The following is a 115,343-nucleotide window of genomic DNA, read 5'->3' on the forward strand; positions in this document are numbered from 1 at the left end:
GGGGGTGCCCCCCACGGGGGCTTGTAGGGGGGGGGTGCGGGAGGGGCCCGCCCTGCACCCGGGCAAAAACACCCCGGGGGCGGCCCCCCCCCCCCCCCCCCCGGGGGGGGGGGGCCCCCCCGGGGCCCCCCCCCCCCCGCCGGACCGTCGTCTCAGCCCTCGTCCGCGGCCAGCCGCAGGGAGATGCTGTTGATGCAGTACCGCTGGTCGGTGGGGGTCGGATACCCCTCACCCTCGAACACGTGACCGAGGTGTGAGCCGCAGCGGGCGCAGCGGACCTCCGTGCGCACCATGCCGTGCGAGGTGTCCTGGATCAGCTCGACCGCGTCGGTGTCCTTCGGGTCGTAGAAGCTCGGCCAGCCGCAGTGCGACGGGAACTTCTCGCCGGAGGTGAAGAGCTCCGCGCCGCAGGCCCGGCAGGAGTAGACGCCCTTCGTCGTGGTGTCCGTGTACTCACCCACGAAGGCCGGTTCGGTGCCGGCCCGGCGCAGGACCTGGTACTCCGCGGGGCTCAGCTCCGCGCGCCACTGCTCGTCCGGCTTCTCGACGTCGTACGACATGGGTGGGATCCCCTTACTTCGACAGGTGGGCCAGGATCTGCGGGCCGAGGTCCGTGACGTCGCCCGCTCCCATGGTGAGAACGAGATCGCCGGGCTTCGCCATTCCCGCGATCGTGCGCACGGCCTCCGCCTTGTCCTGCGCGGCCGTCACCTCGGCACCGGCCTCCCGGGCGGCGTCGACGATCACGGCGCTGGTGATGCCGGGGATCGGGTCCTCGCGGGCCGGGTAGATGTCGAGGACCACCGAGGCGTCGGCGAGGGCCAGGGCCTGGCCCATCTCGGTGCCCAGCTCCTGGGTGCGCGAGAAGAGGTGCGGCTGGAAGAGGACGAGGATGCGCGCGTCGCCCGCGGCGGAGCGCATCGCCTCCAGGTCGGCGGTCATCTCGGTGGGGTGGTGCGCGTAGGAGTCGATGACCTGCGCGCCCGCCGCCTCGCCCTTGAGCTGCAGGCGGCGCTTGACGCCCGTGTACGACTTCAGGGCGGCGGCCATGTTCCGCGAGGGGATGCCGAGGGCGACGCCCGCCGCGAGGGCCGCGACCGCGTTGGCGGCGTAGTGGCGGCCGGGCACCGAGACCGTGAAGGTGAGCAGCTTGCCGTCGAGCATGACGGTGACCTCGCTGGTCAGGCCCCGCGCGGTGATCTTGTGGATGCGCAGGTCGGCCGTCTCGGACTCGCCGTAGGTGACGACCTTCAGGCTGGAGACGTCGCGCAGGCGGCGGGTCAGCTCGACCGCGCCCGGCTGGTCCGCCGAGATCACCAGGGTGCCGCCGGGGACGATCTTGCCCGCGAAGATCTCGAAGGACTCGTAGATCTCGTCCATCGACGCGTAGTTCGCGTGGTGGTCGAGCTCCACGTTCAGGACGATGGCGACCTCGGGCACGTACGTGTGGAAGCTGCGGTCGCTCTCGTCGGCCTCGGCGACGAAGATGTCGCCCTCGCCGTGCAGCGCGTTCGTGCCGGGGGCGTCCAGGTCGCCGCCGATGGCGTACGACGGGTCGAGGCCGAGGCTGGACAGGGTGACGGCGAGCATCGACGTGGTCGTGGTCTTGCCGTGGGTGCCCGCGACGGCGATCGGGCGCAGGCCCTCCATCAGGGCGGCGAGCGCGTCCGAGCGGTGCACGACGGGGATGCCGAGCTCGGTGGCGCGGGCCAGCTCCGGGTTGTCGGCGCGGATCGCGGAGGAGACGACGACACAGGTCGCGTCGGACGCCAGGTGGGCCGCGTCGTGCCCGATGTGCACCGTCGCGCCGAGCGTGCGCAGCGCCTCCGCGGTGGCGGAGTCCCGGGCGTCGCTGCCCGCGACCTTGGCGCCGCGCTGGGCCAGGATCTTCGCGATGCCCGACATTCCGGCGCCGCCGATGCCGATGAAGTGCGGTCGGTCCATGGCGGAAGGAAGGCCGGGTGCCATGCGTGTGTCTCCCCTGGGTCTGCTGGGTCTGCGTCGGATGTGTCCGTGCGCCGCGCGCCGTCCGAGCGGTGTCGCACGGCGTCCGGGCAGGCCCCAGCCTATTGCCTCCGCGGGGCCGGGCCGCCGGGCCCGGCCCCGCGGCCCGCGACACGATCCGCCGGACCGGCCCTACGCCTCCTCGGCCGCGCTGTGCGAGAAGAGCTTGAGGACCGGCACGCCCACCTTGTGGCGGGCCCGCGAGGCCCAGTCCCGGTGGAAGAACTCCTCCACGTAGTGCGGGTCGGTCAGCACGATCACCTCGTCGGCGTCGGCCTCGTCGACCAGGGTCTTGAGGGCGTCCAGCGGATGGTCCTCGATGAGCCGCCCCTGGGCCGCGCAGCCCGCCGCGTGCAGGGCGAGCAGCGAGACCTGCAGGGCCTGCTCGGCGGGTCCGGTCGCCTCGTCCCCCTCGGGGGTCTCGCCCTCGCGCGCCGCCTCGTCCAGTTCGCCCAGGGCGACGTCGTCGATGGCACGCAGCAGCCGGTCCGCCTGGTCGCCCCTGGGCTGGAGCAGTACGTGGAAGGCGACCGGCTCGTCCCCGTGCAAGGTGGTGACGAACTCCACGTCGGCGGACGTCAGGGCCTTCTCGATCATCAATACGCTTGTGAACACGCCAGGCGCCCTTCTCATCCGTGGGCCGTGCTGAGGCCCTTGCGGAAACCATCCTGCCCCGTGGCCGCACGGGGTCAGCGAGATCTAGTGTGCCCAGCCGAAGCCAAACGGAACGGCTGATTCCGCCGATTGTCAGGTACGACGGTAACGGGTGAAGAGGAACCCGGCCTCCTCCAGTACGGATGCCAGGGCGAATCGTTCCGGCACCGCGAGCGCGGGCCCGCCGGCGATCCGCTGCGCGTCCCCGGCCGCGAGCATCGGCGCCACCGTCAGACAGAGCTCGTCCAGCGCCCCCGCGGCCACGAACTGGCCCAGCAGGCGGGGGCCGCCCTCCGTGAGCAGCCGGGTGAGGCCGCGCCCGGCCAGGGCGGGGGCCACCCGGGCGGGCTCCACGGCCGCGCCCTCCCCGGCGATCACCACGACGGCGCCCGCCTTCTCCGCCGCGTCGATCCGCTCGGCGGGCGCGGCGGCGCCGGTCACCACGAGCGTCGGCGTCACCGGCCCGGCAAAAAGCGGAAGCGAGAAGTCCAGGTCGAGGCCCGCGCTCACCACCGCGATGGCGGGCACCGGCGTCTGCCCGGCGGCGGCCCGGCGCGCCGCGAAGGCCTCCCGGTCGCGCGCCGGGCGGTAGCCCTCCTTGCGGACGGTCTCCGCGCCCACGACGACGGCGTCCGCCAGACCCCGCAGGGTGCCGAAGATCCGCATGTCGGTGGCGTCGGAGATGGGCTGGGTGCGGCCCTCGTGGTGGGCCGCGCCGTCCAGGGTGGAGACCATGTTGGCGCGCAGCCAGGTGGCCTCGTCCGGCGGGTAGGCGTAGGCGTCGGCGAGCTCGTCGAGGGTCCACTCCCGGCCGGTCCCGCCCGCCCGGTCCCGGTCGGCGGCCTCCTCCGTGCGGGGGGCCGTCCGGTCGGATGTCTGGTCGGTCACAGGGAACAGGCGTCGCATATCCGCAGTCTTGCACGCCCCTTAAGCTGGGGAACCGTGTCGTCCTCCACCGCCTCCGCCGGGCAGAGCCCCATAGCCGAACCGGCCCCGCAGTCCCTGTGCGCCCGCGAGCCCCACGTCCCCGCCGACCGTCTGGTCGCCGAGATGGTGCCGCCGCCGCGCTTCGACTCGGTCCGCTTCGACACGTACATCCCGGACCCGAACCAGCCGAGCCAGACCGAGGCCGTCCTCGTCCTCGGCGGTTTCGCGTCGGGCCTCGGCGGGGCGCACGCCTCCGGGGCCGGCAAGAAGCGGTGGTTCGGGCGGTCCAAACCGGCCGCGCCGAGCGGTCCGCGCGGCATCTACCTCGACGGCGGGTACGGCGTCGGCAAGACCCACCTGCTGGCCTCCCTGTGGCACGCGACGCCCGCCGCGCCCGAGCAGAAGGCCTTCGGCACCTTCGTCGAGCTCACCAACCTGGTCGGTGCGCTCGGCTTCCAGCAGACCGTGCGCACCCTCGGCGAGCACCGGCTGCTGTGCATCGACGAGTTCGAGCTCGACGACCCGGGCGACACCGTCCTGGTCTCCTCGCTGCTCTCCCAGCTCGTCGAGCGGGGCGTGGCGCTCGCCGCCACCTCGAACACGCTGCCGGGCAAGCTCGGCGAGGGCCGGTTCGCGGCCACCGACTTCATGCGCGAGATCCAGGGCCTGTCCGCCCACTTCAAGGCGCTGCGCATCGACGGCGAGGACTACCGCCACCGCGGCCTGCCCGAGGCCCCGGCCCCGTACACGGAGGAGCAGGTCACCAAGGCGGCGTACGCCACCGCGGGCGCCTCGCTCGACGACTTCCCGCACCTGCTCGACCACCTGGCCAGGGTCCACCCCAGCCGGTACGGCGCGCTGACCGACGAGCTCGCCGCGGTCTGCCTGACCGACGTGACGCCGGTGCCGGACCAGTCGACCGCGCTGCGCCTTGTGGTGCTCGCCGACCGGTTGTACGACCGAGAGGTACCGGTCCTCGCCTCCGGCGTGCCCTTCGACCGGCTGTTCAGCGAGGAGATGCTGAACGGCGGATACCGGAAGAAGTACTTCCGGGCCATCTCGCGGCTCACGGCGCTCGCACGGGACGCCAAGGGGCTCGTGGACGCGTAAGCGGCCGAGGGCCTGCCGCGTAAGCGGCCGAGGCCATGCGGGGCCCGGGACGGCACGCGAAACGGAAGCTACGCGCGTGGTTCCCGTGCACCTAAGCGCGTGGTACACACATCCGGTCACATTCCTGTCCGCCAACAGGAGGTTGCCCATCATGTCTGCCACTCGACGGCAGGTTCTTGCCCGTTCCGGCGCGTTCGGTGCCGGAATCGCCTTCACCGGCGCTCTGTCGGAACTCTTCGCGGGCACCGCGGCCGCACACGGGAAGGCCGGTTACGGCCCCCTCGTCCCCGATCCCAAGGGCCTGCTGGACCTGCCCAGGGGATTCCGCTACAAGGTCCTCTCGCGCGAGGGCGACGACCTGCGGTCCGGTGAGGGCAAGGTGCCCAGCAACCACGACGGCATGGCCGCCTTCCGCGGCCGGGGCGGCGGTGTCCACCTCGTGCGCAACCACGAGAACCGCGTCACGGGCCGGATCGGCGTACCGACGGTCGAGGGCCTCACGTACGACCCGGCGGGCAAGGGCGGCTGTACGGCCCTCGCGCTCGACCGGAGGAACGACGTCGTGAGCGAGCGCGTCGCGATCGCCGGGACCGCCGTCAACTGCGCGGGCGGGCCGACCCCGTGGGGCACCTGGCTCACCTGCGAGGAGACCGAGGACAAGGCCGGCACGAACGGCTACACCAAGGACCACGGCTTCATCTTCGAGGTCGACCCGGTGGACCCGCACCGCACCGGCGCGGTGCCGCTCACCGCGATGGGCCGCTTCCAGCACGAGGCGATCGCCGTGGACCCGCGGCGCGGCGTGGTCTACGAGACCGAGGACGCCTTCGAGAAGCCCTTCGGCCTCTTCTACCGCTTCCTGCCCAAGAAGCCCGAGGGCGGCCGCGGTTCGCTGCGCGCGGGCGGCCGGCTGCAGGCGATGCGCGTGCCGGGGGTGCCCGACCTGTCGTCCGTCCAGAAGACGGGCACGCGCTTCGACGGCATCGAATGGGTCGACGTACCGGACCCGCTGGCCGCGCAGACCCCCATCCGCCACCAGGACTTCGGCAAGAAGGGCATCACCCACGCCCAGAAGCTGGAGGGCTGCTACTGGGGCGGCTCGTCCGTGTACTTCGTCTCGTCCTTCGCCCACAGCGCGGAGGGCTCGGCGGCGGACCACTTCGGCCAGATCTGGCGCTACGAACCGGACCGGCGCCGCCTCACCCTCGTGATCGTGTTCGGCCCGAGCACCGACATCCAGCTGCCCGGCGAGTCCCCCGACAACATCTGCCTCGCGCCCAGCGGCGGCCTGATGGTGTGCGAGGACGGCGGCGGCGCCCAGCACGTGTACGGCCTCACCCGGGGCGGCGAGGTCTACCCGATGGCGCGCGGGCGGCAGAACATCGGCACGCCCGAGGAGCCCGAGTGGGGCGAGTTCGCGGGCGTCACCTTCTCGCCCGACCACGACACGATGTACGTGAACTGCTACACGCCCGGCACGACGTTCGCGGTGACGGGGCCCTGGCACAAGTAGCGCCCCCTCGGCCCCCGGCGCACGATCGAGGGACACGACCGGAAGGGGTGCGCGGTGGCCAAGGACGCGAAGAAGCGGCACAAGGACGCGAAGAAGCGGGACCGGCACGCCGGGGACGCCGGGAAGGCCGACGGCCCCTCCGACAAGAAGCCCGGCAAGAAGCCCGGCAAGAAGTCCGGCAAGGCCGCCGCCCCGCTGCGTGAGCTGCTGCGCGTCCCGGAGGGCGAGCGCGTCGACCTGGCCGCGTACCCGGCCGACGCGACCCCCGCGGGCCCCGCCGACAAACCGGCGGGGCTCGCGGACACCGCCCGGATGGGTGAACGCCTGGCCGACCTCCAGGAGCGGCTCTACGCGGCGAGCACGCAGGGCGACCGCCGCCGCCTCCTGCTCGTCCTCCAGGGCATGGACACCAGCGGCAAGGGCGGCACGGTCAAGCACGTGATCGGCCTGTTCAACCCGTCGGGCTGCCGCATCAAGGCCTTCAAGGCACCGACCGCCGAGGAGCAGAACCACCCCTTCCTCTGGCGCATCATGAAGGCCCTGCCGCAGGCGGGCGAGATCGGCATCTTCGACCGCTCGCACTACGAGGACGTCCTCATCGCCCGGGTGCGCGAACTGGTCCCGCGCAGCCAGCTGGGCCGCCGCTACGGCCAGATCAACCGCTTCGAGAAGTCACTGGCCGACGACGGCGTCACCGTCGTCAAGTGCTTCCTGCACATCTCCTACGACCAGCAGCGCCGCCGCCTCCTGGAGCGCCTCGACAACCCCGACAAGCACTGGAAGTTCAACCCGGGCGACATCGACGAGCGGGCGCTGTGGCCCGCCTACCAGGAGGCGTACGAGATCGCCCTGGAGCGCTGCTCGACGCAGGCGGCGCCCTGGTACGTGATCCCCGCGGACCGCAAGTGGTACCGCAACTGGGCCATCAGCAAGCTCCTCCTGGAACACCTGGAGGAGCTGGACCCGGCGTTCCCGAAGGCGGACTTCGACGTGGCGGAGAGCCGCCGCCGGCTGCTCGCCCAGGGGTGACCCGCGCGGGCGGCGGGACGCTCACGCCTCGGTGCCGCCCGCGGCCGGTGCGGCGCCCGCCGAGGGGCCGCGCAGGGAAGGCCGCTGCGGGGCGAGGAAGAAGAACAGCGTCGGCACCAGGTAGAGCACCCACACCACGGCCTGCAGGACGGTCGGGTCGGGCTGGAAGTTGAGGACGCCCTTCAGCACGGTGCCGTACCAGCTGTCCGGCGGGATCGTGGCACTGACGTCGAACGCGAGGTCGTGCAGCCCGCCCAGGAGGTCGGCCTCCTGGAGGTCGTGCACGCCGTAGGCGAGGACACCGGCGGCCACCACGACGAGCATGCCGCCGGTCCAGGTGAAGAACCTCGCCAGGTCGATCTTGAGGGCGCCGCGGTAGAAGAGGTGGCCGAGCACGATCGCCGTGGCGATGCCGAGCAGGGCGCCCGTGAGCGGGGCGGTGGTGCCCTCGCCGCCGGCCCGCACCGACGCCCAGACGAACAGCGCCGTCTCCAGGCCCTCCCGGCCGACCGCCAGCAGGGCGGTGGCGACCAGCGCCCCGGTGCCCATCCGCAGGGCCGCGTCCAGCCTGCCGTGCAGATCGCTCCTCAGGTGCCGGGCGGTGCGCCGCATCCAGAAGACCATCCACGTCACCAGGCCGACGGAGAGGATGGACAGCGAGCCGCCGAGCAGCTCCTGGGCCTCGAACGTCAGCTCCTGGGAGCCGAATTCGAGCAGCGCCCCGAAGGCCAGGGAGACCGTGCAGGCGGCCGCGATCCCCAGCCACACCGGGCGCAGCGCGGCGCGGTTGCCGGTCTTGACCAGGTAGGCGACGAGGATGCAGACGACCAGACTGGCTTCCAGGCCCTCGCGCAGGCCGATCAGGTAGTTGCCGAACATGCCGGTCCTTCCACGGTGTTCTTCACGACAGCAGCTCCCGGCCCCACCAGTCGTCCTGGTCGCGGACGCCGGGCGGGACGGCGAAGAGGGCCGAACCCACGTGCTGGATGTATTCGTTGAGCGCGTCCTGGCGCGCGAGCCGCCGCTGCACCGGGACGAACGCGTCGCGGGGGTCGCGCTGGTAGGCGAGGAAGAAGAGTCCCGCGTCCAGGCGGCCGAGGCCGTCGGTGCCGTCCGTGAAGGAGTAGCCGCGCCGCAGCATCCGCGCGCCCCCGTTGCTGTCGGGGTGGGCGAGGCGCACGTGCGCGGTGGGGAGCATCGCCTTCAGGAAGGGCGCGTCGTGCTCGTGCGCCTTGCCGACGGGTGCGCCCGCGCCCTTGTCGCGGCCGAAGATGTCCTCCTGCTCCTGCAGCGAGGTGCGGTCCCAGGTCTCGATGTGCATGCGGATCCGGCGGGCCACCAGGTACGAGCCCGCCGTCATCCAGTCCGGGCCCTCGCCCGCGGGCACCCACACGTGCCGGTCCAGGGCCGCGGTGTCCGTGCCGGAGATGTTGCGGGTGCCGTCCTTGAAGCCGAAGAGGTTGCGCGGGGTCTGCGCCTGCGGCGTCGTGGAGGAGGTCTTGCCGAAGCCGAGCTGGGACCAGCGCACGGAGACCTTCCCGAACCCGATCCGGGCCAGGTTGCGGATCGCGTGCACCGCGACCTGCGGATCGTCCGAGCAGGCCTGCACGCACAGGTCTCCCCCGCTGCGGGCCGGGTCCAGGTTGTCGCCGGGGAACTTCGGCAGGTCGGCCAGCGCGTCGGGCCTGCGCCCGTGCAGGCCGAACCGGTCCTCGGCGAACAGCCCGGGTCCCACCCCGAAGGTCAGCGTCAGCCGGGCGGGGCGGAGTCCGGACGCCTCGCCGGTGTCGTCCGGTGGCGCCTGCGGCGACGGGCCGAACGCGCCCTCGCCGACCGGGCGGCCCCGGGTCAGCAGAGCGGCGGCCGCCGTCCACTCCTTGAGGAGCGCGACCAGGGCCGCCCGGTCCTTCGTGGTCACGTCGAAGGCGGCGAAGTGCAGCCGGTCCGGCACCGCCGTGGCGATCCCGGCCTGGTGCGGCCCGTGGAACGGCACGGAACCGCCCGCCGGTTCCGCCGGCGGGGCTTGTCCCTCACCGGCGACGGCGGCGGTGACGGCGCCCGCCGCGCCCGCGCCCAGGGCGAGCCCCGCGCCGCCCCAGGCCAGCACACGGCGCCGGGACGCGACCGGCTGCCCGGCGCGCTCCGGGGGCCCGGCGCCCGCCGCCCGTGCCGCCCCGTGCTCCGTCGTCGCGGGACCGTTCTCGTCACTCCGGCCGTCGCCCGCACCGGACGGCCGCTTCGCGCGGGTCACCCGGCCACCGCGGCGGCCAGCTTGGACAGCGGCTCCGCCAGCGCGTTCACGCCGTCCTGCAGTTCCTTGCGGTCGGCCTTGCCCACCGTGTCGTAGGAGGCGTACACGTACGACGTCTTGTCCTTGCGGTAGGTGTCGAGGAGCTCGTCCAGGGCGGGGAACCGGGTGTCGAGTTCCTTGACCAGCGCGGCGTCCTTCTTGACCGCGACCGGCCTCAGCAGGTCGTACGCCTGGCGCGCGCCCTCCAGGTTGGCCTTGAAGTCGACCAGGTCGGTGTGGCTGTAGCGCTCCTCCTCGCCGGTGACCTTGCCGGTGGCGACCTCGTCGAGCAGTTCCTTGGCGCCGTTGGCCATCGAGGTCGGGGTGATCTCGGCCTGCCCGACCTTCTTCTGCCAGACCGTGAGGTCCTTGACGAGGAGTCCGGCGAGTTCCTTGTCCCGTGCCGTGATCTTCTTGTCCTGCCACAGCGACCGCTCCAGGCGGTGCCATCCCGTCCAGTCCTTCTCCGGGTCCTGGCCCTCCTCCAGACCGTCCTCGCGGACGTCGACCTTCGGGTCGATGTCGCCGAACGACTCGGCGACCGGCTCGGTGCGCTCCCAGCCGAGGCGGGAGTCGGCGTACGCCTTGCGCGCCGCGCCGAGGTCGCCCGCCTTGACCGCGTCGGCGAAGGCCTTCGCCCTTGGGAGCGTCTCGTCGGCCTGCTTCTGCGCGTAGGCGCGGTAGGCGGCCACCGCCGCGTCCAGTTCGGGGTCGCGCTTGGCGGCCTTGCCGCCGGAGACGGTGACCTTCTGGCGGATGCCGTCGCCCTTCATGCCGGGCTTGCACACGATCTCGTAGCGGCCCGGTTTGATCTCGGCGGTCAGCTTCGCCTTGGTCCCGGGGCCGATGTTCTCCCGCTCGGTGACGATGCGGTCGTCCGGGTACAGGACGTAGACCTCGGTGACCTTGGAGCCCTTGTTCTCGATGTCCAGGCGCAGGTGGCCGGCCGCCAGGTCCTTCTTCGACACGTCGCACGCCGTGTCGGAGGCCGCGACCCGCACCCCGCCGCCCCCGCCGGAGTCGGCCTTGTCGGCACACCCCGCGACGGCGGCCAGGACGACGGCCGCACAGACGCCCGACACGGCATGGAGACGGACGGAACGCATGGGGACTCCCGAGGGCAGGATCGAAGTTCAGCCAGAGTTAGGCAGGCCTAAATTAGCTGAGCCTTACCTTCATGGCGCCCTTCGTAGCGAAAACTTGCCCACAGCGTTACCCGCCCACAAGGCAGGGCGACGTCGCCGTAGGTTAGGTTAGGCATACCTAAGTTCACCGCTTGGGTCCTCTTCGACCGCCCTGGAGCACTCGGATGCGCCGACCCCACCGCACCCCCCGCACACAGCCGTCCCCCGCCGAGCGCGTGCACGCGATCCTGCACGCGGCGCAGTCGATGACCGTGATCAGCGACGGGTGCCACACGGAGGTGCACCGGCTCGACGCCGAGGGCGCCCTGGGCCACGTCCACCTGCACGCCCCCGAGGAGGGCGCCCTCCCCGCCTCGCGCGAACGCGTGCCGGTGCGCCTGGAGTTCACCGACATCGCGCCCACCGCCGTACGCGACCGGCTGCGCGCCCGGCTCACCCTCACCGGCCTGCTCGCGGCCCCCTACAGCGACGAGGCGCCGGACAGCTCGTGCATGGAGTTCGGCCAGGCGCTCCTGGAGGACGGCGGCGGGCGCCACTTCGTCACCCTCGACGAACTCTGCGCGGTCACCCCGGACCCGATGGCGGGCGACGAGGCGGACATGCTCACCCACCTCGTGGACTGCCACCCCGAGCTCGTCCCGCTCCTGGTGCGCCTGGTGCGGCCGCACCCCGCGAAGGGCATGCAGCGCGCCGTGCCGCTGGCCATGGACCGCTACGGCGTGACACTGCGCCTGGAGTACGCCACCGCGCACCACGACGTGCGGCTCCCGTTCGCCACCCCGGTCAGCGCCATCGACCAGGCCGGACCCCAGATGCACGCGCTGCTCGCCGCGGCCCGCCGCGCCTCCCACGGCAGTCGCCTCTTCGCCTGACCGCAGGTCGAACGGCCGTGCCCCCCTGTCCCCGGCCGCGTGGTTGCCACGCGTGGGCCCCGTGAGGGAAAGTTGCCCGTAGGCAACGTTTTCTCGCGAGCAGATAGAGGTGAGGGATTCGCTCGGCGAGTCCTTGAGCATGGCCCCCAACCCCGTACAGGTCCGCACCCCCACGGAGCCGGACTTTCCGTGGGGCAGTGCTCCCTATCCCGTCCTGGTCGCCGACGGCCCGGGCTTCCTCGTGGCGCGCAACGACGCCGCGGCGGCACTGCTGCCCGCGGCCCGCCCCGGCGGCCGCTTCGCGGACGTGGTCCCTGCCTGGCTGGCCCTCGCACACCACGCACTGCACCGTCCCGGCCGCCCCGCGGACCGCGCCCCGCAGGCGGCGCCCGCGGGTCCGATCGGCGAGCGCCGGTTCGAGGCCCACCCCACCGTGCACGAGGACGGCACGGTGGCGTGGTGGCTGGTCGACGACACCGATCACCAGCTGGCGCGGGAGGCACTGCGCGTCGAGCGCGAGCAGACGGCCGCGCTCTCCCGGGCGTCCAGCGCGCTGCTCTCCTCGCTGAACCTGGCGCACTGCATGGACGTCACCGCCCAGATGGCCGCCGAGAGCCTCGCGGACGCGGCGCTGGCCATAGCGCCCGCCCGGGGCCGGACCCTGCCGGTGGTGAGCTGCCTGCGCGGCGGCGCCCCCACCGCGTCCCGGCAGCCGGCCGAGCTGGACGACGTGCCGGGTCTCGACGAGGCGCTGCGCGGGTTCCCGCCGGTGCCCTCGCGCTGGATCGATCCTGCGTCGGCGCCCGCGTGGATGGTGCCCGAGGGATTCGGGCCGGTCGGCTCGATGGTGATCACGCCGCTGCCCGGGCACGGCGTCCCGGCCGGCGCGCTGGTCCTGTTGCGCAAGGCGGACACGGCCGCCTTCACCGAGGACGAAGAGGTCTTCGCGCGCCTCTTCGCCGCACGGTCGGGGGCGGCGCTGTCCGCGGCCCGGCTGTACGCGGAGCAGAGCGCGATCACCGAGGTGCTGATGCGGGAGCTGCTGCCCCCGGCGCTGCACCAGGTCTCGGGCGTGGACTTCGCGGGCGGCTACCGGCCCTCGGGCGACCACGAGCGGATCGGCGGCGACTTCTACGACGTGCACCCCGCCGCCGTCGAGGGCGAGGCGTCCCTGATCACGCTGGGCGACGTGTGCGGCAAGGGCCTGGAGGCCGCCGTCCTGACCGGCAAGATCCGCAACACCCTGCACGCGCTGCTGCCGCTGGCCGACGACCACGAGCGGATGCTCGGCCTGCTCAACACCGCGCTGCTGACCTCGCACCACACCCGCTTCGCCACCCTGGTCCTGGCCTCCGCCCAACGCCGGGGCAACGAGGTCGACCTCAGGCTCACCAGCGCGGGCCACCCCACCCCCCTGATCGTCCGGGCCGACGGCACGGTGCAGGAGGCCGACACCCGCGGCACCCTCGTCGGCGCCCTGCCCGACGTACGGGCGCGCACCACCGCGCTGACGCTGGCGCCGGGCGAGTCCTGCGTCCTGTACACCGACGGCATCACCGAGGCCCAGGGCGGCCCGATGGGCGACGCGCTGTTCGGCGCGGACCGCCTCAAGCGCGCGCTCGCCGGGTGCGCGGGCGTACCCGCGGAGGGCATCGTCGAGCACGTCCAGATGCTGGCGGCCCAGTGGCTGGGCGGGCGCCGGCACGACGACATGGCCGTCGTGGTCATCTCGGCACCGCACACCCACCATTTGAGCGCGGTGAACGGCCACACCCGGGGCAGGTTCACCGCATGAGCACCCGTACCCCGCACCTCCTCCCGCACGCCGCCGACGTCGAACGGCTCGCCGACCACCTGTGGGAGGCGGTCTCCGTGGGCGACGAGCGGACGGCCACCGCGCGGGTGCTGGACGCCCTGGACGAGGGCTTCGACGCGGAGAGCGTGCTGCTCGACGTGATCGGCGCGGTGCAGCGCAAGGTCGGCGAGGAGTGGGCCGCCAACCGCATCACCATCGCCCAGGAGCACGCGGCGACCGCCATCAACGAACGGACCGTGGCCGCCCTCACCCTGCACCCCGCGGCCCGGGTCACCCCGACCCGGGGCAGGATCACGGTGGCCTGCGTGGACGGCGAGTGGCACGCGCTGCCCGCCCGTCTGGTGGCCGAGGTGCTGAAGCTGCGCGGCTGGCAGGTCGACTACCTCGGCGCCCAGGTGCCGGCCCCGCACCTGATCTCCCACCTGCACCAGACGCGCGCGGACGCGGTCGCCCTCTCCGGCTCGATCGCGACCCGGCTGCCCACCGCGCACGCGGCGATCACCGCCTGCCAGGCCGTCGGGGTGCCCGTGCTGGCCGGGGGCGCCGCCTTCGGCCCCGACGGGCGGTACGCCGAACTGCTCGGCGCCGAGGCCTGGGCGCCCGACGCGCGCGCCGCCGCCGACCTGCTCGCCCGGGCGCCGCTGCCCCGGCCGCGGGCCGCGCACCAGCAGATCGACGACCTGCCTCACCTGGCCGACCAGGAGTACACCCTGGTCACCCGGAACAGCGCCACCCTGGTGCGGACCGTCTTCACCGGCCTGGAGGACGCCTTCCCGGCCATGCGCGACTACGGCGCGCTGCAGCGCGAGCGGACGGCCGAGGACCTCGCGCACATCGTGGAGTTCCTCGCCGTCACCCTGTACCTGGGCGACGAGGAGCTCTTCGTCCAATTCCTCACCTGGACCGCGCAGGTCCTGGTCGCCCGGGGCGTGCCCGCCCAGAGCCTGCCGCCCGCGCTGGGTCTGCTGGCCGACGAGCTCAAGGACTTCCCGCGGGCCGCCCGCGCCCTGGCCGCCGGCGCGGCGGCCCTCACCACCACTCACCACACCGCCAACGGGACCTTCGCATGACGACGCCGAACTCACACCTGTGTCTGACCACGGTCGATGCCGAGGACACCGTCCGCATAAAGATCGAGGGCGATCTCGACTACGACACCGCGGACCTGCTCCTGCAGGCGGTCACCGCGCAGCTCGCCGAGCGGCCGGAACTCGCCCACCTGCACCTGCACTTCGCCGGGCTCGGCTCGATCGACTCCATGGGTCTGTCCGTCCTGCTGATGATCGGCCGCCGCACCACCGCCGCGCACGTCCGCCTCCACCTGGACGACCGCCCGGCGAACCTGGACCGGCTCCTGGACATCACCGGAACCGGCGACTACCTCACGGGGGCGCCGGTGGTCGGGGCGGTCACGACCGAGGGCGCGGCGGCCCGTTCCACGACCCCGGACAACGGCGGCTGAACGCCGCGCGGTGCCGGTCGGCGCAGATGATTCCGGCCGGACCTGTTTCGATGGTGACTCTGCGGCAACTAGAGGGCCATGGCTGAAACCGTCAAGAAGAACGAGACATCGAAGAGCACCGCTTCCAAGGCCGCGAGCACGTCCGCCGGACGGGCCGCACGCGCCGGAACGGACAAGGCGACGTCCGCGACGGACGGTGCCAAGTCCGCCGCCACCGGTGCCAAGTCGGCCGCCGCCGGGGCCAAGTCGGCCGTCAGCGGTGCGAGCGAGAAGATGGCCGGGCACGTGGCGACGCTCGGCTCCAAGGCCAAGGCGGGCGGTGAGAAGCTGGCGGCCGTACCGGGCAAGTCGGTGCAGCTGGCCACGACCACCTGGACCCTCGTGCAGAACCGCAAGGCGATCGCGGCGGGCGTGGGCGGTGGCGCCGTCGCGGCGCTGGCCGGCGCCTTCGCGCTCGGCAGAACAGCCGCCCGCCGCGGCCAGGGCCCGATCACCCGTGCCACCGGCGGCCGATTCTGAACGGGTTGTCGCGCACCTGTGCCCACTTGGGGGGCCGGACTCACGTCCGGCCCCCCAAGTGCTGTCCGCACGCGCGCCGTTGTCAGCGCGCGACCACCGGGTAGTGGTCCGACAGGTTCGTGTACGTGTACTTCTTGCCCCAGCTGGAGACCGTCCAGGGCGCGCTCTGCTCCTTGATCACGTCGTTGCGCCAGGTGGCCGGGCGGGCGTGACCGGTGCGGTGCAGGACGTGGTCGAGGTCCTCGCGGGGGTCGTCCGGGTAGCGCTCGGCGGCGATCGAGTTGTCCCGGGTGTCGAAGGAGTACGGGTGGCCGGTGCGGCTGTCGGCGGGGGCGAGACCGGCGTTCGCGAGCAGCGCGGGGTATTCGGAGCTGTGTGAGTCGACGTTGAAGTCGCCCGCCACGATGACCTGTTCGTCCGCCGGGATGCGCTGGGCGTCCAGGAAGGCGTCGAGCTCCTTGAACTGCGCGGCGCGGGTCGACGCGGCCTCGCCGGTGCCGCAGCCGGGGTCGGTGGACTGGGCGTGCGTGCCGACGACGTGCGTCCTGACGCCGCGCACGTCGAGGACGGCGTAGACGAAGCCCTTGTTGGAGTACGCGTCGGAGCCGCACGCCTCCTTGTAGACGTACTGCTCCTTGCGCACGATCGGCCACGCGCTCAGGACCGTGACGCCGCCGTCCTCCGGGGTGACCGAGGAGTACGCGCCGCCCGTCGCGTCCCAGCCGCTCCTGCTGCGGCCCAGCACGGGCGTCTGGTGCGGGTAGCGGCCCGCGGCGTCGGCCTTCAGCGCGTCGGACGAGGAGTTGTCGAACGCCTCCTGAAGCACCACGACGTCCTGGCCCCGGAAGAAGTCGGCGGCCGGGATGGCCCTGGCCCGGTGGTCCTGGCCCCAGTTCGGGTAGAGCGTCTTGCTGAACAGGAAGGTGTTGTACGTCAGCACCTTGAGGGAGGGCGGGGCCGCGGAGGGGTCAGCGGCGGTCGCCGACGGGGCGACCGCGGCGAGCGTGGCGGCGGCGAGCACCGAGGTGATCGCGGCCGTGTGGGTCCTGCGCAGCGCCGAGTGCGGCACGGAGACTCCTGGTGGTGGGGATGGATACCGCTGTTCCTGCGGGTGCGGAAGCGGCTCTTGTCCGAACGCTCGGACATCCAACCAGCTGCGATTACTTCTGGGGATACTTCGCGTGAACACGTGGTCGGACCCCCGCGAGAAAGGGTTCCGGGCGGGCCGCCGCGCGGGCCCCTGGCGGCCTTCCGGGGGCGCACGGGGGCCACTTGGGGCGCGGTGGGGGTGCCGGGTCCGGGGGTCGCGCACCCGGCCCGTACAAGCTCGCCGACACCCTCGGCGCGAGCCTCGCGCGACGCCTCTGACCTGGTCATTCACCCCGATGCGGGCGAGAATTGCCCCCTCGGAAAGGGGACTTGATGGACCGCAGCATCCGCACGGTGGACGACGTGATGAAGCTCTTGGACGGCCTGTTCGCGCCGGAGGCCGACCGCTGGACGACGGAGGGCGCCGCGTGGTGGGACGGCTTCTACGCGGACCGGACCAGGCCCGTGCCGTTCTTCGCCGCGAAGCCGGACGAGAACCTCGTCTCGTACGGGGAGCGCGGCCTGCTCACCCCGGGCCGCGCCCTCGACCTCGGCTGCGGTCCCGGGCGCAACGCCCTCCATCTGGCCGCCCTGGGGTACGAGGTGGACGCCGTCGACCTGTCGCCGGCCGCCCTCGACTGGGCCGCGGAGCGGGCCCGCGCGGCGGGCGCCGACATCCGCTTCCACCTCGGCGACGCCTTCACGCTCGCGCGCACCGTGCTGGCCGGGCCGTACGACCTGATCCACGACTCGGGGTGCTTCCACCATCTCCCGCCGCACCGCCGGATCAGCTATCTGGACCTGGTCGACCGCTGCCTGGCACCCGGCGGCCATCTGTCCCTCACCGCCTTCGCGGCCGGCGAGGGGGGCATGGGGTCCGAGCTGGCCGACGCGGACTTCTACCGGCAGGCGGGCCTGCACGGCGGCCTCGCCTACTCCGCCGGGTCGCTGCGCCACGTCTTCGCCGGTCTGACGGAGGTCGAGGTGCGCCGGATGCGGGACGAGCCGTCCGATGCGGACCTGTTCGGCGAGCCGTTCCTGTGGACGGCCCTGTTCCGCCGCGACGCCCCGGCCGTCGAGGCCCGTCGGGTCCGCTAGCCCGCCGGTCCCGCGCGTGCTCAGAGGTCGGCGAGCGTGCCCTCGACGGTGGCGAGCAGGACGGCGCGGTCGTCCTGCACGCTGCTGAGCACGCGCAGGCCGTAGTACGTGCTCTGCACCCGGCGGGCCACGGTCCGTGCGTCGCCCGTGGCCCGGATCTCGCCCGCGCGGCGCCCCTCCTCCACGACGGCGCACAGCTCGTCCTCGACCCGGTCGAAGCTGCGCCGCACGGCCGCCTTGACCTCCGGGTCGAGCCCGGCGGCCTCGACGGCGGCGTTGACGGCGAAGCAGCCGCGGGCGCCGGTGCCCCCGAGGTCCGCGTCGACCGCGTGGGTCATCATGGCGCGCAGCCGGTCCTTCGCGGGGCCCGGGCCCCGCAGGATCCCGACCTGCTCCGCGGTGGCGGTGTCGTGGTAGCGCCGCAGGGCACGGAGGTAGAGCTGCCGCTTGCCGCCGAAGGTGTTGTAGAGGCTGGAGGGGCCGAGCCCGGTGCTGTCGCACAGGTCGCGTGTCGAGGTGCCCTCGTACCCGTGACGCCAGAAGGTGTCCATGGCCGCGGTGACGACGCGGTCCTCGTCGAACTCTCGTGGTCTGGCCATGCGGCCAGCGTACGGGTTTTGGAATCTCTCTACAAAACGAGGCGGTCCCCGTGCACCGCCGGCTCCCGGCGCCCTGCCGGACGCCGCAGCCGGGCCGCCCACAGCACGCCCGCCGCCCCCGCCGCCGCCAGCCCGGCACCGACCCAGGCCACCGAGGCGTAGCCGTGACCGGCGTCGATGGCCAGGCCGCCGAGCAGCGGGGCGACGGTGTTGCCGACGTTGAAGGCGGCGGTGTTGACCGCGCCGACCAGCGTCGGCGCGCCCGGCGCGAGGGTGAACACCCGGGACTGCAGGGCGGGGTTGGTGACGTATCCGGCGAGGCCGAGCAGGAAGACCAGCACGACCACCGCGGCCGTCACGTGCGCCGCGAGGGCGAGCAGCGCGGAGCACAGGGCGAGGGCGCCCAGCCCCAGGCCGAGCGTGCCGAGGGGGCGGGTCTGCCCGGTGCGCCCGCCGATCGTGATGCCCACGAGACCGCCGACGCCGAACAGGGCGAGGATCGCGGGCACCCACCCCTCGGGCACTCCGCTGACGTCGGTGAGCAGCGCGGCCAGATAGCTGAAGGTGACGATGACCGCCCCGAAGGCGAAGGCGGTGACGGCGTACGAGAGCCAGAGCTGCGGCCGTGCCATGGCGCGCAGCTCGGCGCGGACGGAGGGGCGTTCGCCCGCGGCGCGGCCGCTCGGCACCACGAGCAGCGTGCACAGGAGGCTGACCGCGGTGGCCGCGGCGACCGCCCAGAACGCGGCGCGCCAGCTGGAGTGCTGGCCGAGCAGGGTGCCCGCGGGGACGCCGACGACGGTGGCGAGGGTGAGTCCGCCGGCCACCACGGCGACCGCCCGCGCCTTGGCGTCGGCGGGGACGAGCGCCACCGCGGTGGCCACGGCGACGCCCCAGTAGCCCGCGTACGCGAGGGCGCCGACCACGCGGGTGACGAACAGCAGGGCGTAGCCGGGCGCGAGGGCGCCGACGACGTGGGCCGCGACGAAGGCCGCCTGGAGCGAGACGAGCGCGGTGCGCCGCGGCCAGCTCAGGGTGGCGACGGCGAGCAGCGGCGCGCCGACGACCATGCCGATCGCGAACGCCGAGATGAGCAGGCCGGCGTCGGGGACGGACACCCCGAGGTCGTCGGCCATGCCCGGCAGCAGGCCGGACAGCATGAACTCCGATGTTCCCTGGGTGAAGATGCCGAGCCCGACTATGTACACCGCAAGCGGCATGGAAGCGGTCCTCCCCGATCGCACGCGAACGGCCTCCCCGCTTTTGGAGCGACCGCTTCAGAACTGACGAGTGGGGACGCTAACACATTGTGGAGCGCTTGCTCCAAAACGACGTCCGGGTTGGACCGCGCCGGCCATCGCGCCGCCGGGCGGGGCTCGTTGCGTACGTCACATCACCGGGGCCGCGCCCGGGGCGGGACCGGTCCGCGGAGAGGATCAGGGGGCGCCGCCCGGCCCGCGTCCCAGAAAGGCACCACCATGCAGCTGCACACCCACGAGTGGGGAACCGGCGACCGCGTCGCCCTCCTGGTCCACGGGATCATGTCGGACCACCGCACCTGGCGGCGCGTGGGGCCCGCGCTGGCCGCGCGGGGCTACCGCGTGATCGGCGTCGACCTGCGCGGACACGGCGCGAGCGGGCGCGGCACCTACGGCGCGGAGGTCTTCGCGGACGACCTCGTCGACACCCTGCCGGCCGGCGCCGAGCTGGCGCTCGGGCACTCGCTCGGCGGCCTCGCCCTCGCGCTCGCGGCCGAACGGCTGCGGCCCGCGCGGGCCGTGTACTCCGACCCGGCGTGGGTCCTCGGCACCCAGGGGTACGTCGACCCCGCCGCGTTCGTGGAGTTCCGGCGGGTGCCGCGCACGGTCATCGCGAAGTTCAACCCGCGCTGGGAGGAGGCCGACGTCGACATCGAGGTCGCCACGCTGGCCGCCTGGGACCCGGACACCGCCCTGTCGCTCTCCGACGTGGGCGACCGCACCCCGGCGGCGCCCGTGGTGCCCTCGCTCGTCCAGGTCGCGGACCCGAGCCTGGTGGTCCGCGAGCCGCTCAAGGAGGAGCTGGCCCGGCGCGGCTTCGAGGTGCGGACCGTCCGGGGCGCCGGGCACACCATCCACCGCGACGACTTCGACGCGTTCATGGCCTCGCTGGACGGGTGGCTTTAGCGGCGGCACGGGCGCCGACGCGCGGGCATTCATCCGATTTGCCGGATTGATGTATATATCGTCGCGAGGTGATCACTCTCGTACGGAGATGCGCCGCGCTCTGCGCCCTCGGCACCCTGACCGCCGTCCTCGCCGGGTGCGCCGGCGAGGCCGCCCCGCCCGGTCACCCCGACCGCCCCGCCCGTCCCCCGGCGACCACCGCCCCCTCCCCGGCCGCGCCGCCCACCCTGGCGCCGGGCCCGGCCGGGCTGACGCCCGTGTTCAGCAACGGGCCCCGCACCCGGGGCCGCACCGTCGCCCTCACCTTCGACGCCGACATGACGGCGAATCAGGGGCCGCGCGCGGCGGCCGGCGAGCGGTTCGACAACCCGGCGCTCGTCGCCACCCTGCGCCGCCTCAAGGTGCCCGCGACGTTCTTCATGACGGGACGGTGGGCCGAGCAGTACCCGGCGCAGGCCAAGGACATCGGGCGCGACCCGCTCTTCGAGGTCGCCAACCACTCGTACAGCCACCACGCCTTCACCGGCCGCTGCTACGGGCTGCCCGCCGTGCCCGCCGCCCGTATGCACGCCGACATGGAGCGCGCCTTCGCCGCGTTCCGCTCGGCGGGCGTCGAGCACACGGTGCCCTACTTCCGCTTCCCCGGCGGCTGTTACGACCAGCGGTCCCTGCGCGCGCTGGCGCCCGGCGGCGTCACCGCCGTGCAGTGGGACGTGGTCAGCGGCGACGCCTTCGCGACGGACTCCGCGGCGGTGGCCCGCCAGGTGCTCGACGGGGTGAAGCCCGGCTCGGTCGTCGTCATGCACTGCACGCGCAGCGCGGCGCCCGCCACCGAGCGCGCCCTGCGCACGATCGTCCCCGAGCTGCGCGAGCGCGGGTTCCGGTTCGTCCGCGTGTCGGAGCAGATCAGGGCGTCGGCGGCCTCCGGAGCGGCCGGAGGGCGGAGCTAGGCTGGCCGCATGGCGGACGACACCTCCTGCGAGGCGGCCGGTACGGGTTCTCCCGTACCGGCGAACGACGGCTCGGCGACGGACTCCGCACCGGACGGCGGGCCGTTCGCCGAGTGCGTGCTGTGCCGCGCCCCCACCGAGTACCCGGAGTCCCGCAGAGGGATCACGCTGTGCCCGGTGTGCGAGTGGCAGGAGGCGCAGCGCTCGGCGTGTCCGGGGTGAGCGGCGGGCTGGCAGACTGGCGGCGTGAGCAGCGACGAGACCACCACCCCCGACGTGCCGGACGCGCAGGACAGCCCGTTCCGGCAGGAGAACACCTCGCGCGACGAGGCCCCGCAGTTCGTGCTGCCGCTCGTCGCCCGGATCGAACGCGCCGCTCCCCCGGCCCGCACCGACGCCCTGGAGACCGCGGCCCGCGCCGTCCTGGTGATGCTGAGCGACGAGCGGTCGGCGGGCGACGGCGCGTGGGCGCAGGCGATGCGCGACTGGCAGGACGCCCGCATCCGCAAGGTGGTGCGCCGGGCCCGCGGCGCCGAGTGGCGCAGGGCCGAGGCGCTGCCGGGCATCACCGTCACCGGCAAGTCGGCGGAGGTCCGCGTCTTCCCGCCGGTCCCGCTGGACGGCTGGCCCAAGGACCTGGCGCGGCTGCAGGTCTCGGGCACCGACCTGGACGACCCCGAGCCCCCGGCCGGGGCCGACCCGACGCACTGCGTGCTGTGGATGAGCCCCGAGGTCGACATGTCGGCGGGCAAGGCGATGGCGCAGGCGGGCCACGGCGCCCAGCTGGCCTGGTGGGAGCTGGCGGACGAGGACCGCGCCGCCTGGCGCGACGCCGGTTTCCCGCTCTCCGTGCGCACCGCCGAGGCGTCCCGCTGGCAGGACCTGGCCGCGAGCGGCCTGCCGGTGGTCCGCGACGCGGGCTTCACCGAGATCGCCCCCGGCTCCTGCACGGTGGTCGCCGACCATCCGGCCCTGCGCCGGCACCGGCCGTGAGCGGCGGCGCCGAACGGCTGGACGGGCGGGTGCCCACCGATCCCGGACTGCGGGGCCCCGGCGCCGCGTTCGCGCCCCCGCTGCCCGCGGCGGCGGGTGCCTCGCCGCTGGACGAGACGCTGCGGCTCCCGGGGCGTGCGCCCGCGCCCGCGGCGTCCGACCTCTCGCGCGTCTGAACACCCCGCCCGTATCTTCCGTACTCCCCGGTACCACCGGCGACACGGGAGCACCACGGGAGGCACCTTGCGGCGCGTCAACGGCACGGCTCTGATCATCGCGGCACTCGTCGCCACGCTGGGGGCGATCGCGTTCCCCGTGTGGTCCTACGCCGACCGCTCCGGGACCGGGCAGGCCAATCTGGCCGCCGGTTCGGTGGCCACCCGCTGGGGGCCGCTGTCGGCGGCCGACCGCGATCTGCTGGTGAAGGTGCGGCTCGCCGGGCTGTGGGAGATACCCGCGGGGCAGCAGGCCGTCGAGCGGGCGCCCACCGAGGCGGTCAAGGAGGCCGGCGACCATCTCATCGTCGGCCACACCGACCTCGACCAGCGGGCCCGCACGGTCGCCGCGCAGCTCGGCGTGGAACTGCCCAACCAGCCCACCGCGCAGCAGCAGGGCTGGCTGAAGGAGCTGACGGAGGCGAGCGGCGAGACGTACCAGCGGAAGTTCGCGAACCTGCTGCGCGCCGCGCACGGCAAGGTCTTCGCGGTGGTCGCCCAGATCCGCGACAGCACCCGCAACTCCCTGATCCGGCAGCTCGCCACGGACGCCAACCAGACCGTCCTCGACCACATCACGATGCTGGAGGCCACCGGGCTCGTCGACTTCGACGGCATCGCGAACGGCTCCGCGTCGACCGCGACCGCCAGCCCGACCGGGCCGCCCGCGCCGTCCGGCGGCACACCCCCCGAGCCGTCGCCCGCAGGGCCCAGCGGTGAGGTGTCCACCACGTCCCGGCCCTCGCCCGCGCCGCCCGGCCGGGTCGCCACCGATCGGCCGGAACCTCAAATGTAGCTCTGAACGTCTCCACCCGAGGGTTCGCCCGCACCCGCCCCGGTGATGACCTGGGGACGGGGGCCCGGGGGGACCGGGGGCCGGGGGGACGAAGGGGGAGCGACATGCAGCGCTCGCAGGCGCGGCTGGGGACCGGCATCGGCTGGCGGCCCGAGATCGCGGAGGCCGTCGAGGCGATGTCCGGCATCGACTGGGTCGAGGCGGTCGCGGAGAACCTCTGCCCGGGTCACCTGCCCGACTCGCTGCTGCGGCTGCGCGAGCGCGGCGTCACCGTCGTGCCACACGGCGTCTCGCTCGGCCTCGGCGGCGCGGACCGCCCCGACGAGGGGCGGCTGACCGCGCTCGCCGAGCGGGCGCAGGCCCTCGGCTCGCCGCTGGTCACCGAGCACATCGCCTACGTGCGCGCGGGCGGCGCCCTCACCGCGACGCAGCCGCTGGAGGCCGGGCACCTGCTGCCGGTGCCCCGCACCCGGGACGCGCTCGACGTGCTCTGCGAGAACGTCCGCATCGCGCAGGACGCGCTGCCCGTGCCGCTCGCCGTCGAGAACATCGCGGCGCTGGTCGCCTGGCCCGGCGAGGAGATGACGGAGGGCCAGTTCCTGTACGACCTCGTCGAGCGGACCGGCGTGCGGCTGCTCATCGACGTCGCCAACCTCCACACCAACCACGTCAACCGCGGCGAGGACCCGGCCGCGGCGCTGGCCGAACTGCCGGTCGAGGCCATCGCGTACGTGCACGTGGCGGGCGGTTTCGAGCGGGACGGCGTCTGGCACGACAGCCACGCGCACCCGGTGCCCGAGCCCGTCCTCGCGATCCTCGCCGACCTCGCCTCCCGGGTGTCGCCGCCCGGCGTCCTCCTGGAGCGCGACGAGAACTTCCCCGAGCCGGCCGAGCTCGAACGGGAGCTGGACGCCATCCGGATGACGGTGAAGACGTCCGGGGAACCGGCCGGGGACACCGGGGCCGGGCGGCGCGAGGTGCCGCCCGCCTCCGCCGCCGCCCGGCAGCGCACCGCCGTCGCCCAGGCCGCCCTGCTCTCCGCGCTCGTCGCGGGCACCCCGGCGCCCGAGGGCTTCGACCACGCGCGCCTGAAGGTGCAGAGCCACGCCCTGGCCGCCAAGCGGGCCGACGTCGTCGCGAAGGTCGCGCCCGAGCTGCCGGACCTCCTCGGCGCCGGATACCGCGCCGCCTTCCTCGCGTACGCGCGGACCCGGCCCATGACCGGCGGCTACCGGCACGACGCGCTGGGCTTCGCCGAACACCTGCTGCTCGCCGGGCTGCCCGCGGACCCGGACGCCCGGCGGCGGCTGAGCGACTGGTGGCTGGAGCGCTCGGGCCCGGCACCGCTGTCGCGGCGGCCCGCCGCCCGGCTGCTGCAGGCCACCCGCCGCGTCCTGGCGAGGCGGTGACGCCGTGAACGCCGTGGGAATCGTCTACACGCTCCTCGTCTCGCTCTCCTCCGCCGAGCTGATCCGCGGGGTGACGGCGGCCCGCCGCACCCGCTCCCCGCACGCACCCCGGCAGCCCCTCGACGCCGAACACGGCGTGTACGTGCGGGGCACGCTGGAGGCCGCCTTCCTCTCCGGCGGGCCCGCCCGGACCGCCGACGCACTGATCGCGGGCCTGCACGCGGACGGCAGGCTGGTCGTCGCGGGCCCCGGCGTGGTCGGCATCCCCCGCCCCACGGCGCGGAACGCGGGCGAGCAGGCGGTCATCGACGCGCACGCCGCGGCGCCCAGCGGCGCGCTGCACCGGCTGCGGGTGGCCGTGATGCGCAGCGTGCCGGTGCAGGAGACCGGCGAGGCGCTCGCCGGGCGCGGCCTGCTGGTCCGGCCCGGACGCCAGCGCAAGTGGCGGATCTGGGCGGGGCTGCAGACCTTCCTGAGCCTCTTCGGGTTCATCGCGGCCGCGATGCTGACCGTGGCCACCCACGCCGCCGCGTTCGACGGCGGCGACGGCCTGTCCGACGACATCCTGATGCTGCTGCCCGGCGCCGCCTTCGGCCTCGTGAGCGGCCTGGTCTGCCTCGCGGTCACCGCGAAGCAGCTCACCGTCGCCGGGCGGTACGCGCTGCGCACGTACGTCTCCTCGTCGGGCCACCTCACCGGCGCGGCCCACCTGGTGGCCACCCGTGGCCTCGCGGCGGCCCACCCCGACCTGCGGTCCCAGTTGGTCGCCGCCGCCCGCGTCCACGTCCGTCCGGTGACCGTCCCGGCCGGCTCGCACCCGGTCCCGGGCCAGGATCCCGGCGTGTGGAACGGGACGGGCGGGACGAGCGTGTGGTGCGGGTCGGGCGGTGCCGGTGGGGGCGGCGGGTTCGGCTGCTCGGGCGGCGGGAGCGGCGGGTCGTCGTGCTCCGGGGGCGGCGGGTCGTCGTGCTCGGGCGGCGGGGGCGGTTCCTCCTGCGGAGGGGGCTCGTCGTGCGGGGGCGGTTCCTCCTGCGGGGGCGGCTCGTCCTGCGGTGGCGGGGGTTCCTCGTGCGGGGGCGGTGGCAGCTCCTAGTACACGGCGGCGGGGGCGGCGGGTCACTCCGGGCGGCCCGCGCTCCCCCGGCCCGCGCGCACGCCGGGACGGTCGGCCGAGGCCCCCGGTACGGCGGTTGGCGTACTCCCCGCCATAACGGGCCGCACCCCTCCCGGGGCGCACTAGCGTGCGGTGCCGCACCAGGAGGCGCCATGCGAGCACGAACCATCAACGGCACCGGCCTCATCGTCGCGGGTCTCGTCACGACCCTGGCCGCGCTGCTCTTCCCCCTGTGGTCCTACGAGGACCGCTCGGGCACCGCGCTCGACCGGCTCGACGCCGACACCGTGTCGACCGACTTCGGGCCGCTGTCCGCCCTGGACCGGGACTTCGTCACCAAGGTGCGGCTCGCGGGCCTGTGGGAGCTGCCCGCCGGGCAGCAGGCCGAGGAGCGGGGCACCACCAAGGCGGTACGGACGGCGGGCAAGCACCTCGTCGAGGGCCACACCTTCCTGGACGCGCGCGTCCGCGAGGTGGCCACCCGGCTCGGCCTCGAACTCCCGAGCCAGCCCAACCCGCAGCAGCGCGGCTGGCTCGGGGAGCTGAGCGGCGCCCGCGGGGAGGCGTACGACCAGAAGTTCGCGAACATCCTGCGCCGCGCGCACGGCAAGGTGTTCGCCGTGGTGGCCGAGGTGCGCGCGAACACCCGCAACTCGCTGGTGCGTGCCCTGGCCGACGACGCCAACACGACCGTCCTGGACCACATCACGGTCCTGGAGGACACCGGGCTCGTCGACTTCGACGGGCTCGCCCGGGACGCGGCGACGGCCGGCCCCCCGCCACCCGCCACCCGGTCGCCGGCCCCGCCGGGCCCCACGGACTCCCCCGGCTCGGCCACGCCGGTCACCCCGTCCGCCACCTTCCCGCTGCCCCCGGCGGCCTCCCGCCCGAAGCCCGGGAAGTCCAAGTGAGCCGGTGAACCGGTGACCCGGTGACCCGGTGACCAGCCGCGCCAAACGGAACGTTACCTACCCGTCACCCCGTGTCCGCATAGTGAATAAGCCATGGCGCTCCGCGGCGCGTTCGCATAGAAAACCGCCATGTTCTGGGTCCCCCTGCTCCTCCTCGCCTGGGCCGCCACCGGCCTGTCCTGCGGTCGTCTCTGCCTGGCCACGAGCCGTGCCGCCCATCAGGAGAGACCCCCGGCACCCGGGCACGAACTCACCCTGTACGAGGCGGCGTTCCTGTCCGGCGGCCCCTCCCGGGTCGCCGACGTGACGCTCGTCGCCATGGCCAGGGCCCGCCGGCTCCTGATCGCGCACACGGGCTGGGCCACCGTCGTGGACCCGGTGGGCCGCGACGACATGGAGCGCTCGGTGCTCGGCGCGATCGGCCCCGCGGGACAGTCGCGGATCGCGCCGATACGCCTGGGCGCGGCCGCCGCCGACCCGGTGCGGGCGCTCGCGGACCGGCTCGTCGCGGCCGGGCTCGCCGTGCCGGAGGGCGTGGGCTCGGGCGTCGCGGCCGCGGTGCGCCAGGTGCGGGCGGCGACCGCGGCGGTCCTCGTGCTCGGCACCGTCGCGGTCCTGATGCCCGCTCAGGAGGCGGGGGCGGCCGGGCAGGTGCCGATCGCGATCTGGTTCGCGCTGCCGCTGCTGCTGTGCGTGGGCTGCCTGCTCATCGCCCGCGTCGAGGTGCACCCGTACACGCGGTGGGCCTCCCCCGCGGGCCAGCGGCTGCTCGGCGCGCTGCCCGGACGCGGCGCGGACCTCACGGCGGTGGCCGTGCGCGGGGTGCGCGCTACGGGCGACCCCGAGCTGCGTGCGGCCTTCGCGGACCGGGCCCGCGGGGAGGGCGCGCAGCGGGACCGTTAGGCCATTGGGTCCGACACCGGCGGGCCGGTGCTTTACTTCGCCAAATACCACACGAATCATCCCTTTTGTTCGAGCATCACCCGGAACACACGGCCGAACAAACGCCGCATGGCTGACAAAAGGGGTAGACAAGCGCGATGAGAGCTGCAGCCGCCCGCTATGGAACCGCCGGATCCCTGGTCCTGACCGCCCTCGTCGCCGCCCCCGCGGGAACCGCGAGCGGCGCCCCGCCCTCCCCCGAGGCACACGGCACCGCCGTCGCCGCCCAGCGCGCGGCGACCGCCGGGATCCGCTGGGGCACCTGCCCCGAGGCCGAGGGCCTCCCGCCGTCCGTCCGGTGCGGCACGGTCGCCGTGCCGCTCGACTACGCCCACCCCGACGGCAAGCGGATCAAACTGACCGTCAGCCGCACGAAGGCCACGAAGAAGTCGGCCGACAAGGCGGTGCCGCGCCAGGGCGCGCTGGTCTTCAACCCGGGCGGCCCCGGCGCGTCCGGCACGTACTTCCCGCTGGTGGGCGTCCTGCCGGAGTGGAAGCGCATCGCCGCGGCGTACGACCTGGTCGGCTACGCGCCGCGCGGGGTCGGCCGCTCGGCGCCGCTGTCCTGCCAGGACCCGAAGAAGTTCGGCAAGGCGCCCACGCAGGCGCCGACGCATCCCGACGCCTCGTACAAGAAGGAGCGCATCGCGCAGGCGAAGTCGTACGCGCGCGGCTGCGCGGCCCGCAACCCGGGGCTGCGCCACTACACGTCGCTGAACAACGCGCGCGACCTGGAGGTGCTGCGGGCGGCGCTCGGCGAGAAGAAGCTGACGTTCATGGGCGCCTCGTACGGCACGTACTTCGGCGCCCTGTACGCGACGCTCTTCCCCTCGCACGTGCGCCGCATGGTCTTCGACTCGGCGGTCAACCCCGACCCGCGGCAGATCTGGTACGCCAACAACCTCGACCAGTCGGCCGCCTTCGAGCACCGGTGGGCGGACTTCCGCGCCTGGGTGGCCAAGCACGACAAGACGTACCACCTGGGCGGCACGCCCGACGAGGTGCTGCGCAGCTACGAGAAGGTGCGCGCCGAACTGGCGCACAAGCCCGCGGGCGGCAAGGTCGGGCCCGGCCAGCTGCAGGCCGCGTTCCTGCGGGCCGGGTACTACGACGACTACTGGCCCCGGCGCGCCTCGGCGCTGTCCGCGTATCTGAAGGGCGACCCGAAGCCGCTCGTCGAGCAGGCCGCGCCGGAGCCGCGCGCGGCGGCCGAGGAGGAGAACGGCAGCGCCGTCTACACGGCCGTCGAGTGCAACGACGCGTCCTGGCCCACCGACTTCGCCACCTGGGACCGGGACAACTCGCGCCTTGCCCGGGTCGCGCCCTTCGAGACCTGGGACAACGCCTGGATGAACCTGCCGTGCGCCTACTGGCAGGCGCCCCGGCAACAGCCGCTCGACGTGCGCACGAGCCCCGGCACGCTGCCCCCGACGCTGATCCTGGCCGCCGAGCGGGACGCGGCGACGCCCTACGAGGGCGCGCGGGAACTGCACCACAGGCTGGCGGACTCGGTCCTGGTGACCGAGGAGGGCGCGGGCACCCACGGCATCGCGGGCGGGCCCAACGCGTGCGTCAACAAGCACCTGGACGCGTACCTGCTGGACGGCAGGGTCCCCGTGCGGCGCGCGGCGTGCGCGCCGCACAAGGAGCCGAAGCCGTCGACCGGGGTGCGGGCGTCGGAGCTGCCCCGGGAGCGCTGACCGCGCCCGCCCGGCCGGCGGTGCGCCGCGGAGGGGGTTACGCCAGGCCCGCCACGAGTTCGGCCACGGACTTGCGGCGGCCGGTGTAGAAGGGCACCTCTTCGCGCACGTGCATGCGGGCCTCGGAGGCGCGCAGGTGACGCATGAGGTCGACGATGCGGTAGAGCTCGTCGGCCTCGAAGGCGAGCAGCCACTCGTAGTCGCCGAGCGAGAAGGAGGCGACGGTGTTGGCGCGCACGTCGGGGTAGCCGCGGGCCATCATGCCGTGGTCCTTGAGCATGCGGCGGCGGTCCTCGTCGGGCAGCAGGTACCAGTCGTAGGAGCGCACGAAGGGGTAGACCGAGACGTAGTCGCGCGGGGTCTCGTCGGCCAGGAAGGCCGGGATGTGCGACTTGTTGAACTCGGCGGGGCGGTGCAGCGCCATGTTCGACCAGACCGGTTCGAGGGCACGGCCGAGCTTGGTGCGGCGGAAGAGGTTGTAGGCCTCCTGCAGCTCGTCCGAGGTCTCGGCGTGCCACCAGATCATGACGTCGGCGTCGGCGCGCAGGCCCGAGACGTCGTAGGTGCCGCGGACCGTGATGTCCTTGGCGGCGAGCTGGTCGAAGAGGTCCTGGACCTCTTCGGCGTAGCCCGCGCGGTTCTCGGGCAGCACGTCACGCAGCTTGAAGACCGACCAGAGCGTGTAGCGGATGACCTCGTTCAGGTCCTTGGCCTTCTTGCCGGCGTTGGGCGTCTTGGCGGGGGCGTCGTCACTCATGGCCCTATTCTCCTCCGCCGCCGTGCAGGCTCTGCACCGGGTTGCGGGTGAGCTCCTGCACACCGGAGAGGTCGCCGGCCAGCTGGTCGACGGCGGCATCGGCGCTCGCGATGCAGGCCGGGATGCCCACCCCGTCGTAGGCCGCGCCGCACACCGCGAGCCCCGGCAGCGCGGCGACGTGGTCGCGGACGCGGGCCACGCGCGCGTGGTGGCCCACCGGGTACTGCGGCAGGCCGTCGTCCCAGCGGGTGACACGGGTGGCGACGGGGGTGGCGGTCAGGCCGGTGGCCTCGCGCAGGTCGTGCCGGGACAGCTCGACGAGTTCGGCGTCGTCCCGCTCCAGGACCGCCGTCTCGCCGTACCGCCCGACGGAGGTGCGCAGCACCAGCAGGTCGGGGTCCTGCCGGTCGATCCAGCCCCACTTGCGGCTGGCGAAGGTGGACGCCTTGATGGTGTGCCCGTCGACCGGCGGCACGAGGAAGCCGCTGCCCTCGGGGAGGTCGGCCTCGGCGCGGCGGTAGACCAGGCTGGTGAGCGCCATGGAGGCGTACTCGACGGTGCGCAGCTCGGCCGCGGCGGCGGGCGAGACGGCGTCCAGGAGCCGGGCCGCGGCGGGCGCGGGCAGCGCGAGGACGACGGCGTCGGCCGCGTGGGACCCGCCCGTGACGGCGACCTGCCAGCCGTCGGCCGTCCGGCGGAGCCCGGTGACCGGGGTGCCCGTGCGGATCTCGGCGCCCCGCGCGCGCAGCGACTCCGCGACGGCGAGGGGCAGTCGGCCGACGCCGCCGTCGATGCCCATGAAGACCGGGCCGGTCTGCCGGCTGCGTGCGGCGCGCGCCTGGATCTCGCGGACGCCCTCGGTGAGGGAGGTGTGGGTGCGGGCCGCCTCGAAGAGCTGCGGGACGGCCGAGCGCATCGAGATGCGGTACGCGTCACCGGCGTAGACCCCGCCGAGCAGCGGCTCCACGAGCCGGTCGACGACCTCGCGGCCCAGGCGCGCGGCGACGTACTCGCCGACGGCGACGTCGTCGCCGACCTCGGTGGGCGGCAGTTCGGCGTCCTGCCCGATGCGGCGCACCCCTTCGGCGGAGAGGACGCCCGCGAGGGCGTCGGCGGCGCCGGGCACGCCCATCACGTGGCCCTTGGGCATGGGGCGCAGGGCGCCGCGGGTCCACAGGGCGGCGGTCGCCGTGGCGGGCGGCTGGAGCAGGTCGGCGAGGCCGACCTCGCGGGCGAGGGCGACGGCCTCGGGGCGGCGGGCGAGCAGCGACTCGGCGCCGAGGTCGACGCGGACCCCGGCGATGTCGGCGGCGTGCAGCTTGCCGCCGAGCCGGTCGGAGGCCTCCAGGACGGTGACCCGGGTGCCGGGGTCAGTGGTGAGCAGGCGGTGCGCGGCGGCCAGTCCGGCGATCCCGCCCCCGATGACGACGGCGTGCCTGTTCCCCGTACCTGTGTCCGTTTCGCGCATGCCCCCACTCTCTCAGACCGGCGAGTCCCGACCGTGACCGCATCGGGACCGGCCGGCAACCACCGTTCCGCCCCGCTCCGCCGTCGTAGGGGCAAGGGGCGGCCGGGGAGCGGGCCGTCGAAGGAAGCAGTCACCACGACCCTCGGGGGGTACGCCGATGCGCGCGTCCAGCAGATCCACCCACCGCACCACCCGGCACGGCACGGTCCGGGCCCTCTCCGGCGTCCTGCTGGCGGTGGCGCTCGCCCTCACGGGGTGCTCCGCGGGCAACGACACGGGCGGCGACAGCGACGACGGGAAGGCGGCGGGCCTCAGCCAGGGGCGGGAGAAGGGCGCGGGCGGCGGGGCCGCGTCGACGGCGGACGACTCCGGCAAGCGCAAGCCGCCCAAGGCGGCCGCCACGCACGTCATCCGCACGGCGAAGCTCACCGTACGGGTCAAGGACGTGCCCGGGGCGCTCGACGAGGCGCGCACGGCCGCCGAGGACGCGGGCGGCATCGTGGGCGACGAGAACACCTCGCGGGACGACGAGGGGCGCGAGCGTTCCCGCATCGTCCTGCGCGTCCCGCAGGACTCGTACGCGGACGTGCTCAAGGCCCTGGAGGGCACCGGCAGACTCGTCGAGCGCGAGGCGAAGGCGCAGGACGTCACCGACCAGGTCGTCGACGTGGAGAGCCGGATCCGGTCGCAGCGGGCGAGCGTGGCGCGCGTACGGGAGCTGATGGACAAGGCGGAGAAGCTGAGCGATGTGGTCGCCCTGGAAGGGGAGTTGAGCACCCGTCAGTCCGACCTGGAGGCGCTGCTCGCCCAGCAGGCCTCGCTGAAGGACCGCACGAGCCTGGCGACGATCACCCTCTCGCTGACCGGGAGTGAGGCGCCCGCGGAGGCGAAGGACGACGACGGCCCGTCGTTCGGGGGCGCGCTCGCGGGGGGCTGGGACGCGTTCGTCGCGGCGCTGCGGTGGATCGCGATCGTGCTGGCCGCGGTGCTGCCGTTCGCGGCGGTGGCGGCGCTGCTGCTCCTGCTCTGGGTGCGGGTGGTGCGGCCGCGGGTGGCGCGCGGGCGTGCGGGGGCGGGTGCGGGTGTCGGTGCAGGGGCGGGTGTCGGTGCGGGGGCGGGTGTCGGTCCGGGTGCGGGTGTCGGTGCGGGTGCGGGTGTCGGTGCGGGTGCAGCTGCGGGTGCCGCCTCGCCGTCCGCCGTACCCCTGACTCCCCCGGCTGCTTCGGCCGGTTCGACAGGTTCAGCCGGTTCAGCCGGTCCGACTGGCTCGGCCGGTCCGAGCGGTGCGGCCGGTCCGAGCGGTGCGGCCGGTCCGAGCGGTGCGGCCGGTCCGAGCGGTGCGGCCGGTCCGGCGGGGAAGGACGGCGGCTGAGCGGACCGCGTCCCTGCGGCGCAGCGCCTAGCGTGTCCGCATGAGCAGCACACAGGAGCGACTGGTGATCATCGGGGGCGACGCGGCCGGCATGTCCGCCGCGTCGCAGGCGCGCAGGCTCAAGGGCCCGGACGAGCTGGAGATCGTCGCGTTCGAGCGCGGCCACTTCACCTCGTACTCCGCCTGCGGCATCCCCTACTGGGTGGGCGGTGACGTCGGGGAGCGGGACGAGCTGATCGCGCGCACGCCCGAGCAGCACCGGGAGCGCGCGATCGACCTGCGGATGCGCACGGAGGTGGTGCGGATCGACGTCGCGGGGCGCCGGGTCCTGGCGCGCGACCTGGCGGCGGGCGAGGAGTACTGGACCCCGTACGACAAGCTCGTCGTCGCGACCGGCGCCCGGCCGGTCCGCCCGCCGCTGCCCGGCATCGACGCCCCCGGCGTGCACGGCGTGCAGACCCTCGACGACGGCCAGGCCCTCCTCGACACCCTGGCCCGGACGCCGGGCCGGCGGGCCGTGGTGATCGGCGCGGGCTACATCGGCGTCGAGATGGCCGAGGCGCTGGTCCACCGCGGCTACGCGGTCACGGTGGTCAACCGCGGCAAGGAGCCGATGTCGACCCTCGACCCGGACATGGGGCGACTGGTGCACGACGCGATGACCGGCATGGGCATCGACATGGTGAACGACGCCGAGGTCACCAAGATCCTCACGGGCGACGACGGACGGGTCGGGGCGGTGGCCACGCAGGACGCCGAGTACCCGGCGGACGTGGTGGTGCTCGGCATCGGCGTGCGCCCCGAGACCGCGCTGGCCCGCGCGGCGGGGCTGCCGCTCGGCGCGTCCGGCGGCCTGCTCACCGACCTCGCGATGCGGGTGCGCGGCCACGCGGACGTGTGGGCGGGCGGCGACTGCGTGGAGGTCCTCGACCTGGTGTCGGGGCGCGAGCGGCACATCCCGCTCGGCACCCACGCCAACAAGCACGGGCAGGTCATCGGGTCGAACGCGGGCGGGGGTTACGCGACGTTCCCGGGCGTCGTCGGCACGGCCGTCAGCAAGGTCTGCGACCTGGAGATCGCCCGCACCGGGCTGCGCGAGAAGGACGCGCGGGCGGCCGGGCTGCGGTTCGTGACGGTGACCGTCGAGTCGACGAGCCGGGCGGGGTACTACCCGGGGGCGGCCCCGATGACGGTCAAGATGCTCGCCGAGCGGCGCACGGGCCGCCTCCTGGGCGTGCAGATCGTCGGGCGCGAGGGCGCGGGCAAGCGGGTCGACATCGCGGCGGTCGCGCTGACCGCGCGGATGACGGTGGAACAGATGACGGCGCTCGACCTGGGGTACGCGCCGCCGTTCTCACCGGTGTGGGACCCGGTCCTGGTGGCGGCGCGCAAGGCGGTCGCGGCGGTGCGGGCGGACACGGCCACCGGGTGAGGCGCGTGCGCGGGCGTACGCCTCTCTTCCGGAGACCGCGCCTTACACGTCCGACCGGATACTTGTTCGGAACGCGAAAAGCGCGTACGCCGGGCGCCGCCGCTCCTCGCCCGAGCGCCCCCCGCGCGCCCTGAACGCGCCCTGTTCCGCGCCCCCTCGATCGGCACGGAACGCGCTTTCCGTGCAGGTCAGAACGCGCTTGCTGCCGACGGGCGGAGGCGCGGCGACCGCCTCCGCTTGGCTGATTCGGATGTGGTGGACCGTGCAACATTTTCCGCGCCGCGGGAGCGCGCCCACGGCCGACACATGGAGCCGACATTCAACGGCAGGTAAAGGAGTCACGACCCCTCTGATCGGCCAGGCTCTCGCGGAGGGCCCGTTTCCGCGGGCGCGCCGCACACCCTCCCGCGCCCCGTGCGCACCCCCGAGCGCGCGGGATCTCTTTTTCGCCACCTTTCACAGAACAGGCACAGACCCCACAAGTGGACCGCACTATGTGACGCGTCAGAGCGGCACGGACACACACTGCGACGTGTGAACGGGCCGTTGGGGGGCGGGCCGTGGGGTGGGGGACACCCTTGCGCCCGACCGTGGAGGGGATCGCACACCGCATGAATCACACCGCACGAGCGACGGCTCTCGGCGCCGGCGCTCTGCTTCTCGCGCTCTCGTCGAGCCGCACGTGCTCGTGGTGACGGACGAGGGTCCCGCATCGGCCCCGGACGACTACGACCGGGCGAACGCGGAGTTCACCACGCACCGTTCGCTGCTGCTGAAGGGGGCGTGACACGACCGTGCGCATTCTCGTCCTGGGCGCCACCGGATACCTGGGCGGGCACATCACGGAGCGGCTGCGCGCCCTGCCGGGCGCGCGGCTGGTCCGCGGCGGCCGCGCCCCCGTGGACGACCTCCGCATCGATCTCGCCACCGTCACCAGGGGCGTCCTCGCCGAACAGCTGGCCCGCACGGCGCCCGACGCCGTGGTCAACTGCGCGGGCGCGGTCGGCGGCAGCAGCCTGACCCTCGCCGAGGTCAACGCCCGGGGCCCGGCGGTCCTGTGCGAGGCCATGACCGCGGCCGCGCCGACCGCGCGCCTGGTCCATCTCGGTTCGGCGGCCGAGTACGGGCCGACCGGCATGGGGGAACGGACCCTGGAGGACTCGCCCGCCCGCCCGGTCGCCCCCTACGGCGCGACGAAACTGGCGGGCACCCTCGCCGTCGTCGGCTCGGCGCTCGACGCGATCGTGCTGCGGGTGACCAACCCGGTGGGGCCGGGGGCCTCGCCCGCCGGGCTGCCCGGCCGGCTGACGGCCGAGCTGGGCCGGGCGGTGGTCCGCTCGCCGCACGGCACGGTGCGCATCGGCGACCTGTCGGCGCACCGGGACTTCGTCGACGTGCGTGATGTGGCGCAGGCCGTGGCGCAGGCGCTGACCCTGCCGGGGCAGCTGCCGCGGCTGCTCAACATCGGCAGCGGGCGGGCGGTGCCGGCCCGGGACCTGGCGCACGGCCTGGTCGGCGCCGCGGGGTTCACCGGCCGCGTCGAGGAGGCGGCCGGTGCGGCGGGCCGCTCGGCGGCGGTGCCGTGGCAGTGCGCCGACATCACCGCCGCGGAGTGGGAGCTCGGCTGGCAGCCGCGGTTCACGCTCCAGGAGTCGCTCGCCGCGCTCTGGGCGGCGGACGGCGCGCCGCGCCCGGCGCGGACCGGCGGGGAGCCGCGATGACCCTGCTGGTGCCGCTGTACGTCCACCCGGCCGTCGACCCGGCGGCCTGGCAGGAGCTCCTGGCGGCCGCGCCCCGCCTGCACGGCGTGGTCCTGAACGCCGCCGACGGCCCCGGCGCGGCCCCCGACCCGGCCTTCGCCGACGCCGCGCGGACCCTGCGCGGGGCGGGGGTGCGGGTCCTCGGGTACGTCGACACGGCGTACGGCGAGCGGTCGCCCGCCGACGTCGCCGACGACCTGCGCCGCCACCGCGACTGGTACGGCGTGGACGGCTGCTTCCTGGACCGGGTGGCGCCGGGCCGCCGCGCGCTGCGGCACTGCCGCCGCCTGGTGCGCTCGGCGCGGGGGCACGGCGCGCGGACGGTGGTGCTCAACCCGGGCGCGCACCCGGCGCCCGGGTAGGCCCCCGGTGCCGAGGACGCCTCGGACGCCGAGGACACGGCGTGAGGCACGGAAAAGGGCCTCCGCCCATGAGGCAGGGGCCCTTTTCGGACATCTTTCAGACCGACATCTGCCGGACGTGCGCCGTTCAGCCGGCCGTGCGCGTGTGCACGTAGTCCACGAGGCGGGTCAGCGCCTCGGGGTCGGTGGTCGGCAGGACGCCGTGCCCGAGGTTGAAGATGTGGCCCTCCAGGCCCTCGGCCGCGGCGAGCACCTCGTCGGTCTTCGCCTCGACGGCCTCGCGGGTGGAGAAGAGGACCGCGGGGTCGAGGTTGCCCTGCAGCGCCTTGCCGGGACCGACGCGGCGCACGGCCTCGTCCAGCGGCACCCGCCAGTCGACGCCCACGACATCGGCACCCGCCTCGCCCATCGCGCCGAGCAGCTCGCCGGTGCCCACGCCGAAGTGGATGCGCGGCACGCCGTAGGAGGCGACGGCGTCGAAGACCTTCGTGGAGGCGGGCATCACCGAGCGGCGGTAGTCGGCGGGCGACAGGGCGCCGACCCACGAGTCGAAGAGCTGCACGGCGCTGGCGCCCGCCTCGATCTGCACCTTCAGGAAGGCGGCGGTGATCTCCGAGAGCCGGTCGAGCAGGTCGGCCCAGAGCTGCGGGTCGCCGTACATGAGCGCCTTGGTGTGCTCGTGGTTGCGGCTCGGGCCGCCCTCGACGAGGTAGCTCGCGAGGGTGAACGGCGCGCCCGCGAAGCCGATGAGCGGCGTCGCGCCGAGCTCGCCGGTCAGCATCCCGATCGCCTCGGTCACGTAGCGGACGTCGTCCGGCGTGAGGTCGCGCAGCTGCGCGAGGTCGGCGCGCGAGCGGATGGGCTTCTCGACGACGGGCCCGACGCCCGGCTTGATGTCGAGGTCGATGCCGATCGCCTTGAGCGGGACGACGATGTCGCTGAAGTAGATGGCCGCGTCGACGTTGTGGCGGCGCACCGGCTGCAGCGTGATCTCGGTGACGAGGTCGGGGCGCATGCAGGACTCCAGCATGGCGGTGCCCTCACGGACCTTGCGGTACTCGGGAAGTGAGCGCCCCGCCTGCCGCATGAACCAGACCGGCGTGTGCGGCACGGCCTCGCGCCTGCACGCCTTCATGAACGGGGAGTCGTACGTCGCTGCGTTCTGCCGGCCCTCGGGGCCACGGCTGTCATTGGCACTCACGCGGAAAGTCTCGCACGGGCCGCACGGTCCCCGTCGCGGGTGTCCACCGCGAGCGCTCCCGCGCGCTCCCGGTACGACCCGAGACCCCCTCAGGGGTGTCTCTCCCTGCGCGAAGGCGCCGTTCCCCTTAACCTTCCCCGCATGGCTGCGGCTCAGGGACAACGGTCGGACGGCGCTGGCGAGATGGAGAGTTCGGAGGGGAAGGTGGCGGATTCGGCTCCGTTGCCCTTCCGCGCGGCGGTCGACGCGCTGCGGGGGGCACGGCTGCGGCCGGAGATCGAGATCGATCCGACGCGGCCGCCGCAGCGGCTCGCGCCGCACGCGTACGCGCTGGAGGCGGCGGTCGTGGAGAACGACGAGGACCTCGCGGACGGTCGGCTGGTGCTGCTGCACGACCCGTCCGGGCACGACGCCTGGAAGGGCACCTTCCGGCTCGTGACGCTCGTCCGGGCGGAGCTGGAGCCGGAGATGGCGGCGGATCCGCTGCTGCCGGAGGTGTGCTGGTCGTGGCTGACCGGGGCGCTGCACGCGCGCGGGCTCGCCGCGGGCGAGGCGAGCGGCACGGTGACGCGGGCGAGCTCGCACTACTTCGGCGGCCTTTCGGAGCGGCCCGCGGCCTCCCAGATCGAGATCCGGGCCTCCTGGACGCCCCGGGAGGACCGGGGCGGGGTGCCGGACACGGGGGCGCATCTGGCGGCGTGGTGCGATCTGCTCTGTCAGGTCGCGGGGCTGCCGCCGGCCGGGCCCGGCGACGGGTCCGTGGTGTCGCTGCCCCAGCGGCGGGGTCCGCTCTCCCCCTGATCACGCGCCGGTCCACCTGCCCCGCGGCCTCCGGGTCGCGGGGTTCGTCGTGCGGGTCGCGGGGGCGGGAGGCCGGGTCGGCCGGTTTCGTACGTTTGTCTCCGCGGGGTCACCCGGACGTGGGCGTGTTCGGTTTGATCTTCGGATGATCGAGCGCGTGTCCGAATTGCCCCAATTATTGCTCACCAAATCGTGATCATTCCCTAAAGGCGGCCGGGATTGGTGCCGAAGAGGTTTGTGACCTTGAAAGCACGGTTCGTCCCGGCTTCCCCCCCGAGCCGGTCCCGTCCCCCCACCCAGGAGGCCTGGTGTCCGTTCTCCTCGAGCAGCCCGCAAGCCTGGTCGCCTACCGCCCGAACAAGCCGACCGCCATGGTCGTCGTGGCCGACCCCCGCGTCCGTTCCACCGTCACCCGCCACCTGTGGGCGCTCGGTGTACGCGACGTCATCGAGGCCTCGTCGATCGCGGAGGCTCGTCCCCGCATCGGCAACCCCCGTGACATCTGCGTCGCAGACGTCCACCTCCCCGACGGCTCCGGCCTGACGCTCCTCTCCGAAACCCGTGCCGCGGGCTGGCCCAACGGCCTCGCCCTCTCCGCCGCCGACGACATCGGTGCCGTGCGCAACGCCCTCGCGGGCGGCGTCAAGGGCTACGTCGTCACCGGCACCCGCACGAACGTCGGACTCCCCACCCGTCCCGGCGCGGCCCCGATCGGCTCGGCCGCCGCCCGCATGCACCGTCGCCCTCCGGGCACCCCGAGCCACCCCGGCGGCTACCGTGAGCTGTCCGGCCGTGAGGTCGAGGTACTGCGTCTGGTCGCGGAGGGCCAGTCCAACAAGGCCATCGGCGTCTCGATGGGCCTGTCCGCACTGACCGTGAAGAGCCACCTCGCCCGGATCGCGCGCAAGCTCGGCACGGGTGACCGGGCCGGGATGGTCGCGGTCGCGCTGCGCACCGGAATCATCCACTGACTCATTTACACCCCTGGCGCGCCCGTCGACGGAACGTTCCGTCGACGGGCGCTGTCCATACACAGATACCCTTGACAGGTGACCGACGCCCAAGAGACCGCAGCAGACAGCTCACTGCGAACCACCGGAGGCGGCCCTCCGGACGACGACGGCCTCGCACCCGAAGGGCTGCCGATCCCCCTGCTCGAGCCGCGTGACGGCATTCCGCCGGTGATCGCGGACGAGGAGGCGCTCGCCGCGACCGTGGCCGCCTTCGCCGCGGGGACCGGACCCGTCGCCGTCGACGCCGAGCGCGCCTCCGGATACCGGTACGGCCAGCGCGCCTACCTCGTCCAGCTCCGCCGCGAGGGCGCGGGCACCGCGCTCGTCGACCCCGTCGCCTGCCCCGACCTGTCCGGCCTCGGCGAGGCCATCGGCGACACGGAATGGGTGCTGCACGCCGCCACCCAGGACCTGCCGTGCCTGCGCGAGATAGGCATGGTGCCCGCCCGCCTCTTCGACACCGAGCTCGCGGGCCGGCTCGCCGGATTCCCGCGCGTCGGCCTCGGCGCGATGGTCGAGAGCGTGCTCGGCTACGTCCTGGAGAAGGGGCACTCCGCCGTCGACTGGTCCACCCGGCCGCTCCCCGAGCCCTGGCTGCGGTACGCGGCGCTGGACGTGGAGCTCCTCGTCGACCTGCGTGACGCCCTGGAGAAGGAGCTCGACCGGCAGGGCAAGCTGGAGTGGGCCCGCGAGGAGTTCGACGCCATCGCCTCGGCCCCGCCCGCGCCGCCCCGCAAGGACCCCTGGCGCCGCACGTCCGGCATGCACAAGGTGCGGCGGCGCCGTCAGATGGCGGTCGTACGCGAGCTGTGGACCGCGCGCGACCGCATCGCGCAGCGGCGCGACGTGTCGCCGGGCAAGGTGCTCAGCGACGGCGCGATCGTCGAGGCGGCGCTCTCCCTGCCGCCCAACGTGCACGCGCTCGCCGGGCTCACGGGCTTCGGGCACCGGATGGGGCGGCGCCAGCTCGACCAGTGGCAGGCCGCGGTCGACCGCGCGAAGGCGCTGCCGGACGCGGAGCTGCCGCAGCCCGGGCAGACGGTGAGCGGGCCGCCGCCGCCCCGCTCCTGGGCCGACCGGGACCCGGCCGCCGCGGCGCGGCTCTCCGCCGCCCGGGCCGCGGTCTCGGCGCTCGCCGAGCAGCTGAACATGCCGCAGGAGAACCTGATCACTCCGGACACGGTCCGGCGGGTCTGCTGGGAGCCTCCGGCCCAGGTGGACGGGGACTCCATGGCCGCGGCGCTCGCGGGCCACGGGGCCCGGCAGTGGCAGATCACGCAGGTCACCCCGGCCCTGGTCGAAGCGCTGTCCTGACGCCGCCCCGCCACGGATGCCCCTCCCACCCACCCACCCGTTTACCCGGCACCGCCGGGTGGACGAGGGGGGTGGGTGTTTCCGCACCCGCCGCAAAGTGGCAATGAAAGCCCCTACGGAACTGGACGGCGCCGGGCAAACGGGTGGGCGGGTGGGAAAACATCCGCCGCGAAGCGGCGGCACAGGCCCCTACGGAACGGGACGGGCGCCGGGCAAACGGGCGGGCGGGGGGGGAGGGGCACCCCGCCCCGGGTGAGGGCCCCGGAACGGGGAGAGGCCCCGTACACACCGCCCACGCGCCCCGCAGGCAAGTGTGACGTTCGCCTCGCGAGGCCGGGCCTTGGCCGCATAGTTACCGGCAAGTAGGGTGGACGGAGGAAGCGCGCCGCAGGCGTGCCGCACCGCACCCTGGAGGAGAGCCATCGTGCCTCGTACCGTCAGGGACGTCGTCTTCGTGGACGGCGTCCGCACCCCGTTCGGCAAGGCGGGTCCGAAGGGCATCTACCACGAGACCCGTGCCGATGACCTCGTCGTGAAGGCCATCCGGGAGCTGCTGCGCCGCAACCCGGACCTCGACCCCGCCAAGATCGACGAGGTCGCCATCGCCGCGACCACGCAGATCGGCGACCAGGGCCTGACGATCGGCCGCACCGCCGGCATCCTCGCCGGGCTGCCGCAGTCCGTGCCCGGCTACTCCATCGACCGCATGTGCGCCGGCGCCCTGACCGCCGTGACCTCGGTCGCGGGCAGCGTCGCCTTCGGTGCGTACGACATCGCCGTGGCCGGCGGTGTCGAGCACATGGGCCGCCACCCCATGGGCGAGGGCGTCGACCCGAACCCGCGGTTCGTGAGCGAGAAGCTCGTCGACGAGTCCGCCCTGTTCATGGGCATGACCGCCGAGAACCTGCACGACCGCTACCCGAGCATCACCAAGCAGCGTGCCGACGAGTACGCCGTGCGCTCGCAGGAGAAGGCCGCCAAGGCGTACGCCGACGGCAAGATCCAGGCGGACCTGGTGCCGATCTCGGTGCGCCGCACCAACGAGGAGGCCGGTGAGACCGGCTGGGGCCTCGCCACCGCCGACGAGCCGATGCGCCCGGGCACCACCCTGGAGAACCTCGCCGGGCTCAAGACGCCCTTCCGCACGCACGGCCGCGTCACGGCCGGCAACGCCGCGGGCCTCAACGACGGCGCCACCGCCTCCCTCATCGCGTCCGAGGAGTTCGCCCGCGAGAACGGGCTGCCGGTCAAGATGCGTCTGGTCGCGTACTCCTTCGCGGGCGTCGAGCCGGAGGTCATGGGCTACGGCCCGATCCCGGCCACCGAGAAGGCCCTCGCCCAGGCGGGCCTGAGCATCTCCGACATCGGCCTCTTCGAGATCAACGAGGCCTTCGCCGTCCAGGTGCTCGCCTTCCTGGAGCACTACGGCATCGCCGACGACGACGCGCGCGTCAACCAGTACGGCGGCGCCATCGCGTTCGGCCACCCGCTCGCCTCCTCCGGCGTCCGTCTGATGACGCAGCTGGCGCGCCAGTTCGAGGAGCAGCCGGAGGTCCGCTACGGCCTCACGACCATGTGCGTCGGCTTCGGCATGGGCGCCACGGTCATCTGGGAGAACCCGAACCACAAGGACGCCGGAGGCGAGAAGTGAGCACCACGACCACCGAGCTTCTGAAGGGTGCGGCCGCGCTGTTCCCCGACGAGGTCGTCACGCAGGCGCACGTACGCCACCTCGACCTCCCCCACGGTGCCGGGCGCTTCGCGCTCATCACCCTGGACAACGGCTTCGACCACACCAAGCCGACCACCTTCGGCCCGGGCTCGCTGGCGAACCTCGACGCCGCGATCGACCAGGTCGAGAAGGAGGCGTCCGAGGGCACCGTCGTCGGCGTCGGCATCACCGGCAAGCCGTTCATCTTCGCGGTCGGCGCCGACCTCAAGGGCGTCGAGCTGCTGAAGAAGCACGACGACGCGCTGGCCATCGGCAAGGGCGGCCACGAGGTCTTCAAGCGCCTCTCGGGCCTCGCCGTGCCGACCTTCGCGTACTACAACGGCGCCGCGATGGGCGGTGGCGTCGAGGTCGGTCTGCACTGCTCCTACCGCACCGTCTCCAAGGCGCTGCCCGCCTTCTCGCTGCCCGAGGTCTTCCTCGGCCTGGTCCCGGGCTGGGGCGGCTGCGCGCTGCTCCCGAACCTGATCGGTGCCGACAAGGCCGTCTCGGTCATCATCGAGAACTCGCTCAACCAGAACCGCCAGCTCAAGGGCAAGCAGGTCTTCGAGCTCGGCATCGCCGACGCGCTCTTCGAGGGCGCCGACTTCCTGGAGCAGTCGCTGATCTGGACGGCCTCCGTCCTCAACGGCTCCACCCAGGTCGTGCGCCCCGAGATCGACCGCGGCGAGGGCTGGGACGCCGCCGTCGCGCGGGGCCGCGCCATCGCCGACTCCAAGGTGCACGGCGCCGCTCCGGCCGCCTACCGCGCCCTGGAGATCATCGAGGCCGCCAAGGACGGCGACCTGCAGCGGGGCTTCGACTCCGAGGACGCCGCGCTCGCCGACCTCATCATGGGCGGTGAACTGCGCGCGGGCATCTACTCGTTCAACCTCGTGCAGAAGCGCGCCAAGCGCCCCGCGGGCGCCCCGGACAAGAACCTGGCGCGCCCGGTCACCAAGGTCGGCGTCGTCGGTGCCGGTCTGATGGCCTCGCAGCTCGCGCTGCTCTTCCTGCGCCGCCTCGAGGTGCCGGTCGTGCTGACCGACATCGACCAGGAGCGGGTCGACAAGGGCGTCTCGTACGTCCACGGGGAGATCGACAAGCTGCTCCTCAAGGGCCGTGTCAACCAGGACAAGGCCAACCGCCTCAAGGGCCTGGTCTCCGGTGTCCTGGACAAGGCCGAGGGCTTCTCCGACGCCGACTTCATCATCGAGGCCGTCTTCGAGGAGATCGGCGTCAAGCAGCAGGTGTTCGCCGAGGTCGAGGCGGTCGCCCCGGCGCACGCGATCCTCGCCACGAACACCTCCTCGCTCTCCGTCTCGGAGATGGCGTCGAAGCTGAAGCACCCCGAGCGGGTCGTCGGCTTCCACTTCTTCAACCCGGTCGCGATCCTGCCGCTCCTGGAGATCGTGCGCGGCGAGCAGACCGACGACGCCTCGCTGGCCACGGCCTTCGGTGTCGCCAAGAAGCTGAAGAAGACCGCGGTGCTCGTGAAGGATGCCCCGGCGTTCGTCGTGAACCGCATCCTGACCCGCTTCATGGGCGAGATCCAGAACGTCATCGACGAGGGCACCCCGGTCGCGGTCGCCGAGAAGGCCGTCGAGCCGCTCGGTCTGCCGATGTCGCCGCTGGTGCTCCTGGAGCTGGTCGGCCCGGCCATCGGCCTGCACGTCTCGGAGACCCTCAACCGGTCCTTCCCGGACCGCTTCACGGTCTCGCCGAACCTCGCGGCCGTCGTCAAGGCGGGCAAGCGCGGCTTCTACGTGTACGACTCCGGCGCGCCGGAGCTCGACCCCGAGGTCGCCGCGCTCCTGAAGCAGGGCGACTCCGTCCTGACCGAGGAGCAGGTCCGCGACCGCGTGCTCGACGCGGTGGCGCAGGAGATCGGGCTCATGCTCGACGAGGGTGTCGTCGCCGAGGCGCAGGACATCGACCTCTGCCTGATCACCGGCGCGGGCTGGCCCTTCCACCTGGGCGGCATCACGCCGTACCTGGACCGTGAGGGCGTCAGCGAGCGGGTCAACGGCAAGCGGTTCCTCGCGCAGGGCGTGGCGAGCGTCCCGGCGTAACGCAGTAAGCAGTAAGCAGTAAGCAGTAACGACGGTGGGCCGTACGGGAGTTGTTCCGTACGGCCCCTCTTCGTCGCTGCGGGCCGGCTGTCGTGCCGGCGGCCCCTGGCTCAGATCCTGGTCCACGGCTCCAGGGCGAGACCCGGCTCCGCCTTCTGGCGGGCGAGCCGCAGGGTGCCGTCGAGGCCGATCGCGGCGATGACCACCCGGCCGTGGGCGTCGAGCGCCAGCGCCGGTGCGCCCAGGCACGGTTCGCCGGTCTCGGCCCACCACAGGCCCGCGCCCTCGTCCTCGGTGGGGAACGCGGCGAGCGCGGGACGACCGGCGGCCGTGCGGTGCGCGAGGACCGTGCAGTCGTGACCGTCTATCGGCGTGCGCACGGCCGCGGTGGGGCCGGGGCCGGGGGTGCCGCCGAGCGGGACCACCGCGGCGCCGTCACCGTCCGTGCGGCGGGCCAGGACGCCGTCGCCGTGGGCGTCCGCCGCGTAGTACGTGAGGCGGTCGGGGGCGGTCTCCAGGGCCGTGCCGGAGCCCGGCGCGGGGGCGAGCGGGATGTCGTCGGCGCGCAGCAGCTCGCCGCCCTGTTCCTCCTGGGCCCAGCGCAGGGTGGCCTTGCCGGCGGGGGCGAGGACCTCCAGGCGGCCGGCCGACGTGGCGAGCGCGGCGATGCCGTCCAGGGTGTCGCGGACCTTGAAGTCCTTCCACCCCTCCCACTTGCCGCCCTTGCCCTCGCGGCGCATCCGGACGCTGCCCACCGCGTCCCGCACGAAGACGTGGACGGTGCCCGCCGCGTCGACCGCGACGGCGGGCGCGCCCAGGTGCGGGGCGCGCTCGACGAGCTTGGTGTGCGGGTTGCCGAGCGAGCGCCAGTCCATCGGCGGTCTGCCCGACTGGTACTGCACGGTGTGCACGAGGTCGACGACCGCCTTGCCGTCGTCCCCGGGGCGCTCCCTGCGGCCCACGAAGTGCACGTACCCGTCGGCGCCCTGGGCGAGCGTGAGGTGGGTCAGGCCGGGTGCCTCGAAGAAGTCGGGGCCCTCCCAGTGCGGTCCGCCGGGCCGGGCCTCCGTCCAGCGCAGGAGGCCCGCGTCGGCGCGGGCGTAGGCGGTGAGGCGACCGTCGCGGCCGCGCAGCAGCCAGCGGGCGGTCTCCGGGGCACCGGTGCTGGTGGACGTCGACGGCATGCTCGGCGCCACTCCTTCCACGATCACGGACGCACAGCGCTTGGCCTCTTAGTTTACGTTTGCCGTATGAGCACTCTCGTCGTCGTCGATGCCGCGAACGTCGTCGGTTCCGTGCCCGACGGCTGGTGGCGCGACCGCCGCGGGGCCGCCGAGCGGCTGCGGGACTCCCTCGTCGGGTACGCGCAGGAGGGGCTGCCCGGCCTGCCGGGCCCGGTCGAGCTGGTCCTGGTCGTGGAGGGGGCGGCGCGCGGTGTCGCGTCCGTGCCCGGGGTGCGGGTGGAGTCCGCGCCCGGCAGCGGCGACGACCACATCGTGGAGGTGGCCGCCGGGGCCGCGGGGCGGCGCTGTCTGGTGGTCACCGCCGACCGTGAACTGCGCCGCAGGGTGGCCGAGGTGGGGGCCGAGTGCGCGGGGCCCCGTACCGTGCGCCCCTGATCGCGCCCCTGACCCGCGCCCCTCACCGTGGCCGGGGGCGCGGGTCAGGGGCGCGGGGGCGTCAGATCCGCTTCGCGCTGCGCAGCGTGGAGGCGTAGTAGCCGTTGCCGTCCAGGCGGGACGTGCCGCCCTTGTCGCCGATGGTCGGGCCGTTGACCTCTTCACGGCTGGAGATGAAGATCTTGTGGCCGTCGGCGTCGTGGCCGAGGAAGATCCCGACGTGGTCGAGGCGCTGCTTGGTGCGGGCGTCCAGCTTGAAGAAGACCAGGTCGCCGGGCTGCACCACGTCGATGGACTTGGGGCGGTCGGCGGCGCTGATGCCCTTGAGCGGGATGACGTCCGTGCCGACCTTGCCGCGTGCCATGCCGTTGGCGGTGCGCGGCAGGCCGTCCCCGGCCTGGTCGTTGGCCATCAGCGGGAAGCGGGCGCGGTAGCCGAACACCGTACGGATGAACCCGGAGCAGTCCATGGACCGGGCCCGGATCTTCTCCGGCTGGATGGTGGTGCCGTCGCGGAAGGTGTACGGGATGCCGAGGTAGTCGAAGAAGTCGGACTGCTCCAGGCGCAGGTCGTTGCCCGCGCTGCCCTCGGGGTTCAGCGGACCGAAGTTGGCGTCACCGGCGTACGCGATGCCCTCGTCGTCCTTCTTGACCGGGGCGCCCTCCACGTACTGGAAGGCCATCGCGAAGATGTCGTCCTCCTCGCTGCCGGCGAACTCCTTGTACCAGTCCTTGAACCACTTCTCCTTCTCCGCGCCCTCGCGCCAGTTCTCCGGCATCAGGCGCACCCAGTCGTTGGTGACGACCCGCGACTTGGTGTTGGCGGGCTCGGTGAAGGTGCGGCTCGGGCCGGTCAGCGTGGCGGTGCGGGCGCCGTCGGTGAAGGTGGCGAGCACCTTGCCGCCGTCGGTGCGCAGCACGGACCGGTCGGGGTTCTTCAGGCGCTCCCACTTCTGCTTGCCGTCGCTGACCTGCCCGGTGCTGTTGTGCAGGCCGGGGGTGTCGGTGACGGCCTGCACCTTGGGCGCCTTGGCGTCCTCCTCCTTGCGCAGCTCCACGGTCAGGTACGTGCTGCCGGCGAGCAGAGCGAGCACGGTCACCGCGTGCAGGGCGGGACGCTTCTTCTTGGGCGGCATGAATGACTCCTGGAATCAGGCGGATGGCATGAAGCCGAGGAGGATCCCGGCGGTGAGGACGACGTAGGCCATGAGCGTCACCGAACCCGTGGCGAGCAGGGTGGGGCCCTTGGGCTGGCGCACGAGCTGGTAGGCGATCAGGCCCGGCACGATGAAGCCGAGGGTCTGGTTGCTGTACATCAGCGGGAACTCGAGCGAGAGCACGATCATCACGGTGGCCTGGAGCACCACGCCGGTCAGCACGACGGCGGCGAACAGGCGCTTGCCGTAGAGGATCACGAAGCGCTGCATGAGGAGCGTGCAGACGTAGGTGAGGACGGTGACGCCGACGACCATCGCGGCGCGCTGCAGGTCCTCGACGAGGGTCAGCGCGAGCCAGCCCGGGGTGATCATGCCGCCGGGCGAGAGGTTGGTCGTCAGATAGCAGACCAGGGAGAAGAGCAGCCCGAGCGCGATGCCGACCGCGGCGATCTCGGGGGTGAGGACGGAGGGAATCAACGGGGCTCTCCTGGGCTGTGCCACTGCTGGTTGTCGTCTGCGGCGGGCGGTACGGGGGGCACGCGCGGCTCGAACAGGCCGCGGGGCCTCGGGGTCTGGGGAGGCTGGGCGTACGTCTCCTCGGAGCCGTGGCCCGGCGGGAGCGCCGGGAGCGCCCGGGTCTCCTGGGGGGCGTACGTCTCCTGGGGGGCGTAGGCGTCCTGGGGGGCGTAGGCGTCGTGGGGCTGCGCGTAGCTGTCCTGCGGGCGCGCGTAGGCGTCCTGGGCCGGGTGGCCGCCCTGGTGCCGGAGCGGGTGGGCGTCCTGGGGCGGGTAGGCGTCGTGCGAGCCGTAGGACTGCTGCTGGGGCGGGTAGGCGTCGTGCGAGCCGTAGGACTGTCCCGTGCCCCGCTGCGCGGGGATGTGCGACTGCTGGTGGGCGGGGAGCGGCGCGGTGTACCGCGTCTCGTACGCCTCCGGGTAGTGCTGGTAGGGGTCGATGCGGGGCACGTACAGCTGCATCGTCTCCAGCGGGTCGCCGGCGGGCGCGACGGCCTCGGCGGGCTCCTCGCTCTCGTCGGCGGGCAGTTCGGCGAGGTGTTCCAGGAGCAGCTCGCCCTGGCCGTGGATGTTGCCGATCGCCACGAGCGAGGAGTCGGTGCCGAGCTGCGCGAGCATCTGGCCCATGAACTCCTCGGGGTCGCGCCGGTCGCCGCCGAGGTCGACGGCGCGCGAGCGCCACTCGGAGGGGATCGCGTCGATGGCGGACTTGGCCGGGTGGCCGATGACGAAGACCTTCTCCGGCTGGAGGTCGGGGATGATCTCGCCCATCTGGCCGTTGCGCTCGACGCGGTCGGGACGGCAGTTGATGACCACGTTGAGCGGGCGGTGGATGGCGCCGAGGTCGAGCAGCTGGTTGATGTTCATCAGCGTCGACTCGGGGTCGTTGGCCGCGAAGACGTTGGCGAAGCGGAGCTTCTTGCCGTCCTCGGTGGCGTAGCGCTCCACGGAGAGGACACCGGGGTCCGGCGGCGCGTCGTACATGCCCTGGAGGGCGACCTCGCGGCCGACGCCGACGAGTTCGGCGACCTTGAGCGCGATCGACACGTTCTCCTTGAAGGTGAACCAGCTGAAGCCGCGCAGCTCCTCGTCGGTCACCGTCTCGGGGTCGGCGTAGATCAGCTCGCAGTTCCGCGCGTCGGCCTCCTCCTGGAGGATGTCGAAGCGGTCCTTCTCCGCGGTGACGCAGATGCCGCCCTCCGGCATGGAGCGGGAGAGCGAGCGCGCCACGTCGTCCAGGGTGGGGCCCATCTCGGCGAGGTGGTCCTCGCGGACGTTGCAGAGCACGCCGATCGTGGAGCGGATCAGCTTGGACTGGTTGATCTCCTGGAGTGCCGGCATGACCGCCATGCACTCGATGACCAGGGCGTCCGGGTCGTAGGTGGCGGCCCGCCGCACGATGCCGATCTGCTCGACGACGTTGGCGATGCCGAACTTGCGGTAGACCGGCTCCTCGGTGGCGTCCGGGTGGATGAACCGGGCCGCGGTGCCGGTGGTCTTGGCGACCGTGGTGAGTCCGCCGCCGCGCAGCGCGCCCGCGCACAGCCGGGTGATGGAGGACTTGCCGCGGATGCCGTTGACCAGGACCCGGGTGGGGATGTGTTCGAGGCTGGCGAAGTGCCGCCGCTGTTCGACGACACCGGCGGCCAGCAGGACGGCGCAGCACACCACGAGGACCGTGTAGAGGAAGAGCACGGTGGGTTCAGTTCCTTCCGGCGAGGCCGGCCGTGACGCCGTCCCGCTTGCGCTGTGTGCCCGTCGGCAGCTGCTGCCTGATGAGTTCGAGGCTGCGGGTGACGGCGCCGACCTCGTCGTGGTGGCGCGGGTACAGGACGGTGCGGCGGTCGCCGTCGGCGAGCGCCTCCGCCTGGTCCGCGAGGTGCCGCAGCGGTCGTACGACGACGATGTGCAGCCAGCCGAGGCAGGCCGCGGCGGCGGTGATGCCGAGCATGCCCGCGAGGACCGTGCGGTTCTGGTAGCTGTACTCGGGGATGGCGAGGCCGGAGGCGGGCTGCCAGCTGACGACGGTCCAGCCCAGCGTGCCGGCCGCGCCGCCGCCGACGAACGGGGCCGCGGCCGCGATCTGGATGTCGTCGCCGTCGCGGTAGAGGACACCGCTGGGGCGCGGGCTGAGCCCGACCTTCTGGCCGGTGCCCTGGGCGAGGGCGTTGAGCCGGCCGCCCGGCAGGTCCTGGAACTCGCGGTAGCCGGTGTTGGCGCCGATGATCTTCCGGTCGGCGTCGACGACGCGGACCTCGCCGAGGCCGGGGCGCTTGAGCAGCGAGTTGAGGAAGTCGATGCGGAACTCGCCGACCACGGCGGCCCGCTCGCGGCCCGGCACCTCGGCGGTGCCGATGATCACCGGCTCCTTGCCGCCCTCGTCGATGACCCGGATGGGCTTGTTCGAGGGGCCCTTGCCCGCGGGGCTGCGGGGGTCGTGGCCCGCCCTGGCGAGGACCTTGCCCCCGGCGTCCAGGACGTACAGGGACGCGTAGCGGGTGTGCTGGTTCAGGGTGCTCTCGAGGACCTTGGTCATGTCCGAGGGCTCGGTGCGGTCGCCCATGAGGGAGGCCACCGAGGTGAGGTCGGCCTGGCCCTCGTTGAGGGCGCGGCGGACCCGGTCGGTGAGGGTGTCGGTGCGCTCGCGCTGGTCGTTGACCATCTGCTGCGGGACGACGACGGTGTCGCCGGCGCGGTTGAGCAGCAGCAGGAGCGGCGCGGACCAGGCCAGCAGGATGACTCCGCAGACCGCGATGAGGGTCCGGGTGCCGAACCTGCGGCGGCGGGCGGGCTTGTCCTGCCGGGTGGCGGGCTCGCCGGTGAGCTGGCGGCGCAGGCGTTCCAGGGCGCTGCCGATGCGGGCGGCCTCGCCGTGCCGGGGCACGGAGACCGGCCGGTCCAGGTCGCCGCGGGTGAGGCGGCGGCCCTCCAGGAAGAGCCGGATCAGCGGCCGCTGCACGGTGCGCACGAGCAGGAGGACGGTGAGCCCGCCGATCAGCAGCAGGGCGCCCGCGGCGATGAGGCCGAAGGCCGAGTCGCTCTTGGCCGTCGGGTCCTCGGCGACCGGGACCATCGCGACGACGGTGAGGCCGAGCCGGGTGGCGACGGTGGACTCGCCCGCCTCGGGCGCCGCGAGGTTCGCGTAGCCGGCGACGGCCCGCTCGCCGAGGTAGCGCTCGCCGGTGAGGTGGCCGCTGACGCCGGCGAAGCCGCCGGAGCCGGGCTCCTTGGACATCAGCGGGTGCTTGCGTGCCTTCTTGGCGGCGCTCTCGGCGAAGGACTTGAGCTGCTTCTTGGACTGGGCGACCTCGTCCCGCTGGAGGTCGGTGAGGACCTGCTCGGGCTCGGGGATGCCGTCGGTGCTCAGGACTCGGGCGTCCTGGTCGACGACGGCGATGGAGCGGAACTTGCCGAGGCTGATGCCGGGGAAGCGCAGGCTGCTGGAGGCAACGAGGAGCTGCTGCGGCTGTCCCTTCCAGGTGAGCAGGGCGAAGGAGAGCAGGCGGGTCTCGCCGTTCTCCAGGCGCACCATGCGCGGGGCGAGGCCGTCCTTGGCGGCGAGGCCGCCGCGGTCGATGGCGGTGAGCGGCAGGTTCTCGCCACGGGCGGCGAGGAGCTTGCCGGAGGCGATCTCGACGATCGCCGTGCCCATCCACTTCTGGTAGACGCTGCCGGTCTTGTCCAGGACGGCGTCGGCGGGCACCGGGTCGCCCGCGCTGAACAGCTCGGCGGTACGGGTCAGGTCGGTCACGGACTCGTCGATGGAGGCGCGCAGCGCGATGGCGCCGTCCTCGGCGAAGTGCTGCTGGGACAGCTTGACCGCCTTGGGGACGGCTTCCTGTCCCGCCCTTCCGAGTGTGAGAGCGGTGATGCCCGCGAGGGCGAGGAGCAGGACCGAGAGCACGGCGATGGGGGGACGTATGCCGCCCAGCAGTGACATGTCGGTCCTTCGGCGGACCTTGTGCCGCCGCTTCGAACGCGAAGCGGCCAAGGGGGGCTCCTCTCCTGGAGTGACGCGGGTACGGATGCGCACAGTGATGCGCTCCGGAAAGGTGTGACACATCAACCCGGGAGAGGGATGCACGAAGTAAGGAAAATGTGAGCTACATCGCGTCGAACGTGCGTTTAGGCCCTAACCGGAACGAGCATTCCGGACCGTCCCAAAGCGCCGGACGCCCCGGGCCGCCCGGCCATCGGCCCCGGCGGCCCCGCCGTTCGGCCCGGACGTCCGTCCCGTGGGGACGGGCCGGACGGACGGGCCGTCGGGCCCGCCGCTCCTCCGTCCCCGCCCGGCCTCAGTCGGCGGGCAGATCCTCCAGCGGTTCCAGCCCGTCCTTGCTGGCACCCCGGTTCAGGAGCGTGCCCTGGGTGCGCTCGAAGGCGAGGCGGTAGCGGGCGCGCTGCTGCTCACTGAGGTCCTTGCCGTCCCGCAGCGTGGCCGCGACGTCGAGCAGCCGGTGGTCCTTGACCGCGTCCTTGGGCAGCGCGCCGGTCTCGTCGGGGTCCGGCGGGATCTCGGTGAAGGTGGGCACGTACTTGGCGTCGACGTCCCACGCACCGCCGCGCTTGACGAACTCGAACCAGCCGACGACGCCCTCCTCGGTCAGTCCGCTGGGCACGTCGTGCCGGGCGATCTGGTTGCCGAGCCCGTACGCGATCCAGGTGCCGTCGACCTTCTCCATCGGCTGGACGACATGCGCGTGGTGGCCGATGACCAGGTTGATCCCGGTCTCCTCGGCGATCTTGCGGGCGAGCCTGATCTGCGGGCCGCTGGCGTTGGGCTGGTTCTCGCGGCCCCAGTGGATGCTGAGGATCACGACGTCGGCACCCGCGCCGCGGGCCTTCTTCTCGGCGGCGGCGATCGCGTCGAAGTCGTTCTGGTTGACGATCCAGGGCTTGTTCTTCGGGACCTCACGGCCGTTGAACCCGAAGGCGAAGGCTATCTGCGCCACCTTGACGCCCTTCACCTCCGTGATCAGCGGCTTGGCGGCCTCCGCGGCGCTGCGCGCCGAACCGGTGTGCCGCAGGCCCGCCTTGTCGAGCGTGTTCAGGGTGCGGGTGACGCCGGCGGGGCCGTGGTCGAGCGTGTGGTTGGACGCGGTCGAGCACTGGTCGTAGCCGACGTCCTTGACCGCCGTGGCGATCTGCGGCGGCACGAGGAAGTCCGGGTAGCTCTGGAAGGGGCCGCCGGGCTTGCCCACCACCGGCTCGAAGTGGCAGATGCCGAGGTCGGCCTTGCTGATCACCGGCTTGATGCCCGCCATCATCGGGCGGAAGTCGAGACCCTGCTCGCCCTTGCCCGTGGCCTTGGCGTCCTTGCGGGCCTGGTCGGTGAGCTGCGGGTGGATCAGGATGTCGCCCGCGGCGGCGACGGTGAACGAGGGGCCGCCGTCGGCGGCGGGCTTGTCGTCGCCGCCGGAAGGACCGCAGGCGGTGCCGGCCAGCAGGAGCGAGGAGGCTGCACAGGTCAGGAAAAGCCTGCGGAAGGGACGTGTCATCACAGGGCTATCTTTATACAACCATGAAGATCTTCCGTACCCGGTCGTCGGCGATCACCCGGCGACTCGGGGTCCTCGGCCTCGTCACCGCCGCCGTCCTCAGCCTCGCGCAGTGCACGTCGGGCTCCTCCGACGACCGCGAAAAGCGCAGGTCGGACAAGGGCCCCTCGGCCACGACGCCCGGCGGCGGGAGCCCGCGCGGGCCCCGGCCGGACGAGGGTCTGACGGCCCTGGTCACCACGTACACCGAGGGCTTCCACGAGGACAGCGGGTACCGCCGCCCCTCGCGCACCGACCGGCGCGCGGTCGCCGCGGGCGTCGCCCTGCTCCTCGACGGCCGGCGCCCCCAGGCCGAACGGCGTCTGGCCGACGTGGACCTCGCGGTCCACACGGTCACCGACAAGGCCGCGGGACGCCGGTACGCGGAGATCGCCGACCGCTCCGAGAACGCCGCGGCACCCCGCGGCTGGGGCCGCGTCTACATCGACCTGGACGCCCCGGCCCGCTGGTCCGTGCAGGTGCCGCACCCGGTGGCCGACCGGAACACCGAGCGGCTCGGCGCGGAGCTGATGCGCCGCTCCCCCGGCGGCGTCCTGGTCCTGGCCGGCGCGCACCGCGACGCCGGACGCGGCGACGAGGCGGACGTCGCGCACCGCGGGGACACCGTCTTCGACGCCGTCTGCGACGAGCTGGTGCGGCGCGGCCTGCCCGGCGTCCAGCTGCACGGCATGGCCGACGACTCGGCGCCCGACCACGACGTCGTCGCCTCCACCGGGCGGGGCAGGGAGGCCGTCGACGAGGGCCGCGACCTCGCGGACGCCCTGCGCGAGCGCGGCTACGACGTCTGCCGCGCCTGGGCGCGGTCCTGCCCGCTGGCCGGCCGCTCCAACCTCCAGGGCCGCGCCGCCGCCTCCCACGACGTCCCGTTCCTGCACGTCGAGTTCGGCCCCCGCATCCGCGAGCACGACGACGACGCCCGCGCGGCGGTGACGGCCCTGACCCACCTGACCCGCACCTGGCGCCGGGCCGCGTAGCACCCGCCCCGGCCGCGCGCCGCTCACCGCTCACCGCTCACCGCTCACCGCTCCACTCTCCCCCACACCACCGCCCCCTCCACCCACAGCACCGGCTCGTAGTCGGCCGTGAGGATGCGGTGCAGGGCCGGGACGCGGTGGGGGGCGAAGGGTTTGCCGCGGGAGTCGTCGATCACCAGGGCGGGCGGGGCCGCGCGCAGTTCGCGGCGGAAGACCGGCCAGGCGCCCGCGACCGCGTACTTCTCGCCCACCTGCGGGCCGTTCCTGCCGCCGCTGTAGTTGGTGAGCAGGCCGGCCGTCAGGAAACGGCTGGCGGGGGTCCGGTCGGCCAGCCAGTAGGCCTCCGGGTGCATGCCCCAGAACAGGACCCGGTCCTCGGGTCCGGTGTGCGCCCGCACCGTCTCGGCCAGGCGGGTGGCGTGGGCCAGTTCGGGGCGCGGGGCGAGCAGGCCCCAGGCGAGGAAGACCGCGCAGGCGCCCCCGGAGACGAGGATCGCCCGCACGGTCCGCTCGCGCGGCAGGATCTGCAGGGCCGCCGCGCCCAACAGGGCCAGCGGCGGCATGAGTTGCAGGTAGTAGTGGCCGAAGAAGTGGAAGCCGAGCAGGACCGCGGCCACCGACGCGGCGAGCCACAGCCACAGCTCGCCCGCCCCGGTGCGGGCGATGCGCAGCACCCGGACGACCGGCGGGAGGATCCCCGCGCAGGCCGCCGCGAGGATCGCCGAGTTCACCAAACCGCGTCCCAGGACGTGGAGTTCGGAGCCGGTGAACGAGGCGTAGGCGCCCGATCCCGTCACCGTCCAGAACAGGAAACCGGAAGGCGAGGTCAGCAGGGCCGCGGCGAGGACGGGGCCGCCGAGCCCGGCCGCGAGCCGCAGCACGTCCCGGCGCGGCGCGCCGCCCTTCCACAGCAGCCAGCCGACCGGCAGCAGGACCGCTCCGCCGGTCTGCTTGGCCAGGAAGGCGCAGGCCACCGCGGCACCCGCGGCGCCCCAGCGGCGCCGGTCCGCGCACCACATGGCGGCGGCCGTGCACGGCAGCATGAAGACCTCGAAGGCGGCCGCCTGCGCGTCCTCCGGGTTCAGGCCGATGGAGATCAGCAGGTACAGGACGCCCGCGGTGCGGCCCGCGCCGTCGCCCCAGCGGCGCCGGGCCACCGAGACCAGGAGCACCGCCGTCAGGAGCTGCGCGAGGACCGCGAGGACCTTGAGCGGGAGCAGCGAGCCGTCGCCGAAGAGCGCGAAGGCACCCTCGTACAGCCAGGGGACGAGCGGCGGCTTGCGGTCGACGACCGTGTCGTAGAGCGTGCCGCCGTGCGCCAACATCCGGGCCTGGACGGCGAGATAGCCCTCGTCGGGGCTCCACAGCGGCCGGCACAGCGAGGGCAGCCGGGTCACGCAGGCCAGGGCGGTGAGCAGCGGGAGCAGGCGGGCCCAGTACGGGCGCCCCGGGCCCGCGTCGGGGGCGTACTCCCCACGCGGGCCCGGCACCCGGGGGTCGCGTACGGAGCGTAGTGAGGCGGTGGGCTCGGCGAGCATACGGTGCACGCTATCCGGCCCCGCAGTCCCCATCGGATCGGGACATACGGGGCCGGTGAAGAAGCCGTACCGAAAGGGCGGTGACTACTGAGCGTCGCCGTTCTGCGGGTCGCGGCGGTGCAGCCTGCTGTGCGTCCGCCCGTACGCGAAGTAGATGACGACGCCGAGCACCATCCACACGCCGAACCGCAGCCAGGTCTCCCCCGGCAGGTTCAGCATCAGCCAGAGCGAGGCGAGCACCGACAGGATCGGCACGAAGGGCACCAGCGGGGTGCGGAAGGCGCGCGGCAGGTCGGGGCGCTGCCTGCGGAGCAGGACGACGCCGAGGGCGACCACGACGAAGGCGAACAGCGTGCCGATGTTGACCAGTTCGGCGAGCTCGTCGATGGAGGTGAAGCCGGCCACGACGGCCACGATCAGGCCGAGCAGGATCGTCGAGCGGTAGGGCGTGCCGAACTTCGGGTGGACCTTGGAGAAGGTCTGCGGCAGCAGCCCGTCCCGGCTCATCGCGAAGAACACGCGGGTCTGGCCGAGCAGCAGGATCATGCAGACCGAGGTGAGGCCGACGGCCGCCCCGAAGCTGATCAGGCCCGCCCAGAAGGGGTGCCCGACGGCCTTGAACGCGTCCGCGAGCGGGGCGTCGGTGGAGAGCTCGCTGTACTTCTGCATGCCGGTGACGACGACGGAGACGGCCACGTACAGGAGCGTGCAGATGAGCAGCGAGCCGAGGATGCCGCGCGGCACGTCGCGCTGCGGGTTGTGGGTCTCCTCGGCGGCGGTGGCGACGATGTCGAAGCCGATGAACGCGAAGAAGACGACGGCCGCGGCGGTGAAGATGCCCATCACGCCGAAGTTCGACGGGGTGAAGCCGAAGATCAGCTGGACCAGCGGTGCGGTGATGCCGCCGCCGCCCTCGACGTGCTCGGTGGGCGGGACGAACGGGTCGTAGTTGGCGCCGGTGATCAGGAAGGCGCCCACGACGATGACCAGGAGCACCACGGTGACCTTGACCGCGACGATGACGTTGGTGACCCGCGAGGACAGCTTCATCCCGGCGACCAGGATCGCGGTCAGCACGAGCACCAGCACGCAGGCCAGCAGGTCGAAGCCGAACTTCCCCTCGTGGGTGCCGCTCAGCGCCTGCGGCAGGTGCATCCCCGCGGTGTCCAGGAGCGAGCGCAGATAGCCCGACCAGCCGACCGCGACCACCGCGCAGCCGAGCGCCAGCTCCAGGATCAGGTCCCAGCCGATGATCCAGGCCGGGAACTCGCCGAGTGAGGCGTACGAGAAGGTGTACGCCGACCCGGCGACCGGCACGGTCGAGGCGAACTCGGCGTAGCACAGGGCGGCGAGCCCGCAGACGAGTCCGGCGACGACGAAGGCCAGGGCCACCGAGGGGCCGGCCGTCTCCTTGGCGATCTTTCCGGTCAGCACGAAGATGCCGGTGCCGATGATGACGCCGACCCCGAAGACCGTGAGGTCGAGGGCGGACAGCGACTTCTTGAGCGCGTGCTCCGGTTCCTCGGTGTCCTTGATGGACTGCTCGACGCTCTTCGTCCTGAAGAGGGTGCTGCTCACGGGTACCTCCCACGTTGTCGTCCCCGACATGATCGAGAGACCGGGTACCCCGTACGCCCCGGGACGGGCCCATTCACGCGAATGGGCCGGTTCCACCACCCGTACAGGGTGCTGGGACCGGCCCGTCGGCGGTGCGCGTTGACGTCAGTCGCGGGCGGGCTCCACGGAGTCCACGGCGGCGGTGCCGCGCTCGTACCTGCCGTCGAGCTTGGCGACCAGGCCGGTGACCTGCCGGGCGATGTCCGGCGCGGTGAGGCCGATCTCGGCCATGATCTCCTTGCGGGAGGCGTGGTCGAGGAAGCGCGGCGGGATGCCGAAGTCGCGCAGCGGGACGTCGACGCCTGCGTCGCGCAGGGCCTGGGCGATCGCCGAACCGACGCCGCCGGCGCGGGAGTTGTCCTCGACGGTGACGACGACGCGGTGCTGCTCGGCGAGCGGCGCCATGGCCTCGTCGACCGGCTTGACCCAGCGCGGGTCGACCACGGTGGTGGTGATGCCCTGCTTGTCGAGGAGGTCGGCGATCTCCAGGCACATCGGCGCGAGCGCGCCCACGGAGACCAGGAGCACGTCCGGCTTGTCGGTGCCGCCCGTGCGCAGCACGTCCATGCCGCCGACCGTGCCGACGGCCTTGACCGCCGGGCCGACCGCGCCCTTGGAGTAGCGCACGACGGTCGGGGCGTCGTCGACCTCGACGGCCTCGCGCAGCTGCAGGCGGACCTGGTCGGCGTCGCGCGGCGCGGCGATCCGGAGGGTCGGCACGCACTGCAGGATCGACATGTCCCACATGCCGTTGTGCGAGGCGCCGTCCGTGCCGGTGACGCCGGCGCGGTCCAGGACGAAGGTGACGCCGCACTTGTGCAGCGCCACGTCCATCAGGAGCTGGTCGAAGGCGCGGTTGAGGAAGGTCGCGTAGACCGCGAAGACGGGGTGCAGTCCGCCGCTGGCCAGGCCCGCCGCGGAGACCGCCGCGTGCTGCTCGGCGATGCCGACGTCGTAGACCCGGTCGGGGAACTCCTCGGCGAACTTCTTCAGGCCGACCGGCTGGAGCATGGCGGCCGTGATGGCGACGATGTCCTCGCGCTCCCGGCCGAGCTCGACCATCTCCTCGCCGAAGACGGACGTCCAGTCCATGCCGGAGGCGGCGATGGGCAGGCCCGTGTCGGGGTGGATGACGCCGACGGCGTGGAAGTGGTCGGCCTCGTCCTCCAAGGCGGGCTTGTAGCCGCGGCCCTTCTCGGTGATGCAGTGCACGATGACCGGGCCGCCGAAGCGCTTGGCGCGCTGCAGGGCGGACTCCAGGGCCTCGACGTCGTGGCCGTCGATGGGGCCGACGTACTTCAGGCCGAGGTCCTCGAACATGCCCTGGGGGGCGATGAAGTCCTTGAGGCCCTTCTTGGCGCCGTGCAGGGTCTCGTAGAGCGGCTTGCCGACGACCGGCGTGCGCTCCAGGAGGTCCTTCCCGCGGGCCAGGAACCGCTCGTAGCCGTCGGTCGTGCGCAGGGTCGCCAGGTGGTCGGCGAGGCCGCCGATCGTGGGGGCGTAGGACCGCTCGTTGTCGTTGACGACGATGACCAGGGGCCGGTCCTTGGCGGCGGCGATGTTGTTCAGCGCCTCCCAGGCCATGCCGCCGGTGAGCGCGCCGTCGCCGATGACGGCGACGACGTGGTCGTCCTTGCCGCGCACCTGGTTGGCCTTGGCGAGGCCGTCGGCCCAGCCGAGGACCGTGGAGGCGTGGCTGTTCTCGATCACGTCGTGCTCGGACTCGGCGCGCGAGGGGTAGCCGGAGAGGCCGCCCTTGCTGCGCAGCTTGTCGAAGTCCTGGCGGCCGGTGAGCAGCTTGTGCACGTAGCTCTGGTGGCCGGTGTCGAAGAGGACCTTGTCCCTGGGGGACTCGAAGACGCGGTGCAGGGCGATGGTGAGCTCGACCACGCCGAGATTGGGGCCGAGGTGGCCGCCGGTCTTGGAGACTGCGTCGACGAGGAAGCCGCGGATCTCTCCGGCCAGCTGGTTCAGCTCCTCGGGGCTGAGCCGGTCAAGATCGCGCGGTCCCGTGATGCGGGTCAGCAGCGGCACCCGTGCCTCCTTGCAGTAGAGCTGAGATGTGCTGTTCGAGCGTTGCCGGGTCTGTCGAGTCTAATGTTCCGGCGTCGGCGGGCGCGCCCGGGAGGTGCGTTCCCGGTCACACGAACAGCCGTACCCCCCGGGGATCAGGTGATCCCCCGGGGGGTACGGCCGTGGTCCCGCGCCCCGTGCGGGGCACGGGGAACGCTACGCGCGCCCCGCGGACTTCTGGGTACGCCGGGACACCGAGTCGATGACCACCGCGGCCAGCAGCACCGCGCCGGTGATCATGAACTGGATCTCGCTCGCCATGCCGAGCATGTTCAGGCCCTGCTGGATCGACTGGATGACCAGCATGCCCAGGAGCGCCGACCACACCTTGCCGCGCCCGCCGAAGAGGCTGGTGCCGCCGATGACCGCGGCCGCGATCACCATCATCAGGGTGTTGCCGCCGCCGAGGCTCTTCGTGGCGCCGCCCGAGAGGCTGGCGATGAAGAGGCCGCCGAACGCGGCGAGCATGCCGGAGATCGCGAAGACGGTGATCCGGATCCGGTCGACGTTGATGCCGGCCCGGCGGGCGGCCTCGGCGTTGCCGCCGACCGCGAAGACCTGGCGGCCGAAGGTGGTGCGGCGGGCCACGAAGTCCGCGATCACCAGGACGGCGAGGAAGAGGACCAGGGCGAGCGGCAGGCCGCGGGCGCCCTCCGGCTCGTTCAGCTCGTAGGCGGCACCGCCCGCGAGGACGGCCACGACGACCGTGCGCAGGACGATCTCGCTGACCGGCCGGGACGGCAGCCCGGCGGCCCTGCGGCGCTTGCTGTCGAGCAGCAGGGACGCCGCGTAGGCGATGATCGCGACGGCCGCGAGGCCGTAGGCCGCGCCCTTCTGGGCGAAGAAGTGTCCGGTGAGGTCCTCGACGACACTGCCCTCGGGCGTGTTGATGCTGCCCTCGCCGCCCATCAGCCAGATCTGCAGACCGCTCCAGCCGAGGAAGCCCGCGAGGGTGACCACGAAGGCGGGCACGCCGATCTTGGCGAAGAAGAAGCCGTGCAGGGCGCCGATGACCAGGCCGGCCAGGATGGCGATGAGCACCGAGAGCCAGTCGTTCAGCTCGTGGGTGACGCTCAGCACGGCCCAGACGGCCGCGCCCATGCCGGCCACCGAGCCGACCGAGAGGTCGATCTCGCCGAGCAGCAGGACGAAGACGATGCCGACGGCCATGATGCCGAGGCCGGAGGTGAACACCGCGATGTTCGCGAGGCTGCTCGCGTCCAGGAAGTGTTCGTTCTTCAGCTGGAAGATGATCGCGATGGCGATCAGGCCCACGACGACGGGCAGCGAGCCGAGCTCGCCGCCGCGCATCTTGCGCTTGAACTCGGTCCAGTAGCCGGTCAGGCCCTGTTCGCGGACGAGCAGGCGGGGGTCGACGACGGGGATCGGCGCGGCCGATCCGCCGGCCTGGCCGGGCACGGTGACATCGGCGGGCGTCTGGGACACCGGCTTCGGGTCCTTGGCGAGGTCGCTCACTTCGCGTCCTCCTTCGTTGCCGTGGCCGTGCGCGCCCTGCGGCGGGTCACGGCGTTGTCCGTGGCGCCGGTGATGGCGGCGATGATCTCTTCGTTGCTGGTGTCGGCGACCGGGAAGGTGCCGTTGTTGCGGCCGAGGCGCAGCACCGCGACCCGGTCGGCCACGGCCTTCACGTCGGCCATGTTGTGGCTGATGAGGATCACTCCGTGACCGCGCTCGCGCAGCCGCTCCACCAGGTCGAGGACCTGGGCGGTCTGCTCGACGCCGAGGGCCGCGGTGGGCTCGTCCAGGATGACGACCTTGGGGTCGCCGACCAGGGCGCGGGCGATGGCGACGACCTGGCGCTGACCGCCGGAGAGCGCCGCGACCGGGATGCGGACGCTGGGGATGCGGATGGAGAGGGTGTCCAGGAGCTCCTTGGCCCGCTTCTCCATCTTGATCTCGTCGAGGACGGAGGCCGTCTTCAGCTCGCTGCCGAGGAAGAGGTTGGCGACGACGTCGAGGTTGTCGCAGAGCGCGAGGTCCTGGTAGACGGTGGCGACGCCGAGGTTCTGGGCGTCGTGCGGGCGGCCGATGCGGACCTGCCTGCCCTCCCACTCGATGGCGCCGTCGTCGATCGGGTGGACGCCCGAGATCGTCTTGACGAGGGTGGACTTGCCGGCGCCGTTGTCGCCGACCAGGGCGACCACCTCGCCGGTGTTGATTTCGAGGTCTACGTCCGTGAGCGCCTGGACGGCGCCGAACCGCTTGGAGACCCCGCGCAACGCCAGCACGGGCGTAGCGGACACGTGAATCATCTCCTTCGCCGCCTGACCGGCGGGGATGGTGGTGCAGAAGGACAGTGCCGTGCCGGGAGAGCACCGCTCACCGAAGAGAGCGGCGCTCCCGCATGGCGGGTCCGGTACCCGCCCCCCGTTTGCGGGGCGGTGTGATGGGGCGGGCACCGGACCGGTTCTGGAGTCCGTCCCGTACAGGGGCCCGGGAGCGCTCTCGCGCCCGCGGGCCACGGCTCGTACGAACGGATTTACCGCACGTGGGGGCTACTTGATACCCGCGGCGTCGCACGCCTTCTTGTACTGGGCCGTGCAGATCTCGCTGACCTTGTACACCTTGTCCTTGACCAGCGTGTCGGCGACCTCGTCCTTGGTGATCGCCTGCGCGTCGTACAGCTTGGCCGGGATGCCCTTGAAGTCGCCGCTCAGCGAGTCGACCTTCTGGTCGGTCAGGTCGCCGATGTCCTTGCCCTGGAGCAGGCGGACGGCGATCTCGGCGGTGGTCTCGGCCTCCGGCTTGATCTGCTTGTAGATCGTGTAGTCCTGGTCGCCGCTCAGCAGGCGCTGCACGCCCGCGAGTTCGGCGTCCTGGCCACCGACGGGGACCTTGATGCCGCGCTGCTTGAGGGCGGTGATGACGCCGCCCGCCATGCCGTCGTTGGCGGCGTAGACGCCCTGGATGCCGTCCTTGCCGAGCTTGTCGATCGCGGAGGCCATCTTGCGGTTCGCCTCGTCCGGCGACCAGTCCGGGATGTCCTGCTCGTACGCGATCTTCTTGACCTTCGCGTCGAGCACCGAGTGGGCGCCCTTCTTGAAGAAGGGGGCGTTCGGGTCGGTCGGCGAGCCGTTGATCATGACAACGTTGGCGTCCTTGGCCTTCGAGCCGAGGGCCTTGACCATGGCCCCGCCCTGGAGGCGGCCGATCTTCTCGTTGTCGTACGAGACGTAGGCGGCGAGCGGGCCCTCGGCGAGGCGGTCGTAGGCGACGACCTTCACGCCCTGCTTGTCGGCCTGCTTGACCCACGACTTGGTCGACTTGTAGTCGACCGAGTCCAGGATGATCACCTTGACGCCCTGGGTGACGAGGGCGTCGAACTGCTTCTTCTGGGTCTCGATGTCCTGCGCGGCGTTGTTGTACTTGACCTTGCAGTCCGAGCAGAGTTCCTTGATCTTGTTCTGCATGAAGGGACGGTCGAAGGTCTCGTAACGCGTGGTCTTGTTCTCGGGGAGCAGCAGACCGATGGTCTTGTTGTCGCCGCCGCTGCCCTTGTCGTCTCCGTCGCCTGCCTTGCCGCATGCGGTCATGGCGAGTGCCATCGAAACCGCGGCCGTGCCTATGACGACGCGACGCGTCATTGCGTTCATGGTGGGTGCCTCCCTGACGAGGCCGCGTCGTTGCGGCCGAGGTGGCTCGAAGTCAACTCGGCCGCCACACCAGCGTCAAGGAGTAAATCCTTAACGAGATGACAACGGTGCCATGCGTTATCTAAGTGAAGGCAGGTGCGCCCGCAGGCAGCGTTCCGTCCAAAAGGGTCGAATCGCCCATCTCGCTCAGCGCGAGGGCCAGTGCGCCCAGGACTTCGGCCCGGCCGCCAAGTGCCCCCGGAAGTACGCTCAGTTGACGCGCCGCACTCGGGATCGCGTACCGCCCCACGGACTCCCTGATCGGCCCGAGGACCAGCTCACCGGCCTCCGCGAGGTCACCCCCGAGCACGACACGGGAAGGGTTGAGGAGGTTGCAGAGATTCGCGACGCCGCTGCCGATGTGCCGCCCGACGTCCGCGATCACGCGCCGGCAGCCCGGGTCGCCGTCCCGCGCGAGGCCCACGACGCGCTCCATGGTCAGGTCGGTGCCGTGGCTCGACTGGAGCAGGGGCAGCACGTACCGGGCGGCGGTGAAGGTCTCCAGGCAGCCGCGGTTGCCGCAGCGGCAGACCGGGCCCGACTCGTCGAGCGTGATGTGCCCGATCTCCCCCGCCGTGCCGCCGGGGCCCCGGTAGATCCGCCCGCTGATCACGAGCCCGGCGCCCACACCGCTCGCCACCTTGATGTACGCGAGGTCCCTGACCCCCCGGCCGCTGCCCCAGACCAGCTCGCCGAGCGCGCCGAGGTTGGCGTCGTTGTCGACGTGCACGGGCACGCCCAGGCGCCCCTGCAGCTCCTCGGCGGGCTTGGTGCCGGCCCAGCCCGGCAGGATCGACGTCGAGCCGAGCGTGCCGGACTCCACGTCGATGGGGCCCGGCACGCCGAGGCCGACACCCGCGATCTTCGTACGGTCCACTCCGGTGGCCGCGATCAGCCGGCTGACCAGCTGCTCGGCCCGGTCGAAGCCCTGCGCGGCGGACGCGTCGACGTCCAGCGGCTCGGACTCCTCGGCGAGCACCTGGTGGGCGAGGTTCCCCACGGCCACGCGCAGGTGGGTGTGGCCGAAGTCGACGCCGATGACGATGCCGGCGTCACCGCTCAGCGAGACGCTGCGGGCCCGCCTGCCGCCCGCCGAGGTGGGCGTGACCTCGACCGTCCCGCCTTCCTTGAGCTCCCGGACGATGTTGGAGACCGTCGCGGCCGACAGGCCCGTCGTCCTCGCGATCTCCGCCTGCGTGAGCGACCCGGCGAGGCGCACGGCACGTACGACCCGCTCGAGATTGGCCCGGTGCAGCGACGACTGCGACCCCGGAGTCTCCATTGACTCTCACCCTTTGCCCTCTTTCGGGCGGCTATGAGGCCCCCCGTGACGCCGGCTCCGGAAGCAGTACCGGGCCATGTACAAGTTGTGAACTCCAAACTCTGCCGAAGGAGATGCCACAGTCAAGTCCTTGACGGAGATCCAGCCTGCGTGCACACGCCTCCCCCGCGGACCCCACACGGGACGGACCAGCTCCGCATCGCCGCTCCCGCGCACCCCCGTCCCCCGCGCCGGCCCCCCGGCCGCCCTCGCCCGCGCGGCGGACGGGGCGCGGCTGCGTGTAAGAGGTGTCGGCATCGCGTGCGGCCCTCTTGTCCGGGTGCGCGCCGCCGCGAGACGCTGGTGGCCCTCTTTCCGAGGCTGGTCCTGAGGCTCGTCCGACCCGGGGGCACGCGGTGGCGCTACTGACGGAGCTCCTGACGGAGAACGGCCACGCCACGGGCGGGCGGCCCCACTTGGCCGCGGATCCGAAGCCGGGTGCGGACCCGCCGCCCGTCGCCGCCGTGCGCCGGCCCGGATGCGCGGGTCCGGTGCGAGCGGTGGTCGCGGTCGCCGCGTTCCTGGCCACGGCGGTCGTCTCGCTCGCCCCGGGGCCGCCGGTCCTCGCACCGGCGGCCGGGGCGGGCGCCGACGTGGCGGCCGCACCCGGCACCGGGCCCTCGGCCGGCGGCGAGCCGTCCCCCCTGGCCGGGCGGCGGACCGGGGCGGATCCGCGCATCCGCCCGGCGGCCGTCGCCGACTGCGGGGGAACGGCCCGGGACCGCCCCGCGGTCATCTTTCTCGCCTGCGGAGACGGTGGCGCGGGCCTCAAGGAGCTGCGGTGGAGGAACTGGGGCGAGCCCGTCGCCACCGCCACCGGGCGCGGCTGGCAGCAGATCTGCCGGCCCAACTGCGCGGAGGGCGGGCAGGACAGGTTCTCGGTGACCGTGACCGTGGGCGGCCTGAAGGGCGGGCGCTACACGAGCCTGCGGATCACCGCACCGCACTCGCCGATGGGGCCCGTCGCCGACTACTGGCTCAAGGAGGACGGTCCCTGGGCGAAGGACTGACGGTTCCTGCCCGACGGCCGGCGATCGGTCCCTTCCCGAAGGCAGGCGGTTCCTTCCCGACGGGCCGGCGGTTGCTTCCCGAAGGCAGGCGGTTCCTTCTCGGCTGGCTGACGCTCCCCCCACCGTCTCCTCGTCCGACCCCTCACGCACCCCACGCCGTGAACGCCGCCCAATGGACCGGTGAGGCGAAGGGACGCTCCTTCGGCGGTTTCGCGTGGGCGGCGTACCGCGCGGCCAGTTCCGCCAGGTGCCGGTGCGACTCCGTGCAGCGCGCGAGTTCCTCCCACGTGAGACGCCGCAGCCAGCCGCGCGCCCGGCGCAGCGCCGGTACCGGGTCCCGGCCGTCGCGCAGGAGTTCGTAGAAGCGCGTCATCAGGAACGCGGTCGCCAGGTCGTCCACCTGCCACAGGCTGGTCACCGCGCAGGCCGAGCCGGCCTGGAGGAAGGCGGCGGGCAGGCCGAGGAACTCGTCGGGGGCCTCGACGATGCCGTAGTGCCCGGACTGGCAGGCGCCCGCCACCGCCACCCTGCAGTGCGGGAGCCGGTGGCGTACGAGGGTGTCCATGTCCAGCCGGCCGTCGGCGAGCACGAGTGAGCCGCCCTGGCTGTCGGACTCCGCGCCGCCGTGACAACTCAGGTGCAGATGTGTGGCGTCGGCCAGGTGGTCGAGCACCCAGCCGACCGTGGCCTCGGCCCCGACCGCGCTGTCGAAGGTGCCGCGCGGCCCGAACAGGTCGCGGATCTCGCCCAGTTCGCCGCGGCTGCCGGGCAGCGAACCGTCGGGGTCGGTGACGGCCACCAGGTGCGGACGGGCCGCGGGCGGGCGGGCCGCCCTGGCGCGGGACGCGGCGTGGACGGCGGCGGACGGGGCGACGTACAGCGTTCCGATGTCGTCGAGGACGCGGTCCCGGCCCGGGTCGAGCGGCACCGCGTGCAGCGGGACGAGGCCCAGCAGGCCGGTCGGGACGACGACGGCCGCGTCGTGCGGCCCGTCCGCGAGGAGCGCGGCGAGCGGGCGCACCAGGGGGGCGAGGGCGGTGAGGCGTTCCAGGGTGCCGGGGAGCTCCCGCCGCCGTCTGAGCCTGGTCGCCTGCTGGACGAGCCAGAGGCCGGCGGTGCCGTCCTCGGGGTCGATGACCAGCAGCCGCAGCAGGGTGACGCTGGTGACCTCGGGCACGTGCACGGCCCGTACGCCCTGCCCCGGGCCGCCGACCACCAGGACGTAGCTGCCCCAGGGCGCGTTGACCAGGTACGCCAGCGGGAGGCCGGCCGCCGCCCTGGCGATGTCCGGCAGTTCGGTGGTGCGCAGGAAGTCCTCGAGGCCGGGGACGGTCCGGATCTCCTCGACGACCGCGCGCAGGGCGCGTTCCGCGTCGGCCTGTTCGCGTGCCGCGGGGGCGAGGCCTGCGGGCGCCGGCGCGACGGGCCCGGTGACCGAGGCGTCGTAGCGGACCTGGGCCTCGCGGTAGCGGCGGGCCAGGAAGGAGTCGACGGCCGCCAGCTCCGCCAGGTCCGCGGCGCCGCGCCCGACGGTCGTGGAGAGTTCGCGGGCGAGGCCGCGCTCGATGGCCCGCACCGCGTGCTCGCAGCGGCCGGCCCGCGCCAGCAGGAAGGCGGTCCAGCGGGCGATCCTGTCTACCCGCACGACCACGTCGCGGCGGCTCGCCACGGTCATCTGGGCGTCGTGGAGCGCGCTGACCGCGGTGAGCATGCCGGACGCCACGTCGGCCGCGTCGTCCCACCGTTCCGCCCCGGCGTGGATGTCGAGGAGCTCTCCGGCGATGTCAAGGTGCAGCGAGGGGGCGTCCGCGGGTGGGGCGGCGGCCAGGGCCGCGCTGCGCAGCCGGACGCTCTCGGCGCTGCCGGCTCCCTCGATCAGATCGCTCGCCCGGGCCGACAGCCAGGTGACGCGGGCGGTGTTGAGCGGCCCGGGGCCCGTCACGGACAGCTCGGACGCCGCGCGCGCCGCGGTGCGCGCGGCGTGGGCGTCCGGTGGATCGCGCCGCAGCAGCAGTTCGGCGAGATTGCACTGGGCCCGCATCCAGAGCGCGCGGTCGTCGTCGGGCCCGAGGTGGTCGAGCGCGTCCCGGTGGCAGCGCTCCGCCTCGCGCAGGTCGTCGGGCTCCCCGCGGCGCTGCAGGAGCAGGCCGAGGTTGACCAGGGAGTAGGCCCAGTCGACGGGGGAACGTGCCGGGGAGCGCTCCTCCAGTGCGGCCCTGATGCGGTCGATGCCGAGGCTCAGGTCGGCGGGGCCGCCGCCGGGGCGCTCGGCGAGGAGCAGTCCGTAGTTGGTCTGGATCAGCGCCCAGAACTCGGGGTGTTCTTCCCGGTCGATCCTGCTCGCCCGGGCCATCAGCCCACGGCCCGCCTCCCAGACCTCCAGGCGGTCGCCGTCGTCGCGCAAGTAATGGGCGGCGGCCAGGTGGTTGGCCGTGCGCACCCACTCCAGGCTGCCCTCGGGCAGTCTCGTCAGCGCGTGTTCGAGCAGCCCGAGCACCTCGGACAGCTCGGCGTCGAGCCCGGCGTGCAGCGCGCGCAGGAGGAGGTCGCCGAGCAGCGCGGACAGCTCGGTCCGTGTGTCCTCCTCGCCGAGGTGGGCGGCGAGTTCGAGGGCCTCGCGGGCCGGTGCGATGCCCGTGGTCCCCTCGGCGGCGAAGGCCGTCTCGCACAGCTCGCGCAGTCGCTCGTACAGTCCGCCGCCGAAGTCGCTCAGGGAGGCGAGGTAGCGGCGCAGTGCCTCGTTCCGCGGGGTACGCCCGTCGCTCAGGTCCTCCAGGAACCGCTGGCGGCGCCTCAGGGCCGCCGCGTCGGGTCTGCCCGCGGCCTCGGCCGCGCGGACCTCGGCGCGGCCGGCGTCCCGCACCCGCGTGTCGCGGGTCAGCTCGGGCCGCGTCCGCAGGAGCGCGTCGAGTTCGTCCGGCATGCTCGTCAGCAGGGCGTACAGCAGCCCGTTCACTTCGGTGTCCGCGCGTTCCTCCGCGAAGTACCGGAGGAAGAGGGCGTAGTGGTCGGCCGCGGCCTGCCCGTGCGGCTCGACCTCGGTGCGGGCCGTCGCGGGATCGGCCAGGTCCCGGGCGGGGTCGCGGGTCAGGACGACCGCGAGCAGGGTGCGGGGCAGCGGGATCAGCTGTCCGTCGAAGGTGTCGCCGTCGAAGGCCCCGGCCCGCTCGGCCTCCCCCAGCAGGGCGAGGGCGGACGGCCCGGGGTCGTCGCGCAGTTCGGCCAGGGACAGCCCGAGCAGCAGCGGGGCCGGCCGGCCCGGCCGCAGCACCAGCAGCGGTACGTCGATGTCGGCGCGCGCCCCGCATTGCGGGCAGTCGGCCCAGGCGAGGCCCGGCCCCGGCGCCGCCAGGACGTCGGCGCGCTCGCGGGCGTCGACGACGCGCCACACGACCGCCGAGCGCTCCTGGTCGCATCCCGCGCAGTGCCAGGCGAAGGACGCCCTGGCCGAGACCGCCATGCCGCCTCCGTCGTCCCGCGACCGCGCCGGCCGTCCGCCGCCCGCCCGCTACTGGCCGCCGTTGATCCGCGAGAGCAGCGCCGTGAAGACCCGGCCGAGGGCCGCGTCCTTCATGGCCGCCTTGCGGATGGTCAGGCTCCACTTCCCCCGGGTGTCCCGCTTCACGACCACCTCGGTCTGCAGGAGCACGATGACGAGGACGGGAACCAGGAGCGACACGGGGTCGAATCGCTCCGACGGGGACCGTGCGTAGTCGACGGCCTCGTCGACCGTCCGCGCCAGGTCCGCGTCCCGGGAGGCCGCGTACACCAGCACGGCGCGCGCCAGATCACCCTCCGACGCGGTCCCGTGTCCGGGCTGCGCGTAGGCCGCGACGTCGGCGGCGTCGAGCATCCCGGCCAACTCCGCGCGGTCCCAGTCGTGCTGACGGGCCGCGTCGAGGAGACCCTGCTCCTCGACGACGGCCGCGAGCGCCCGGACGGCGGCCTCGTCCGGCAGCGCCTCGATGTCCCGTGCCAATCGGTTCTGGTCCAACTGGTCCCGTCCCGTCCCGCGTTACTTCACCGACCCTGCCGTGAGCCCCGACACCACGTGCCGCTCGATGAAGGCGAACAGCACGATGACCGGAACGATAGCGACGACGGACGCGGCGAACAGGTAGTTCCACTGGACCGTGTAGTTGCCGATGAAGTTGTTGATGCCGACCGTCAGCGGCTGCTTCTCCGGCTCCGTGGTCAGGGTCAGGCCCATCACGAACTCGTTCCAGGACGTGATGAAGGTGAAGATCACGGCCGTCACCACGCCCGGCAGGGCCAGCGGCAGGGTGACCTTGATCATCGCGCCGAAGCGGCTCGTGCCGTCGACCATGGCCGCCTCTTCGAGCTCCGGCGGGATGGAGGAGATGTAGGCCGTCAGGATCCACACCGCGAAGGCGAGGTTGAACGCCGCGTTGGTGAGGATCAGCGTCCAGACGGAGTTGAGCATGTCCAGCTGGTGGAACTCGCGGTAGAGGCCGACCAGGAGGGCCGTGGGCTGGAACATCTGGGTGACCAGGACGAGCAGCAGGAAGAGCTTGCGGCCCCGGTAGCGCATGCGGGCCGTGTAGTACGCGGCCGGCAGCGACACGAGGAGCACCAGCAGCGTGGCGCCGCCCGCCACCAGCAGGGTGACCTGGAGGTTCTGGCCGAGCTCGGACTCCTTCCACACGTCGACGAAGTTCGCCCACTCCAGGTTCTGGGGCAGGTACGTGCGGTCGCGCAGCTCCTCCTTGGGGCGCAGCGCGGTGACGATCATCTCCAGGTACGGCGCGAGGAAGATCGCGGCCAGGAGCCACGCGCAGGCCGTGATGACCAGGGTGCGGGGCCGGAAGGTCCGCCGGGTCTTCCGGGCGGGGCCGCCGTCCTTGTGGGGCGCGGGCCGGGTCGCCGTCGCGGTGGCCATCAGTCCTCCTCGTTCCACCGGCTGACCTTCAGGAAGATCAGCACGAGCACCACGACCATCAGGAAGTTGACGACCGACATGGCCGCGGACTCGCCGATGTCGGTCTCCTTCAGCTTGTACATGAACACCATCGACGTGGAGGTGTCGTAGCCCGGACCGCCCTGGGTCATGGCCCAGATGATCGGGAAGGAGTTGAAGACGTTGATGAGGTTGATGACCACGCCGACGAGGAAGGCGGGCCGCAGCATCGGCAGCGTGATGTGCCGGTAGGTCTGCCAGGGGCCCGCCCCGTCGATCCGCGAGGCCTCGTAGACGTCCTGCGGGATGGTCTGCAGACCGGCCAGGAGCGTGTACGTGGTGAAGGGCAGCGAGACGAAGACGGCGACCGCCATCATCCACGGCCAGGCCGTCTCGGGCTTGCCCAGCCAGTCCTTGGAGCTGTCGATCAGGCCGAGGTCGAGCATGAGGGTGTTGAGCACGCCCGCGGTCTGGTTGAGCATCCACTTGAAGCCGATGGCGGTCATCAGGACGGAGGCCGCCCAGGGGGCGATGAGCGCCCAGCGGGTGATCCGCCGGCCGGGGAACTTCTGGTTGAACAGCTGGGCCAGGGCCAGCGAGAGCAGCATGGTGACGGTGACGACGACGACCGTCCACACCACCGTCCACAGCAGCACGGCCGTGAAGTCGCTCTCCTCGAAGAGCTTCTTGAACTTGTCGGTCCCGGCGCTCCCGCGCACCTTGCCGGCGATGGAGATGTTGAGGAACGAGGTGCGGATCAGCTCGACGACGGGCCAGACGACCACGGCGAGGATCAGCAGGATGACGGGCGCGATCCAGGGCAGCGGGCCAAGCCTGGCGATGCCGCTGCGGCGGCTCACCGGCCCGGGTGCGCGCCCGCTCCGTCCCCGGCCGGACTCGGCCGGGGACGGAGGGGCCTTCAGCGACACAAGGACTCCTTGCGAAGGGGATGACGTGGGGAACGGGTCGCGCCGGGCCCCGTCGGGGCCCGGCGAACCGCGGTGCGGCGTCGGCTACTTGGCGTCGGCCGCCGCCGACTCCGCCTTCTTCTGGAGGTCGCCGAGCACCTGCTTGGCGTCGTCCGCCACGGCCTTGCCGCCGGTCTTCTTGATCTCGGCGGAGACGACGTCCCAGGACGTGTCGCCCAGCGGATAGAACTTGGCGTTGGGCAGCACCTGGAAGAACGGCTCCAGGTCCTTGTGCTTGCCGTTGCCCTGCATGGTCTTGAGGGTGTCCTGGGTGACCGGCATCAGGTTGTACATCTCGTCGAACGCGAGCATCTTCTTGGAGTACGTGAAGTCCAGGAACTTCTTCACGCCCTCCTTCTCCGCGCCGCCGTCCTTGAACGCCATCATCCAGTCGGCCACGCCGAGGGTGCTCTGCAGCGGGCCCTCCTTGCCGGGGATGGGCGCGACGCCGTAGTCGACCTTGCCCTCCTTGGCCATCTGGATCAGGCTCGGGTGGCCGTTGAGCATGCCGACCTTGCCGGCCGCGAAGTCGGCGAAGGCCGTCTTGCGGTCGGTGGAGGCCGGGTTGGCGTAGGTGAGGCCGGGCTTGACCAGGTTGGTCTTGAGCCAGTCGAAGGTCTCGACGTTCTGCGCGCTGTCGAGGGTGTACTTGCCGTCGGCGTCGGTGTAGCCGCCGCCGTTGCCGAGCTCCCACATCAGCGACTCGCCCTGGGTCTCCTCGGGGCCGAGCGGCAGGGCGTAGGGGGTGTCGGCGGCCTTCTTGGCCTTGATCTTCTCGGCGTCGGCCGCGAGCTCGTCCCAGGTCTTCGGCGCGCTCTTGATGCCGGCCTTCTTGAAGACGTCCTTGTTGTAGAACATCACGCGGCTGGAGGACACCCACGGAATGCCGTACTGGGTGCCGTCGACCTCACCGGCCTTGGCGAAGGTGGGAATGAGGTTGTCGCGGGTCTTCGCGGACATCACCTCGTCGGCCTTGTAGAGCAGGTCGTCGGCGACCTTGTCCGCGTAGCCGCCGGTCTGCAGCAGGTCGGGCTCGTTGCCCGCCTGGATCATGTTCTTGACGGACTTGTCGATCTCGTTCCAGTTGATGACCTGGACGTCGACCTTGTAGCCCTTGTTGGCCTTCTCGAATTCCTTCTTGACCTCGGCCCAGTACACCTTGGATGCGTTGGACGCCTTGTCGCCGTAGTCGGCGGCGACGAGCTTGATCGTCTTGCCGTCACCGCTGTCGCTGTCACCACCGCAGGCGGTGAGTCCCAGTGCCATGGCGAGCGTTGCCGCACCGGTGGCGACTATTCGATTCCTCATGCTGTTCAACCCTTCGACATCGGTGTCGACTTGAGCGCGTCCAACCGCACCCCGCGGCGCCGTGGCGCCGACACTACTCACGGCCCGATTGGCCTCAACAGGCCTAGACCTCTTTCGTGGCCAACCTGAAATCACCGGCCTCACCAGGTCACTTGAGTGCTCCCGCGGTCAGACCGGCCTGCACCTGGCGCTGGAAGACGGCGTAGACGACGAGCACCGGCAGCATGGCGATGGTCAGGCCCGCGAAGAGCGCGCCCCAGTCGCCGCGGTAGCCCTGCGACACGGCCAGCGAGGCCAGGCCCTGCGGCAGCACGTAGCTCTGCTCGTCCTCGTTGTTGAGCAGGAGCGGGAGCAGGTACTGGTTCCACTGGCCGAGGAAGTTGAAGATGCCGATGCTGACCAGGCCGGGCTTGGCCATCGGCAGCATGATCTGGAAGAAGGTGCGGGTGTGCGAGGCGCCGTCGACCATCGCCGCCTCCTGCACGCCGGTCGGCAGCGTGCGGAAGAAGGAGGTCAGGAAGAAGGTGGTGAAGGGCAGCGAGTACGCGATGTAGGCGATCATCAGGCCGGGCCGGGTGTCGAGGAGACCGAAGTTCTCCATGACCGCGAACAGCGGCACCAGGGCGAGGATGACGGGGAACATCATGCCGCCCGCGAACAGCATGAAGATGAACCGGTTGCCGGGGAAGGTGAAGCGCGCGATGACGTAGGCGGCCATCGAGCCGAGCAGCATGGTGCCGGTCAGCGAACCCGCCAGGATGATCAGCGAGTTGAGGGTGTACTGGCCGATGCTGGCCTTGCTCCACGCGTTGCTGAAGTTCTCCCAGTGGAAGGAGGCGGGCCAGCCCATCGGGTCGCTGAGGATCTCCGCCGAGGGACGGAACGCGGTGAGCGCGACCCAGATCAGGGGTCCCGCCGCGAGGACGACCCACAGGACGAGGAAGGCGTGCGAGAAGACGTTGAGCGTGCCGCCGGTGGCCTTCTCGCGGCGGGCCGCGGCGCTCTTCTCGGGGCCGGGCGCGGTGGTGGTGGTCGTGGTCATGATGCAGTGGCTCCCGCGGTCTCAGTATTCGATCCGGTCGCGGTTCCCCACCCGCATGACGATCAGGGAGAACGCCATGCTCAGGAGGAGAAGGACGACACCGATGGACGTGGCGTAGCCGTACTGGCCATCTCGGAACCGTTCGTAGAGGAAGACCGGGGTGACCTTCAGGACGTGCGGCGGGACCATGACCAGGCAGATCGCGAAGGTGTCCAGGGCCTGGATGCCCATGTAGATCCAGCCGGTGCGCACCGTGTCCCAGATCAGCGGGAGCGTGACGCTGAAGAAGGTGCGGGCGCGGCCCGCGCCGTCGAGCAGCGACGCCTCGTAGATCTCCTTGGGGATCGAGCCCATCGCGGCGGAGAAGAGCACCACGTAGAAGCCGACGAAGCTCCAGCTGATCACGGTGAGCAGCGCGATGAGGGCGAGGTTCTGGTCGCCGCCGAGCCACGCCGGGCCGTCGATGCCGACCTTGTCGAGGCCGCCGTTGATCAGGCCGCTGTTGGTGTTGAAGACCCGTCCCCACACCACCGCGATGATCGCGACGGACAGGACCTGCGGGAAGAAGTAGACGACCTTGTAGATCGAGGAGCCCGCGACGCCCGCGATGGCCTGTCCCCTGCGGTGCCGCCCGCCCGAGGTGATCATGTAGGCGAAGAACATGCCGAGGATCAGCGTCAGGGCCGGGGCGATCAGCAGCAGCAGGGTGCTGATCTGCAGCGAGTCCCAGAAGCGGTCGTCGTTCCACATCTTCTGGTAGTTGTCGAACCCGACGAAGTGGGCGACGGGGCCGCCGGACCAGTCGGTGAACGAGTAGTAGATCGCCTGGAGGAAGGGCGAGACGACGAACAGCGCGTAGAACGCGAGCGGCACGGCGAGGAAGCCCACGATGAAGCGGTACTTGTCGAGCGTGCGGTAGCGCCGGTCGTAGCGGACGCGCTCGGGGGTGAAGCGGGGTGGCAGCACCACCGCAAGGACGAACAACAGCAGGCTCGGTGCGCCTGGCGCGGGCCTCGCGGCCGGCTGCTTCTTCGAAGGTGGTGGGTTGTCCACCCGGGTGTCGGTCTTCACACTGCTCAGCCCCGCCCGCTCATTCCATGCCTACGTGCTCGGTCGCGTGCCCGGGTCCGGGGCGCGGGGCCCCGGACCCACTGGAGGATCAGGCCTTCTTGACCTTGGTGATGTCGGGGTCCTGCTTGATCCGGTCCGCGGCCTTCTGCATGGTGTCCATGGCCTGCTTGGCGCCGATCTGGCCCTGCATGAACTTGTGGATCATGTTGTTGAAGTCCTCGCGGAACAGCTCGTTGTACCAGTCCATGAACTGGGGGATGACGACGTTCTCGCCGGCCGCCTTGATCGCCGCCTGCGCGCTCGCCGCGCCCGAGGGCAGCTTCAGGCCGTCGATGGCCCCCTTGACGACGGGCATGGAGCCGATCTCGTTGAAGAGGTTGACGGCGGCTTCCTTGCTGTACATCATCCGCAGCCACTCCAGGCCGCCCTGGCGGTTCTCGGCCTTGGCCGGGACGATGAAGGGCTCACCGGCCGGGGCGTAGAGGGTGCCGAACGGCAGCTTGTCCGAGGAGTCCAGGGACGGGGTCGCGCCGACCGCCATCCGGAAGTCCTTGGGCGTGGTGTCCTTGGCCTCGTTCTCCACCCAGGAACCGTTGGGCACGAAGAGGCACTTGCCCTCCTTCGTCCACGCGGTCTGCATCTCGGTGTGCGCCTCGGTGCCGTCGAAGCCGGTCAGCACGTACTTCTTGGCGACCAGCTCCTCCCAGGCCTCGAAGACGTCCTTGACCGCGTCGTGCTTCCAGGCGTTGGGCTCCAGGTAGTCCATCGCCGTGGTGACGTCGCGCCCGCCGCGCTGGGCGAACATCGCGTACATGCTGAAGAACATGTACCGCGGGTGACCGCCGGGGTAGCTCCAGCCGTGGATGCCCTTGGCCTTGGCCTTCTTGCAGACCGCGAGCATCTCGTCCCAGGTCTTGGGGTACTCGGCGTCCAGGCCGTCCTCGAGGAGCTTCTGCGAGTACCAGTTGCCGTACACCGTCAGTGCGATGTTCAGCTGGTAGCACTCCTTGCCGCCGAAGCGGCCCATCTGCTCGACGACCGGCACCAGCGTCTCGCGCACGGTGACGTCCGGGTCGTCCCACGAGGGGGCGTCGAGGACCTCGCTGAGGTCGGCGACCTGCTTGTTGTGGACCAGCTTGCCCGGGTTCATCTGGTCGGCGCCGGAGTTGTTGACGACGTCGGCGGTGGGCTTGCCGCGGACGATCTTCGGCTGGACCTGGGTGGCGATCTTCTCGGTGGGCTTCTGCTCGGGCTTGGCCTTCGGGTACTTCTTGGCGTACATGTCCGTGACGAACTGGGCGTACTTGTCGCCGTACCCGCCGTTGAAGATGTAGACCGTCAGGCCCGCGTCCTCCTTGACGCCCAGCGGGTTCTTCTTGGACTTCTTGCCCTTCTGGGCCTCGTTCTCGTCGCCGCCTCCGCTGGCGCAGGAGCTCAGCGCCCCGACGGCCGGCACCGCGAGCAGAGACGCGGCGGCCGCCCTCTTCATGACATCACGACGGTTGACGCTGGTGGATCCCATGCTCAAGTCCTCGCCTTCTCCAGGACTCAGGCGGTGAACCGGACCCTGACCGGCACCGCGGTGGTGTGAAGCTGGGGTCGTGCGTTATTGCGGTGGAGCGGCGGAATGCGACGGGCGGAAAAGGCAGTTGACGTTTCGCGGCTCTCCGTATCGCCATGTCGCCATGTTTTCGTTTTCCCCGTCCCGCCACCGCCGGGCCCGTGGCCGGCGGACGCCCGCCCGGACGCCGACAGGTATAGTCCACTTGCGGCCGGGTGGGCAAGATCGAATACACGTTTGCTCCGTAGGCTTTTCCGAGTTGAGACCTGTGCCGTTCTCCTCGGCGAGACCTGCGACGTTCCCCTCGAAACCTCTCGCACCTCCCGGCGGGACGGCGAGGACTTTCGTGCCGGTTTCCATGGACTTTCCCACGCGGGCGGCGCGGACAGTGGTCCAGTGCGCGCCGCGCGGCGAGGGACCCGCCGCCGCTCACCGGGCCCGCACGGACGCGCCGCCGCGCCACCCAGGCCCCCGTGGCCGGTTCCCGCCACCCCGGCACCGACCTCCCCGGACCGCCGCCCCTACACCAACAAGAGCCCCGTCAACAGCCTTGACACCACTCGACACTTGACGCCCTACTAGACCTTGCGCAGCGACCGTGACAACGTTGTCCAACTCGCAAGGAGGGGCTCGGGGATGCCGCACTCGGCACGCAGACCTCGTTACAGACACCACCGCCCGGCCGGTCCGGGAACCCGTTCGGCCACGGCCGTCGGGACGCTGGCGCTCGCGCTCGTCGTGGCGGCACAGGGGGCCGCCGTCGCCGGGCCCGAGCGACCGCCCCGCGCGGACCGGGAGTTCTCCTCGTCGTTCGAGGAGGACCAGGCCGCACCCGACTGGCTGAACACCGTGGAGCGGACGCCCGACGGCGGCAAGAAGGCGTCGGGCGTCAACGGCGCGTTCAGCTCCGGGCTTCCGGGCAGCGTGAACGACCACGTGACCGAGGTCCGGGCGAGCGGGGAGAACACCGGCGCGGGCGAGGTCGCGGCGAACCTCGTCGACGGCGAGGCCACCAGCAAGTGGCTGACCTTCGCGAAGGACGGCTGGGCCGAGTTCGACCTGGACGAACCGGCGAAGGTCGTCACGTACGCCCTCACTTCGGCCAACGACCACGCCGAGCGCGACCCGAAGGACTGGACGCTCCGGGCCTCCGTGGACGGCAAGGACTGGAAGGTCCTCGACGAGCGCAAGGGCGAGAGCTTCGACGGCCGCCACAAGACGAAGACGTACGCCATCGACAACCCCGAGAACTCCACGGCGTACGCGCACTACCGTCTCGACGTCACCGCGAACAACGGCGCGTCCGACGCCCTGCAACTCGCCGACGTGCAGCTGTCGGTGGGCGGCTCGCAGGCGCCCGTGCCCGAGGACATGCTGAGCCTGGTGGACCGCGGCCCCAGCGGCTCCCCGACCGCCAAGTCCCGCGCCGGGTTCACCGGCACGCACGCGCTGCGCTACGCGGGCAGCCACACGGCGGACGGCCGCGGCTACTCGTACAACAAGGTCTTCGACGTCGACGTGAAGGTGGCGCGGGACACCGAGCTCGGGTACCGCCTCTTCCCGTCGATGGCCGAGGGCGACCTCGACTACGCGGCGACGAACGTCTCGGTCGACCTGGCCTTCACCGACGGCACCTACCTCAGCGACCTGAAGGCCGTCGACCAGCACGGCTTCCCGCTGACCCCGCGGGGCCAGGGCGCGGCCAAGGCGCTCTACGTCAACCAGTGGAACGACGTCACCGCCCGCCTCGGCCGGGTCGCGGCCGGCAAGACCGTCGACCGGGTGCTCCTCGCGTACGACTCCCCCAAGGGCCCGGCGAAGTTCCGCGGCTGGCTCGACGACGTGTCGCTGACCCGGAAGGCCCCGCCGAAGCCGAAGGCGCACCCCTCCGACTACGCGGACACCACGCGCGGCACCAACTCCAGCGGCGGCTTCTCGCGCGGCAACACCTTCCCGGCCACGGCCGTCCCGCACGGCTTCAACTTCTGGACGCCGGTGACCAACGCGGGCTCCCTGAGCTGGCTGTACGACTACGCGCGCGGCAACAACGAGGACAACCTGCCGACGATCCAGGCGTTCAGCGCGAGCCACGAGCCGAGCCCGTGGATGGGCGACCGGCAGACGTTCCAGATGATGCCGTCGGTCGACCGGGACACCCCGTCCGCGTCCCGCACCCAGCGCGCGCTGCCCTTCAAGCACGAGAAGGAGACGGCACGCCCGCACTACTACGGCGTGACGTTCGAGAACGGCCTGAAGGCCGAGATGGCGCCGACCGACCACGCGGCGATGATGAGGTTCACCTATCCCGGTGACGACGCGAGCGTCATCTTCGACAACGTCTCGGAGAAGGGCGGCCTGACCCTCGACAAGGAGAGCGGCGTCGTCAGCGGCTTCTCCGACGTGAAGTCGGGGCTCTCCACGGGCGCCACCCGCCTGTTCGTGTACGGCACCTTCGACGCGCCGGTCACCGCGGGCGGCAAGCTGGAGGGCGGTGGCGGCGGGGACGTCACCGGCTACCTCCGCTTCCAGCCCGGCAAGGACCGCACGGTCGGCCTGCGCCTGGCGACCTCGCTGATCAGCCTGGACCAGGCCAAGGAGAACCTCGCCCAGGAGATCCCGGCGGGCACCTCCTTCGACCGGGTCAAGGACCGCGCCCAGCGGCAGTGGGACGACCTCCTCGGCAAGGTGGAGGTCGAGGGCGCGAGCGAGGGCCAGCGCACCTCGCTGTACTCCTCGCTCTACCGGCTGTACCTGTACCCCAACTCGGGCTTCGAGAAGGTGCGTTCCGCGGGCGGCAGGGCGACGTACAAGTACGCGTCCCCGTTCTCGCCGCAGACCGGCCCCGACACCCCGACGCACACCGGCGCGAAGATCGTCGAGGGCAAGCCGTACGTCAACAACGGCTTCTGGGACACCTACCGCACCACCTGGCCCGCCTACTCGCTGCTCACCCCGAAGAAGGCGGGCGAGCTGGTCGACGGCTTCGTGCAGCAGTACAAGGACGGCGGCTGGACCTCGCGCTGGTCCTCGCCCGGCTACGCGGACCTGATGACGGGCACCTCCTCGGACGTCGCGTTCGCCGACGCGTACGTCAAGGGCGTGAAGTTCGACGCCGAGGCCGCGTACGACGCGGCGGTGAAGAACGCCACGGTGGTGCCGCCGAGTTCGGGCGTCGGCCGCAAGGGCATGGAGAGGTCGCCGTTCCTCGGCTACACGCCGAGCGAGACCCACGAGGGCCTGTCCTGGGCCCTGGAGGGCTACCTCAACGACTACGGCATCTCCCGCATGGGCGAGGCCCTGTTCAAGAAGACGGGCAAGAAGCGCTACCGGGAGGAGTCCGCGTACTTCCTCAACCGCGCCCGTGACTACGTGAACCTCTTCGACGACAAGGCGGCGGGCGCGGGCACCGACCCCGGCTTCTTCCAGGGCAAGGACGCCAAGGGCGGCTGGCGGGTGCCCTCGGACAAGTTCGACCCGCGCGTGTGGGGCCACGACTACACGGAGACCAACGCCTGGGGCTACGCCTTCACGGCCCCGCAGGACTCCCGGGGCCTGGCCAACCTGTACGGCGGGCGCAAGGGGCTCGGCGACAAGCTCGACACGTACTTCGCGACCCCCGAGACCGGCTCCGCCGAGTTCGCGGGCTCCTACGGAGGCGTCATCCACGAGATGACCGAGGCCCGCGACGTCCGCATGGGCATGTACGGCCACTCCAACCAGGTCGCCCACCACGCCGCGTACATGTACGACGCGGCCGGGCAGCCGTGGAAGACACAGGAGAAGGTCCGCGAGGTCCTCTCCCGCCTCTACACCGGCAGCGAGATCGGCCAGGGCTACCACGGCGACGAGGACAACGGCGAGCAGTCGGCCTGGTACCTCTTCTCCTCGCTCGGCTTCTACCCGCTGGTGATGGGCAGCGGCGAGTACGCGATCGGCTCGCCGCAGTTCACCAAGATGACCGTCCACCTGGACAACGGCCGCGACCTCGTCGTCAAGGCGCCGAAGAACAGCGCGAAGAACGTGTACGTGCAGGGCCTGAAGGTCAACGGCAAGAAGTGGACCTCGACGGCGCTCCCGCACAAGCTCGTGGCGAACGGCGGCGTCCTGGAGTTCGACATGGGTGCCGAGCCGTCGGCGTGGGGCTCCGGCAAGAACGCCCAGCCGACGTCGGTCACCCGCGACGACAAGGTGCCCTCGCCCAGGAAGGACGCCCTCAAGGGAGCGGGCGCGCTCTTCGACGACTCCTCGGCGACCACCGCCTCGGCGGACGCCGCGGTGACCCTGCCGGTCACCGGCAGGACGAAGGCCGTGCAGTACACGCTGACGTCGTCCGCCGACCGGACGAAGGCGCCGCGCGGCTGGACGCTGCAGGGGTCGAAGGACGGCGAGCGGTGGAAGCAGCTGGACAAGCGGTCCGGTGAGTCCTTCGCCTGGGACCGGCAGACCCGGGTCTTCACGGTCGACCGGCCCGGTGCGTACACGCACTACCGGCTCGTGCCGGACGGTCCTGCGACACTCGCGGAGATCGAGCTCCTGAGCTGAGCGCCGACCCCCGACCAGCACCGACCCCCGCGGCCGACCGGCCCCGGGGGTCGGTCCGCGTCAGGGGTCGGTCCGCGTCAGGGGTCGGTCCGTGTCGGGGTCAGTCCGCGTCGGGCTTGTCCGGGGAGAAGAGCCACGTCTGGAACAGGTCCGACAGGTCCTTCTTCGACGTCTTCTCGCACAGCGCGATGAACTGCTCGGTGTCGGCGTTCCCGTGCCGGTGCTCGCTCGTCCAGGCGCGCACGATCGCGAAGAAGGTGCGGTCGCCCACCGTCCTGCGCAGCCGGTGCAGGGTCATGGCGCCCCTGCCGTACACCGGGGAGTCGGAGACCCGGGTGGCGTCCGGCGGGTCGGCGGGCGGGAAGTCCCAGATGCCCTCGCTCTCCGGGTGCGTGCCGTCGTAGAAGGCCTCGAAGGTCCGCTGGGCGCTGCGGTGTCCGTGCTCCTCGTCCCACAGCCACTCGGCGTAGGTCGCGAAGCCCTCGTTCAGCCACATGTCCTGCCAGGCGCGGGGCGTGACGGAGTTGCCGAACCACTGGTGGGCCAGCTCGTGGACGACCAGGCGGGTGTCCGGCGCCTCCTCGAAGTACGGCTTGGTCTGGGTCTCCAGGGCGTAGCCGAGGTCGGGCAGGTGGTCGACGACGGCGCCGGCCGAGGAGAAGGGGTAGCGGCCGAAGCGCTTCCCGGCCCAGTCGACGACCTCGGGCACCAGCTCGGCGACGTCGACGGGTCCGTCCGCCTCGTCGGGGTCGACGGCCGTATAGACGGGCAGGCCGCCGTCCGTCCTGCCGGTGGTGACGTCGAAGACGCCGGTGACGACGGTCGCCACGTAGCTCGCCATGGGCTCGGCGTTGTGCCAGCGGAAGGTGGTGCGCCTGCCCCGCTTCCGGGTCTCGCGCAGCGTTCCGTTGCTGACGGCGGTGTAGTCGGAGGGGACGGTGACGTCGATGTCGTACGTCGCCTTGTCGGACGGGTGGTGGTTGCCGGGGAACCAGGTCATGGACCCGGTGGGCTCGCCGAGCGCCGCGACGCCGTCGTCCGTCTCGATCCAGCCCTCCTCGCCGCCGTCGGCCGCCGTGAACACCTCGGGCACCCCGTCGTACCGCACGGTGGCCCGGAAGGTCTCCCCCCGCGCCACGGTCTCGGCGGGCGTGAGCGTCAGCTTGTTCTTCTTCCGGCCGACGCGTGCCGCGGAGCCGTCGATGTCGGCGTGGCGCACGTGCAGGCCCGCGAAGTCGAGGCTCAGGCGGGAGAGGTCCTGGGTCGCCCGCGCGGTGACCACGGCAGTGCCCTTGAGGCGGTTTCCCTCGGGGGTGTAGTCGAGGGTCAGGGTGTAGTGCGAGACGTCGTAGCCGCCGTTGCCGAGCGACGGGAACAGGTGGTCGTCGACGCCGGTGGCGCCCGCGGAGCCGCGCGGCGACGAGGAGGTGCAGGCGGCCGTCGCGGTGAGGAGCAGGGCGAGCAGGAGGACGGAGCGGCGGGGGCGGATGGCGGGCTCCTGACGGGGGCGGGCGGGCACGGTCACGGGCGGGTTCACGGGTCGGGTCACAGGCGGGTGCGGGTGAGGCGCTCGCCGCGGGCGTCGAGCAGGACGAGGTCGCGGGCGACGGCATCTCCGTCGTCGCCGTCCCACCAGGTGCGGACGAGTCCGGCGAGCTTCTTGGCAGTGGCCGACTCGGCGGTGAGGTCGGTCTTCAGCTCTACGTCGTAGTCGGCGTCGGCTTCGGTGAGTTCGACCGTGGCCAGGGCCCGGGCGTGGCGTGCGGTGCGGGACGCGTCGCCGTCGCGGGCCCAGGCGCGGAACTCGTCGAGGAGGCGGGGGTGGGACTCCCGTACGGCGGCGTCCGTGCGGTCCGCGTCCTGCGGGCCCTGGTCGTCGCACGCCGGCAGGGCGAGGCAGAGGGCCGCCGCCGCGGAGACGAGCACGGCGGGACGGCGCGGGAGCGGGCCGCGGCGGCTCCTCGCGTACGCGTGGTGCATGGTCGTCGGGTCTCCGTCCGGTGGTGCGCGTCGGGATGGACGTACGAGGTGGTCGTACGGCTGGGGTGTACGAGGGGGGTCGTACGGCTGAGGTGTACGAGGGGTCGTACGGTCCGCGACAGGGAAGAGGGGCGGCGGCACCCTGAGGTTGCCGCCGCCCCTCGCGCCCCTTGCCGCGGGCGAGCGCCGCCCGTGGTCAGGCGGGTGCCACCAGTTGGTTCTCCGTGCCGATGCCGGAGGCGTTGCCGTCGGCGTAGAGGGTCAGCTCGCCGTCCGACCAGCGCACGACGGTGTCATCGGCCCAGGGGTTGTCGGAGAAGTCGCCGCCGCTGACGATCAGCGCGTGCTTCCACAGGTCGTTCGGGGCCTGCCACTTGTGCTCGCCCCAGGAGGACCCTTCGCCGGTGAAGTCCTGGTAGTGGGTCAGCTCGCCGTCGGACCAGCGCACGACCAGGTCCCAGGTGTCGTCGCCCGCGTAGTCGCCCGCGGTGATCTGCGTGGCGTGCTTCCAGGTGCCGGCCTCCGCGGTGCCCGGCGGGACGACCTTGATCTCCCTGCCGAGCTTCTTGTTGTCGCCGGTATTCTGGTACAGCGAGACTTCGCCGTCCGACCAGCGCACGACGAGGTCGTCCTGCCACGTGTTGCCGCCGAAGCGGCCCGCGGTGATCGCCTCGGCGTGCTTCCAGGTGCTGTTCGGGGCGACCAGCTGGTGCTCGCCGTGGAAGCCCTTCTCGTCGACCGACGGGTAGAGCGTCACCTCGCCGTCCGACCAGCGGACGATCAGGTCGGAGCCGTTGTCACCGGTGAAGTCGCCCGCGACGACCTGCTGGGCGTGGTTGCGCCACAGGTCGTTGGGGCCCTGGACGCGGAACTCCTTGTCGAAGTGGTTCTTGGCCTTGCCCGCGCCGCGGTAGATGCTGAGCTCGCCGTCGGACCACCTGACGAACATGTCCATCCGGTCCTCGGAGACCGGGCCGTCCAGGGCGAAGTAGCCGTTGGCGATGGACTTCGCGTGCTTCCAGGTGCCCGCGCCGGGCAGGACCGGGTCGGCCATCGGCGGCGGATTGATGCTCGCGGGCTGCTTGTTCGCCTTCGCCGCGTCGTAGATCCGCTTGACCTCCCCGTCGAAGTACGACGAGTACGAGGTGTTGGCGCTGTGACCGCCGGTCAGCCAGCCGCCGGTGACGCCGATCAGCTTGGGCGACTCGCCGCCCGCGGTGATGAAGGGGCCGCCCGAGGTGCCGCCGACGTAGCCGTCGCAGTTGATCTCGGTGAAGGTGCCGCCGCGCCAGAGCCGGCCGTCCTTGTCCTTCGCGTTGCCGGTGGTGTACTTCTTCGTCGGCGTGGTGCAGCTGAGCGGGTCCTGCTTCGGCTTGTACTTGCCGCCGCCGTACAGGTACGGGTAGCCGATGGCGTGCGCGGTGTGCTGGAAGCCGGTGTTGAAGCCCATCGGGATCGACCCGACGACGTTCTCCAGCTCCTTGCCGTCGCTGCGGGGCTCGGTGGCGAGGAACGCGACGTCGACGTCGGTGTAGTCCTCCTCGCTCTTCCTGGTCCCGGTGTAGCCCGGGTCCTTGAAGATGTGGCCCTGCTTGATGGGGTACATGCCGTGCGGCATGGGGCTCTGCGCGCTGTGCTGCGGCACGAAGATCAGGTTCGTCTTCTGGTCGTTGCTGTCGAAGCAGTGCGCCGCGGTGGCGACCAGGTTCTTGCCCGGGGACGGGACGACGGTGCCGCCGCAGAAGCGGTAGTCGTAGCGGTCCGGGTAGTCGTTGCCCGCCTTCTGCGCCCAGTAGAAGGTGCCGACTTCCTTGATGCCCTTGAAGGTGTGCGAGGGCGAGCGGAGCATGCCGTCGCGCGGCGCCGCCCCCTCGTCGTTCCCCCGGTCGTCGGTCCCGGTGCCCTGGTCGGCACCCTTCCCCGCCTTCTCGGCCGCCCTGACCGCGGCGGCCTCGCGGACCTGCTGCTCCTCGACCGGTTCGGCGCGGGCCATGCGCTCCGGCGTCCAGAACTTCTCCAGTGCGCGGGCCAGGTTCTGGTCAGGATCCTGGGACGGCGACGCGGAGGGGGCCGGGGACGCGGACGGGGCCGAGGACGTCGAAGGCTCCGACGCCTTCGGGGACTTCGGGGATGCCGAGGACTCCGGGGTCTTCGGGGATGTCGAGGACTCCGGGGCGTTCGGCGGCTTCGGGGCCGGGGCCGACGGGGTCGAGGCCGGCCCGGAGGTCTTCCCCGGCGTGCCGGGCGTCGGCGTGGCCGCGCCGGACACCGGCTCCGGCGCGGACCAGGCCGGTCCCGCCCCGGCCAGCAGGGCGGCCGCGGCGGCGATCGCAGGCAGGCTGCGTCTCATTCTCACTGTGATGTTCCCCCACAAAAAACGGACCCCGGGTCAACAGGGTCCGATTGGTACAGATCAATCGAGAAGGTACGTTACGCACACATCGAACGATGTGTCGATTGGGGCATAGTTGACCACTTGCCCCGTAAGTGATTTATCGCATCCGCGGGTTGAAACGGAGACAGCAGTGGGGAACAAGCGGCGATTCACCCGAACCGGGGCAAGGGCGGGGGCACTTGCGGCGGGGGCGCTGCTCCTGGTGGCCGGGTGCGCCGGGGGCGACGGCGACGGCGGCGGGTCCGCGCGCGAGGCGCCGGCGTCGCCGAAGCCGTCGTCCCGGAGTGACGGCCCGCGCAAGGACGGCAAGGTGGCGCGGGGGGACGACCCCAACCTCCTGCGCGGGTTCCGGTCCTGGCTCGCCTCGCACGACGCGGAGCACGACGACGCGCTGGCGCGCCACGCCCTGAACGTCCGGCTCGACTACCGCTCCGGCAGCCGCGCCGGTGTCGTCGAGGTGCTCACGGACTACGGCCCCTGGGGCCGGGCGGAGGCGCAGGTCGGCCCGCTGGCGAAGGCGTTCACGCAGTGGTGGGACGGGGACCCGGCGGCGGCCGACGCGCGCTTCCTGGGCCAGGGCGGCAAGACCGCCGGGAAGGCCGCGCTGTACGAGGGGGACGAGCCGTCGAACCTCCTGGCGCGGTTCCGCTCCTGGACCGCCGCCCACTCCCCCGACGGCGACCGGCTCGCCCCGCACCTGACCGGGCTCAGCATCGGGTACGGGGCCAAGGGCGCCGGAGCCGTCACCGTCTCGACCGACTACCGCACGCGCGAGGACCCCGGGACCCCGCGGCACGTCGACGCCCTCGGCGACGCCTTCGTCCGGTGGTGGGACGGCGACGCGGGCGCGGGCACCGTCACGGTGACCAGCGAGGACCAGGGCAGCCGGGCCGAGCGGACGCTGACCCGGTCCTGACCGGCGCGCCCGCCCGGTCCCGCCCCATACGCCCGTCCGGCCGGACCGGCCGCCCCCTTTCCGGCCTGTTAGGCTGGATGTCAGCGAAGGGGAGTAGTCCCGAGAACCGCTGGTCGACACACTGGACGCCCCAGGGCGCCCCGGCCACCGGGCTTCCGCACGGCGTGCGGGGCGGACGAGACCTTCGGCCAAGGCATGATCAGGTCCGCACCCGTGTGCGGGCCGCTCCGTCGTGCCGGGCCGAGTGGTTCCTCCCGTCGCCCGCTGGGTGCCGTACGAGCCGACGGCCCGGCCCCAGCAGAAAGCAAGGGAATGACTCTCGACCCCCTGGCGATCCTCACCGCCTTCGGGCTGATCTTCCTCGCGGAACTCCCCGACAAGACCATGTTCGCCTCGCTGGCGATGGGCACCCGGATGCGGCCGCTGTACGTGTGGTTCGGCACGTCCACCGCCTTCATCGTGCACGTCGCCCTCGCCGTCGGCGCCGGCAGCCTGCTCGGCCTGCTCCCCGACCTGGCGGTCAAGCTGGTCTCCGCCGCCCTCTTCGCCTTCGGCGCCTTCGTGCTGCTGCGCGGCGGGGACGATGACGACGAGGAGGGCGGCGCCAGGACGGTCACCGGCTTCTGGCCCGTCTACACCACGGCGTTCATGGCGGTCTTCATCAGCGAGTGGGGCGACCTCACCCAGATCACCACCGCCAACCTGGCCGCCAGCAACGGCTGGCTGCCCACGGCGATCGGCTCGGCCCTCGCCCTGATGTCCGTCTCCGCCCTCGCCCTGCTGGTGGGGCGCTTCATCGCCCAGCGCGTGCCGCTGAAGACGGTGCAGCGCATCGGCGCCGTCTGCATGGCGGGCCTGGCCGTCTGGACGCTCGTCGAGGCGTTCACCGGCTGACCCCAACAGAGGCGGCCGGGCCCGCCACGGCCGGTACGCGGATGTCCCCGCGCCCTCGCGGGCGCGGGGACGAGTGCGCTCTGCCCTGCGGGATCAGGCGGTGTGCAGGGTCAGCCCGTACCGCTGGAGGATCTCGTTGACCGGCTGGTACCAGGTCTCGCCGCCGCTGCTGCAGTTGCCCCAGCCGCCGGACGTCACGCCCTGGGCCTGGTCGCCGCTGATGAACGAGCCGCCGGAGTCACCGCCCTCGGCGCAGACGCTGGTCTTGGTCAGTTGGTGCACGACGGCGCCGCCCGAGTAGTTGACGGTCTCGTTCTTGGCGAGGAGATTGCCGCAGTGCCACTTCGTGGTGGAGCCGGAGCGGCAGATCGACGAGCCGACCGGGGCCTCCGCCGAGCCCTTGACGAGCCGGTCGGGGATGGCGCCCCAGCCGAGGACGACCGGCACGGTCCACCAGCCGTTGCCCACGGACACCCACGCGTAGTCGTTGTCCGGGAACGAGGAGCCCTGGAACGAACCGATGGTGGAGCCGTCCCAGCCCCGCACGCCCGCGCCCGCCTGGCCGCAGTGCCCGGCCGTGACGAAGCCGCCGTGCACCGAGAAGCCGATGGAACAGCGGACGTTGCCGGTGTAGTAGGGGTCGCCGCCGACCGTTCCGGCCGCGAAGGTGCTCGGGACCTCGGGGACGGTGCCCACGCGGACCGGGGCGGTGGCGCGGGCGCGCCGCAGGAAGGCACTGACATCGTTGTCGGCACGGTGGCCTTCGACGACGTCCACGACGACACTGTTCGCCTTCGGGTCGACCCGCCAACTGGCCACGCCCTTGGGCGCCTTGAGCTTGTCGACGCGCGCCTTCGCCGCGTCGAGCTGTGCGGCGCCGCGCCGGACGACGCGGACGTCGGCGCCGGTCCCGCGGACGTCCGCGGCCGCCTTCCGCCCGGTCACGGCGACGGTGAGCCTGCCGCGGTCGGCGTCGAACCAGGACCCGCCGTACGCCGCGCCGGCGGCCTTCTTCGCCGCACGCTCGGTCCGGACGGCCTGCCGCTCGTCGGCGAGCCGCTCGCGGGCGGCGGCGGGGGTCAGGCCGAGGTCGCGCTGCATCGCCTTCAGGAGGCCGGCGGAGGCGAGTGGCTGGGACTCGCCCCGGGGGGCGGCGGGGGCGGCGGAAGCGGTGGAGGCGAGACCGGTTCCTGCGCAGGCGGCGGCGAGCAGCAGGGCGGGCAGGCCGAGGCGTGCGGTTGTCTTGCGTCTCACAAGGGGACCTCTCGTCGTTCCAACAGGGGGATGGTGGAGCGGAGTTGATTCTCTGAGAGCGCTCTCTGTGGGGGGTGCGGCCGAGCGTAGAGAGGCCGCGCGGACAAGTCCAGGGCCCGTGGGCGCATCTCGGCCGTTCCGCTCGACAACGCGCCGCGGCTCTGCCTAAGATCCCCGGCGACATCGCGTGCCGGTCACCGACCGGGTGAGGCATGGAGGTGTCAGGAGATGCCTGCTGGAGGCATTCCTTGCCGATCGAGCTGAACCACACGATCGTCCACGCCCGGGACAACCGGGAGTCCGCCGAGTTCTTCGCGGACCTGCTGGGACTCGACATCACCCAGGAATGGGGCCCGTTCATCGCGGTGGCCCTGAGCAACGGCGTCACGCTGGACTTCGCCACGATCCCCGCCGGTTCCATCACGCCGCAGCACTACGCCTTCCTCGTCTCCGAGCCGGAGTTCGACGCGGCGTACGAGAAGATCCGGGCCCGGGGCCTGGCCCACTGGGCCGATCCGCAACAGAAGCGGCCGGGCGAGTTCAACACCCACGACGGCGGCCGGGGCGTGTACTTCCTCGACCCGGCGGGCCACCCGATGGAACTGCTCACGGTTCCCTACGGCGGCCGGCCGCAGGCCTAGTCCGCACCTCCGGCGCTCTTCGCCGTTCGCTCTTCGCCCTCCGCGCTCCGCGCTCCAGGAGACCTCACTCGCGGTGACGCGCGCGGTAGGCGCGTTGCCGGCAGGCGGGTGAGCAGTACGTCCGGGGGCGTCCGCGCGACGCACGCGCGACCGGCCCCCGGCAGCCGGGGCAGAACACCGGACTTTCGTCACACGGAGGGTGGGCCGCCGCGTTTTCGTCACGCGGCGGCCCGCTCCCGGCGCCGCCGCGTGCCGCCCGGGCGGCCGCCACGAGGCCGACGTCCGGGAAGCGCCCGCGCGGGGTGTGCGCGGACAGTTCGGCGTCCAGGACGGGGCACTCCCCCGCGATGTCGTCGTCCGTGCAGGCCAGCGCATGGCGGAGGTACCCGCGGGCCGCCTCCAACTGGGCTATCTGCCGCTCCACTTAGGCGAGCCGGGCGTCGACGGCGTGCCGCCAGGTGTCCCGCGTGGCCTGCCCCGAGGTGACCACGGCCGCCTGGTCCAGCGGCATCCGCCCGACCACGCGGCACAGATAGGCCAGCCCGACGCGGCGCAGGCCGATGTCGTCGTAGAGCCGCTTGCCGCCCACCCGGTCGGGCGGGCCGAGCAGGCCCTGCCGCTCCCACCACCGCACCGCCGACGGCGCCAGGCCGTACAGCGCCGCCGCGTCACCGATCAGGACCGCATCTCGTCGCGCCATGAGGCCAGTTGACATCAAGGCGACATGAGGAGGCAAGGTCTCACTTAGGCAAACCTAAGTAGCTGCGTCCGCGCGGCGGAGAGGTCACATCATGGCAGCAGACGAGTACGACGAGTACGCGGAGACCGTCGTCATCGGCGCCGGGCAGCAGGGGTGCGGAGTGGCCGGGGCCCTCCGGGAGCGGGGCCGGGACGCACTCGTCCTGGAGCGGGGGGAGATCGGCCAGGCCTGGGCCCACGAACGCTGGGACAGCCTGCGCATCGGCAGCGGGAACCACTCGATCCGCTTCCCCGGCCGGGATTACGAGGGCGACGACCCCTACGGCTGCCCCTCCGGCCCCGAACTGGCCCGCCGTCTGCGCCGTTACGTGACGGACCAGGGGCTGCGGGTGCGCCGGCACACCGCGGTCCGTACCGTCGAGTGCCCGCCGGACGCCTGCGCCGGTGACGACGTCCGGTTCCGGACGCATCTGGCCTCCGGCGGTGTCATCGGGTCCCGCAACCTCGTGGCGGCGGTGGGCGGTTACGCGGCTCCGCGCACCCCCTCCCTGGCCGCCGACGTCGATCCGGCCGTCCACCGGATCCACTCCCGCGACTACCGCAACCCCCGGTCCCTGCCGGACGGCGCCGTCCTGGTGGTCGGCGCGGGCATCAGCGGCCAGCAGATCGCGGACGAGCTGGTGGAGTCCGGGCGGCGCACCTTCCTCGCCGTCGGCCGCCACCGCGCGTGGCCCCGCCAGTACCGCGGCCGTAGTGTCCAGGAGTGGATCCGCCTGCTCCCCGACCTGTACCGGGACTTCGGCACGATGGGCGGCGAGGGCGGACCGGTGCTGCCGGGGCTGCCGGTCACCGCCGTGAAGGACAAGAGCGGCGACCTCAATGTCGGCGTGCTCGCCGCGAAGGGGGTGACCCTGGTCGGTTCCGTCCGCGCGGCGGAGGGCGGCCGGCTCCTGCTGCGGGACAACGTCGTCGACCTGGCGCGGGAGTCCGCGCGGGCGTTCCGGGGAGCCCTCGACCTGATCGACACCGCGATCCGGGAGTACGGCTTCGCGGCGCCGGAGGAGCACCCGGCCCCCGAGATGCCGATGGCCGGGGTGACCGCCTTCGGCGAGACCCTGGACCTGGCCCGCCAGCACGTCACCGGCATCGTCTGGTGCACCGGATTCGGGCCGGACTACGGCATCCTGCCGCGGCACGTCCTCGACGGGAACGGCGCCCCGCTCCGGCGCAGGGGCCTCATCGGCACGCTCCCCGGCCTGTACTACGCCGGGCTCCCGGACGGGAACTCCCTGGCCCCCGTGGGCATCGAGGGGAACGTGGCGACCGGCCGCTCCATCGCCCGCCTGATCGACGTCGACCACCTGATGCGCTCCGGTTCACCGGCGGCTTCGCGCGCCGCGTGACACATGCGAGAGGGCCGTACCCCCCGGTGTCGACCGGGGGGTACGGCCCTCGACTGCTCTGCCCGGCCGCTTACTTGCGGATCAGGCTGCGCAGCACGTACTGCATGATGCCGCCGTTGCGGTAGTAGTCCGCCTCACCGGGCGTGTCGATGCGGACGACCGCGTCGAACTCGACACCCGTGTCGGTGGTGACCTTGACCGTGCGCGGGGTGGAGCCGTCGTTCAGCTCGGTGACGCCGGTGATGGAGAAGGTCTCCTCGCCGGTCAGGCCGAGGGAGTCGGCGTTCTGGCCCTCGGGGAACTGCAGCGGCAGGACGCCCATGCCGATGAGGTTCGAGCGGTGGATGCGCTCGTACGACTCGGTGATGACGGCCTTGACGCCGAGCAGCGCGGTGCCCTTGGCGGCCCAGTCGCGGGACGAGCCGGAGCCGTACTCCTTGCCGCCCAGGATGACGAGCGGGGTGCCCTGCTCGATGTAGTTGCGCGAGGCGTCGTAGATGAAGGAGACGGGGGCGTCCTCCTTCGTGAAGTCGCGGGTGAAGCCGCCCTCGGTGCCCGGCGCGAGCTGGTTGCGCAGGCGGATGTTCGCGAAGGTGCCGCGAATCATGACCTCGTGGTTGCCGCGGCGCGAGCCGTACGAGTTGAAGTCGCGGCGCTGCACGCCGTGCTCCGTCAGGTACTTGCCGGCCGGGGTGTCGGCCTTGATCGCGCCGGCCGGGGAGATGTGGTCGGTGGTGACCGAGTCGCCCAGCTTGGCCAGGACGCGGGCGCCCGTGATGTCGGAGACCGGGGTGGTCTCCATCGTCATGCCCTCGAAGTACGGGGGCTTGCGGACGTACGTCGACTCGGAGTCCCACTCGAAGGTGTTGCCGGTCGGGATCGAGAGCGACTGCCACTGGGCGTCGCCCGCGAAGACGTCCTGGTAGGACTTGTTGAACATGTCCTCGCCGATGGAGTTGGCGACGACGTCGTTCACCTCGGCCTCGGAGGGCCAGATGTCCTTGAGGAAGACGGGGTTACCGTCCTGGTCGGCACCGAGCGCCTCGGTGGTGATGTCGACCTTCATCGAACCCGCGATGGCGTACGCGACGACCAGCGGCGGCGACGCCAGGTAGTTCATCTTGACGTCGGGGTTGATGCGGCCCTCGAAGTTCCGGTTGCCGGAGAGGACCGACGTCACGGCCAGGTCGTGGTCGTTGACGGCCTTGGAGACCTCCTCGGGCAGCGGGCCCGAGTTGCCGATGCAGGTGGTGCAGCCGTAGCCGACGAGGTTGAAGCCGACCTTGTCGAGGTACGGGGTCAGACCGGCCTTGTCGAAGTAGTCGGTGACGACCTTCGAGCCCGGGGCGAGGGTGGTCTTGACCCACGGCTTGCGGGTCAGGCCCTTCTCGACGGCCTTCTTCGCGACGAGCGCGGCGGCGACCATGACGTACGGGTTCGACGTGTTGGTGCAGGAGGTGATGGCCGCGACCGTCACCGCACCGTGGTCGATCTCGTAGGTCGAGCCGTCGGGGGCCGTGACCGTGGTCGGGCGCGACGGGACACCGTTGGTGGTGGCCGGGGCGTCGGAGGCCGGGAAGGACTCCTCGCCCGCCTCGTCGGCGGTGTCGACGTAGTTGCGCACGTCGAGGGCGAACTGCTGCGCGGCGTTGGCCAGGACGATGCGGTCCTGCGGGCGCTTGGGGCCGGCGATGGAGGGGACGACCGTGGAGAGGTCGAGCTCCAGCTTCTCGGAGAAGTCCGGCTCGGCGGCCGGGTCGAGCCACAGGCCCTGCTCCTTGGCGTACGTCTCGACGAGCGCGACCTGCTGCTCGTCGCGGCCGGTCAGGCGCAGGTACTTCAGCGTCTCGTCGTCGATCGGGAAGATCGCGGCGGTGGAGCCGAACTCGGGCGACATGTTGCCGATGGTGGCGCGGTTGGCGAGGCTCGTGGCGGCCACGCCCTCGCCGTAGAACTCGACGAACTTGCCGACGACGCCGTGCTTGCGCAGCATCTCGGTGATCGTGAGGACCAGGTCGGTGGCGGTGGTGCCGGCGGGCAGCTCACCGGTCAGCTTGAAGCCGACGACCCGCGGGATGAGCATGGAGACCGGCTGGCCGAGCATCGCGGCCTCGGCCTCGATGCCGCCGACGCCCCAGCCCAGCACGCCCAGGCCGTTGACCATCGTGGTGTGCGAGTCGGTGCCGACCAGGGTGTCGGGGTAGGCCTGGCCGCCCCGGACCATGACCGTACGGGCCAGCTTCTCGATGTTGACCTGGTGGACGATGCCGGTGCCCGGGGGGACGACCTTGAAGTCGTCGAAGGCGGTCTGGCCCCAGCGCAGGAACTGGTAGCGCTCCTTGTTGCGGCCGTACTCCAGCTCGACGTTCTGGCCGAAGGCGTCCGCCGTGCCGAACTTGTCGGCGATGACCGAGTGGTCGATGACCAGCTCGGCCGGGGAGAGCGGGTTGACCTTGTCCGCGTCGCCGCCGAGCTCCTTGACGGCCTCACGCATGGTGGCGAGGTCGACGACGCAGGGCACGCCGGTGAAGTCCTGCATGATCACGCGGGCCGGCGTGAACTGGATCTCCTGCGCGGGCTGGGCCTGCGAGTCCCACTCACCGAGGGCACGGATGTGGTCGGCGGTGATGTTCGCGCCGTCCTCGGTGCGGAGCAGGTTCTCCAGAAGGACCTTCAGGCTGTAAGGGAGCCGTGCGGAGCCCTCGACCTTGTCCAGCTTGAAGATCTCGTACGACTCGTCGCCCACGCGCAGCGTGCTGCGGGCGTCGAAGCTGTTCGCCGACACGACAGTCTCCTTCATATATGTGCGCGTTCCGTCACATCCTGCCGCCACGACTCCTCGTCGATCCGCTAAGGTAAGGCTTAGTTAGGTAACCCTTACCGAGTGGCGGCTTCTGGTGCGCCTCGGCAGATATCTCGATGTCGAGATAACTCTAGTACATCACCCCTGGGTACGACGAGGCGCGTCGGCCTGCCCGCACGCGCCGGGCCCGGCCGTGCGCTCCGCCGTCACCGCCATCGTGACGTAGCGCACGGTGAAGCTGCCGCCCAGGGCGTCGATGGCCGCGCCCACGGCGGCGAGCACCGGCGCCTGCTCGTCCGGCGGCAGGCGCGTCAAGGTGCCCTGCGTCGGCAGGACGGCCAGCCACGCGGCGCGCGTGTACGTCGTCTCCCACGCGAAGGACCACTCCTCGGGCGGCCCGAACGCGCCGCTGTCCCGGATGCCGTCCGCGGCCCCGGCCAGCAGGGGCCGGTAGCCGTCACGGGCCGCCCCCGCACCCGCCCGCAGGTCAAGCGGCGAGTCCGGCACCGCCCTGCGGTAGGCGTCGGCGAACGCCGCCGCCACGGCGGGCGGCTGCTCGGGCACGTTCCAGAACGCCACGAGCCGGCCGCCCGGCCGCAGCACCCGCGCCGCCTTCGCCGCCCCCGCGACCGGGTCGATCCAGTGCCAGGCCTGGCCGGCGACCACCGCGTCGAAGCTCCGGCCCGCCGGGTCCCACTCCTCGAACGCCGCGACGTCCACCTCGGTGCCGCGCCGCCGCGCCAGCTCCGCCATCCGGCCGTCCGGCTCGACGCCGAGCACGGCGCAGCCCGCGGCCCGGAGCTGCCGGGCCGCGATGCCGGTGCCGCAGCCGACGTCGAGGACGGCGGGGCCGGCGGGGCCGGGGGCGGCCGCCACGATCCGGGCGACGAGCGCGTCCGGGTAGCGCGGGCGGGTGCGGTCGTAGCGCTCGGCGTCCACGCCGAAGGACTCCGCCATGCGGCGGTGCAGGTGGGGCTCGTTCGCGGGAGGAGTGGGCATGCGCCCACTCTTGTGGGCACGTGCCCACTCGTCAAGGGACGGGAGCGGCGGGCGATCCGGACGGCGGCGGCGGCCGATCCGGGAGAATGGCCGTGCGCGGGCAGAACCCTGCCCCTCAGACGATCTCCATGACAGTCCCTCGCAGTCCCTACAGTCCCTACAGTCCCTCGCAGTCCCTCACAGTCCCTCAGACGAGAATCCGGGAGGAGAGCCGTGCCGACAGGGGTGGCCATCCGCGACGTCCGCGAGCAGCTCTTCGACGCCGCCGAGCGGGTGCTGCTGCGGTCCGGGCCGAACGCGCTGACCAGCCGCGCGGTCACCACCGAGGCGGGCTGCGCCAAGGGCGTCCTGCACCGGCACTTCGCCGACTTCGACGCGTTCCTCGCGGAGCTGGTGCTCGACCGCATCGGCCGGATCGCCGCCCAGGACGCGGCGCTGCGCGCCTCCGCGGGAACCGGCACGGTCGCCGACCACCTCACCGGGGCGCTGACCGAGCTCTTCGGCTCGGTGGCCGTGGCGGTCGTCGGGCTCATCACCTCGCGCGACGCCCTGCGCGCCCGGCTGCGCGCGACCACCCCGACCGGGGTGCCGCTGCTCACCGAGGCGGCGGCGATGCTCACCGGCTATCTCGCCGCGGAACGCGCGCTGGGCCGCGTCGCCTCGCACGCCGACGTCGAGACGCTGGCGCTGACCCTGATCGGCAGCGGCCATCTGCTCTTCGCCGGGCGGGAGGGTGCCGCGCCCGAGGCCGACGCCGTCCGCAGGGTGGTGGCGTCGGTGCTGCCCGCCGTGCTGCCTCAGGAGGGCTGAGCGCCCGACGAGGCGCGGACCAGCAGCGCCGCGGGGACGGCGACCGGTCCCGGCCGCGCCGTGCCGCCGCCCTCGACCAGGTCGACCAGGAGCTCGACGGCGGCCCGTGCCGTGCGCTCCGGGTTCAGCGACACCGTGGTCACCGGCGGCGCCGTCGTCGCGTAGCCGGGGTCCTCGCTCGCGCACGCCAGGCGCAGGTCGGCCGGGACGCGCAGCCCGTGCCGGGCCGCGGCGGCCAGGAGCTGACGGCCGCCCGGGTCGTAGACGGCGTGGACGGCATCGACGCGGTCCACGCGGTCGCGGCGCCCCAGCAGCCCGTCGAAGGCGTGCCCCTGGTCGTCGGCCACGTCGAAGGGCACGACCAGCGGCTCGGCGCCGCGCTCCGCGCACCACCGCCGGTAGGCCGCCGTCACCGCGCGGGCGTAGTGCTCGTCGCCGTGGCCGGACTGCAGGGCGATCCGGCGGGCGCCGGACGCGGTGAGGTGGTCGAGGACCGTGCGGGTGGTCGCCTCGTGGTCGTTGTCGACCCAGTGGTCGCCGGGGTGCGGGTCGCCCGGGACGCCGTCGAAGACGAGCGGGACGCCGCGGGCGCGCAGGGCGCGGACCATGGGATCGCCGCGCGGGCTGTCCATGATCAGCATGCCGTCGACGGCGAGGCGGTGCCAGGCATCGTCGGCGGCGCGGGCGGCGGGGAGCGTGATGAGGGCGTAGCCGCGGGCGTGGGCCGCGGAGGTGGCGGCGGTGACGGCACGGGAGAAGTAGGCGATCTCCGTGTAGTTCCAGGCGCCGGGGAAGGTGGTGACGGCGATGCCGAGGGTGCGGCTGCGCGGGGGCCCCGGGGTGCCGTAGCCGAGCCGGGTCGCGGTCTCGCGGACCCGGCGCCGGGTGGCGTCGCCGATCCTGCCGGTGCCGTTGAGGGCGTGCGAGACCGTCGCCGTCGAGACCTCCGCGGCGCGGGCTATGTCGGCGAGAGTCGGCCCTGGCACGCGGGTCATCGTACGGAATCCGTCGCCGGGGGCGGGTTCTGGTTAACGGATTACTCGTCGAGGGTTCCCCTGACTCGTTGATCCGTCGTCCCGCCTACGCGTTGGAGTGGTCGTGTCCTCTTCGTACGTCTCCCCGCTCTCCCGGCGCGGCCTGCTGGCCGCCGCCGGGGCCACCGGTGCCGCCGGGCTCGTCACGGTGGCCGGGCCCGCCGCCGCCTCCTCGCCCCGCAGGTCCGCCGCGCTCGTCGTGCACGGCGCGCGTGTCTTCACCGGCACGTCGGACCACGGCGGCCGGGCGCGGGCCGTGGCCGTGGGGCGGGACGGGCGGATCCTCGCGGTCGGCACGGACGCCGAAGTGCTGCGGTACGTCGGCCGGGACACGGAGGTCGTGGACGCGCGGGGCGGCACCGTCATGAGCGGCGTCCACGACGGGCACGCGCACCCGATGGACGCCGCGAACCGCTCGCTGCGGCCCTCGCTGGCGGGGGCCGAGCAGAGCGTCGAGGAGCTGCAGAAGACGCTGACCGGCTTCCTGAAGGACTCCGCCGACCAGGAGCCCGACGGGTGGCTGGTCGTGGAGGACTGGAACCCGGTCGGGCTGCTCCCGCACGGCACCGCCCCGCACCACCGGATGCTCGACGCCCTGCCGACCCGCCGGCCCGTCGTGCTGCGCGGCGGCGACGGTCACAACCTGTGGGCCAATCAGCGTGCCCTGGACATCGCGAAGATCACCGCGTCGACCCCCGACCCGGTCGGCGGCAAGATCGTCAAGGGTGCGGACGGCAAGCCGACCGGGGTGCTCAAGGACGACGCCCAGCCGCTCGTCTCGCGGCACATCCCCGAGCCCGACGAGGCCCGCCTCGCGGACGCGGCGGCCCGGACGCTCGCCGAGGCCGCCGCGTCCGGGATCACCACGTTCATGGAAGCCGTGGTCGGCCGCCCCGAGCTGACGCTGTATCAGCGGCTGGCCGGGTCCGGCCGCCTCCCCCAGCGGATCGTGCCCGCCCTGCGCGTCGGGACGGACCTCACCAAGGACCCGGCCGCGGCCCTCGCGTACGCCAGGGAGCTGCGCGCGGACTTCGCCGGCGTCCGCGGGCTGCGCTTCGGCACGGTGAAGGTGTTCCTCGACGGGGTCATCGAGTACCCGGCGCAGACCGCGGCGCTCCTGACGCCCTACCTCGACGAGGACGGCAGGCCCACCGGCCACCGCGGCGACCTGTACGTGACGGCCGCCGACTACGGCAGGCTCAGCGCCGCCTTCAACGCCGCAGGCTGGCAGATGCACGCCCACGCCATCGGCGACCGAGCCGTGCGCACCTCCCTGGACGGGTACGCGTACGCGCTGCGCAGGACCGGCCGCCGCGACCTGCGCAACACCACGGCCCACCTCCAACTGGTCCACCCCGCCGACCTCCCCCGCTTCGCCGCGCTCGGCGCCGTCGCCTGCATGCAGCTCCAGTGGGCGACCCGCAACACCTGGACCATGGACGCCCTGCTGCCCTACATCGGCGCGGAGCGCCACCGCCGGCTGTACCCGGCGCGCAGTCTCGAACGCCGGGGCGCGGCGCTCTCGGGTGGCTCGGACTGGCCGGTGGACCCCCTTCAGGTGTGGAACCAGATCCGCACCGCGGTCGACCGCGAGGGCATGGAGGGCGAGGGCGACCTGTACCGCGCGCAGGAGGGGCTCCGCCGGACGTCGTCCCTGCTCATGCACACCTTGGGCACCGCGCGTCAACTGCGCACCGGGCACCTCACCGGGACCGTGGAGCGGGGGAAGGCAGCCGATCTCGTGGTCCTGGACCGCGATGTGACGCGGTGTCCGGTGGCCGATATCAGCTCTGTCGAGGTGCGCCTCACGCTCGTCGGGGGCACAGTGGTGCACGACGCGCAGTCGTCGGCAGGACGCGCGGCCGCCGCCCGGGTGACGCGGGCGGCGGCGGGGCCCCGGCCCACGGCGTACACGGCCGTGCACGGCGGACGGCACGCCTCGTGCGGCTGCGGCTGAACTCCCGCGCGGGGAACGGCCCGAAAGGCCGCCCGTACGGCCGATCCCCGGATGGCCTACCCCGACGCATACGTCATCTCATATCTGAGATAACCTGCGACGCATGGCAGACGACTACCTCGTACGCATCGGCAAGCTCATCCGCGACGCCCGGCAGCACCGCGGCTGGACGCAGACGCAGCTCGCCGAGGCGCTCAGCACCAGCCAGAGCGCCGTGAACCGCATCGAGCGCGGCAACCAGAACATCAGCCTTGAGATGATCGCCCGGATCGGCGAGGCTCTCGACAGTGAAATCGTCTCGCTCGGGTACGCGGGGCCCATGCATCTGCGCGTCGTCGGCGGCCGCCGCCTCTCCGGCGCCATCGACGTCAAGACGAGCAAGAACGCGTGCGTGGCGCTGCTCTGCGCGTCCCTCCTCAACAAGGGGCGCACGGTGCTGCGCCGCGTGGCGCGCATCGAGGAGGTCTACCGGCTCCTGGAGGTCCTCAACTCCATCGGCGTACGCACCCGTTGGATCAACGACGGGGTCGACCTGGAGATCGTGCCGCCCGCCAGGCTGGACATGGAGGCCATCGACGCGGAGGCCGCCATCCGGACCCGCTCGATCATCATGTTCCTGGGCCCGCTGCTGCACCGCATGGACCGCTTCAAGCTGCCGTACGCGGGCGGCTGCGACCTGGGCACCCGCACGATCGAGCCACACATGATCGCGCTGCGCCGGTTCGGCCTGGACATCGCGGCGACCGAGGGGCTGTACCACGCCGAGGTCGCCCGCGACGTCACCCCCGACCGCCCCATCGTGCTCACCGAGCGCGGGGACACCGTCACCGAGAACGCCCTGCTGGCCGCCGCCCGCAGCGCGGGGACGACCGTCATCCGCAACGCCTCGTCGAACTACATGGTCCAGGACCTGTGCTTCTTCCTGGAGGCGCTCGGCGTCAAGGTCGAGGGCATCGGCACGACGACCCTGACCGTGCACGGCGTCCCCACCATCGACGTCGACGTGGACTACTCCCCCTCCGAGGACCCGGTCGAGGCGATGAGCCTGCTGGCCGCCGCCGTCGTCACGGAGTCGGAGCTGACGGTGCGCCGGGTGCCGATCGAGTTCCTGGAGATCGAGCTCGCGGTCCTGGAGGAGATGGGCCTGGACCACGACCGTACGGCGGAGTACCCCGCCGACAACGGCCGTACCCGCCTCATCGACCTCACGGTCCGGCCCTCCAAGCTGGAGGCGCCGATCGACAAGATCCACCCGATGCCGTTCCCCGGCCTGAACATCGACAACGTCCCCTTCTTCGCGGCCATCGCGGCGGCGGCGCAGGGCAAGACGCTGATCCACGACTGGGTGTACGACAACCGCGCGATCTACCTCACCGACCTCAACCGCCTCGGCGGGCGCCTCCAGCTCCTCGACCCGCACCGGGTCCTGGTCGAGGGCCCGACGCGCTGGCGCGCCGCCGAGATGATGTGCCCGCCGGCCCTGCGGCCCGCGGTGGTCGTGCTCCTCGCCATGATGGCGGCGGAGGGCACCTCGGTGCTGCGCAACGTCTACGTGATCAACCGCGGTTACGAGGATCTGGCGGAGCGCCTGAACTCGGTGGGCGCGCAGATCGAGACGTTCCGGGACATCTGACGCACCGACACCGTCGCGCCCGCGCCGCCACCGGGCCATCCGGGCGGCGCGGGCGGGGCAGTGGGACTGCCCGTACGGTCAGCGCACGGTGCCCGGAAGCCTCCTGACGGAAGGCCTTCCGTTTCCTAACGTCGTCGGGTGAGCCTATGGACCTCCCTGGAACCCTCCTCCACGACCGTCGACCCCGGCGACACCGCCACGGTGCGGCTGCGGATACGCAACAACGGTGACGTCGTCGACGCCTACCGCGTCGAACCCGCCGGCGACCTCGCGCCCTGGACCACCGTGGACCCGCCGGAACTGCGGCTCTACCCGGGGACGATCGGCGAGGTCGAGCTGCGGTGCACACCACCGCGCACCCCGGACGTGACCGCGGGACCGCACCCGTACGCCGTGCGGATCACGCCGCTGGAGCAGCCGGGCGCCGGCGCCGTCGTCGAGGGGCGGATCACCGTCACCCCGTTCACCGAGGTGCGCGCCGAACTGGTGCCGCCGGTGGTGCGGGGCTGGTTCCGGGGCAGGCCGCAGCTCGCGGTGGACAACCTCGGCAACACCCCGGTCACCGCGTCGCTCGGCGGCAGCGACGCCAGCGACCAGCTGACGTACGAGCTCGACCCCGGCAGCGTCCAGATCGAGCCGGGCCGGGCCGCGTTCGTGCGGGCGACGCTGCGGCCGCAGCAGGTCATCTGGGTCGGCGCGAAGAAGAAGCAGCCCTACGCGCTCACCGTACGGCGCTCCGGCGGCGAACCGGTCGACGTGGCCGGGACCTTCGTGCAGCGCGGGCTGCTGCCCGGCTGGCTCGCCGTCGTCTCCGGGCTGCTGCTCGCGGCGACGATCGCGTTCGTCATGGTGTGGCTGAATCACCGGCCGCAGATGCAGACCGCCGCGCGGGAGAAGCCGGTGCAGGCGGGCAAGCTCGCGCCGGACAGCGACGCACCGCCGAAGAGCGCCGCGCCCAAGCCCAAGGAGTCCGAGGAGGAGAAGGAACCGGAGGAGGACGGCGGCGGCGACAAGGGCGGCGGGCAGCAGCCGGGCGGCGGGGACGAGAAGAAGCCCGAAAAGAAGAAGAAGGAAGTGCGCACGGCGGCGACCGCGGTGCGCGAGCTCGCCGCCCGGAGCGACGGCCGCCACATCTGCTACCGCGCCTTCGTCGGGGACGAGGGCTGGCAGGAACCGGTGTGCGACGGCGCGGAGGCCGGTACGACCGGCAAGGGCCGCTCCGTGAAGGCGCTGAACATCGCGGTGGCCGGCACGGACGGCGTCTCGGGCAACGGCGCGCTGGTCGCCGAGGGGTGGCGCACCGGCGACAAGTGGGAGTCGGCGGACGACGAGGAGGACATGGTCATCGGCTTCACCAAGAAGTCGGACCCGGCCATGCAGGGCTTCACCCTCACGGTCGGCGACGGCACCACCTGCCTCGACGCGTCCCTGCAGACGAGGGGCTGGCTGCCGCAGACCTGCACCGATCCGGGGAACTTCAAGTACGCGGGCAGCCCGATGGAGCAGAACATCCCGCTGGAGGCGGTGCGCCTCACCGTCTGACGCACACCGTCCGACCGTCTGACGCCCCGTCCCGTCGTGCACGGGGCGGGGCGCAGGTCGGTCAGGCCGGTCGGGCGGCCGGGGCGGGCCGCTCGGGTCAGCCGCCCGAGGCCGACAGTTCCTTGAGGTCGACCGTCTCGCCCTCGGCCGGCGCCTTCGGGTTCACCGGCTTGTTGTAGTCGGTGAACGTCGCGTCATTGGGCTTGTCGCCGCCCTTGACGGAGGCGCGCAGGATGTAGGGCTTGCCCTCGGTGGCGACGTACATCGTGTGGGTCTCACCGCCGGAGGCCTTCTTCGTCAGGGCGATGGCCTCCTTGCCGTCGATGGTCGTCGTGTCGCCCTTCTTCATGCCCTTGCGGCTGGACTTGTCCTCGTCCATCGACGCGACCAGGCCCTGCTTGTCGCACATCCCGGACGTCGAGGCGTCGTCGGCGGGCATCTTCACCCACTTGTCGACGACCTTCGACATCACCTTGTCCGCACCCGGCTGGCTCTTCAGCGCGTTCTTCCAGTACTGGTCGTTGCCGCGCACGTACAGCGTGCCGTTCGCATGCCGGAGATCTGCCTTCGCACCGTCCGAGTCGACGGTGCCCTCACAATTCTTCTCCTGGTCGACCGCGAGGTCCAGGCTCACGGATTTCCCGTCGGCCTGCTGCATGTCGCCCTTGAGGCGCATCGAATCGGCGCCCTTGGTCGCCTTGACCGCCTTGGCCGCGATCTGGTCGGCGCTGTCCTTGGCGAACGGCTTTCCGGATTCGCCGCCGTCGTCGTCCCCGCAGCTCGTCAGCAGGGCCGCCGAGAGCACCGTGATCCCGATGACACCCGAAATCTTGCTCGCTCGCACGTGGATTCACCCTCCCGTGGAACGCGTGTGCGTCCCGATTCCGCCGCGGCCCCATTGGCCGCGGTCGTCACCAGGTACCCAGCAATTCCCCGCCCTCACGCGGTATCTGACGTTCCGTATTTCTTGTCGTACATGCGCCCTCCATCCGAATAACCGGACGGAGAATTGCCGGTGTTCCCGGGCATGGCATTTCGGAACGAGGGAATGAGCGCGCGAAGAAATCCCGCCGAGCGCGGCGCGCCCTTTCAGTCCAGGACCGCCACCCCGTCGAGCTCCACCAGCGCCTGTTCGTCCCAGAGGCGGACCGCGCCGATCACGGCCATCGCGGGGTAGTCGCGGCCCGCCAACCGGCGCCAGACGCGGCCGAGTTCGGCGGCGCGGGCGCGGTAGTCGGCCACGTCGGTGGCGTAGACGGTGACGCGGGCGAGGTCGGCGGGGGTGCCGCCCGCGTGGCGCAGGGCGGTGAGCAGGTTGGTGAGCGCGCGCTCGAACTGCTCGGGCAGGTCCGCACCGGTGACCTCGCCCTCGCTGTCCAGCGCGGTCTGCCCGGCGAGGAAGACGAGGCGGGAGCCGGTCGCGGTGACGGCGTGCGAGAAGCCGGTGGGCGGGGAGAGTTCGGCGGGGTTGACGCGGTGCAGGCTGCTCATGCGGGCGGCTCCTCGGCGGGCGTCGGGGTGACGTGCGGGATGTCTGGGGGCAGGTCGCGGGGCGCGGGCGTCCGCGCGGACCGCTCGTCGGCGTACAGCTCCTTGGCGATGATCGTGCGCTGGACCTCGCTCGCCCCCTCGTAGATGCGGGGCGCCCGCACCTCACGGTAGAGGTGTTCGAGCAGGTGGCCGCGGCGCAGGGCGCGGGCGCCGTGCAGCTGGACGGCCGCGTCGACGACGTACTGGGCGCTCTCCGTGGCGATCAGCTTCGCCATGGCGGCGCGCCGGGCGGTGCCGGGGGCCTGCGGGCCCTCGCTGTCGTACGCCGCCGCGGCCGCGTACACCATCAGGCGGGCCGCCTCCGTGCGCGTGGCCATCTCGGCGACCTGGTGGGCGACGGCCTGGAGGTCCTTCAACGGGCCGCCGAACGCGGTCCGTTCGGCGGTGTGGGCCAGCGTGGCGTCGAGCGCGGCCTGCGCCATGCCGACGGCGAACGCGCCGACGCTCGGCCGGAACCGGTTGAGGGTGCCCATGGCGACCCGGAAGCCGTGGTCGACCTCGCCCAGGACGTCCTGACGGCCGACCCGCACGCCGTCGAAGCCGAGCGCGCCGATCGGGTGCGGGGAGAGCATGTCCAGGGGGGTGCCGGTGAGGCCCGCGCGGTCGGCGGGGACGAGGAACGCGGTGACCCCGCGGGAGCCCGCCCCTGGGGACGTCCGGGCGAAGACGGTGTAGAAGTCGGCCTCGGGGGCGTTCGAGATCCAGCACTTCTCGCCGGTCAGGCGCCAGCCGCCGGAGCCGTCCCGCGCCGCGGCCAGGGCCAGGGCCGCCGCGTCGGAGCCCGCGCCGGGCTCGGAGAGCGCGAAGGCCGCGACGGCGTGCCCCGCCCGCACCGGCGGCAGCCAGTGCTCCCGCTGCTCCGGCGTGCCGTGGACGTGCACGGGGTGGGCGCCCAGGCCCTGCAGGGCGAGGGCGGTCTCGGCCTCCGTGCAGCCGTACGCGAGCGACTCGCGCATCAGGCAGAGGTCGAGGGCGCCGGACGCCGGGCCGGACGACCGGCGCGGGTCCTCGAACAGCCGCTCCAGCAGGCCCAGTTCACCCAGGGCGGCCACCAGCGGCCGGTTCACGTGGCCCGGCTCGCCCTTCTCGGCCAGCGGGCGCAGCCGCTCGGCGGCCAGGGTGCGCAGCTCCGCACAACGGGCGGTCTGTTCGGGATTGAGTGAGAATGCCGTCACGCCGGACCCCTCCTTTATCGCGCACCGTTGACTGTCGTCACCATCACGATACGCTCATGGAGCGAGCCCACCACAGCGCCCGACCGGCAGGCAAGGGGGCAGAGCCGCCATGGAATCCACCGGCAACCCGGGACCGGCACCGTCCGGCCACGTCGACACGTTCGCCCGGGACCACCTCCCGCCGCGCGAGCAGTGGCCCGTGCTGGTCCACGACCGCCCCGAGCTGCACTACCCCGCCCGGCTCAACTGCGGCGCGGAGCTCCTGGACCGGGCCGTGGAGCGGTTCGGCGCCGGGCGCCCCGCCTTCCACACCGCGTCCGGCGAGACGTGGACGTACGGCGGGCTGCAGGGCCACGTCGACCGGATCGCGCACGCGCTGAGCGGCGAGCTCGGGGTGCGGCCCGGTGAGCGGGTGCTGCTGCGCGGTCCCACCACGCCGTGGCTCGCGGCCTGCTGGCTCGCCGTGATGAAGGCGGGCGGGGTCGCGGTGACCGTCCTCGCCCAGCAGCGCTCGCAGGAGCTCGCCACCCTGTGCGGGCTCGCCGAGGTGCGGCACGCACTGTGCGACATCCGGTCCGTGGACGACCTGATCAAGGCCGGGGTGCCGGGGCTGAGCATCACCACGTACGGCGGCCCGGGACCCGACGACCTGGCCGCCCGTGCCGCCCGGCAGCCGGCGCGGTACGACGCGGTGGACACGGCGGCCGACGACGTCTGCCTGATCGCGTTCACCTCCGGCACGACCGGCCGCCCCAAGGGCTGCATGCACTTCCACCGCGATGTCCTGGCGATCGCGGACACCTTCGCGCGGCACGTCCTGAGGCCGGTACCCGACGACGTCTTCGCGGGCAGCCCCCCGCTCGGCTTCACCTTCGGGCTCGGCGGCCTGGTCGTCTTCCCGCTGCGCTTCGGCGCCTCGTCGGTGCTCCTGGAACAGGCGGGCCCCAAGCAGCTGCTGCCCGCCATCGGGCGGCACCGGATCTCCGTGCTGTTCACCGCGCCCACCGCGTACCGCACGATGCTGGACCGGCTCGACGAGCACGACGTCTCCTCGCTGCGGCGCTGCGTCTCGGCCGGCGAGAACCTCCCCGCGGCCACCTGGCAGGCCTGGCACCGGCACACCGGCCACCGCATCATCAACGGCATCGGCGCGACGGAGCTCCTGCACATCTTCATCTCCGCCGCCGACGACGCGATCCGGCCCGGCACCACGGGCCGCCCGGTGCCGGGGTGGCACGCGCGCGTGGTCGACGAGGCGGGCGACCCGCTGCCGGACGGCGAGCCCGGCCTGCTCGCCGTGCGCGGCCCGGTGGGCTGCCGCTACCTCGCCGACGACCGCCAGACCCAGTACGTGCGGCACGGCTGGAACATCACCGGCGACACCTACGTCCGCGACACCGACGGCTACTTCCGCTATGTCGCGCGCGCCGACGACATGATCATCTCCGCCGGGTACAACGTCGCGGGCCCCGAGGTCGAGGAGGCCCTGCTGCGCCACCCCGACGTCGCCGAGACGGCGGTCGTGGGGCGCCCGGACGAGCTGCGCGGACAGGTCGTGGTGGCGTACGTGGTGGCCCGCGAGGGGGCGGTGCGGGACCCGGAGCGGCTGCGGGAGTTCGTCCAGGGCGAGCTCGTGCCGTACAAGTGTCCGCGCGAGATCGTCTTCCTGGACGCGCTGCCGCGGACGGCGACGGGCAAGCTGCAGCGGTTCCGGCTGCGCACCGGGCCGTCCGCGGGGCCGGGGCCCGTAGAGTGATCACGTGTCCGAGCAGCACACCCCACGGTCCCTGATCGTCACCTTCTACGGCGCCTACGGGCGGGCCGCCCCCGGCCCGGTCCCGGTGGCCGAGCTGGTGCGCCTTCTCGCGCCGGTCGGCGTGGACGCGCCGTCGGTGCGGTCGTCCGTCTCGCGCCTGAAGCGGCGCGGCCTGCTCGTGCCGGCCCGCACGGCGGCGGGCGCGGCCGGGTACGCGCTCTCGCCGGACGCCCGCCAGCTCCTGGACGACGGCGACCGCCGCATCTACGGCACCGGCACCACCGTCCGGGCGGCCGGGTCCCGCCCGGTCCGGGGCACCCAGGAGGCGCCGCGGCCCGACGGCGGCTGGGTCCTGGCCGTGTTCTCCGTCCCCGAGGCCGAGCGCAACAAGCGGCACGTGCTGCGCTCGCGCCTGGCGGGCCTCGGCTTCGGCACGGCGGCCCCGGGCGTCTGGATCGCGCCCGCGCACCTCTACGAGGAGACCCGGCACACCCTGGAGCGCCTCCAGCTCGCCCCGTACGTCGACCTGTTCCGGGGCGAGCACCTGGGCTTCGCGGCGACGGCCGAGGCGGTCGCGCGCTGGTGGGACCTGTCCTCGCTGGCCAAGGAGCACGAGGCGTTCCTGGACCGGCACGAGCCGGTGCTGCGCTCCTGGGAGGCCCGCAAGGGCGCGCCGCCGGACCCCGAGGAGGCGTACCGCGACTACCTCCTCGCGCTCGACTCCTGGCGCAGGCTGCCCTACGCGGACCCGGGGCTGCCCGCCGAGCTGCTCCCCGCGGGCTGGCCGGGCGCCCGGTCGGCGGCGGTGTTCGCGGCGCTGGACGGGTGGCTGCGGGCGGCCGGGGAGCTGTTCGTCCACCCCCCGGCCGCCTGAGGGCGGTCCGCCGGCTTCAGCCGCCCAGGGTCAGGCGCGGCCTGGGGGCGTCGGTGCGGCCGGTCTGCGGGCGGCGGCTGCCCGCGCGGTACTGGACGGGCCAGCTCACGCCCGGTCCGGTGTAGTCCTGTTCGGCGGCGGCGTGCAGGGTCCAGTGCGGGTCGTACAGGTGCGGGCGGGCCAGGGCGCACAGGTCGGCGCGGCCCGCCAACAGCAGGGAGTTGACGTCGTCCCAGGAGGAGACGGCGCCGACGGTGAGCACCGGGATGCCGGTCTGGTTGCGGATGCGGTCGGCGTAGGGCGTCTGGTAGGAGCGGCCGTAGGCGGGGCGTTCGTCCGCGACGACCTGCCCGGTCGAGACGTCGATGGCGGCGGCGCCGTGGGCCGCGAAGGCGCGGGCGATGTCGACGGCGTCGTCCGCGGTGGTGCCGCCGTCGGCCCAGTCGGTGGCGGAGATGCGGACCGTCATGGGCCGGTCGGCGGGCCACACCTCCCGTACCGCGTCGAAGACTTCGAGCGGGTAGCGCAGGCGGCCGGACAGCGGTCCGCCGTACGCGTCGGTGCGGTGGTTGGTGAGCGGTGAGAGGAAGCCGGACAGCAGGTAGCCGTGCGCGCAGTGCAGTTCGAGGAGGTCGAAGCCCGCGTGGGCGGCCCGCCGGGCGGCCTCGACGAACTGTTCGCGGATCTCGGTCAGTCCGGCCCGGGAGAGCGCGTGCGGGGTCTGGCCGCCCGGCTTGTACGGCAGCGGCGAGGCGGCCTCGATCGGCCAGTTGCCGTCGGGCAGCGGATCGTCGATGCCCTCCCACATCAGCTTGGTGGAGCCCTTGCGGCCGGAGTGGCCGAGCTGGACGCCGATCGCCGCGCCGGGCGCCTGGGCGTGCACGAAGTCGGTGACGCGGCGCCAGGCGTCGGCCTGTTCACCGGTGTAGAGCCCGGCGCAGCCCGGTGTGATGCGGCCGCGTGCGCTGACGCAGACCATCTCGGTCATGACCAGGCCCGCCCCGCCGAGGGCCCGCGCGCCCAGGTGCACCAGGTGGAAGTCGCCGGGGACGCCGTCCACGGCGGAGTACATGTCCATCGGGGAGACGACCACGCGGTTGCGCAGGGTCAGTCCGCCGAGGCGGAAGGGCGTGAACATCGGCGGGGTGCCGTCCGGGCAGCCGAAGTCGCGCTCGACGGACCGGGTGAAGTCCGCGTCGCGCAGCCGGAGGTTGTCGTGGGTGACGCGGCGGCTGCGGGTGAGCAGGTTGAAGGCGAACTGGCGGGGCGGCTGGTCGAGGTAGTCCGGCAGCCGCTCGAACCACTCCAGGCTGGCGCGCGCCGCCCGCTGCGTGGAGGCGACGACGGGGCGGCGCTCCGCCTCGTACGCCGTGAGGGCGGCCGGGATGTCGGGCTGTTCCCGCAGGCAGGCGGCGAGGGCGAGGGCGTCCTCGACGGCGAGCTTGGTGCCGGAGCCGATGGAGAAGTGCGCGGTGTGCGCCGCGTCGCCGATGAGGACCGTGTTGCCGTGCGACCAGCGGGCGTTGACGACCGTGCGGAAGGTGGTCCAGGCGGAGGCGTTGCCGCGCAGGGGACGGCCGCCGAGCGCGGCCGCGAAGATCTTGGCGCAGCGCTCGGTGGACTCCTGCTCGTCGAGGTCCGCGAAGCCGGCGGCCTCCCAGACCTCCTCGCGCATCTCGACGATGACGGTGGACGCCCCGGAACCGGCCGCGGAGAAGGGGTAGCCGTGCAGCTGCATCACGCCGTGCTCGGTCTCGGCGATCTCGAAGCGGAAGGCGTCGAAGGCGAAGTCGGCGGCGAGCCAGATGTAGCGGCAGCGGTGGCTGGTCACGCTCGGCCCGAAGGCGTCGGCGTGCGCGGCGCGGGTGAGGCTGTGCACCCCGTCGGCGGCGACCACCAGGTCGTGGGTGGTGGCGAGTTCGGCGGCGGGCGGTGCCTCGGTGCGGAAGCGGAGCTCGACGCCGAGGTCGCGGCAGCGGGCGTGCAGGATCTCCAGGAGGCGGCGCCTGCCGAGCGCCGCGAAGCCGTGGCCGCCGGAGGTGCAGCGCCGGTCGCGGTGCACGATGTCGATGTCGTCCCAGCGCACGAACTCGGCCTGCAGGGCGGCGTACACGGCGGGGTCGGCGTGCTCGATGCCGCCGAGGGTCTCGTCGGAGAGGACGACGCCGAAGCCGAAGGTGTCGTCGGGGGCGTTGCGCTCCCAGACGGTGATCTCGCGGGTGGGGTCGAGCCGCTTGAGCAGGGCGGCGGCGTAGAGACCGCCGGGCCCGCCGCCGACGACGGCGATGCGGTGGGCCGTGGCGGGGGGCGGGGCCTGCGGGGAGGCGGCGCGCGCGGGCACGGCGTCCGGGGGTACGGAGTCCGCGGGCACGGTGTCCGCGGGCACGGCGTCCGGGGGCGCGGTGTCCTGGGGCACAGGCGGTGCTGACGCGGCCCGCGCGGGGGGCGGCTCCGGGGCTCCTGCCGTGCTCATGGTCATCGCCCCTGCCACTTCGGCGGGCGCTTCTCCGTGAAGGCCGCATGGAACTCGGCGTAGTCCTCGCCGTTCATGAGCAGGGCCTGGGTCGAGGCGTCCAGCTCGACGGAGGCGGCGAGCGGCATGTCGAGCTCGGCGGTGAGCAGCGCCTTGGTCTGCGCGTACGCGAGGGCGGGCCCGTCGGCGAGGCGGCGGGCCAGCGCCTGTGCGGCCTCGGCCGCCCTGCCCTCCTCGGTCAACTCGCTGAGCAGACCGATCCGTTCGGCCTCGGGGGCGCGGACCGGTTCGCCCAGCATGAGCAGCCGGGTGGCGTGGCCGAGGCCGACGACGCGCGGCAGCAGGTAGGCGGCGCCCATGTCGCCGCCGGAGAGTCCCACCCGGGTGAAGAGGAAGGAGAAGCGCGCGGACGGGTCGGCGACGCGGAAGTCGGCGGCGAGGGCGAGCACCGCTCCGGCGCCCGCCGCCACCCCGTGCACGGCGGCGATCACCGGGAAGGGGCACTCCCGGACGGCCCGGACGACCTGGCCCGTCATGCGGTTGAAGTCGAGCAGCTGGGCGGTGTCCATGGCGAGCGTGGCGCCGATGATCTCGTCGACGTCGCCGCCCGAGCAGAAGCCGCGCCCCTCGCCGCCGAGCACGAGGGCGCGCACGGACTTGTCGCGGGAGAGCTCGGAGAGCAGGTCGCGCAGGTCGGCGTAGGCACCGAAGGTGAGCGCGTTGAGCTTGTCGGGGCGGGCGAGGGTGACCGTGGCGACCCCTTCGTCGACGGTCAGGCGCAGATGCCGCCAGTCGGGGGTGCGGGTCGCGGAGCCGGTGAAGGGACTCATCAGGTGCGGCCTCCTCGGCCTGGGGGCCGGCGTTCGCCGGAGCCGGGTCCGGCCGCGTGCACCGGGTCCGGCCGTGGACAGCGGGAGTGGGCTACCTCTCGAAGTTATCACTTGTCCGTGACTGTCGTCACGAGTACGCGATAGGAGCTCGACTCCCGAGCGGGAACGGAAATCCCGACATGCACGTCTTGTCACGTGTGGCACCACAGGGTCGGACGTCCCGTGAATGCCCGACCGTCGCCCCTGTCGACATAGCGCTTAAGATTCGTACGGTTGAAAGCAGGACCGCCGCCTGCTGCCCTGAACGGACCCGCCTTGCACGAACCTTCCTCCCCCGCCTCGTGGCGCATCGCGCTGCCGCACACCACGGCAGCCGTGCCCGTCGCGCGCGCTCTGGTCCGTACGGCGCTGACCGACATCGAGTCGTCGGCCGACACCGACACCGCCGAGCTGCTCACCGCCGAGCTGGTCGCCAACGCCGTGGAGCACACCGCGGGTCAGGACCCGATAGAGCTGGTCATCGAGCTCCTGCCGACGGGCTGTCAGGTCGAGGTGCACGACTCCAACCCGCTGCCGCCCGGCGATCTGACCGACCCGGGCCCCTCCCTGGAGCCCGACCCCTGGCAGGAGCACGGCCGCGGCCTGCTCCTGATCCGCACCCTCAGCTCCTCCTGCGGCCACCGCCCGACGGCCTCCGGCAAGGCCGTGTGGTTCACGCTTCCGGCGAAGCCCCGGTGCCAGGGCTGACGTCGGTCCCGGCGCGGCCGAGCCGCGAGTGGCCGCGGCCGTACAGCGCGTAGACCACCGCGCCCACCACCAGGAACGCCGCGAACTGCACCCACGTCGTCCACCCCGTGCCCCAGATCAGGTAGAGGCAGAAGCCGACGCCGAGGACGGGGCTCACGGGATGGAGGGGGACCCGGAAGGTGCGGCGCAGGGACGGGGCCGAGCGGCGCAGGGCGATGACCGCGATGTTCACCACGACCATGATCGACAGGGTGCCGATGGTGGTGAGGTTGACGACGACGTCCAGCGAGGAGAAGGCGGCGGGGACGGCGACGACCGCGGCGACGATCCAGGTGTTGGCGACGGGGGTAGCCGTCCGCGGCGAGACCCGTTCGAACACGCGCGGCATGAGGCCGTCGCGGGACATCGACATCAGGATGCGGGTCTGGCCGTACATCACGGCGAGGACGACCGAGGCGATGGCGACGACCGCGCCGAAGGCGATGATGCCGCCGCCGACGGTCGAGTCGGTGACCTGGTCGACGACGAGGGAGAGCGCGGCGGGCTTGTCGGCGACGGCGTCCGGGCCCAGCGCGCCGATCGCGGCGAGCGCCACGGCGACGTAGAGCAGGGTGACGACACCGATGCAGATCATGATCGCGAGCGGGATGTTCCTGCGCGGGTTCCGCACCTCCTCGCCGGCCGTGGTGACCGCGTCGAAGCCGATGAAGGAGAAGAAGGCCAGCGAGGCTCCCGCGGTGATGCCGGAGACCCCGGCGCCCGCGAACGGCGTGAGGTTGCCGTCCTCGAACGCGGTGAACGCGACGGCGAGGAAGAGCAGCAGGATGCCGATCTTCAGCACCGCCATGGCCGCCGTGGCGCCGGCGCTCTCGCGGATGCCGCGCACCAGGAGCACGGCGGCGAGCAGGATGACGACGACGGCCGGCAGGTTCAGGACCTCGCCCTCGCCCGGCCCCGCCGACAGCGCGGCGGGCAGCTCCCAGCCGGTGACGCTGTGCAGCAGCTCGTTCAGGTACTGGCTCCAGCCGACCGCGACCGCGGAGACCGAGACCCCGTACTCCAGGAGCAGGCACCAGCCCACCAGGAACGCGGTGCGCTCCCCCAGCGAGGCGTACGCGAAGGAGTACGAGCTGCCGGACACCGGGATCGCGCCCCCCAGCTCGGCGAACGAGAACGCGGTGAAGATGCAGGTCACGGCCGCCAGGACATAGGAGATGGCGACGGCGGGGCCCGCCTTGGCGACCGAGTCCGACAGGCCGACGAAGATGCCGGTGCCGACGATCGCGCCGACGCCGAAGCACACGAGCTGGAAGAGCCCCATGGTGCGCCGGAGGCCGTGGCCCTCCAGATCCGCGCCCGATTCGGCGACGAGCTGGTCGGGGGACTTGATGCGCAGCCCGGTGGTACGCGTGGGGCTCATGGGGTGGTTCTCGTTTCTGGTGGTGCTGGTGCGGCAGGGGTCGCCGCATACCAGTGGGGCCGGATCGGGTGTTCCGGCCCCACCAGTCTGTGCTGGTCGTGCGGGTCGAGCAGGTTCGCGGGGTCCGGCCGGGCGTGGCGCGGGCCGGGGCGCGGGCGGTCAGGTGAGCGTCGCCACCAGGATCGCCTTGATCGTGTGCAGGCGGTTCTCGGCCTCGTCGAAGACGACGGAGTGCGCCGACTCGAAGACCTCGTCGGTGACCTCCAGGGACTCCAGGCCGTACGTCGCGTGGATCTCGCGCGAGACCTCGGTGTCCAGGTCGTGGAAGGCGGGCAGGCAGTGCAGGAACTTGACGTCGGCGTTGCCGGTGGCGCGCAGGACGTCCATGGTCACGGCGTACGGCACGAGGGCGGCGATGCGCTCGGCCCACACCTGCGTCGGCTCGCCCATCGACACCCAGACGTCGGTGCCGACGAAGTCGGCGCCCCGCACGCCCTCGGCGACGTCCTCGGTGAGCGTGATGCGGGCCCCGCTGGTCGCGGCGAGCCGCTGGGCCCGTGCGACGACCTCCTCGGCGGGCCAGTACTCCTTGGGGGCGACCAGGCGGACGTCCATGCCGAGCAGCGCGCCGGTGACCAGGTAGGAGTTGCCCATGTTGAAGCGGGCGTCGCCGAGGTAGGCGAAGGCGACCTCGGTGAGGGGCTTGTCGGTGTGCTCGGTCATCGTGAGCACGTCGGCGAGCATCTGGGTGGGGTGCCAGGAGTTGGTCAGGCCGTTGTAGACGGGGACGCCCGCGTGCGCGGCGAGCGTCTCGACGGTGTCCTGCGCGTCCCCGCGGAACTCGATGGCGTCGAACATCCGCCCGAGGACCCGCGCGGTGTCCTTCGGCGCCTCCTTCTTGCCGATGTGGGAGCCGGAGGGGTCGATGTACGTGGTCGACGCGCCCTGGTCGGCGGCGGCCACCTCGAAGGCGCAGCGGGTCCGCGTGGAGCTCTTCTCGAAGATCAGCGCGATGTTCTTCCCCGTCAGCCGCCGCGTCTCGGCCCCGGCCTTCTTGGCCGCCTTCAGCTCGGCGGCCAGGTCGACCAGACCGCGGAACTCCTCGGCGGTGAAGTCCAGCTCCTTGAGGAAGTGGCGGCCGGTGAGGTCGGTGGCCATGAGGCGCTCCAGGGATGCGGATAGGGGGACGGGGGCACGTTTACTTTGAAACTATATACGACGCTCCACATTTATATACAGGCCCCTGTCCCGGCGGCCCCCGCCCCGGCCCCGCGCGGCACCCGCTACGAGCCCTTACGCCCCCGGCACCGCGTCGCGCTGCACCGGGCAGCTCATGCACCGCGGGCCGCCCCGGCCGCGCCCCAGCTCGCTGCCCAGGATCTCGATCACCTCGATGCCCTGCTTGCGCAGGTAGGTGTTGGTGGTGGAGTTCCGCTCGTAGGCGACGACGACGCCGGGCTCGACCGCGAGGACGTTGCAGCCGTCGTCCCACTGCTCGCGCTCGGCCGCGTGCACGTCCTGGGTGGGCGTGAGCACCCGGATGCCGTCGAGGCCGAGCGCGGCGGCGATCGCCCGGTGCATGTGCTCGGGCGGGTGGTCGGTGACCTTCAGCTCCCGCTCGCCGACGCCCGGCTCGATGGTGTACGAGCGGAGCATGCCGAGGCCCGCGTACTGCGTGAAGGTGTCGCCGTCGACCATCGTCATGACCGTGTCGAGGTGCATGAAGGCGCGCCGCTTCGGCATGTCCAGGGCCACGATCGTCTGGGCCGACCCCGCCGCGAACAGCTTGTGCGCGAGCATCTCGACGGCCTGCGGCGTGGTGCGCTCGCTCATGCCGATGAGCACGGCGCCCTTGCCGATGACCAGGACGTCGCCGCCCTCGATGGTCGAGGGGTAGTCCGCCTGCCCCTGCGACCAGATGTTGAAGGACTCGCCGCGGAAGAGCGGGTGGTGGCGGTAGATCGCCTCGAAGTGCACGGTCTCGCGCTGCCGGGCGGGCCAGCGCATCGCGTTGATGGACACCCCGTCGTAGATCCAGGCGGAGGTGTCGCGGGTGAAGAGGTGGTTGGGCAGCGGGCCCAGCAGGAAGTCGTCCAGGTCCATGCAGTGGAAGCGCACGGACGTCGGCTCCGGGTGGGCGGCCAGGAACTCCCGCTTGGTCATGCCGCCGACCAGGGCCTCGGCGAGCTCCGTGGACGGCAGGGTCGCGAAGGCGGCACGCAGGTGGTCGGTGGCCAGCGGCCCGTACTCCTTCTCGTCGAAGACGCGGTCCAGCACGAGCAGGCGGGCCGCGGGCACGTCCAGGGTCTCGGTGAGCAGGTCACCGAAGAGATGGACCTCCACGCCCCGGTCGCGCAGCACGTCCGCGAACCCGTCGTGCTCCTGACGGGCCCTGCGCACCCACAGGACGTCGTCGAAGAGGAGGGCGTCCTTGTTGCTCGGAGTCAGCCGCTTGAGCTCCAGATCGGGTCGGTGCAGTATGACGCGGCGCAGCCGCCCGGCCTCGGAGTCGACATGGAATCCCATGGGGT

At 72.7% G+C, this 115,343-nt stretch carries 92 protein-coding genes and 2 pseudogenes; 44 read left to right on the forward strand and 50 right to left on the reverse strand.

What is annotated here, in order from left to right; translation table 11 throughout:
* Positions 1-152 precede the first annotated feature (152 nt).
* The 4 genes from msrB to ACFYXE_RS24935 all read right to left on the reverse strand — a co-directional run bounded on the left by msrB (position 153) and on the right by ACFYXE_RS24935 (position 3,564).
* Complete coding sequence (gene msrB / locus ACFYXE_RS24920; RefSeq protein ID WP_389315794.1) at positions 153-560, reverse strand: peptide-methionine (R)-S-oxide reductase MsrB; 408 nt, start codon at positions 558-560, stop codon at positions 153-155.
* A gap of 13 nt (positions 561-573) precedes the next feature.
* Complete coding sequence (gene murC / locus ACFYXE_RS24925; RefSeq protein ID WP_361172681.1) at positions 574-1,968, reverse strand: UDP-N-acetylmuramate--L-alanine ligase; 1,395 nt, start codon at positions 1,966-1,968, stop codon at positions 574-576.
* 168 nt (positions 1,969-2,136) lie between these two features.
* Positions 2,137-2,601 (reverse strand): indole-3-glycerol phosphate synthase, encoded by a 465-nt coding sequence (locus ACFYXE_RS24930; RefSeq protein ID WP_389316271.1) that lies wholly within the window; start codon positions 2,599-2,601, stop codon positions 2,137-2,139.
* 150 nt (positions 2,602-2,751) lie between these two features.
* Positions 2,752-3,564, reverse strand: coding sequence for a pyrimidine reductase family protein (locus ACFYXE_RS24935; protein ID WP_389315796.1), 813 nt, complete (start codon positions 3,562-3,564; stop codon positions 2,752-2,754).
* A gap of 36 nt (positions 3,565-3,600) precedes the next feature.
* On the opposite strand from ACFYXE_RS24935, the gene zapE reads away from it, so the two are divergent.
* The 3 genes from zapE (at position 3,601) to ACFYXE_RS24950 (ending at position 7,237) form a co-directional block, all read left to right on the forward strand.
* Positions 3,601-4,695: a cell division protein ZapE gene (gene zapE / locus ACFYXE_RS24940; protein WP_389315798.1), complete on the forward strand. Its 1,095-nt coding sequence runs from the start codon at positions 3,601-3,603 to the stop codon at positions 4,693-4,695.
* Positions 4,696-4,846: 151 nt separating this feature from the next.
* Positions 4,847-6,208 carry an alkaline phosphatase PhoX gene (locus ACFYXE_RS24945; RefSeq protein WP_361172693.1) on the forward strand — a complete coding sequence of 454 codons (1,362 nt, stop codon included), beginning with the start codon at positions 4,847-4,849 and terminating at the stop codon, positions 6,206-6,208.
* 195 nt (positions 6,209-6,403) lie between these two features.
* Positions 6,404-7,237: a PPK2 family polyphosphate kinase gene (locus ACFYXE_RS24950; protein WP_361172795.1), complete on the forward strand. Its 834-nt coding sequence runs from the start codon at positions 6,404-6,406 to the stop codon at positions 7,235-7,237.
* Positions 7,238-7,258: 21 nt separating this feature from the next.
* Here the strand turns inward: ACFYXE_RS24950 and efeU are convergent, their stop codons facing one another.
* From efeU to efeO, 3 genes are read right to left on the reverse strand one after another with little or no spacing between them, the layout of a single operon-like run.
* Complete coding sequence (efeU, locus tag ACFYXE_RS24955; RefSeq protein ID WP_389315801.1) at positions 7,259-8,116, reverse strand: iron uptake transporter permease EfeU; 858 nt, start codon at positions 8,114-8,116, stop codon at positions 7,259-7,261.
* Between the two features lie 22 nt (positions 8,117-8,138).
* On the reverse strand, positions 8,139-9,488 hold the full coding sequence (gene efeB, locus ACFYXE_RS24960; RefSeq protein WP_389315803.1) for an iron uptake transporter deferrochelatase/peroxidase subunit: 1,350 nt from the start codon (positions 9,486-9,488) through the stop codon (positions 8,139-8,141).
* Entirely contained in the window at positions 9,485-10,633 is a 1,149-nt protein-coding gene (gene efeO, locus ACFYXE_RS24965) for an iron uptake system protein EfeO (protein WP_389315805.1), read from the reverse strand. Before efeO ends, efeB begins: the two co-directional genes overlap by 4 nt.
* 203 nt (positions 10,634-10,836) lie before the next feature.
* Between efeO and ACFYXE_RS24970 the strand changes: the two genes are divergently transcribed.
* The 5 genes from ACFYXE_RS24970 to ACFYXE_RS24990 all read left to right on the forward strand — a co-directional run bounded on the left by ACFYXE_RS24970 (position 10,837) and on the right by ACFYXE_RS24990 (position 15,341).
* Positions 10,837-11,544, forward strand: coding sequence for a DUF2470 domain-containing protein (locus ACFYXE_RS24970; RefSeq protein WP_361172706.1), 708 nt, complete (start codon positions 10,837-10,839; stop codon positions 11,542-11,544).
* A 139-nt stretch (positions 11,545-11,683) separates the two neighbouring features.
* Positions 11,684-13,339 (forward strand): PP2C family protein-serine/threonine phosphatase, encoded by a 1,656-nt coding sequence (locus tag ACFYXE_RS24975; protein ID WP_389316273.1) that lies wholly within the window; start codon positions 11,684-11,686, stop codon positions 13,337-13,339.
* Positions 13,336-14,430 carry a B12-binding domain-containing protein gene (locus ACFYXE_RS24980; protein WP_389315807.1) on the forward strand — a complete coding sequence of 365 codons (1,095 nt, stop codon included), beginning with the start codon at positions 13,336-13,338 and terminating at the stop codon, positions 14,428-14,430. Before ACFYXE_RS24975 ends, ACFYXE_RS24980 begins: the two co-directional genes overlap by 4 nt.
* A complete protein-coding gene (locus ACFYXE_RS24985; RefSeq protein ID WP_361172712.1) occupies positions 14,427-14,822 on the forward strand; it encodes an STAS domain-containing protein in 396 nt (131 codons plus the stop codon). Before ACFYXE_RS24980 ends, ACFYXE_RS24985 begins: the two co-directional genes overlap by 4 nt.
* A gap of 78 nt (positions 14,823-14,900) precedes the next feature.
* Positions 14,901-15,341, forward strand: coding sequence for a hypothetical protein (locus ACFYXE_RS24990; RefSeq protein WP_389315810.1), 441 nt, complete (start codon positions 14,901-14,903; stop codon positions 15,339-15,341).
* An 82-nt stretch (positions 15,342-15,423) separates the two neighbouring features.
* Here the strand turns inward: ACFYXE_RS24990 and sph are convergent, their stop codons facing one another.
* Complete coding sequence (sph, locus tag ACFYXE_RS24995) at positions 15,424-16,410, reverse strand: sphingomyelin phosphodiesterase (protein ID WP_389315812.1); 987 nt, start codon at positions 16,408-16,410, stop codon at positions 15,424-15,426.
* Between the two features lie 353 nt (positions 16,411-16,763).
* On the opposite strand from sph, the gene ACFYXE_RS25000 reads away from it, so the two are divergent.
* Positions 16,764-17,528: a class I SAM-dependent methyltransferase gene (locus tag ACFYXE_RS25000; RefSeq protein ID WP_389315814.1), complete on the forward strand. Its 765-nt coding sequence runs from the start codon at positions 16,764-16,766 to the stop codon at positions 17,526-17,528.
* A 20-nt stretch (positions 17,529-17,548) separates the two neighbouring features.
* On the opposite strand, the gene ACFYXE_RS25005 is transcribed toward ACFYXE_RS25000, so the two are convergent.
* Positions 17,549-18,127 (reverse strand): TetR/AcrR family transcriptional regulator, encoded by a 579-nt coding sequence (locus ACFYXE_RS25005; RefSeq protein ID WP_389315816.1) that lies wholly within the window; start codon positions 18,125-18,127, stop codon positions 17,549-17,551.
* A 29-nt stretch (positions 18,128-18,156) separates the two neighbouring features.
* Positions 18,157-19,347 (reverse strand): Cmx/CmrA family chloramphenicol efflux MFS transporter, encoded by a 1,191-nt coding sequence (locus tag ACFYXE_RS25010; protein WP_389315818.1) that lies wholly within the window; start codon positions 19,345-19,347, stop codon positions 18,157-18,159.
* Between the two features lie 258 nt (positions 19,348-19,605).
* Between ACFYXE_RS25010 and ACFYXE_RS25015 the strand changes: the two genes are divergently transcribed.
* From ACFYXE_RS25015 to ACFYXE_RS25065, 11 genes are all read left to right on the forward strand, one after another.
* On the forward strand, positions 19,606-20,292 hold the full coding sequence (locus ACFYXE_RS25015; protein WP_389315820.1) for an alpha/beta fold hydrolase: 687 nt from the start codon (positions 19,606-19,608) through the stop codon (positions 20,290-20,292).
* 68 nt (positions 20,293-20,360) lie between these two features.
* Positions 20,361-21,242 carry a polysaccharide deacetylase family protein gene (locus ACFYXE_RS25020; RefSeq protein ID WP_361172728.1) on the forward strand — a complete coding sequence of 294 codons (882 nt, stop codon included), beginning with the start codon at positions 20,361-20,363 and terminating at the stop codon, positions 21,240-21,242.
* Between the two features lie 9 nt (positions 21,243-21,251).
* Entirely contained in the window at positions 21,252-21,464 is a 213-nt protein-coding gene (locus ACFYXE_RS25025) for a hypothetical protein (RefSeq protein WP_389315823.1), read from the forward strand.
* A 24-nt stretch (positions 21,465-21,488) separates the two neighbouring features.
* On the forward strand, positions 21,489-22,235 hold the full coding sequence (locus ACFYXE_RS25030) for an aminoacyl-tRNA hydrolase (protein ID WP_389315825.1): 747 nt from the start codon (positions 21,489-21,491) through the stop codon (positions 22,233-22,235).
* A complete protein-coding gene (locus ACFYXE_RS25035) occupies positions 22,232-22,411 on the forward strand; it encodes a hypothetical protein (RefSeq protein WP_389315827.1) in 180 nt (59 codons plus the stop codon). Before ACFYXE_RS25030 ends, ACFYXE_RS25035 begins: the two co-directional genes overlap by 4 nt.
* A gap of 67 nt (positions 22,412-22,478) precedes the next feature.
* Positions 22,479-23,246, forward strand: coding sequence for a DUF4142 domain-containing protein (locus ACFYXE_RS25040; protein ID WP_389315829.1), 768 nt, complete (start codon positions 22,479-22,481; stop codon positions 23,244-23,246).
* Between the two features lie 104 nt (positions 23,247-23,350).
* The gene (locus ACFYXE_RS25045) at positions 23,351-24,655 is read left to right on the forward strand and encodes a DUF692 domain-containing protein (RefSeq protein WP_389315831.1); all 1,305 of its coding nucleotides are present in this window, start codon (positions 23,351-23,353) and stop codon (positions 24,653-24,655) included.
* Between the two features lie 4 nt (positions 24,656-24,659).
* Entirely contained in the window at positions 24,660-25,748 is a 1,089-nt protein-coding gene (locus ACFYXE_RS25050; RefSeq protein ID WP_389315833.1) for a TIGR04222 domain-containing membrane protein, read from the forward strand.
* A gap of 173 nt (positions 25,749-25,921) precedes the next feature.
* Positions 25,922-26,680 (forward strand): DUF4142 domain-containing protein, encoded by a 759-nt coding sequence (locus tag ACFYXE_RS25055; RefSeq protein ID WP_389315835.1) that lies wholly within the window; start codon positions 25,922-25,924, stop codon positions 26,678-26,680.
* 129 nt (positions 26,681-26,809) lie between these two features.
* Positions 26,810-27,583 (forward strand): TIGR04222 domain-containing membrane protein, encoded by a 774-nt coding sequence (locus ACFYXE_RS25060; protein WP_389315837.1) that lies wholly within the window; start codon positions 26,810-26,812, stop codon positions 27,581-27,583.
* Positions 27,584-27,720: 137 nt separating this feature from the next.
* The gene (locus ACFYXE_RS25065) at positions 27,721-29,322 is read left to right on the forward strand and encodes an alpha/beta hydrolase (RefSeq protein WP_389315839.1); all 1,602 of its coding nucleotides are present in this window, start codon (positions 27,721-27,723) and stop codon (positions 29,320-29,322) included.
* A gap of 37 nt (positions 29,323-29,359) precedes the next feature.
* Here the strand turns inward: ACFYXE_RS25065 and hemQ are convergent, their stop codons facing one another.
* On the reverse strand, positions 29,360-30,079 hold the full coding sequence (gene hemQ, locus ACFYXE_RS25070; RefSeq protein ID WP_361172758.1) for a hydrogen peroxide-dependent heme synthase: 720 nt from the start codon (positions 30,077-30,079) through the stop codon (positions 29,360-29,362).
* Between the two features lie 4 nt (positions 30,080-30,083).
* Positions 30,084-31,547 carry a protoporphyrinogen oxidase gene (gene hemG / locus ACFYXE_RS25075; protein ID WP_389315842.1) on the reverse strand — a complete coding sequence of 488 codons (1,464 nt, stop codon included), beginning with the start codon at positions 31,545-31,547 and terminating at the stop codon, positions 30,084-30,086.
* 157 nt (positions 31,548-31,704) lie between these two features.
* Between hemG and ACFYXE_RS25080 the strand changes: the two are divergent.
* The 4 genes and pseudogenes from ACFYXE_RS25080 to ACFYXE_RS25095 form a co-directional block, all read left to right on the forward strand.
* Positions 31,705-32,628: pseudogene (locus ACFYXE_RS25080) on the forward strand (DUF4349 domain-containing protein); the annotation flags it as partial.
* A 331-nt stretch (positions 32,629-32,959) separates the two neighbouring features.
* Positions 32,960-34,351, forward strand: coding sequence for an FAD-dependent oxidoreductase (locus ACFYXE_RS25085; protein WP_389315844.1), 1,392 nt, complete (start codon positions 32,960-32,962; stop codon positions 34,349-34,351).
* Positions 34,352-35,145: 794 nt separating this feature from the next.
* Positions 35,146-36,072, forward strand: a complete 927-nt coding sequence (locus tag ACFYXE_RS25090) for an NAD-dependent epimerase/dehydratase family protein (protein WP_389315846.1) — start codon at positions 35,146-35,148, stop codon at positions 36,070-36,072.
* Positions 36,069-36,470 (forward strand): annotated as a pseudogene (locus tag ACFYXE_RS25095) (spherulation-specific family 4 protein); the annotation flags it as partial. The gene ACFYXE_RS25090 and the pseudogene ACFYXE_RS25095, both read left to right, overlap by 4 nt.
* A 130-nt stretch (positions 36,471-36,600) precedes the next feature.
* Here the strand turns inward: ACFYXE_RS25095 and hemE are convergent.
* On the reverse strand, positions 36,601-37,674 hold the full coding sequence (gene hemE / locus ACFYXE_RS25100; RefSeq protein ID WP_389315848.1) for a uroporphyrinogen decarboxylase: 1,074 nt from the start codon (positions 37,672-37,674) through the stop codon (positions 36,601-36,603).
* Positions 37,675-37,815: 141 nt separating this feature from the next.
* Here hemE and ACFYXE_RS25105 point away from each other — a divergent pair, with 141 nt between their 5' ends.
* From ACFYXE_RS25105 to ACFYXE_RS25125, 5 genes are all read left to right on the forward strand, one after another.
* Positions 37,816-38,475: a DUF3000 domain-containing protein gene (locus ACFYXE_RS25105; RefSeq protein WP_361172776.1), complete on the forward strand. Its 660-nt coding sequence runs from the start codon at positions 37,816-37,818 to the stop codon at positions 38,473-38,475.
* Between the two features lie 308 nt (positions 38,476-38,783).
* Positions 38,784-39,446 carry a response regulator transcription factor gene (locus ACFYXE_RS25110; protein ID WP_016643199.1) on the forward strand — a complete coding sequence of 221 codons (663 nt, stop codon included), beginning with the start codon at positions 38,784-38,786 and terminating at the stop codon, positions 39,444-39,446.
* 78 nt (positions 39,447-39,524) lie between these two features.
* Entirely contained in the window at positions 39,525-40,802 is a 1,278-nt protein-coding gene (locus ACFYXE_RS25115; protein WP_389315851.1) for an HRDC domain-containing protein, read from the forward strand.
* Between the two features lie 424 nt (positions 40,803-41,226).
* On the forward strand, positions 41,227-42,453 hold the full coding sequence (locus ACFYXE_RS25120; RefSeq protein WP_361172783.1) for an acetyl-CoA C-acyltransferase: 1,227 nt from the start codon (positions 41,227-41,229) through the stop codon (positions 42,451-42,453).
* Positions 42,450-44,582, forward strand: a complete 2,133-nt coding sequence (locus tag ACFYXE_RS25125; RefSeq protein ID WP_389315853.1) for a 3-hydroxyacyl-CoA dehydrogenase NAD-binding domain-containing protein — start codon at positions 42,450-42,452, stop codon at positions 44,580-44,582. Before ACFYXE_RS25120 ends, ACFYXE_RS25125 begins: the two co-directional genes overlap by 4 nt.
* 110 nt (positions 44,583-44,692) lie before the next feature.
* On the opposite strand, the gene ACFYXE_RS25130 is transcribed toward ACFYXE_RS25125, so the two are convergent.
* Positions 44,693-45,766: a hypothetical protein gene (locus tag ACFYXE_RS25130; RefSeq protein WP_389315855.1), complete on the reverse strand. Its 1,074-nt coding sequence runs from the start codon at positions 45,764-45,766 to the stop codon at positions 44,693-44,695.
* A 66-nt stretch (positions 45,767-45,832) separates the two neighbouring features.
* Between ACFYXE_RS25130 and ACFYXE_RS25135 the strand changes: the two genes are divergently transcribed.
* A complete protein-coding gene (locus ACFYXE_RS25135; protein ID WP_389315857.1) occupies positions 45,833-46,201 on the forward strand; it encodes an NTP pyrophosphohydrolase in 369 nt (122 codons plus the stop codon).
* A gap of 61 nt (positions 46,202-46,262) precedes the next feature.
* Here the strand turns inward: ACFYXE_RS25135 and ACFYXE_RS25140 are convergent, their stop codons facing one another.
* From ACFYXE_RS25140 to ACFYXE_RS25160, 5 genes are all read right to left on the reverse strand, one after another.
* The gene (locus ACFYXE_RS25140) at positions 46,263-47,336 is read right to left on the reverse strand and encodes an NlpC/P60 family protein (protein ID WP_361181241.1); all 1,074 of its coding nucleotides are present in this window, start codon (positions 47,334-47,336) and stop codon (positions 46,263-46,265) included.
* A 15-nt stretch (positions 47,337-47,351) separates the two neighbouring features.
* Positions 47,352-47,834 carry a poly-gamma-glutamate biosynthesis protein PgsC/CapC gene (locus ACFYXE_RS25145; protein ID WP_055564848.1) on the reverse strand — a complete coding sequence of 161 codons (483 nt, stop codon included), beginning with the start codon at positions 47,832-47,834 and terminating at the stop codon, positions 47,352-47,354.
* Positions 47,831-49,567: a poly-gamma-glutamate synthase PgsB gene (gene pgsB / locus ACFYXE_RS25150; protein WP_389315860.1), complete on the reverse strand. Its 1,737-nt coding sequence runs from the start codon at positions 49,565-49,567 to the stop codon at positions 47,831-47,833. Before pgsB ends, ACFYXE_RS25145 begins: the two co-directional genes overlap by 4 nt.
* Positions 49,568-49,574: 7 nt before the next feature.
* Entirely contained in the window at positions 49,575-51,812 is a 2,238-nt protein-coding gene (locus tag ACFYXE_RS25155) for a HAMP domain-containing protein (protein ID WP_361181243.1), read from the reverse strand.
* A 355-nt stretch (positions 51,813-52,167) separates the two neighbouring features.
* Positions 52,168-53,370, reverse strand: a complete 1,203-nt coding sequence (locus ACFYXE_RS25160) for a CapA family protein (protein ID WP_389315862.1) — start codon at positions 53,368-53,370, stop codon at positions 52,168-52,170.
* A gap of 23 nt (positions 53,371-53,393) precedes the next feature.
* Between ACFYXE_RS25160 and ACFYXE_RS25165 the strand changes: the two genes are divergently transcribed.
* Positions 53,394-54,404 carry a hypothetical protein gene (locus ACFYXE_RS25165; RefSeq protein WP_389315864.1) on the forward strand — a complete coding sequence of 337 codons (1,011 nt, stop codon included), beginning with the start codon at positions 53,394-53,396 and terminating at the stop codon, positions 54,402-54,404.
* Between the two features lie 44 nt (positions 54,405-54,448).
* Here ACFYXE_RS25165 and ACFYXE_RS25170 read toward each other — a convergent pair whose 3' ends face one another.
* The 7 genes from ACFYXE_RS25170 to ACFYXE_RS25200 all read right to left on the reverse strand — a co-directional run bounded on the left by ACFYXE_RS25170 (position 54,449) and on the right by ACFYXE_RS25200 (position 64,567).
* Complete coding sequence (locus tag ACFYXE_RS25170; RefSeq protein WP_389315866.1) at positions 54,449-55,942, reverse strand: ArnT family glycosyltransferase; 1,494 nt, start codon at positions 55,940-55,942, stop codon at positions 54,449-54,451.
* 84 nt (positions 55,943-56,026) lie between these two features.
* Positions 56,027-57,550, reverse strand: a complete 1,524-nt coding sequence (locus tag ACFYXE_RS25175; RefSeq protein WP_389315868.1) for an amino acid permease — start codon at positions 57,548-57,550, stop codon at positions 56,027-56,029.
* Between the two features lie 114 nt (positions 57,551-57,664).
* Entirely contained in the window at positions 57,665-59,593 is a 1,929-nt protein-coding gene (gene dxs, locus ACFYXE_RS25180; protein WP_389315870.1) for a 1-deoxy-D-xylulose-5-phosphate synthase, read from the reverse strand.
* Positions 59,594-59,788: 195 nt separating this feature from the next.
* Positions 59,789-61,108 (reverse strand): sugar ABC transporter permease, encoded by a 1,320-nt coding sequence (locus tag ACFYXE_RS25185; RefSeq protein WP_389315872.1) that lies wholly within the window; start codon positions 61,106-61,108, stop codon positions 59,789-59,791.
* Positions 61,105-61,905, reverse strand: coding sequence for an ATP-binding cassette domain-containing protein (locus tag ACFYXE_RS25190; RefSeq protein WP_361180415.1), 801 nt, complete (start codon positions 61,903-61,905; stop codon positions 61,105-61,107). The genes ACFYXE_RS25185 and ACFYXE_RS25190 overlap by 4 nt, the downstream gene beginning before the upstream one ends.
* Positions 61,906-62,148: 243 nt before the next feature.
* Positions 62,149-63,246 (reverse strand): substrate-binding domain-containing protein, encoded by a 1,098-nt coding sequence (locus ACFYXE_RS25195; RefSeq protein WP_389315875.1) that lies wholly within the window; start codon positions 63,244-63,246, stop codon positions 62,149-62,151.
* 121 nt (positions 63,247-63,367) lie between these two features.
* A complete protein-coding gene (locus tag ACFYXE_RS25200) occupies positions 63,368-64,567 on the reverse strand; it encodes an ROK family transcriptional regulator (RefSeq protein WP_361180417.1) in 1,200 nt (399 codons plus the stop codon).
* A gap of 395 nt (positions 64,568-64,962) precedes the next feature.
* Between ACFYXE_RS25200 and ACFYXE_RS25205 the strand changes: the two genes are divergently transcribed.
* A complete protein-coding gene (locus tag ACFYXE_RS25205; protein ID WP_389315877.1) occupies positions 64,963-65,616 on the forward strand; it encodes a hypothetical protein in 654 nt (217 codons plus the stop codon).
* Between the two features lie 142 nt (positions 65,617-65,758).
* Here the strand turns inward: ACFYXE_RS25205 and ACFYXE_RS25210 are convergent, their stop codons facing one another.
* The 8 genes from ACFYXE_RS25210 to ngcE form a co-directional block, all read right to left on the reverse strand.
* The gene (locus tag ACFYXE_RS25210; RefSeq protein WP_389315879.1) at positions 65,759-69,076 is read right to left on the reverse strand and encodes a CHAT domain-containing protein; all 3,318 of its coding nucleotides are present in this window, start codon (positions 69,074-69,076) and stop codon (positions 65,759-65,761) included.
* A 48-nt stretch (positions 69,077-69,124) separates the two neighbouring features.
* Entirely contained in the window at positions 69,125-69,610 is a 486-nt protein-coding gene (locus ACFYXE_RS25215) for a hypothetical protein (protein WP_389315881.1), read from the reverse strand.
* Between the two features lie 21 nt (positions 69,611-69,631).
* Positions 69,632-70,516, reverse strand: a complete 885-nt coding sequence (locus ACFYXE_RS25220; RefSeq protein ID WP_361180713.1) for a carbohydrate ABC transporter permease — start codon at positions 70,514-70,516, stop codon at positions 69,632-69,634.
* Positions 70,516-71,463 carry a carbohydrate ABC transporter permease gene (locus tag ACFYXE_RS25225; protein WP_389315884.1) on the reverse strand — a complete coding sequence of 316 codons (948 nt, stop codon included), beginning with the start codon at positions 71,461-71,463 and terminating at the stop codon, positions 70,516-70,518. The genes ACFYXE_RS25220 and ACFYXE_RS25225 overlap by 1 nt, the downstream gene beginning before the upstream one ends.
* An 84-nt stretch (positions 71,464-71,547) precedes the next feature.
* Complete coding sequence (locus tag ACFYXE_RS25230; protein ID WP_361180716.1) at positions 71,548-72,810, reverse strand: extracellular solute-binding protein; 1,263 nt, start codon at positions 72,808-72,810, stop codon at positions 71,548-71,550.
* Positions 72,811-72,958: 148 nt separating this feature from the next.
* Positions 72,959-73,852 (reverse strand): carbohydrate ABC transporter permease, encoded by an 894-nt coding sequence (locus tag ACFYXE_RS25235; RefSeq protein ID WP_361180718.1) that lies wholly within the window; start codon positions 73,850-73,852, stop codon positions 72,959-72,961.
* A gap of 21 nt (positions 73,853-73,873) precedes the next feature.
* Positions 73,874-74,815 carry a sugar ABC transporter permease gene (locus tag ACFYXE_RS25240; protein ID WP_361180720.1) on the reverse strand — a complete coding sequence of 314 codons (942 nt, stop codon included), beginning with the start codon at positions 74,813-74,815 and terminating at the stop codon, positions 73,874-73,876.
* Between the two features lie 196 nt (positions 74,816-75,011).
* Positions 75,012-76,445, reverse strand: a complete 1,434-nt coding sequence (gene ngcE, locus ACFYXE_RS25245) for an N-acetylglucosamine/diacetylchitobiose ABC transporter substrate-binding protein (RefSeq protein ID WP_389315887.1) — start codon at positions 76,443-76,445, stop codon at positions 75,012-75,014.
* 675 nt (positions 76,446-77,120) lie between these two features.
* On the opposite strand from ngcE, the gene ACFYXE_RS25250 reads away from it, so the two are divergent.
* Positions 77,121-81,026, forward strand: coding sequence for a GH92 family glycosyl hydrolase (locus tag ACFYXE_RS25250; protein WP_389315889.1), 3,906 nt, complete (start codon positions 77,121-77,123; stop codon positions 81,024-81,026).
* A gap of 100 nt (positions 81,027-81,126) precedes the next feature.
* On the opposite strand, the gene ACFYXE_RS25255 is transcribed toward ACFYXE_RS25250, so the two are convergent.
* The 3 genes from ACFYXE_RS25255 to ACFYXE_RS25265 all read right to left on the reverse strand — a co-directional run bounded on the left by ACFYXE_RS25255 (position 81,127) and on the right by ACFYXE_RS25265 (position 85,356).
* Positions 81,127-82,563: a M1 family metallopeptidase gene (locus tag ACFYXE_RS25255; RefSeq protein ID WP_389315891.1), complete on the reverse strand. Its 1,437-nt coding sequence runs from the start codon at positions 82,561-82,563 to the stop codon at positions 81,127-81,129.
* Positions 82,564-82,571: 8 nt separating this feature from the next.
* The gene (locus ACFYXE_RS25260; protein ID WP_389315893.1) at positions 82,572-83,006 is read right to left on the reverse strand and encodes a hypothetical protein; all 435 of its coding nucleotides are present in this window, start codon (positions 83,004-83,006) and stop codon (positions 82,572-82,574) included.
* A 196-nt stretch (positions 83,007-83,202) separates the two neighbouring features.
* Positions 83,203-85,356, reverse strand: a complete 2,154-nt coding sequence (locus ACFYXE_RS25265; RefSeq protein ID WP_389315895.1) for a trypsin-like serine peptidase — start codon at positions 85,354-85,356, stop codon at positions 83,203-83,205.
* 355 nt (positions 85,357-85,711) lie between these two features.
* Here ACFYXE_RS25265 and ACFYXE_RS25270 point away from each other — a divergent pair, with 355 nt between their 5' ends.
* Positions 85,712-86,317 (forward strand): hypothetical protein, encoded by a 606-nt coding sequence (locus ACFYXE_RS25270; RefSeq protein WP_389315897.1) that lies wholly within the window; start codon positions 85,712-85,714, stop codon positions 86,315-86,317.
* Positions 86,318-86,629: 312 nt separating this feature from the next.
* Positions 86,630-87,211 carry a TMEM165/GDT1 family protein gene (locus ACFYXE_RS25275; RefSeq protein ID WP_361181222.1) on the forward strand — a complete coding sequence of 194 codons (582 nt, stop codon included), beginning with the start codon at positions 86,630-86,632 and terminating at the stop codon, positions 87,209-87,211.
* 93 nt (positions 87,212-87,304) lie between these two features.
* On the opposite strand, the gene ACFYXE_RS25280 is transcribed toward ACFYXE_RS25275, so the two are convergent.
* The gene (locus ACFYXE_RS25280; protein WP_389315900.1) at positions 87,305-88,465 is read right to left on the reverse strand and encodes a S1 family peptidase; all 1,161 of its coding nucleotides are present in this window, start codon (positions 88,463-88,465) and stop codon (positions 87,305-87,307) included.
* A 248-nt stretch (positions 88,466-88,713) separates the two neighbouring features.
* Between ACFYXE_RS25280 and ACFYXE_RS25285 the strand changes: the two genes are divergently transcribed.
* Positions 88,714-89,106, forward strand: a complete 393-nt coding sequence (locus ACFYXE_RS25285; protein ID WP_389315902.1) for a VOC family protein — start codon at positions 88,714-88,716, stop codon at positions 89,104-89,106.
* Positions 89,107-89,530: 424 nt separating this feature from the next.
* On the opposite strand, the gene ACFYXE_RS25290 is transcribed toward ACFYXE_RS25285, so the two are convergent.
* The gene (locus ACFYXE_RS25290) at positions 89,531-89,806 is read right to left on the reverse strand and encodes a MerR family DNA-binding transcriptional regulator (RefSeq protein ID WP_389315904.1); all 276 of its coding nucleotides are present in this window, start codon (positions 89,804-89,806) and stop codon (positions 89,531-89,533) included.
* Positions 89,807-89,897: 91 nt separating this feature from the next.
* On the opposite strand from ACFYXE_RS25290, the gene ACFYXE_RS25295 reads away from it, so the two are divergent.
* Positions 89,898-91,208 (forward strand): flavin-containing monooxygenase, encoded by a 1,311-nt coding sequence (locus ACFYXE_RS25295; RefSeq protein WP_389315906.1) that lies wholly within the window; start codon positions 89,898-89,900, stop codon positions 91,206-91,208.
* A 70-nt stretch (positions 91,209-91,278) separates the two neighbouring features.
* On the opposite strand, the gene acnA is transcribed toward ACFYXE_RS25295, so the two are convergent.
* Together acnA and ACFYXE_RS25305 are read right to left on the reverse strand one after the other, a co-directional pair.
* Positions 91,279-93,993 (reverse strand): aconitate hydratase AcnA, encoded by a 2,715-nt coding sequence (gene acnA, locus ACFYXE_RS25300; protein ID WP_361180565.1) that lies wholly within the window; start codon positions 93,991-93,993, stop codon positions 91,279-91,281.
* Between the two features lie 156 nt (positions 93,994-94,149).
* Positions 94,150-95,010, reverse strand: a complete 861-nt coding sequence (locus tag ACFYXE_RS25305) for a class I SAM-dependent methyltransferase (protein WP_389315908.1) — start codon at positions 95,008-95,010, stop codon at positions 94,150-94,152.
* Between the two features lie 213 nt (positions 95,011-95,223).
* Here ACFYXE_RS25305 and ACFYXE_RS25310 point away from each other — a divergent pair, with 213 nt between their 5' ends.
* The gene (locus tag ACFYXE_RS25310; RefSeq protein ID WP_361180570.1) at positions 95,224-95,820 is read left to right on the forward strand and encodes a TetR family transcriptional regulator; all 597 of its coding nucleotides are present in this window, start codon (positions 95,224-95,226) and stop codon (positions 95,818-95,820) included.
* On the opposite strand, the gene ACFYXE_RS25315 is transcribed toward ACFYXE_RS25310, so the two are convergent.
* On the reverse strand, positions 95,808-96,815 hold the full coding sequence (locus tag ACFYXE_RS25315; protein ID WP_389315911.1) for a LacI family DNA-binding transcriptional regulator: 1,008 nt from the start codon (positions 96,813-96,815) through the stop codon (positions 95,808-95,810). The two genes, ACFYXE_RS25310 and ACFYXE_RS25315, sit on opposite strands and share 13 nt — an antisense overlap.
* 103 nt (positions 96,816-96,918) lie before the next feature.
* On the opposite strand from ACFYXE_RS25315, the gene ACFYXE_RS25320 reads away from it, so the two are divergent.
* The 3 genes from ACFYXE_RS25320 to ACFYXE_RS25330 all read left to right on the forward strand — a co-directional run bounded on the left by ACFYXE_RS25320 (position 96,919) and on the right by ACFYXE_RS25330 (position 101,986).
* Positions 96,919-98,811 (forward strand): amidohydrolase, encoded by a 1,893-nt coding sequence (locus tag ACFYXE_RS25320; protein WP_389315913.1) that lies wholly within the window; start codon positions 96,919-96,921, stop codon positions 98,809-98,811.
* Positions 98,812-98,914: 103 nt separating this feature from the next.
* Entirely contained in the window at positions 98,915-100,444 is a 1,530-nt protein-coding gene (locus ACFYXE_RS25325) for a UDP-N-acetylglucosamine 1-carboxyvinyltransferase (RefSeq protein ID WP_361180573.1), read from the forward strand.
* A 138-nt stretch (positions 100,445-100,582) separates the two neighbouring features.
* The gene (locus ACFYXE_RS25330; RefSeq protein WP_389315915.1) at positions 100,583-101,986 is read left to right on the forward strand and encodes a hydrolase; all 1,404 of its coding nucleotides are present in this window, start codon (positions 100,583-100,585) and stop codon (positions 101,984-101,986) included.
* A gap of 97 nt (positions 101,987-102,083) precedes the next feature.
* Here ACFYXE_RS25330 and ACFYXE_RS25335 read toward each other — a convergent pair whose 3' ends face one another.
* The 3 genes from ACFYXE_RS25335 to ACFYXE_RS25345 form a co-directional block, all read right to left on the reverse strand.
* Entirely contained in the window at positions 102,084-102,830 is a 747-nt protein-coding gene (locus tag ACFYXE_RS25335; RefSeq protein WP_389315917.1) for a hypothetical protein, read from the reverse strand.
* A gap of 245 nt (positions 102,831-103,075) precedes the next feature.
* The gene (locus ACFYXE_RS25340; protein ID WP_389315919.1) at positions 103,076-103,477 is read right to left on the reverse strand and encodes a RidA family protein; all 402 of its coding nucleotides are present in this window, start codon (positions 103,475-103,477) and stop codon (positions 103,076-103,078) included.
* Positions 103,474-104,712: an acyl-CoA dehydrogenase family protein gene (locus tag ACFYXE_RS25345; protein ID WP_389315921.1), complete on the reverse strand. Its 1,239-nt coding sequence runs from the start codon at positions 104,710-104,712 to the stop codon at positions 103,474-103,476. Before ACFYXE_RS25345 ends, ACFYXE_RS25340 begins: the two co-directional genes overlap by 4 nt.
* 109 nt (positions 104,713-104,821) lie before the next feature.
* Here ACFYXE_RS25345 and ACFYXE_RS25350 point away from each other — a divergent pair, with 109 nt between their 5' ends.
* Both ACFYXE_RS25350 and ACFYXE_RS25355 read left to right on the forward strand, forming a co-directional pair.
* The gene (locus ACFYXE_RS25350) at positions 104,822-106,468 is read left to right on the forward strand and encodes an AMP-binding protein (RefSeq protein ID WP_389315923.1); all 1,647 of its coding nucleotides are present in this window, start codon (positions 104,822-104,824) and stop codon (positions 106,466-106,468) included.
* 4 nt (positions 106,469-106,472) lie between these two features.
* Positions 106,473-107,342, forward strand: coding sequence for a PaaX family transcriptional regulator C-terminal domain-containing protein (locus ACFYXE_RS25355; protein WP_389315925.1), 870 nt, complete (start codon positions 106,473-106,475; stop codon positions 107,340-107,342).
* A 16-nt stretch (positions 107,343-107,358) separates the two neighbouring features.
* On the opposite strand, the gene ACFYXE_RS25360 is transcribed toward ACFYXE_RS25355, so the two are convergent.
* Together ACFYXE_RS25360 and ACFYXE_RS25365 are read right to left on the reverse strand one after the other, a co-directional pair.
* Positions 107,359-109,815 (reverse strand): bifunctional salicylyl-CoA 5-hydroxylase/oxidoreductase, encoded by a 2,457-nt coding sequence (locus ACFYXE_RS25360; protein ID WP_389315927.1) that lies wholly within the window; start codon positions 109,813-109,815, stop codon positions 107,359-107,361.
* Positions 109,816-109,817: 2 nt separating this feature from the next.
* Complete coding sequence (locus ACFYXE_RS25365; protein ID WP_389315929.1) at positions 109,818-110,645, reverse strand: enoyl-CoA hydratase family protein; 828 nt, start codon at positions 110,643-110,645, stop codon at positions 109,818-109,820.
* Between the two features lie 315 nt (positions 110,646-110,960).
* Between ACFYXE_RS25365 and ACFYXE_RS25370 the strand changes: the two genes are divergently transcribed.
* A complete protein-coding gene (locus ACFYXE_RS25370; RefSeq protein ID WP_389315931.1) occupies positions 110,961-111,392 on the forward strand; it encodes an ATP-binding protein in 432 nt (143 codons plus the stop codon).
* Here ACFYXE_RS25370 and ACFYXE_RS25375 read toward each other — a convergent pair.
* The 3 genes from ACFYXE_RS25375 to ACFYXE_RS25385 form a co-directional block, all read right to left on the reverse strand.
* The gene (locus ACFYXE_RS25375) at positions 111,358-112,812 is read right to left on the reverse strand and encodes an amino acid permease (RefSeq protein WP_389315933.1); all 1,455 of its coding nucleotides are present in this window, start codon (positions 112,810-112,812) and stop codon (positions 111,358-111,360) included. The two genes, ACFYXE_RS25370 and ACFYXE_RS25375, sit on opposite strands and share 35 nt — an antisense overlap.
* Positions 112,813-112,971: 159 nt before the next feature.
* The gene (gene argF, locus ACFYXE_RS25380) at positions 112,972-113,970 is read right to left on the reverse strand and encodes an ornithine carbamoyltransferase (RefSeq protein ID WP_389315935.1); all 999 of its coding nucleotides are present in this window, start codon (positions 113,968-113,970) and stop codon (positions 112,972-112,974) included.
* A gap of 135 nt (positions 113,971-114,105) precedes the next feature.
* Positions 114,106-115,338, reverse strand: a complete 1,233-nt coding sequence (locus ACFYXE_RS25385; protein WP_361178529.1) for an arginine deiminase — start codon at positions 115,336-115,338, stop codon at positions 114,106-114,108.
* Between the last annotated feature and the right edge of the window lie 5 nt (positions 115,339-115,343).

The sequence above is a fragment of the Streptomyces sp. NPDC002564 genome, assembly GCF_042889645.1.
Lineage (GTDB): Bacteria > Actinomycetota > Actinomycetes > Streptomycetales > Streptomycetaceae > Streptomyces.

What these genes read in the sequence shown, in the direction of transcription:
- ngcE (WP_389315887.1), bottom strand. Translation starts at nt 76,445, where the DNA reads ATGGGATCCACCAGCGTCAACCGTCGTGATGTCATGAAGAGGGCGGCC.
- ACFYXE_RS25060 (WP_389315837.1), top strand. Translation starts at nt 26,810, where the DNA reads ATGTTCTGGGTCCCCCTGCTCCTCCTCGCCTGGGCCGCCACCGGCCTG.
- ACFYXE_RS25350 (WP_389315923.1), top strand. Translation starts at nt 104,822, where the DNA reads ATGGAATCCACCGGCAACCCGGGACCGGCACCGTCCGGCCACGTCGAC.
- ACFYXE_RS25295 (WP_389315906.1), top strand. Translation starts at nt 89,898, where the DNA reads ATGGCAGCAGACGAGTACGACGAGTACGCGGAGACCGTCGTCATCGGC.
- ACFYXE_RS25200 (WP_361180417.1), bottom strand. Translation starts at nt 64,567, where the DNA reads ATGGAGACTCCGGGGTCGCAGTCGTCGCTGCACCGGGCCAATCTCGAG.
- ACFYXE_RS25315 (WP_389315911.1), bottom strand. Translation starts at nt 96,815, where the DNA reads ATGACCCGCGTGCCAGGGCCGACTCTCGCCGACATAGCCCGCGCCGCG.
- efeU (WP_389315801.1), bottom strand. Translation starts at nt 8,116, where the DNA reads ATGTTCGGCAACTACCTGATCGGCCTGCGCGAGGGCCTGGAAGCCAGT.
- ACFYXE_RS24945 (WP_361172693.1), top strand. Translation starts at nt 4,847, where the DNA reads ATGTCTGCCACTCGACGGCAGGTTCTTGCCCGTTCCGGCGCGTTCGGT.
- ACFYXE_RS24970 (WP_361172706.1), top strand. Translation starts at nt 10,837, where the DNA reads ATGCGCCGACCCCACCGCACCCCCCGCACACAGCCGTCCCCCGCCGAG.
- ACFYXE_RS25015 (WP_389315820.1), top strand. Translation starts at nt 19,606, where the DNA reads ATGCAGCTGCACACCCACGAGTGGGGAACCGGCGACCGCGTCGCCCTC.
- ACFYXE_RS25230 (WP_361180716.1), bottom strand. Translation starts at nt 72,810, where the DNA reads ATGAGGAATCGAATAGTCGCCACCGGTGCGGCAACGCTCGCCATGGCA.
- ACFYXE_RS24985 (WP_361172712.1), top strand. Translation starts at nt 14,427, where the DNA reads ATGACGACGCCGAACTCACACCTGTGTCTGACCACGGTCGATGCCGAG.
- ACFYXE_RS25105 (WP_361172776.1), top strand. Translation starts at nt 37,816, where the DNA reads ATGGCTGCGGCTCAGGGACAACGGTCGGACGGCGCTGGCGAGATGGAG.
- ACFYXE_RS25260 (WP_389315893.1), bottom strand. Translation starts at nt 83,006, where the DNA reads ATGCACCACGCGTACGCGAGGAGCCGCCGCGGCCCGCTCCCGCGCCGT.
- ACFYXE_RS25140 (WP_361181241.1), bottom strand. Translation starts at nt 47,336, where the DNA reads ATGCCGCCCAAGAAGAAGCGTCCCGCCCTGCACGCGGTGACCGTGCTC.
- ACFYXE_RS25130 (WP_389315855.1), bottom strand. Translation starts at nt 45,766, where the DNA reads ATGCCGTCGACGTCCACCAGCACCGGTGCCCCGGAGACCGCCCGCTGG.
- ACFYXE_RS25365 (WP_389315929.1), bottom strand. Translation starts at nt 110,645, where the DNA reads ATGAGTCCCTTCACCGGCTCCGCGACCCGCACCCCCGACTGGCGGCAT.
- ACFYXE_RS24975 (WP_389316273.1), top strand. Translation starts at nt 11,684, where the DNA reads ATGGCCCCCAACCCCGTACAGGTCCGCACCCCCACGGAGCCGGACTTT.
- ACFYXE_RS25000 (WP_389315814.1), top strand. Translation starts at nt 16,764, where the DNA reads ATGGACCGCAGCATCCGCACGGTGGACGACGTGATGAAGCTCTTGGAC.
- msrB (WP_389315794.1), bottom strand. Translation starts at nt 560, where the DNA reads ATGTCGTACGACGTCGAGAAGCCGGACGAGCAGTGGCGCGCGGAGCTG.
- ACFYXE_RS24980 (WP_389315807.1), top strand. Translation starts at nt 13,336, where the DNA reads ATGAGCACCCGTACCCCGCACCTCCTCCCGCACGCCGCCGACGTCGAA.
- ACFYXE_RS25155 (WP_361181243.1), bottom strand. Translation starts at nt 51,812, where the DNA reads ATGTCACTGCTGGGCGGCATACGTCCCCCCATCGCCGTGCTCTCGGTC.
- ACFYXE_RS25360 (WP_389315927.1), bottom strand. Translation starts at nt 109,815, where the DNA reads ATGAGCACGGCAGGAGCCCCGGAGCCGCCCCCCGCGCGGGCCGCGTCA.
- ACFYXE_RS25385 (WP_361178529.1), bottom strand. Translation starts at nt 115,338, where the DNA reads ATGGGATTCCATGTCGACTCCGAGGCCGGGCGGCTGCGCCGCGTCATA.
- ACFYXE_RS25160 (WP_389315862.1), bottom strand. Translation starts at nt 53,370, where the DNA reads ATGACACGTCCCTTCCGCAGGCTTTTCCTGACCTGTGCAGCCTCCTCG.
- ACFYXE_RS25175 (WP_389315868.1), bottom strand. Translation starts at nt 57,550, where the DNA reads ATGTCGGGGACGACAACGTGGGAGGTACCCGTGAGCAGCACCCTCTTC.
- hemG (WP_389315842.1), bottom strand. Translation starts at nt 31,547, where the DNA reads ATGCGCGAAACGGACACAGGTACGGGGAACAGGCACGCCGTCGTCATC.
- ACFYXE_RS25340 (WP_389315919.1), bottom strand. Translation starts at nt 103,477, where the DNA reads ATGAGCAGCCTGCACCGCGTCAACCCCGCCGAACTCTCCCCGCCCACC.
- ACFYXE_RS24935 (WP_389315796.1), bottom strand. Translation starts at nt 3,564, where the DNA reads ATGCGACGCCTGTTCCCTGTGACCGACCAGACATCCGACCGGACGGCC.
- ACFYXE_RS24930 (WP_389316271.1), bottom strand. Translation starts at nt 2,601, where the DNA reads ATGATCGAGAAGGCCCTGACGTCCGCCGACGTGGAGTTCGTCACCACC.
- ACFYXE_RS25025 (WP_389315823.1), top strand. Translation starts at nt 21,252, where the DNA reads ATGGCGGACGACACCTCCTGCGAGGCGGCCGGTACGGGTTCTCCCGTA.
- ACFYXE_RS25065 (WP_389315839.1), top strand. Translation starts at nt 27,721, where the DNA reads ATGAGAGCTGCAGCCGCCCGCTATGGAACCGCCGGATCCCTGGTCCTG.
- ACFYXE_RS25235 (WP_361180718.1), bottom strand. Translation starts at nt 73,852, where the DNA reads ATGACCACGACCACCACCACCGCGCCCGGCCCCGAGAAGAGCGCCGCG.
- hemQ (WP_361172758.1), bottom strand. Translation starts at nt 30,079, where the DNA reads ATGAGTGACGACGCCCCCGCCAAGACGCCCAACGCCGGCAAGAAGGCC.
- ACFYXE_RS25045 (WP_389315831.1), top strand. Translation starts at nt 23,351, where the DNA reads ATGCAGCGCTCGCAGGCGCGGCTGGGGACCGGCATCGGCTGGCGGCCC.
- ACFYXE_RS25190 (WP_361180415.1), bottom strand. Translation starts at nt 61,905, where the DNA reads ATGATTCACGTGTCCGCTACGCCCGTGCTGGCGTTGCGCGGGGTCTCC.
- ACFYXE_RS25375 (WP_389315933.1), bottom strand. Translation starts at nt 112,812, where the DNA reads ATGAGCCCCACGCGTACCACCGGGCTGCGCATCAAGTCCCCCGACCAG.
- ACFYXE_RS25135 (WP_389315857.1), top strand. Translation starts at nt 45,833, where the DNA reads ATGAGCACTCTCGTCGTCGTCGATGCCGCGAACGTCGTCGGTTCCGTG.
- ACFYXE_RS25010 (WP_389315818.1), bottom strand. Translation starts at nt 19,347, where the DNA reads ATGCCGCTTGCGGTGTACATAGTCGGGCTCGGCATCTTCACCCAGGGA.
- ACFYXE_RS25195 (WP_389315875.1), bottom strand. Translation starts at nt 63,246, where the DNA reads ATGAACGCAATGACGCGTCGCGTCGTCATAGGCACGGCCGCGGTTTCG.
- ACFYXE_RS25085 (WP_389315844.1), top strand. Translation starts at nt 32,960, where the DNA reads ATGAGCAGCACACAGGAGCGACTGGTGATCATCGGGGGCGACGCGGCC.
- ACFYXE_RS25055 (WP_389315835.1), top strand. Translation starts at nt 25,922, where the DNA reads ATGCGAGCACGAACCATCAACGGCACCGGCCTCATCGTCGCGGGTCTC.
- ACFYXE_RS25005 (WP_389315816.1), bottom strand. Translation starts at nt 18,127, where the DNA reads ATGGCCAGACCACGAGAGTTCGACGAGGACCGCGTCGTCACCGCGGCC.
- ACFYXE_RS25170 (WP_389315866.1), bottom strand. Translation starts at nt 55,942, where the DNA reads ATGCTCGCCGAGCCCACCGCCTCACTACGCTCCGTACGCGACCCCCGG.
- ACFYXE_RS25220 (WP_361180713.1), bottom strand. Translation starts at nt 70,516, where the DNA reads ATGGCCACCGCGACGGCGACCCGGCCCGCGCCCCACAAGGACGGCGGC.
- argF (WP_389315935.1), bottom strand. Translation starts at nt 113,970, where the DNA reads ATGGCCACCGACCTCACCGGCCGCCACTTCCTCAAGGAGCTGGACTTC.
- ACFYXE_RS25210 (WP_389315879.1), bottom strand. Translation starts at nt 69,076, where the DNA reads ATGGCGGTCTCGGCCAGGGCGTCCTTCGCCTGGCACTGCGCGGGATGC.
- ACFYXE_RS24990 (WP_389315810.1), top strand. Translation starts at nt 14,901, where the DNA reads ATGGCTGAAACCGTCAAGAAGAACGAGACATCGAAGAGCACCGCTTCC.
- murC (WP_361172681.1), bottom strand. Translation starts at nt 1,968, where the DNA reads ATGGCACCCGGCCTTCCTTCCGCCATGGACCGACCGCACTTCATCGGC.
- ACFYXE_RS25165 (WP_389315864.1), top strand. Translation starts at nt 53,394, where the DNA reads ATGAAGATCTTCCGTACCCGGTCGTCGGCGATCACCCGGCGACTCGGG.
- ACFYXE_RS25305 (WP_389315908.1), bottom strand. Translation starts at nt 95,010, where the DNA reads ATGCCCACTCCTCCCGCGAACGAGCCCCACCTGCACCGCCGCATGGCG.
- ACFYXE_RS25290 (WP_389315904.1), bottom strand. Translation starts at nt 89,806, where the DNA reads ATGGCGCGACGAGATGCGGTCCTGATCGGTGACGCGGCGGCGCTGTAC.
- ACFYXE_RS25250 (WP_389315889.1), top strand. Translation starts at nt 77,121, where the DNA reads ATGCCGCACTCGGCACGCAGACCTCGTTACAGACACCACCGCCCGGCC.
- efeO (WP_389315805.1), bottom strand. Translation starts at nt 10,633, where the DNA reads ATGCGTTCCGTCCGTCTCCATGCCGTGTCGGGCGTCTGTGCGGCCGTC.
- ACFYXE_RS25265 (WP_389315895.1), bottom strand. Translation starts at nt 85,356, where the DNA reads ATGAGACGCAGCCTGCCTGCGATCGCCGCCGCGGCCGCCCTGCTGGCC.
- ACFYXE_RS25275 (WP_361181222.1), top strand. Translation starts at nt 86,630, where the DNA reads ATGACTCTCGACCCCCTGGCGATCCTCACCGCCTTCGGGCTGATCTTC.
- ACFYXE_RS25325 (WP_361180573.1), top strand. Translation starts at nt 98,915, where the DNA reads ATGGCAGACGACTACCTCGTACGCATCGGCAAGCTCATCCGCGACGCC.